This is a genomic window from Aquabacter sp. (assembly GCF_965279295.1).
Taxonomy (GTDB): domain Bacteria; phylum Pseudomonadota; class Alphaproteobacteria; order Rhizobiales; family Xanthobacteraceae; genus Aquabacter.
This window is the reverse complement of sequence record NZ_CBDIHQ010000006.1, coordinates 1-109,329: the sequence shown is the minus strand read 5'-3', so window position 1 is coordinate 109,329 and position 109,329 is coordinate 1. Positions and strand designations below refer to the sequence as shown.

The 109,329-nt window shown below is 62.9% G+C and carries 89 protein-coding genes, 1 tRNA gene and 3 pseudogenes; 45 read left to right on the top strand and 48 right to left on the bottom strand.

The window, feature by feature from the left end; genetic code table 11:
* Positions 1 to 5: 5 nt before the first annotated feature.
* Together rsmD and ADADO0_RS01985 are read right to left on the bottom strand one after the other, a co-directional pair.
* A complete protein-coding gene (gene rsmD, locus ADADO0_RS01990; protein WP_511303404.1) occupies positions 6 to 554 on the bottom strand; it encodes a 16S rRNA (guanine(966)-N(2))-methyltransferase RsmD in 549 nt (182 codons plus the stop codon).
* A gap of 1,105 nt (positions 555 to 1,659) precedes the next feature.
* Positions 1,660 to 3,096, bottom strand: a complete 1,437-nt coding sequence (locus ADADO0_RS01985) for a pseudouridine synthase (protein ID WP_511303403.1) — start codon at positions 3,094 to 3,096, stop codon at positions 1,660 to 1,662.
* A 207-nt stretch (positions 3,097 to 3,303) separates the two neighbouring features.
* Between ADADO0_RS01985 and ADADO0_RS01980 the strand changes: the two genes are divergently transcribed.
* From ADADO0_RS01980 to ADADO0_RS01970, 3 genes are all read left to right on the top strand, one after another.
* On the top strand, positions 3,304 to 3,732 hold the full coding sequence (locus tag ADADO0_RS01980; protein WP_511303411.1) for a nucleoside deaminase: 429 nt from the start codon (positions 3,304 to 3,306) through the stop codon (positions 3,730 to 3,732).
* Between the two features lie 102 nt (positions 3,733 to 3,834).
* On the top strand, positions 3,835 to 4,398 hold the full coding sequence (locus ADADO0_RS01975; protein WP_511303402.1) for a DUF4337 family protein: 564 nt from the start codon (positions 3,835 to 3,837) through the stop codon (positions 4,396 to 4,398).
* A 98-nt stretch (positions 4,399 to 4,496) separates the two neighbouring features.
* On the top strand, positions 4,497 to 5,480 hold the full coding sequence (locus ADADO0_RS01970) for an SLAC1 anion channel family protein (RefSeq protein ID WP_511303401.1): 984 nt from the start codon (positions 4,497 to 4,499) through the stop codon (positions 5,478 to 5,480).
* Here the strand turns inward: ADADO0_RS01970 and ADADO0_RS01965 are convergent.
* Positions 5,473 to 6,366 carry an alpha/beta fold hydrolase gene (locus tag ADADO0_RS01965; RefSeq protein WP_511303400.1) on the bottom strand — a complete coding sequence of 298 codons (894 nt, stop codon included), beginning with the start codon at positions 6,364 to 6,366 and terminating at the stop codon, positions 5,473 to 5,475. The genes ADADO0_RS01970 and ADADO0_RS01965 overlap by 8 nt on opposite strands.
* A gap of 29 nt (positions 6,367 to 6,395) precedes the next feature.
* Positions 6,396 to 7,652 carry a phosphoribosylamine--glycine ligase gene (purD, locus tag ADADO0_RS01960; protein WP_511303399.1) on the bottom strand — a complete coding sequence of 419 codons (1,257 nt, stop codon included), beginning with the start codon at positions 7,650 to 7,652 and terminating at the stop codon, positions 6,396 to 6,398.
* 127 nt (positions 7,653 to 7,779) lie between these two features.
* Here purD and xseA point away from each other — a divergent pair, with 127 nt between their 5' ends.
* Both xseA and ADADO0_RS01950 read left to right on the top strand, forming a co-directional pair.
* Positions 7,780 to 9,345 (top strand): exodeoxyribonuclease VII large subunit, encoded by a 1,566-nt coding sequence (gene xseA, locus ADADO0_RS01955; protein ID WP_511303398.1) that lies wholly within the window; start codon positions 7,780 to 7,782, stop codon positions 9,343 to 9,345.
* A gap of 70 nt (positions 9,346 to 9,415) precedes the next feature.
* On the top strand, positions 9,416 to 9,646 hold the full coding sequence (locus ADADO0_RS01950; protein ID WP_511303397.1) for a DUF2093 domain-containing protein: 231 nt from the start codon (positions 9,416 to 9,418) through the stop codon (positions 9,644 to 9,646).
* Here the strand turns inward: ADADO0_RS01950 and lpxK are convergent.
* The 7 genes from lpxK to ADADO0_RS01915 all read right to left on the bottom strand — a co-directional run bounded on the left by lpxK (position 9,643) and on the right by ADADO0_RS01915 (position 15,481).
* Positions 9,643 to 10,641 carry a tetraacyldisaccharide 4'-kinase gene (lpxK, locus tag ADADO0_RS01945; RefSeq protein WP_511303396.1) on the bottom strand — a complete coding sequence of 333 codons (999 nt, stop codon included), beginning with the start codon at positions 10,639 to 10,641 and terminating at the stop codon, positions 9,643 to 9,645. The two genes, ADADO0_RS01950 and lpxK, sit on opposite strands and share 4 nt — an antisense overlap.
* Positions 10,638 to 11,909 carry a 3-deoxy-D-manno-octulosonic acid transferase gene (locus tag ADADO0_RS01940; protein WP_511303410.1) on the bottom strand — a complete coding sequence of 424 codons (1,272 nt, stop codon included), beginning with the start codon at positions 11,907 to 11,909 and terminating at the stop codon, positions 10,638 to 10,640. The genes lpxK and ADADO0_RS01940 overlap by 4 nt, the downstream gene beginning before the upstream one ends.
* A gap of 17 nt (positions 11,910 to 11,926) precedes the next feature.
* Positions 11,927 to 12,628: a lysophospholipid acyltransferase family protein gene (locus ADADO0_RS01935; protein ID WP_511303395.1), complete on the bottom strand. Its 702-nt coding sequence runs from the start codon at positions 12,626 to 12,628 to the stop codon at positions 11,927 to 11,929.
* A gap of 172 nt (positions 12,629 to 12,800) precedes the next feature.
* A complete protein-coding gene (locus tag ADADO0_RS01930; protein ID WP_511303394.1) occupies positions 12,801 to 13,046 on the bottom strand; it encodes a DUF4170 domain-containing protein in 246 nt (81 codons plus the stop codon).
* A gap of 30 nt (positions 13,047 to 13,076) precedes the next feature.
* On the bottom strand, positions 13,077 to 13,919 hold the full coding sequence (locus ADADO0_RS01925; protein WP_511303393.1) for a 3'(2'),5'-bisphosphate nucleotidase CysQ: 843 nt from the start codon (positions 13,917 to 13,919) through the stop codon (positions 13,077 to 13,079).
* A gap of 71 nt (positions 13,920 to 13,990) precedes the next feature.
* Positions 13,991 to 14,959, bottom strand: coding sequence for a 4-hydroxybenzoate octaprenyltransferase (gene ubiA / locus ADADO0_RS01920; protein WP_511303392.1), 969 nt, complete (start codon positions 14,957 to 14,959; stop codon positions 13,991 to 13,993).
* Between the two features lie 9 nt (positions 14,960 to 14,968).
* Entirely contained in the window at positions 14,969 to 15,481 is a 513-nt protein-coding gene (locus ADADO0_RS01915) for a hypothetical protein (protein WP_511303391.1), read from the bottom strand.
* Between the two features lie 354 nt (positions 15,482 to 15,835).
* On the opposite strand from ADADO0_RS01915, the gene ADADO0_RS01910 reads away from it, so the two are divergent.
* From ADADO0_RS01910 to ilvC, 5 genes are all read left to right on the top strand, one after another.
* Positions 15,836 to 17,596: an acetolactate synthase 3 large subunit gene (locus ADADO0_RS01910; RefSeq protein WP_511303390.1), complete on the top strand. Its 1,761-nt coding sequence runs from the start codon at positions 15,836 to 15,838 to the stop codon at positions 17,594 to 17,596.
* An 84-nt stretch (positions 17,597 to 17,680) separates the two neighbouring features.
* The gene (gene ilvN, locus ADADO0_RS01905) at positions 17,681 to 18,196 is read left to right on the top strand and encodes an acetolactate synthase small subunit (RefSeq protein WP_511303389.1); all 516 of its coding nucleotides are present in this window, start codon (positions 17,681 to 17,683) and stop codon (positions 18,194 to 18,196) included.
* 75 nt (positions 18,197 to 18,271) lie between these two features.
* On the top strand, positions 18,272 to 18,613 hold the full coding sequence (locus ADADO0_RS01900) for an AbrB/MazE/SpoVT family DNA-binding domain-containing protein (protein ID WP_511303388.1): 342 nt from the start codon (positions 18,272 to 18,274) through the stop codon (positions 18,611 to 18,613).
* Positions 18,594 to 18,935 carry a type II toxin-antitoxin system PemK/MazF family toxin gene (locus ADADO0_RS01895; RefSeq protein ID WP_511303387.1) on the top strand — a complete coding sequence of 114 codons (342 nt, stop codon included), beginning with the start codon at positions 18,594 to 18,596 and terminating at the stop codon, positions 18,933 to 18,935. The genes ADADO0_RS01900 and ADADO0_RS01895 overlap by 20 nt, the downstream gene beginning before the upstream one ends.
* A 40-nt stretch (positions 18,936 to 18,975) precedes the next feature.
* The gene (ilvC, locus tag ADADO0_RS01890) at positions 18,976 to 19,995 is read left to right on the top strand and encodes a ketol-acid reductoisomerase (RefSeq protein WP_511303386.1); all 1,020 of its coding nucleotides are present in this window, start codon (positions 18,976 to 18,978) and stop codon (positions 19,993 to 19,995) included.
* A 53-nt stretch (positions 19,996 to 20,048) separates the two neighbouring features.
* Here ilvC and ADADO0_RS01885 read toward each other — a convergent pair whose 3' ends face one another.
* From ADADO0_RS01885 to ADADO0_RS01875, 3 genes are all read right to left on the bottom strand, one after another.
* Positions 20,049 to 22,460 (bottom strand): hypothetical protein, encoded by a 2,412-nt coding sequence (locus ADADO0_RS01885; RefSeq protein WP_511303385.1) that lies wholly within the window; start codon positions 22,458 to 22,460, stop codon positions 20,049 to 20,051.
* A gap of 535 nt (positions 22,461 to 22,995) precedes the next feature.
* Positions 22,996 to 23,289 carry a hypothetical protein gene (locus ADADO0_RS01880; protein ID WP_511303384.1) on the bottom strand — a complete coding sequence of 98 codons (294 nt, stop codon included), beginning with the start codon at positions 23,287 to 23,289 and terminating at the stop codon, positions 22,996 to 22,998.
* A gap of 104 nt (positions 23,290 to 23,393) precedes the next feature.
* Positions 23,394 to 26,054, bottom strand: a complete 2,661-nt coding sequence (locus ADADO0_RS01875; protein ID WP_511303383.1) for a bifunctional diguanylate cyclase/phosphodiesterase — start codon at positions 26,052 to 26,054, stop codon at positions 23,394 to 23,396.
* Between the two features lie 193 nt (positions 26,055 to 26,247).
* On the opposite strand from ADADO0_RS01875, the gene ADADO0_RS01870 reads away from it, so the two are divergent.
* Positions 26,248 to 26,457 (top strand): hypothetical protein, encoded by a 210-nt coding sequence (locus ADADO0_RS01870; RefSeq protein WP_511303382.1) that lies wholly within the window; start codon positions 26,248 to 26,250, stop codon positions 26,455 to 26,457.
* 6 nt (positions 26,458 to 26,463) lie between these two features.
* Here the strand turns inward: ADADO0_RS01870 and panC are convergent, their stop codons facing one another.
* A complete protein-coding gene (panC, locus tag ADADO0_RS01865; RefSeq protein ID WP_511303381.1) occupies positions 26,464 to 27,315 on the bottom strand; it encodes a pantoate--beta-alanine ligase in 852 nt (283 codons plus the stop codon).
* A 200-nt stretch (positions 27,316 to 27,515) separates the two neighbouring features.
* On the opposite strand from panC, the gene ADADO0_RS01860 reads away from it, so the two are divergent.
* A complete protein-coding gene (locus tag ADADO0_RS01860) occupies positions 27,516 to 28,241 on the top strand; it encodes a VWA domain-containing protein (RefSeq protein WP_511303380.1) in 726 nt (241 codons plus the stop codon).
* Complete coding sequence (locus tag ADADO0_RS01855; RefSeq protein ID WP_511303379.1) at positions 28,238 to 28,936, top strand: J domain-containing protein; 699 nt, start codon at positions 28,238 to 28,240, stop codon at positions 28,934 to 28,936. The genes ADADO0_RS01860 and ADADO0_RS01855 overlap by 4 nt, the downstream gene beginning before the upstream one ends.
* Before the next feature lie 22 nt (positions 28,937 to 28,958).
* Here the strand turns inward: ADADO0_RS01855 and ADADO0_RS01850 are convergent, their stop codons facing one another.
* Positions 28,959 to 30,821 carry a D-alanyl-D-alanine carboxypeptidase gene (locus ADADO0_RS01850; protein WP_511303378.1) on the bottom strand — a complete coding sequence of 621 codons (1,863 nt, stop codon included), beginning with the start codon at positions 30,819 to 30,821 and terminating at the stop codon, positions 28,959 to 28,961.
* 271 nt (positions 30,822 to 31,092) lie between these two features.
* Between ADADO0_RS01850 and ADADO0_RS01845 the strand changes: the two genes are divergently transcribed.
* From ADADO0_RS01845 to ADADO0_RS01825, 5 genes are all read left to right on the top strand, one after another.
* Positions 31,093 to 31,428 carry a phasin family protein gene (locus ADADO0_RS01845; protein WP_511303377.1) on the top strand — a complete coding sequence of 112 codons (336 nt, stop codon included), beginning with the start codon at positions 31,093 to 31,095 and terminating at the stop codon, positions 31,426 to 31,428.
* A gap of 254 nt (positions 31,429 to 31,682) precedes the next feature.
* Complete coding sequence (gene clpS, locus ADADO0_RS01840; RefSeq protein WP_511303409.1) at positions 31,683 to 32,024, top strand: ATP-dependent Clp protease adapter ClpS; 342 nt, start codon at positions 31,683 to 31,685, stop codon at positions 32,022 to 32,024.
* A 154-nt stretch (positions 32,025 to 32,178) separates the two neighbouring features.
* Positions 32,179 to 34,650 (top strand): ATP-dependent Clp protease ATP-binding subunit ClpA, encoded by a 2,472-nt coding sequence (gene clpA, locus ADADO0_RS01835; RefSeq protein WP_511303376.1) that lies wholly within the window; start codon positions 32,179 to 32,181, stop codon positions 34,648 to 34,650.
* Positions 34,651 to 34,810: 160 nt separating this feature from the next.
* Positions 34,811 to 35,764: a lipoyl synthase gene (gene lipA / locus ADADO0_RS01830; RefSeq protein WP_511303375.1), complete on the top strand. Its 954-nt coding sequence runs from the start codon at positions 34,811 to 34,813 to the stop codon at positions 35,762 to 35,764.
* A 2-nt stretch (positions 35,765 to 35,766) separates the two neighbouring features.
* Positions 35,767 to 36,231: a type II toxin-antitoxin system RatA family toxin gene (locus ADADO0_RS01825; protein WP_511303374.1), complete on the top strand. Its 465-nt coding sequence runs from the start codon at positions 35,767 to 35,769 to the stop codon at positions 36,229 to 36,231.
* 6 nt (positions 36,232 to 36,237) lie between these two features.
* Here ADADO0_RS01825 and ADADO0_RS01820 read toward each other — a convergent pair whose 3' ends face one another.
* The 3 genes from ADADO0_RS01820 to ADADO0_RS01810 form a co-directional block, all read right to left on the bottom strand.
* Positions 36,238 to 36,558: a DMT family transporter gene (locus ADADO0_RS01820; RefSeq protein ID WP_511303373.1), complete on the bottom strand. Its 321-nt coding sequence runs from the start codon at positions 36,556 to 36,558 to the stop codon at positions 36,238 to 36,240.
* A gap of 280 nt (positions 36,559 to 36,838) precedes the next feature.
* Positions 36,839 to 37,417, bottom strand: a complete 579-nt coding sequence (locus ADADO0_RS01815) for a L,D-transpeptidase (RefSeq protein ID WP_511303372.1) — start codon at positions 37,415 to 37,417, stop codon at positions 36,839 to 36,841.
* 123 nt (positions 37,418 to 37,540) lie between these two features.
* Positions 37,541 to 38,368, bottom strand: coding sequence for an alpha/beta fold hydrolase (locus tag ADADO0_RS01810; protein WP_511303371.1), 828 nt, complete (start codon positions 38,366 to 38,368; stop codon positions 37,541 to 37,543).
* 103 nt (positions 38,369 to 38,471) lie between these two features.
* Here ADADO0_RS01810 and ADADO0_RS01805 point away from each other — a divergent pair, with 103 nt between their 5' ends.
* Together ADADO0_RS01805 and ADADO0_RS01800 are read left to right on the top strand one after the other, a co-directional pair.
* Positions 38,472 to 38,774, top strand: a complete 303-nt coding sequence (locus ADADO0_RS01805) for a hypothetical protein (RefSeq protein WP_511303370.1) — start codon at positions 38,472 to 38,474, stop codon at positions 38,772 to 38,774.
* A 64-nt stretch (positions 38,775 to 38,838) separates the two neighbouring features.
* Positions 38,839 to 39,693, top strand: a complete 855-nt coding sequence (locus ADADO0_RS01800) for an inositol monophosphatase family protein (RefSeq protein WP_511303369.1) — start codon at positions 38,839 to 38,841, stop codon at positions 39,691 to 39,693.
* A gap of 9 nt (positions 39,694 to 39,702) precedes the next feature.
* On the opposite strand, the gene ADADO0_RS01795 is transcribed toward ADADO0_RS01800, so the two are convergent.
* On the bottom strand, positions 39,703 to 40,056 hold the full coding sequence (locus ADADO0_RS01795) for a hypothetical protein (protein ID WP_511303368.1): 354 nt from the start codon (positions 40,054 to 40,056) through the stop codon (positions 39,703 to 39,705).
* 522 nt (positions 40,057 to 40,578) lie between these two features.
* On the opposite strand from ADADO0_RS01795, the gene ADADO0_RS01790 reads away from it, so the two are divergent.
* From ADADO0_RS01790 to ADADO0_RS01770, 5 genes are all read left to right on the top strand, one after another.
* A tRNA-Val gene (locus ADADO0_RS01790) sits at positions 40,579 to 40,653 on the top strand.
* Between the two features lie 103 nt (positions 40,654 to 40,756).
* On the top strand, positions 40,757 to 41,374 hold the full coding sequence (locus ADADO0_RS01785; RefSeq protein WP_511303408.1) for a glutathione S-transferase family protein: 618 nt from the start codon (positions 40,757 to 40,759) through the stop codon (positions 41,372 to 41,374).
* A gap of 17 nt (positions 41,375 to 41,391) precedes the next feature.
* Complete coding sequence (locus ADADO0_RS01780; protein ID WP_511303367.1) at positions 41,392 to 42,105, top strand: uracil-DNA glycosylase family protein; 714 nt, start codon at positions 41,392 to 41,394, stop codon at positions 42,103 to 42,105.
* Complete coding sequence (locus tag ADADO0_RS01775; RefSeq protein ID WP_511303366.1) at positions 42,093 to 43,205, top strand: Mrp/NBP35 family ATP-binding protein; 1,113 nt, start codon at positions 42,093 to 42,095, stop codon at positions 43,203 to 43,205. The genes ADADO0_RS01780 and ADADO0_RS01775 overlap by 13 nt, the downstream gene beginning before the upstream one ends.
* 128 nt (positions 43,206 to 43,333) lie before the next feature.
* Positions 43,334 to 44,425, top strand: a complete 1,092-nt coding sequence (locus ADADO0_RS01770) for a TRAP transporter substrate-binding protein (protein ID WP_511303365.1) — start codon at positions 43,334 to 43,336, stop codon at positions 44,423 to 44,425.
* Between the two features lie 111 nt (positions 44,426 to 44,536).
* Here ADADO0_RS01770 and ADADO0_RS01765 read toward each other — a convergent pair whose 3' ends face one another.
* The gene (locus tag ADADO0_RS01765) at positions 44,537 to 44,953 is read right to left on the bottom strand and encodes a hypothetical protein (protein WP_511303364.1); all 417 of its coding nucleotides are present in this window, start codon (positions 44,951 to 44,953) and stop codon (positions 44,537 to 44,539) included.
* Between the two features lie 251 nt (positions 44,954 to 45,204).
* Here ADADO0_RS01765 and ADADO0_RS01760 point away from each other — a divergent pair, with 251 nt between their 5' ends.
* From ADADO0_RS01760 to glyS, 3 genes are all read left to right on the top strand, one after another.
* The gene (locus ADADO0_RS01760; RefSeq protein WP_511303407.1) at positions 45,205 to 46,107 is read left to right on the top strand and encodes a glycine--tRNA ligase subunit alpha; all 903 of its coding nucleotides are present in this window, start codon (positions 45,205 to 45,207) and stop codon (positions 46,105 to 46,107) included.
* The gene (locus tag ADADO0_RS01755; protein WP_511303363.1) at positions 46,104 to 47,411 is read left to right on the top strand and encodes an MFS transporter; all 1,308 of its coding nucleotides are present in this window, start codon (positions 46,104 to 46,106) and stop codon (positions 47,409 to 47,411) included. The genes ADADO0_RS01760 and ADADO0_RS01755 overlap by 4 nt, the downstream gene beginning before the upstream one ends.
* A gap of 148 nt (positions 47,412 to 47,559) precedes the next feature.
* The gene (glyS, locus tag ADADO0_RS01750; protein WP_511303362.1) at positions 47,560 to 49,794 is read left to right on the top strand and encodes a glycine--tRNA ligase subunit beta; all 2,235 of its coding nucleotides are present in this window, start codon (positions 47,560 to 47,562) and stop codon (positions 49,792 to 49,794) included.
* A gap of 53 nt (positions 49,795 to 49,847) precedes the next feature.
* Here glyS and ADADO0_RS01745 read toward each other — a convergent pair whose 3' ends face one another.
* The gene (locus ADADO0_RS01745; RefSeq protein WP_511303361.1) at positions 49,848 to 50,666 is read right to left on the bottom strand and encodes a class I SAM-dependent methyltransferase; all 819 of its coding nucleotides are present in this window, start codon (positions 50,664 to 50,666) and stop codon (positions 49,848 to 49,850) included.
* On the bottom strand, positions 50,663 to 51,544 hold the full coding sequence (locus ADADO0_RS01740) for a metal-dependent hydrolase (RefSeq protein ID WP_511303360.1): 882 nt from the start codon (positions 51,542 to 51,544) through the stop codon (positions 50,663 to 50,665). Before ADADO0_RS01740 ends, ADADO0_RS01745 begins: the two co-directional genes overlap by 4 nt.
* Before the next feature lie 313 nt (positions 51,545 to 51,857).
* Here ADADO0_RS01740 and ADADO0_RS01735 point away from each other — a divergent pair, with 313 nt between their 5' ends.
* The 3 genes from ADADO0_RS01735 to ADADO0_RS01725 all read left to right on the top strand — a co-directional run bounded on the left by ADADO0_RS01735 (position 51,858) and on the right by ADADO0_RS01725 (position 55,967).
* The gene (locus tag ADADO0_RS01735) at positions 51,858 to 53,573 is read left to right on the top strand and encodes a class I SAM-dependent methyltransferase (RefSeq protein ID WP_511303359.1); all 1,716 of its coding nucleotides are present in this window, start codon (positions 51,858 to 51,860) and stop codon (positions 53,571 to 53,573) included.
* Between the two features lie 79 nt (positions 53,574 to 53,652).
* Positions 53,653 to 55,059 (top strand): cytochrome P450, encoded by a 1,407-nt coding sequence (locus ADADO0_RS01730; protein WP_511303358.1) that lies wholly within the window; start codon positions 53,653 to 53,655, stop codon positions 55,057 to 55,059.
* Complete coding sequence (locus ADADO0_RS01725) at positions 55,050 to 55,967, top strand: lysophospholipid acyltransferase family protein (RefSeq protein WP_511303357.1); 918 nt, start codon at positions 55,050 to 55,052, stop codon at positions 55,965 to 55,967. Before ADADO0_RS01730 ends, ADADO0_RS01725 begins: the two co-directional genes overlap by 10 nt.
* Positions 55,968 to 55,993: 26 nt before the next feature.
* Here the strand turns inward: ADADO0_RS01725 and ADADO0_RS01720 are convergent, their stop codons facing one another.
* From ADADO0_RS01720 to ADADO0_RS01705, 4 genes are all read right to left on the bottom strand, one after another.
* Positions 55,994 to 57,277 (bottom strand): capsule polysaccharide biogenesis protein, encoded by a 1,284-nt coding sequence (locus tag ADADO0_RS01720; RefSeq protein WP_511303356.1) that lies wholly within the window; start codon positions 57,275 to 57,277, stop codon positions 55,994 to 55,996.
* A gap of 41 nt (positions 57,278 to 57,318) precedes the next feature.
* Positions 57,319 to 58,704: an aminotransferase class I/II-fold pyridoxal phosphate-dependent enzyme gene (locus ADADO0_RS01715; protein WP_511303355.1), complete on the bottom strand. Its 1,386-nt coding sequence runs from the start codon at positions 58,702 to 58,704 to the stop codon at positions 57,319 to 57,321.
* On the bottom strand, positions 58,701 to 65,975 hold the full coding sequence (locus ADADO0_RS01710) for a type I polyketide synthase (RefSeq protein WP_511303354.1): 7,275 nt from the start codon (positions 65,973 to 65,975) through the stop codon (positions 58,701 to 58,703). The genes ADADO0_RS01715 and ADADO0_RS01710 overlap by 4 nt, the downstream gene beginning before the upstream one ends.
* Before the next feature lie 76 nt (positions 65,976 to 66,051).
* The gene (locus ADADO0_RS01705; RefSeq protein WP_511303353.1) at positions 66,052 to 66,912 is read right to left on the bottom strand and encodes an SDR family oxidoreductase; all 861 of its coding nucleotides are present in this window, start codon (positions 66,910 to 66,912) and stop codon (positions 66,052 to 66,054) included.
* A 403-nt stretch (positions 66,913 to 67,315) separates the two neighbouring features.
* Here ADADO0_RS01705 and ADADO0_RS01700 point away from each other — a divergent pair, with 403 nt between their 5' ends.
* From ADADO0_RS01700 to ADADO0_RS01685, 4 genes are all read left to right on the top strand, one after another.
* Positions 67,316 to 68,104 carry a hypothetical protein gene (locus tag ADADO0_RS01700; RefSeq protein WP_511303352.1) on the top strand — a complete coding sequence of 263 codons (789 nt, stop codon included), beginning with the start codon at positions 67,316 to 67,318 and terminating at the stop codon, positions 68,102 to 68,104.
* A complete protein-coding gene (locus ADADO0_RS01695) occupies positions 68,101 to 69,441 on the top strand; it encodes a glycosyltransferase (RefSeq protein ID WP_511303351.1) in 1,341 nt (446 codons plus the stop codon). The genes ADADO0_RS01700 and ADADO0_RS01695 overlap by 4 nt, the downstream gene beginning before the upstream one ends.
* A 137-nt stretch (positions 69,442 to 69,578) precedes the next feature.
* Positions 69,579 to 70,724 carry a polysaccharide biosynthesis/export family protein gene (locus ADADO0_RS01690; RefSeq protein ID WP_511303350.1) on the top strand — a complete coding sequence of 382 codons (1,146 nt, stop codon included), beginning with the start codon at positions 69,579 to 69,581 and terminating at the stop codon, positions 70,722 to 70,724.
* Between the two features lie 52 nt (positions 70,725 to 70,776).
* Positions 70,777 to 72,087: a KpsE/RkpR family capsule polysaccharide export protein gene (locus tag ADADO0_RS01685; RefSeq protein WP_511303349.1), complete on the top strand. Its 1,311-nt coding sequence runs from the start codon at positions 70,777 to 70,779 to the stop codon at positions 72,085 to 72,087.
* Between the two features lie 24 nt (positions 72,088 to 72,111).
* Here ADADO0_RS01685 and ADADO0_RS01680 read toward each other — a convergent pair whose 3' ends face one another.
* The 5 genes from ADADO0_RS01680 to ADADO0_RS01660 are packed head-to-tail and all read right to left on the bottom strand — an operon-like array spanning position 72,112 to position 77,813.
* Positions 72,112 to 73,152, bottom strand: a complete 1,041-nt coding sequence (locus ADADO0_RS01680) for a hypothetical protein (protein WP_511303348.1) — start codon at positions 73,150 to 73,152, stop codon at positions 72,112 to 72,114.
* A gap of 6 nt (positions 73,153 to 73,158) precedes the next feature.
* The gene (locus ADADO0_RS01675; RefSeq protein WP_511303347.1) at positions 73,159 to 74,448 is read right to left on the bottom strand and encodes a KpsE/RkpR family capsule polysaccharide export protein; all 1,290 of its coding nucleotides are present in this window, start codon (positions 74,446 to 74,448) and stop codon (positions 73,159 to 73,161) included.
* Positions 74,445 to 75,770, bottom strand: coding sequence for a glycosyltransferase family 4 protein (locus ADADO0_RS01670; protein WP_511303346.1), 1,326 nt, complete (start codon positions 75,768 to 75,770; stop codon positions 74,445 to 74,447). Before ADADO0_RS01670 ends, ADADO0_RS01675 begins: the two co-directional genes overlap by 4 nt.
* A gap of 4 nt (positions 75,771 to 75,774) precedes the next feature.
* Complete coding sequence (locus ADADO0_RS01665) at positions 75,775 to 76,686, bottom strand: NAD-dependent epimerase/dehydratase family protein (protein WP_511303345.1); 912 nt, start codon at positions 76,684 to 76,686, stop codon at positions 75,775 to 75,777.
* Positions 76,683 to 77,813, bottom strand: a complete 1,131-nt coding sequence (locus ADADO0_RS01660) for a glycosyltransferase family 4 protein (protein ID WP_511303344.1) — start codon at positions 77,811 to 77,813, stop codon at positions 76,683 to 76,685. Before ADADO0_RS01660 ends, ADADO0_RS01665 begins: the two co-directional genes overlap by 4 nt.
* Before the next feature lie 270 nt (positions 77,814 to 78,083).
* On the opposite strand from ADADO0_RS01660, the gene ADADO0_RS01655 reads away from it, so the two are divergent.
* Together ADADO0_RS01655 and ADADO0_RS01650 are read left to right on the top strand one after the other, a co-directional pair.
* The gene (locus ADADO0_RS01655) at positions 78,084 to 79,481 is read left to right on the top strand and encodes a KpsE/RkpR family capsule polysaccharide export protein (RefSeq protein ID WP_511303343.1); all 1,398 of its coding nucleotides are present in this window, start codon (positions 78,084 to 78,086) and stop codon (positions 79,479 to 79,481) included.
* Positions 79,482 to 79,493: 12 nt separating this feature from the next.
* Positions 79,494 to 80,147, top strand: coding sequence for an ABC transporter ATP-binding protein (locus ADADO0_RS01650; protein ID WP_511303342.1), 654 nt, complete (start codon positions 79,494 to 79,496; stop codon positions 80,145 to 80,147).
* Between the two features lie 2 nt (positions 80,148 to 80,149).
* On the opposite strand, the gene ADADO0_RS01645 is transcribed toward ADADO0_RS01650, so the two are convergent.
* Positions 80,150 to 80,959 carry an ABC transporter permease gene (locus ADADO0_RS01645; RefSeq protein WP_511303341.1) on the bottom strand — a complete coding sequence of 270 codons (810 nt, stop codon included), beginning with the start codon at positions 80,957 to 80,959 and terminating at the stop codon, positions 80,150 to 80,152.
* Between the two features lie 594 nt (positions 80,960 to 81,553).
* On the opposite strand from ADADO0_RS01645, the gene ADADO0_RS01640 reads away from it, so the two are divergent.
* The 4 genes from ADADO0_RS01640 (at position 81,554) to ADADO0_RS01625 (ending at position 90,112) form a co-directional block, all read left to right on the top strand.
* The gene (locus ADADO0_RS01640; protein WP_511303340.1) at positions 81,554 to 82,447 is read left to right on the top strand and encodes a class I SAM-dependent methyltransferase; all 894 of its coding nucleotides are present in this window, start codon (positions 81,554 to 81,556) and stop codon (positions 82,445 to 82,447) included.
* Positions 82,448 to 82,541: 94 nt separating this feature from the next.
* Entirely contained in the window at positions 82,542 to 88,208 is a 5,667-nt protein-coding gene (locus ADADO0_RS01635) for a glycosyltransferase (protein ID WP_511303339.1), read from the top strand.
* Positions 88,202 to 89,005 (top strand): class I SAM-dependent methyltransferase, encoded by an 804-nt coding sequence (locus ADADO0_RS01630; RefSeq protein ID WP_511303338.1) that lies wholly within the window; start codon positions 88,202 to 88,204, stop codon positions 89,003 to 89,005. Before ADADO0_RS01635 ends, ADADO0_RS01630 begins: the two co-directional genes overlap by 7 nt.
* Before the next feature lie 27 nt (positions 89,006 to 89,032).
* Positions 89,033 to 90,112 (top strand): hypothetical protein, encoded by a 1,080-nt coding sequence (locus ADADO0_RS01625; protein ID WP_511303337.1) that lies wholly within the window; start codon positions 89,033 to 89,035, stop codon positions 90,110 to 90,112.
* A 60-nt stretch (positions 90,113 to 90,172) separates the two neighbouring features.
* Here ADADO0_RS01625 and ADADO0_RS01620 read toward each other — a convergent pair.
* Positions 90,173 to 90,406: pseudogene (locus ADADO0_RS01620) on the bottom strand (IS5/IS1182 family transposase); the annotation flags it as partial.
* A 114-nt stretch (positions 90,407 to 90,520) separates the two neighbouring features.
* Positions 90,521 to 91,165, bottom strand: a pseudogene (locus ADADO0_RS01615) (IS3 family transposase); the annotation flags it as partial.
* Between the two features lie 65 nt (positions 91,166 to 91,230).
* On the opposite strand from ADADO0_RS01615, the pseudogene ADADO0_RS01610 reads away from it, so the two are divergent.
* Positions 91,231 to 92,419: pseudogene (locus tag ADADO0_RS01610) on the top strand (IS3 family transposase).
* Positions 92,420 to 92,655: 236 nt separating this feature from the next.
* Here ADADO0_RS01610 and galE read toward each other — a convergent pair.
* On the bottom strand, positions 92,656 to 93,633 hold the full coding sequence (galE, locus tag ADADO0_RS01605; RefSeq protein ID WP_511303336.1) for a UDP-glucose 4-epimerase GalE: 978 nt from the start codon (positions 93,631 to 93,633) through the stop codon (positions 92,656 to 92,658).
* On the bottom strand, positions 93,630 to 94,607 hold the full coding sequence (locus ADADO0_RS01600; protein ID WP_511303335.1) for a UDP-glucuronic acid decarboxylase family protein: 978 nt from the start codon (positions 94,605 to 94,607) through the stop codon (positions 93,630 to 93,632). Before ADADO0_RS01600 ends, galE begins: the two co-directional genes overlap by 4 nt.
* A 387-nt stretch (positions 94,608 to 94,994) precedes the next feature.
* Here ADADO0_RS01600 and ADADO0_RS01595 point away from each other — a divergent pair, with 387 nt between their 5' ends.
* Together ADADO0_RS01595 and ADADO0_RS01590 are read left to right on the top strand one after the other, a co-directional pair.
* Positions 94,995 to 96,149 carry a hypothetical protein gene (locus tag ADADO0_RS01595; protein WP_511303334.1) on the top strand — a complete coding sequence of 385 codons (1,155 nt, stop codon included), beginning with the start codon at positions 94,995 to 94,997 and terminating at the stop codon, positions 96,147 to 96,149.
* A gap of 160 nt (positions 96,150 to 96,309) precedes the next feature.
* A complete protein-coding gene (locus ADADO0_RS01590) occupies positions 96,310 to 97,110 on the top strand; it encodes a class I SAM-dependent methyltransferase (protein ID WP_511303333.1) in 801 nt (266 codons plus the stop codon).
* A 41-nt stretch (positions 97,111 to 97,151) separates the two neighbouring features.
* Here the strand turns inward: ADADO0_RS01590 and ADADO0_RS01585 are convergent, their stop codons facing one another.
* A complete protein-coding gene (locus tag ADADO0_RS01585; protein WP_511303332.1) occupies positions 97,152 to 99,749 on the bottom strand; it encodes a glycosyltransferase in 2,598 nt (865 codons plus the stop codon).
* Positions 99,750 to 99,783: 34 nt separating this feature from the next.
* Positions 99,784 to 101,103: a DUF6212 domain-containing protein gene (locus ADADO0_RS01580; protein WP_511303331.1), complete on the bottom strand. Its 1,320-nt coding sequence runs from the start codon at positions 101,101 to 101,103 to the stop codon at positions 99,784 to 99,786.
* A 506-nt stretch (positions 101,104 to 101,609) separates the two neighbouring features.
* Between ADADO0_RS01580 and sciP the strand changes: the two genes are divergently transcribed.
* A complete protein-coding gene (gene sciP, locus ADADO0_RS01575) occupies positions 101,610 to 101,885 on the top strand; it encodes a CtrA inhibitor SciP (protein WP_511303330.1) in 276 nt (91 codons plus the stop codon).
* A 187-nt stretch (positions 101,886 to 102,072) separates the two neighbouring features.
* Here the strand turns inward: sciP and phnN are convergent, their stop codons facing one another.
* The 9 genes from phnN to ADADO0_RS01530 form a co-directional block, all read right to left on the bottom strand.
* Positions 102,073 to 102,660, bottom strand: a complete 588-nt coding sequence (gene phnN / locus ADADO0_RS01570; RefSeq protein ID WP_511303329.1) for a phosphonate metabolism protein/1,5-bisphosphokinase (PRPP-forming) PhnN — start codon at positions 102,658 to 102,660, stop codon at positions 102,073 to 102,075.
* Entirely contained in the window at positions 102,657 to 103,817 is a 1,161-nt protein-coding gene (locus ADADO0_RS01565) for an alpha-D-ribose 1-methylphosphonate 5-triphosphate diphosphatase (RefSeq protein ID WP_511303328.1), read from the bottom strand. The genes phnN and ADADO0_RS01565 overlap by 4 nt, the downstream gene beginning before the upstream one ends.
* Complete coding sequence (locus ADADO0_RS01560) at positions 103,789 to 104,898, bottom strand: acyltransferase family protein (RefSeq protein ID WP_511303327.1); 1,110 nt, start codon at positions 104,896 to 104,898, stop codon at positions 103,789 to 103,791. Before ADADO0_RS01560 ends, ADADO0_RS01565 begins: the two co-directional genes overlap by 29 nt.
* A 95-nt stretch (positions 104,899 to 104,993) precedes the next feature.
* Positions 104,994 to 105,734: a phosphonate C-P lyase system protein PhnL gene (phnL, locus tag ADADO0_RS01555; protein WP_511303326.1), complete on the bottom strand. Its 741-nt coding sequence runs from the start codon at positions 105,732 to 105,734 to the stop codon at positions 104,994 to 104,996.
* Entirely contained in the window at positions 105,731 to 106,528 is a 798-nt protein-coding gene (gene phnK / locus ADADO0_RS01550) for a phosphonate C-P lyase system protein PhnK (protein ID WP_511303325.1), read from the bottom strand. Before phnK ends, phnL begins: the two co-directional genes overlap by 4 nt.
* The gene (locus ADADO0_RS01545; RefSeq protein ID WP_511303406.1) at positions 106,525 to 107,403 is read right to left on the bottom strand and encodes an alpha-D-ribose 1-methylphosphonate 5-phosphate C-P-lyase PhnJ; all 879 of its coding nucleotides are present in this window, start codon (positions 107,401 to 107,403) and stop codon (positions 106,525 to 106,527) included. Before ADADO0_RS01545 ends, phnK begins: the two co-directional genes overlap by 4 nt.
* 5 nt (positions 107,404 to 107,408) lie before the next feature.
* Positions 107,409 to 108,551 (bottom strand): carbon-phosphorus lyase complex subunit, encoded by a 1,143-nt coding sequence (locus ADADO0_RS01540; RefSeq protein ID WP_511303324.1) that lies wholly within the window; start codon positions 108,549 to 108,551, stop codon positions 107,409 to 107,411.
* A gap of 3 nt (positions 108,552 to 108,554) precedes the next feature.
* Complete coding sequence (gene phnH / locus ADADO0_RS01535; RefSeq protein ID WP_511303323.1) at positions 108,555 to 109,160, bottom strand: phosphonate C-P lyase system protein PhnH; 606 nt, start codon at positions 109,158 to 109,160, stop codon at positions 108,555 to 108,557.
* A partial coding sequence (locus ADADO0_RS01530; protein WP_511303405.1) for a phosphonate C-P lyase system protein PhnG occupies positions 109,160 to 109,329 on the bottom strand: 170 nt, incomplete at its 5' end. The genes phnH and ADADO0_RS01530, both read right to left, overlap by 1 nt.

The window sequence follows — 109,329 nt, the reverse complement described above, 5'->3', positions numbered from 1 at the left end:
AGCTCTTAAGCGCCCAAAAAGGTCAGTTCCGTCTCGTCATACCGGCGCTGTTCGAGCACATCGAAACCGTCCGGAGGAATGAAGGCGCCGGCCTTCTCCTCCACCACCACCAGGGCCTCGGGCGCCAGCCATCCGCCGGCCCGTGCCGAGAGAAGCGCCACCTCCGCCAGCCCCTTGCCATAGGGCGGGTCACAGAAGACCAGCGAATAGGCATCCCCCGCCGGGCAATCGCCGAGCCGGGTGGCGTCACGCCGGAAAATGCGCGTTGCGCCGGTGAGGCCCATGGCTTCCACATTCTCGCGGATCAGCGCGCGGGCCTCGACTGCCTCCTCAACGAAAAGCGCGAACCGTGCGCCGCGCGAGACCGCCTCAATGCCCAGCGCGCCGGTGCCCGCGAACAGGTCGAGCACGCGGGCATTATCCGCTGCATCGCCATAGGCATGGGCGAGCACGTTGAAGAGGGCTTCACGAAGCCGGTCCGATGTCGGCCGGATGGCCGAGGAGGTCGGGCTTTTCAAAGCCCGTCCCTTCAGGGTGCCGCCGACGATGCGCATCGCCGCACCTCAGCCCCGCGTGCGCGGACCGGCCGGCTTGCCGCCGCGCGGTGGGCCGGAGCGTTTCGCGCCAGCACCTTTGGGGCCAGAGCGGCCGGGAGCGCCGCCCTTGGGGCCGCCGCTCTTGAAGCCGCCAGGCTTGAAGCCAGCGGACTTGGGCCGCTCGCTGCGCGTGCCCGGCCTTTGTCCTCCACCACGGGGGCCATCGCTCCTTGGCCCGTCGCTCCTTGGTCCATCACTCCTGGGGCCGTCCCCCCTAAAGCCGCCGCTCTTGAAGCCGCCGCTTTTGGGCCGATCTGACCCTGGCCGATCCGATCTGGGTCGATCACCGCGCGGACCATCGCCGCGGGGTGCGTCACTCCTGAAGCCGCCCTTGGCACCGGGGCCACCACGGCCACGCGGGGCACCCTCGTCACGCGACGGGCGCTCCGAAAAACCGACCTCGCCACGGCTGTCGTTGCGGTGCTTGCCGCCGCCTTTCGGGCCGGTGCTCGCGGGCCGGGGACCTGATCGGCCCCGGCGGTCCTCACGCTGGCTTTCCGGGACGCGCGCCCCCCCCGGGGGCGGAAGCCTTCGCGCGCACCCTCTTCGCGACGCGGCGGGCGTGAAACGTCCCCGTCCGCCCGCATCATCCTCACGGCCTCTTGGCCGGAAGCCTTCGCCACGGGGACGGAAGCCTTCGCGGCTGCCCTCTTCGCGGCGCGGTGGGCGTGCGTCACCGCGTCCGCCGGCGTCATCCTCACGGCCCCTCGGCCGAAAGCCCTCGCTGCGCGGCCGGAAGCCTTCGCGGCTGCCCTCTTCGCGACGGGGCGGGCGTGCATCGCCGCGTCCGCCAGCGTCATCTTCCCGGCCCCTCGGCCGGAAACCCTCGCTGCGGGGACGGAAGCCTTCGCGACTGCCCTCTTCGCGGCGCGGCGGGCGTGCGTCGCCGCGTCCGCCGGCATCATCTTCCCGGCCCCTCGGCCGAAAGCCCTCGCCGCGCGGGCGGAAGCCTTCGCGGCTGCCCTCTTCGCGGCGCGGCGGGCGTGCGGCGCCATGTCCGCCGGCATCGTCTTCCCGGCCCCTCGGCCGGAAACCCTCTCCGCGTGGCCGGAAACCTTCGCGGCTACCCTCTTCGCGGCTGGGCGGACGGCCCTCGGTTCGTCCTCCCGGACGGCTGTCCGGCCGCTCGCTGCGGCGGAAATCCTCGCGCGCATCGCCCTGCGGGCGCGGGGCCGCGCCGCTCACCACGACCCTCGAAGTCGCGGCCTCCGGCACCGGCCGGCTTGTGGCTGCGCGGGCGCTCCTCGAAGCGACCATCATCGCGTCGGGCGCCGGGGCCGGGCCGCTGGCCGGGACCGCCAGCACGCGGCGGGCGATCACCGCCGCGCTCGAACCGGCCGCCCGAGTCTGGACTCCCCTTGCCGTAGCCAGCACTGCGCGCCGGACGTTCCTCCTCGCGGGGCGGGGCGACCACGCGCTCCACCTTGATTTCGCGTCCCTTGCGGTCGGCGACCGTGCCACGGCTTTCCAACTCGCGATCGGGGTCGGCGCGGCGGCTGCGAATGCGGAACGTGGCGGTTTCTTCCTCAGGACCTGCGGGATGGCGGGCGCGGGCGCGGCCTTCCGGCTCACGCTCCTGCCGGCGCGGGGACCGGGCGGGACGGCGGGTATCGTCCTCGTCGTCCAGGCGGCGGACCTGCCGGGGTGGTTCGTCGTCGATCGGATGGTCCACCAGAGGCCCATCGAAATCCGCGCCTGACGCGGCGGTGATCTCGTCGCCGATCTGGTCGCGCAGGACGCGGGTGCGCACCTCCTCGATGCCGTTCTCGCCGATTTCGCCGAGCTGGAACGGGCCGAAGGAGACGCGGATCAGGCGGTTCACCTGCAAGCCAAGGGCGGAAAGGACGTTGCGAACTTCGCGGTTTTTGCCTTCGCGCAGCGCCACAGTGATCCACACGTTCGCGCCTTGCGCCCGGTCGAGCGTCGCCTCGATCGGGCCGTACTCGATGCCCTCGACGGTGATGCCCTTGAGCAGCGCATCGAGCTGGGCCTGGTTGATCTCGCCCTTGGCGCGCACGCGGTAGCGGCGCAGCCAGCCGGTTTCCGGCAGTTCCAGGGCGCGTGCGAGGCCGCCGTCATTGGTGAGCAGCAGCAGGCCCTCGGAATTCAGATCGAGCCGGCCGATGCTGACGAGACGCGGCAGGCCCTTGGGCAGAATCTCGAATAGGGTGGTGCGCCCCTCGGGGTCGTGGTTGGTCGTCACCACGCCCTTGGGCTTGTGGTAGAGGAACAGGCGGGTGCGCTCGCGCTCAGGCAGCGGCGCGCCATCCACCTCGATGGTGTCTTCGGGGGTCACCGTGTTCGCGGGGCTTTCCAGGATGACGCCGTTGACGGCGACCCGGCCGGCGACGATCCAGTCCTCGATTTCCCGCCGCGAGCCGAGCCCGGCGCGCGCGATAACCTTGGCGACGCGCTCGGCGTCCTTCTTTGCGGGAGCGATCACGCGTTTGTCGCGCGGAACGCGGTTCTTGTCCTTGCGGGGCGGCAGTTTGCTGGGCATGGGATGGGCGATAGCACGAACCTTTCGTGGGTGCGAGGTGAAGCACGCAGGTCGCGCCGTGCCAGATCGCGCGCAGCACCGGGCCAAAGTCGCGCGCAAGCGGGAAAAATGCGTGCTCTAATCCCGATTTGAGGGGTGGATTCGCCGCTGCCGCCTGATAGGGCAGGCCGGCGCAGGTTTCGGGGCGGTGGATTGAGCGAGACTTTCATGCAGATGGCGCTGGCCGAGGCCCGCGCCGCCGCCGAACGGGGCGAAGTGCCGGTGGGTGCCGTGCTGGTGCGCGGCTCCACCGTGATCGCGCGCGACGGCAACCGCACGCGCGAACTCACCGACCCCACCGCCCATGCCGAAATGATTGTGGTGCGCGCCGGCTCCACCCTGCTCGGTGCCGAGCGGCTGCTGAACTGCGATCTCTATGTGACGCTTGAGCCCTGCGCCATGTGCGCGGCGGCCATCTCCTTCGCCCGCGTGCGGCGGCTCTATTACGGCGCGCCGGACCCCAAGGGTGGGGCGGTGGAAAGCGGGCCGCGCTTTTATTCCCAGCCCACCTGCCACCATGTGCCCGAAGTCTATGGCGGCATCGCCGAGCGCCAGGCGGCGGAGGTATTGCGCACCTTCTTTCGGGATCGCCGCTAAGGCACGGTGCACGTCTGACGTTCCGTCACCATTCCATCCCTCCCATTTCACCCCCTAATCTCCCCCGCGAAGCGACGAGAATCGCCGCAGAGGGGGCGATCTATGGAAATCGAGATCAATACCGACGGCAAAACCCATTCGCTGAACCGTGCCGTCGCGATCACGGTGGTGTTTCTGTCGGTCTTCATGGCGGTCGCGAAGATCAAGGACGACAATGTCGTCCAGGCCATGCAGGTGGCCAAGGCCGACATCGTCGACACCTGGAACGAGTATCAGGCGGCGCGTCTCAAGCTGCACATGAACGAGCAGACCGGAGAGATTCTCAGGGTCACCGCCGCCACGCCGCCTTCCGCCGAGGTCACGGCCAAGCTGGCGGCCATCGAGGCGGAGAAGGGGCGCTATCAGACCCGCTCGGACCAGTTGGCGCAGAAGGCCAAGGATATCCAGGCGCTCTACGACGACATGAACATGCATGACGACCAGTTCGACCTCGCCGATGCCGCGCTTGCCATCGCCTTGTCGCTCGCCGCCGTCGCCGCCCTCACCAGCGTCTGGTGGCTGATGTTCGTCGCTTGGGGCTTCGGTGGGTTCGGCTTCGGCATCGGCCTTGCCGCCTTCCTCGGCTCGAGATTTCACCCAGACTGGCTGATCAGCCTGCTGACCTGAAATCACTGTCCGGCAGTCGAGCCCGCCTGATAAAGCAGGCATCGGTTCCAAAAGCGGACGCGTGATTTCGCGAACCGCTCCCAGGATTGAAGACCCCCATGATTGCGACACCTTCCAAACGCGCGCCGGTGCGCCTCACGCATCTGCCGCTCGCCCTGTTCGCGGCGCCCATGGGCATCGGCGGCACGGGCCTCGCCTGGCGCGCGGCGGTGTCGGTTCTGGGCGTGCCGGCGCTGATCGGCGAAATCCTTCTGGGGCTGACGATCCTGGTGTGGGTGCTTGTCGCAGGACTGCATCTGGTTCGCGTGGTGCGCACGCCGCTGGCGCTGATGGCGGACCTTGCTCACCCCGTGCGCTCGGCCTTCGCGGGCGCCGTGACCATCGGCCTGATGATCATTTCGGGCGGCCTGTTTCCCTATGCGCCGACCTTTGCCACGGGGATCTGGCTCGGTGCCATCGTGCTGCATCTCGCCATCGGTGTGTGGACGGTGCGTGGACTGCTGACCCGGCCACGCGAGATCGCCGCCCTGACGCCGCCTTTGCTCATTCCGCTGGTGGGCAACATCATCGCCCCGGTGTTCGGGGTGCAGATGGGCTACGAGAACCTGTGCTGGGTGCTGTTCGGGGTTGGCGGCCTGCTCTGGGCCATGATCCAACCTTTGATTCTCGCCCGCATCGTCACCGGCCCGGCCTTGCCGGAGGCCCTGAAGCCGACCCTGGGCATTTTCCTCGCCCCTTCGGCGGCGGGCACCATCGCGCTTGCCCAACTCACACACGGCTTCGGCCCTGGCCCGCTGATCCTGCTGGGGCTGGCCGGCTTCATCGTCGCCGTGCTTGCGACCCTCACGCCGAATTTCGCGCGCGTGCCCTTCGCCATGTCGTGGTGGGGCTGGACTTTCCCCACCGGTGCGTTCGCCACGGCGATCGTGATGCTGGCAAAGGCTCATCCCGATCTTTGGCTGCTGGCATTCGCCTGGATCACCCTTATTGCGGCCAGCGCGATCCTGATCCTGGTGAGCCTCGGGACTCTGCGGGCCGCCTGGAACGGCAAGCTGCTTCAGAAGGAGGGCGCTGCTAAATGAGGAAGCCCTTCAGCGCCTCAAGCACCGCATCGGGCGCCTCCTCGCAGAGATAGTGGCCGGAGGGGATGGGCGCCCCCTGGAGCTTGGTGGTGAACGGCTTCCACGCCTCCAAAGGCCCGGCGCTCACCGACCCATGGTCGCCCCACAGCACCAGAACCGGGCACTCGATGACCCGGCCGGCGGCAAGGTCTGCCTCATCGTGGATGAAGTCCACGGTAGCGCCAGCGCGATAATCTTCGCAGGCGCCGCGGATATGATCCGGAGAGGCGAAAGCGGCGCGGTAATGGGCGAGGGCGCGCGGGTCGAACACCGCCAGCCCCTTGCCGCCGCTCCAGCCCGTCAGTGTGGTGTCGATGAAATAGCGTGGGTCCTTGCCGATCATCGTCTCCGGGAAGGGATGCGGCTGGGCGAGGAAGGTCCAATGGTAGGATTTCAGCGCCCGCGCCCTGTCGAGCCCCCGCCATGCGGTATGGGTGGGGGCGATGTCCAGCAGCACCAGTTTGTCCACCCGCCCCACATGGTCGAGCGCGAGGCGGTAGCTCGCGCGCCCGCCCCGGTCGTGGCCCATGAGCGAGAAATGCGCGTGGCCGAGATGCTCCATCAGCGCAACCATCGCCTCGCCCATCGCCCGCTTGTTGTAAGGAGCATGGTTCGGGCCTGGTGCCGGCGCCGCGCTCCAGCCGTATCCCGGCAGGTCGGGGATGATGACGCGGTGGGTCTTCGCCAGCGTCGGCGCCACGCGGTGCCACATCGCGCCGGTCTGGGGGTAGCCGTGCAGCAGCAGAAGCGGCGGCCCGTCCCCGCCGGTGCGCGCGAAGATGCGGCCGGCCGGCGTGTCGATATTGTGCGCGTCGAAGCCGGGAAAGAGATCGGCAAGATCGGCCATGAGGTATCTCCCTGCAGCGCGCGTTTGTTTTATTTGAGAGCGCGCCAGCCTATGTCGTTGCGATAGAAGCCTTCCGGCCACTGGATCTTGGCGGCGGCTTCATAGGCTCTGTCGCGGGCCTGCTGGAGGTCTGCGCCAACGCCGGTGACGTTCAGCACCCGCCCGCCGTTCGAGACCAGCTTGGCGCCGGAGCGTTTGGTGCCCGCCTGGAACACCAGTACGCCCTCGGTCTCGCCCGCCGTCTGGATGCCGGAGATTTCCGAGCCGGTCTGGTGCGCACCGGGATAGCCCCGGCTGGCATAGACCACCGAAAGGGCGGTTTCGCTTGACCATTCCACGCGTGCATCCGCGAGCTTGCCGTGGGCGGCTGCGTCCAGCAGGGGCAGCAGATCGCTTTTCAGGCGCGGCATCAGCACCTGGCATTCGGGATCGCCGAAGCGGCAATTGTATTCCACCAGCTTCGGCCCGGCGGTGGTGAGCATCAACCCGGCATAGAGAATGCCGCGATAGGGCGCGCCGATCGCGACCATGGCCTTGGCGGTGGGCACCACGATCTCGGCGATGGCGCGGGCTTCCAGTTCCGGCGTCAGCACCGGGGCGGGAGAATAGGCGCCCATGCCGCCGGTGTTGGGGCCGAGGTCGCCGTCGAACGCGCGCTTATGGTCCTGGGCGCTGCCGAAGGGGAGGACAGTCTCGCCGTCCACGAGGCAGAACAGGCTTGCCTCCTCGCCCTCCATGCATTCCTCGATCAGCACTTCCTGGCCGCCGGCGGCGAACACGCCCTCCACGGCGGCCATCGCCTCCTCCACGGTGAGGGCCACCACGACGCCCTTGCCGGCCATCAGTCCGTCCGCCTTCACGACGATCGGCGCGCCTTCGGCGTGGATGTGGGCGGCGGCGCCCTCAAGGGTGGTGAAGCGGCCGAACCCCGCAGTGGGGATGCTGTATGTCTTGCACAACTCCTTGGTGAACAGCTTGGAGCCTTCGAGCCGCGCGGCGGCGGCGGTGGGGCCGAAGGCGGCGATGCCGGCTTCCGCGAGCCGATCCACCAGCCCCGCCACCAGCGGCGCCTCGGGGCCGACGACCACAAGGCCGATGGCGTGCTCGCGGCACCATGTCACCAATTGGTGGTGGGCGGAGAGGGGAACGCCTTCCACCACTTCCGCGATGTCGGCAATGCCGGGGTTGCCGGGCAGGGCGTAGAATTGACCCATGGCCGGGCTCTGCGCGAGCTTCCAAGCCAAGGCATGTTCACGGCCCCCCGAGCCGAGCAGCAGCACATTCATCCGCGTTCCTCCCGTAGAAACCGCTATCGGCTTGCTCGGCTTCAAACAAGGGGGCAGGCATTGCGCTCGCCGCATAAGGGGGGATCGGGCTATGCTTAGACCTCCTATCCCAACAGCCTATGAGTCGATGCCCGCTGCCCCTGACGCCCGCCCCAATGCGCCCGAATGGACCGTTTCCGAGCTTTCCGGCGCGCTGCGCCGGACCGTGGAGGATGCCTATGGCCATGTGCGGGTGCGCGGCGAGATTTCCGGCTATCGCGGGCCGCACTCCTCCGGCCACGCCTATTTCTCGCTGAAGGACGAAGGCGCGCGGCTCGACGCGGTGATCTGGAAGGGCAATTTTGCTCGCCTCAAGGTCCGGCCCGAGGAAGGGTTGGAGGTGGTGGCGATCGGCAAGCTCACCACCTATCCCGGCAAGTCCGGCTACCAGATCGTCATCGAGTCCCTGGAGTTCGCCGGCGCCGGCGCCATCATGGCCATGCTGGAGGAGCGCAAGCGCCGCCTCCAGGCCGAAGGGCTGTTCGACACTGACCGCAAGGTGCCGCTCCCGTTCCTCCCGTCGGTCATCGGCATCGTCACCTCGCCCACCGGCGCGGTGATCCGCGATATCCTCCATCGGCTGGCGGATCGGTTTCCCCGGCGCGTATTGGTGTGGCCGGTGCGGGTGCAGGGCGAGACCAGCGCGGCGGAAGTCGCCGCCGCCATCCGCGGCTTCAATGCCCTGCCGCCCGGCGGGCCGGTGCCGCGCCCCGACCTCCTGATCGTCGCGCGGGGCGGCGGATCGCTGGAAGACTTGCTCGGCTTTTCCGACGAGGCGGTGGTGCGCGCCGCCGCCGAGAGCACCATTCCGCTGATTTCGGCCGTAGGCCACGAGACCGACGTTACGCTGATCGATTTTGCCGCCGACATGCGCGCGCCCACGCCCACGGCCGCCGCCGAGATGGCCGTGCCGGTGCGCGCGGAATTGCTCGGCGCAGTGCGGACCTTGCACGGGCGGCTTGCCGCCGCCCCCGCGCGCCTGCTGGAGCGGCGGCGCAGCGACCTGCGTGCCCTGTCGCGCCTGTTGCCGGCGGCCGACGCGCTTTTGGCGACGCCGCGCCAGCGGCTCGATACCGCGTCCACCCGCCTGCCGCGCGCGCTCCGCACCAATGCCAGTGCCCATCGCATCCGCCTGCAATCGGCGCGCGGACGTCTCTCTCCCGCGATCCTGCGGGGCCGGCTGGAACGTGGCTTCGATCGCACGCGCCAATTGGGGTTGAGCCTTAGCCAGGCCACAGGCCGGCAGATGGAACGGCGGGCGGATCGCCTGAACGCCGCCATCGCCCGGCAGGCCGCGAACATCCGCGCCCAAAGTGCGCATCTCCTGCGCGGTCGCGCGCGGCTCAAGGAGCTGAGCGCGCGCGGGCTGCGCGGAGTGAAGGTCACGCTGCGCGAGCAGACGCGGCAGCTTCAGGGTGCGGTGCAGCTTCTTGAGGCGCTATCCTATCACGGCGTTCTGGCGCGGGGCTTCGCCTTGGTGCGCGATGCGTCAGGGCGGGCGGTGCGCGGCGCCGGGGCAGTTTCGCCGGGGCAGGGGCTGGAATTGGAGTTCGCGGACGGTCGGGTTGCGGTGGTGGCGGCCGGCGGTAAGCCGGCGCCACGCCGGGCGGCACCGCCGCCGAGCCAGCCGACATTGTTCGACACCGCCGATTGAGCGGTGCCCTTTCCCCGGGCGCGCCGAGCCGATATCCTGGCGCGAAGGTTTCAGCGAAGCGTCGGCGCAGATGAACAGATTTGAACGGTTTCCCGAAGCGGGCGGCGAGGCCCTCGTGCGCTATCTGGACGGCGAATTCCGGATTTTGCGTCCGGGCGCTTTCGTGCGCTGCGCCGTGACCGGGCAATCCATACTGCTTGACGAACTGCGCTATTGGAGCGTCGATCTCCAGGAAGCCTATGCCGACCCCGAAGCCGTCCTGGCGCGGGTGCTTGAGCATCAGAAGAAAGCCGGCGGCTAAAAGCGCGCCGCTGCCCGTGCTTCCGCCAGATCGATCAGGCGGTCCAGCATCCCCATGTCGTCCAGTTCCAGCCGCACTGGCAGCACATGGATATATCTCCGCGCCTCGGCGAAGTCCGGCGGGGAGAGGCGGGCCATGTCCTTGGTGGTGGTCACCAGCCTGAGATTTCCCACAAACGCCTGCTCCAGCAGCCGCTGGATATCGGCGAGGGTGTAGGCGTGGTGGTCAGGGAAGGCGCGGGTTTCGACCAGGATGGCGCCGATGTCCCGCAGTGTCGCGAAGAATTTTTCCGGTCGTCCGATGCCGGCGAAGGCCAGCAGCTTCTGCCCGCGTAGCGCGTCCGCCACTGTTGGGTCCGGCAGCAGGCGTGCGCGCAGCAGCGGCTTGCCGGCGGAGGGCAGTGCGGCACCGGGACCCACCACCAGCAAAGCGTCCGCTTGGTCGAGTTGATCCGCGAACGGCGCCCGCAGCGGTCCGGCGGGGAGGACGCGGCCATTGCCGATGCCGGCGGCACCATCCAAAACCAGAACGGCTGCGTCTTTCACCAGCGATGGGTTCTGGAAGCCGTCGTCCATCACCACATGGCTCGCGCCGCTGTCCAGCGCCAGCCGAGCCCCCGCGACGCGGTCGCGCGATATGATAGTCGGCGCGGCCTGCGCCAGAAGCAGCGCTTCGTCCCCCACGGCCCCGGCATCATGAAGCGCGGGATCGACGATTAGCGGCCCCGCCTCGCGGCCGCCGTGGCCGCGCAGCAGGGCAAACGGACGGGCGCCGCGTGCCTTGAGGCGCGCCAACACCGCCAACGCCGTGGGTGTCTTGCCGGAGCCGCCGACCGTGGGATTGCCGACGCAGATCACCACCACCGGCACACCCGTGCCCGGCCGCGCCATGCGCCGCAGCGTGATTGCCCCGACCACGGACCCGAACGGCGCGAGCAGGGTTCCCGCCAGGGATTGGGGCGCCGACCAGAAGCGGGGCGCGCGGGCGAAGATCATCGGGCGAGGCGGATTTGGGCGAGATAGGGCTCGATGGCCGCCAGCGTCCGGTCGAGCGCGCCGCCCAGCGCCTCGGTGGTCTGCCGCGCCGCCTCCGCAGTGCGGGCGTGAAGCTCTTTATCTAGGAATTGCGCCAGCACATGGTCCGCGAGGCTGTCGGCGTCGGTCACCAACGCTGAGCCGCCATCGGCATCAAGGCGGGCATAGAGCGCGCCGAAATTCCAGACATGGGGCCCGTGCAGCACCACGGCGCCGAGCTTTGCCGCCTCAATCGGTGTCTGCCCGCCATGGCGCACCAGGGAGCCGCCGACATAGACCACCGGAGCAAGCCGATAGAACACGCCCAGTTCGCCGATGGTGTCGGCCACATAGATTTCCGTGCCAGCGTCCGGCAGCAGGCCGGCGCTGCGGCGCACGGCGGGCAGGGCTGCCTCGTCCGCGAGCTTGCGGATGTCTTCGCCGCGCTCGGGATGGCGGGGGGCGATGATGGTCAGCAGGCCGGGGATTTCATCCCGCAGCATGCGGTGCGCCTCGATCACCACCTCGTCCTCGCCGGGATGGGTGGAGGCGGCGAGCAGCACCGGCCGCCCGCGGACGGCGCGGCGCATGCGCTCCAGCGTCTCGGGATCGGCGGGGGGCGGGGGCACGTCGAACTTGAGATTTCCCGCCACCTGGACGCGCGGCGCGCCCAGGGCCTGGAATCGCTGGCTGTCGTCGCGGGTCTGGGCGAGGCACAGATCGACACGGGACAGGAGGTTTCGGGCACTTTTCGGCAGCTTGGCCCAGCGCTGGCTGGAGCGGCTGGAAAGCCTGCCGTTCACCAGCACCAGCGGCGTTCCGCGCCGGCCGAGTTCCCCCATGAGGTTCGGCCAGATCTCCGATTCCGCCAGCAGCGCGAGGTCAGGCTTCCAATGGTCGAGAAAGCGGGCGACGAACCGGTGCGCATCCAGCGGGATGAACTGATGCAACAGGCCAGGAGGGCCGCGCCGCGCCGCGATGCGGCCCGAGGTGAGCGTGCCCGACGTGAGCAAAACGGAGAAGCTGCGCTCCATCAGCCGCTCGATCAGCGGCATCACCGAGAGCACCTCTCCGACGCTGGCGCCATGCACCCAGATGAGCGGACCCTTGGGGCGGCTCAGGCTGGCGATGCCGCGCCGCTCAGACAGCCGCGCCCGGTCTTCCTTGCCCTTGCGCACGCGATAGCCGAGCCAGGCGGGCGCGAGGAGCGTCGCGACCGATGTGACGCCGCGATAGAGCCGCAGCGGCATCGTCACGGCGGCCCCCCTCATCGCGCGGAGCCTCCGCGCCCCACCAGTTCCTCAGCCCGCGCCGTCACGGCTTCGAGCCGCTGCTGAAGCAGGGCGCGCGCGGCCTGGAGCCCAGCCTGATCCACGTCCTTATCTACCCAGATCGGCTCCCCGGCCACCGCCGCGCCGATACCGAACGGCAGGTGCAGGCTGGCGCGGTCCCAGCTCTTGAGGAGGATGCGGTTGCGGGTGGCCATGGCGACCGGGAGAATAGGCCGTCCGGAATGGCGCGCAATCGTCACGACGCCAAGGCCCGCGCGGCGGGAAATCTTCGGCACGTCGGCCGTCATGGCCACATTGATGCCCTCGGCCAAGGTGTCGATCAGGCCATAGGTGGCGGAAACGCCGCCCTTGCGGTGAAAATCGCGCGGCGAGGTCGCCCCGGAGCCCCGGATGGTGCCGACCCCCAGCCGCTCGGCGGCGATAGCGTTGATCTCCGCATCCGCATGGCGCGAGATCAGCACCTTCGCCTTGTGATACGGCTTCATCATGAACGGGGTCAGGAAGTGCTGGCCGTGCCAGAAGGTGATGATGGCCGGCAGATTGGCATCGATCTGGTCGTAGATATCCAGCGGCTCGACCTTGAATCGCGTGGTGTGCGCGACCAGCCAGAAATAGCCCGCGAACGTGTTTCCGGCAGCCAGTTGTAAGGCGCGATTGGTGCGCACGCGACGCCACATTCTGAAACGATACCTTGCTTTATGGCGCGATCCTGCCCTGCGGCCGCGCTTCTGTTGGTCTCAAATGCATACCGGCGCAGAGCCGCTCGGCCCCGCGCCGGTTACGCTGCGTCGCTGATTATAACGTCAGCGCGCGTGATCGTCAGTGGGTGCGATCTTCGCCGCGGAATCGTTAGTGTTCATGGCCCGTCTCGGGGTCCAGCAGTCGGTGCATATGGACCACGAAATAGCGCATCATCGCGTTGTCGACGGTCAACTGGGCCTTGCCGCGCCAAGCCGCCGAGGCGGTGGCATAGTCGGGAAAGATGCCGACGATGTCGAGCTTGGTGAGATCCTTGAACTCGGTCCCGCCGAGTTCCTTCAGCTCTCCGCCGAAGACAAGGTGGAGCAGTTGCTTGGGTTCGGATGAAGTGGTCATGGTGGCCAGCGATCCGCGGTTGGTGGGCGATCAAAAGGCGCCGAACTCGTCCTGCGCGAGGGCGAGCATGGGCTGGTGAAGATTCGGCCCGGCACAGACCAGCGGCCGGTGGCGGGGAACACGGACATTGTATACTGGTACCGCGCCATCGTAACCCGTCAGCGCGCCACCTGCTTCATTTACCAGAAGGTCGGCGGCGGCAATATCCCAGTCGTGGCAGTTGCCCGAGGCCAGGGCCAGATCCAGTTCGCCGGTGGCGACGCGGGTCAGGCGCAGGGCGAGCGAACGCACGCGCGGCATCCGCACCAAGCCGGTGGTTCCAGCAATTCGGTCGAGCATGAAGGGCGGGCCGGCGATGCGCGCGCCCTTGAGACCGGCATGACCGGAGGCGGTGATCGGCGTGCCGTTGCGCTTCGCCCCGCGTCCTCGGATGGCGAAGAACATCTCGTCCGTCACCGGCGCAAACAGGGCGGCGACGATGGGCCGCCCGTCTTCCACAAGTGCGGCGGAGACCGCCCAGTCCGGTCCGCCGTCCATGAAGGCACGGGTGCCGTCAATGGGATCGACCATCCAGACCCGCTTGCGGGACAGGCGGTCCTCATTGTCTGCGGTTTCCTCGGAGAGCCAGCCGTAATCCGGGTCGATGGCCGCGAGCTTTTCGTAAAGGAAGCGATCGACCGCGATGTCCGCCTCGGTGACGGGGGAATCGTTGTCCTTGTTCCAGGTTTTGATCTTGGTGCGGAACATGGCGAGGGCGATCGCGCCCGCCGCCGTCACCGCATCGGCAAGATGCCGCGCGACCGTATCTAGGGGCGCGAGGGCCGGCTCAATGGCCGAGGCGCCGGATGCGGTCTGCGGATCGAGTTGGCTCATCATTCAAGGCAATAGTGTGCGGCGCAGCAAGAGGCAAGCGTGCGATGCCAAGCGGGTTGGCGCCGGATGACTCAGATCATGCCGGTGCCGACCGCGTGCTGAAGCAGGGTGTCGGTGGCCAAGCCGGCGAACAGGATCAGACCGGCATCGCGGTTCGACTTGAACAGCTCCAGGCATTTCCCGCCGTCATGGATGTCGAGAAATTTCACCTGACGATAGAGCATGTAGGCGAACCCGGTCAGCCCGAACGCCGAGAGCAGGCCGGCGCCAGCCGAGGTGAGGGCAAGGCCGAACAGCACCACGGTGGCGATATAGGAGAGGGCGAGCGGCAGCCGGCTGCGCTCCCCGAACAGCAGGGCCGTGGAGCCGACACCCACCAAGGCGTCGTCCTCCCGGTCCTGGTGGGCATAGATGGTGTCATAGCCGAACACCCAGCACACCGAGCCCGCGAACAAGAGCAGGGCAGGGTCCTCGATGCTGCGGAAGACGCTGGCCCAGCCCATCAGGGCGCCCCAGGAAAAGGCAATGCCGAGGATCACCTGGGGCACTGAGGTGACGCGCTTCATGAGCGGGTAGACCGCCACCACGCCCAGCGAGGCCACGCCTGTGACAACGGCGAAGCGCGGCAGGCAGAGCAGGACAACCAGCCCGATCAGGATCTGAAATGCCAGGAAGGCGAAGGCGGCTTTCAAGCTCACCTGTCCGCTGGCCAGCGGGCGGTTCTGGGTGCGGGCGACCTTGCGGTCTATATCGCGGTCGAGAATGTCGTTCCAGGTGCAGCCCGCCCCGCGCATGGCGATGGAGCCAACGGCGAACAGCAGCAGGAGAACGGGGTCCGGGTAGGCGCGCCCCGCCGCGATGGCGGCCAGCGCCGTGGACCACCAGCAGGGCAGCAAAAGGAGCCAACTGCCGATGGGCCGGTCGGCCCGCGCGAGGCGCAGGTAGGGGCGAAGGGGGGCAGGCGCGAGGCGGTCAACCCAATTTCCGGCGCCGGCATCAGCCACCGGCGGCGCGGCGCCCTCGGTCCCCCAACGTGTCACGCGTGCACCTCAGCGCTTCAGCGCGTTGCCGTTGAGGGTGTCGAATACGCCGCCGCCGGTCGAGCTTTGACCGGGCACATAGCCCGTTGTGACGCCGAGCGCACTGGACATCGAGCCCTGGGGCGGGGGCTTTCCGCCACCCGCGCCCCCGGCACCGCTGGCGGCGGCCGCGCAAACCTTGTCGCGCAGTGCGGAGGATTTCTGATTGCTGTCCTTAGCCTGCGCAATCGCCTGATCGGGAATCTGGCACCACTCCTTATTGTCGGAGAGGTACTTGGTCAGTTTGCCCTCGGCGGCTGTATAGGCGCGGAACAGCGGGCAAAGCTCCTGCGGACTTGCCTTTTTCTTTCCGGCCGCTTGCAGCGCCTTGCCCTTCTCTTCCATCTCGGTGCGGATGGTCATGAAGTCGGTCTGGCAGTCGGCGGCGCGCGTCACGGTGATGCCGGACAAGGTTCCCGCCCCGAGGGCAAGGAGGGTCAAGGCCGTCGCCGAAGCGCGCTGGATTCGAAAATTCAGCGACATGGTTGGTTTCCGCAGCGTCCTATTAGAGCAACTCTCCCTTACAGAGACCTGCAAGATAGGGCAATATCACGGCAGAGCCGCACATTTGTAAAAACCATGTCGCGGCCGCTTGACGGAGATTTCGCGGACCAGTAGGTTCGCGCAACTTTTGAAAGAGCCAGCGGTTCAATGCGCAAGATCGTTACCATTCTCGTACTTAGGAGCGCCACCATCGGAACGGCCTGACAGGCCGGTGTCGAGGATGGTGGCGTGTGACGAGGGGCCCTAGGGGCCCCTTCGTCGTTTCTGGAGCCGAGTTTTCGCAGTGGATTTTGAAAATGGCGGGCAGGCAAGGCCCCGCTAGGGAGAGACGGGATGAGCAAGGAAATGACCGGCGCCGAAATGGTCATGCAGGCGCTTGCGGACCAGGGCGTGGACCACCTGTTCGGCTATCCCGGCGGCGCGGTGCTGCCGATCTATGACGCGCTGTTTCACCAGAACAGCGTCGAGCATATCCTGGTGCGGCATGAGCAGGCGGCGGTGCACGCGGCCGAAGGCTATGCCCGCTCGTCCGGCAAGGTCGGCGTGGTGCTCGTGACATCCGGCCCCGGTGCGACCAACGCGGTCACCGGCCTCACCGATGCGCTGATGGATTCGATCCCGATCGTCTGCATCACCGGGCAGGTGCCCACCCACCTGATCGGCAACGACGCGTTCCAGGAATGCGACACGGTCGGCATCACACGGCCCTGCACCAAGCACAATTATCTCGTGCGCGACGTGAAGGACCTCGCCCGCGTCCTGCACGAAGCTTTCTATGTCGCGCAGAACGGCCGGCCCGGCCCGGTGGTCGTCGACATCCCCAAGGACGTTCAGTTCGCCCTCGGCATGTATGTCGGCCCGGAGAATATCGAGCACAAGACCTACAAGCCGAAGCTGCGGGGCGACGCCGACAAGATCGAAGCGGCGGTCAAGATGATCGCGTCCGCCAAGCGGCCGATCTTCTACACCGGCGGCGGCGTGATCAATTCGGGGCCGGAGGCGAGTCGCCTTCTGCGCGAACTGGCGCGGCTCACCGGCGTTCCCGTCACCTCGACCCTGATGGGCCTGGGCGCCTTCCCGGCGGCCAGCCGTCAGTGGCTCGGCATGCTCGGCATGCACGGCACCTATGAAGCCAACATGGCCATGCACGGCTGCGACGTGATGGTGTGCATTGGCGCGCGCTTCGACGACCGCATCACGGGCCGTATCGATGCCTTCTCGCCCGGCTCGAAGAAGATCCACATCGACATCGACCCGTCCTCGATCAACAAGAACGTCAAGGTCGACCTGCCCATCATCGGCGACTGCACCCGCGTGCTGGAAGCCATGGTGAAGGTGTGGCGCGACAGTGATCTCTCCATGAACCGCGAGGCAATGGACGGGTGGTGGTCGCAGATCGACCGGTGGCGCGGCCGCAACAGCCTCGCCTACAAGGCCTCCGACGAGATCATCAAGCCGCAATACGCCATCGAGCGCCTGTATGCGGCGACCAAGGACCGGGATGTCTACATCTCCACCGAGGTCGGCCAGCACCAGATGTGGGCGGCGCAGTTCTTCCGCTTCGAGGAGCCGAACCGCTGGCTCACCTCCGGCGGTCTCGGCACCATGGGCTACGGCCTGCCCGCCGCCATCGGCGCGCAGATCGCCCACCCCAAGGCACTGTGCGTGGATATCGCGGGCGAAGCCTCGATCCTGATGAACATGCAGGAGATGTCCACTGCCATTCAGTTCAATCTGCCGGTGAAGATCTTCATTCTCAACAACCGCTACATGGGCATGGTGCGCCAGTGGCAGGAACTGCTGCACGGCGGGCGCTACTCGCAATCCTATTCGCAGGCGCTGCCCGATTTTGTGAAGCTGGCTGAGGCTTACGGCGGCGTCGGCATGCGCTGCGATAAGCCGGGAGACCTGGACGCGGCCATCGCCGAGATGATCGCGGTGGACCGTCCGGTGATCTTCGACTGCATCGTGGACCAGCAGGAAAACTGCTTCCCCATGATCCCCTCGGGCCGCGCCCACAACGAGATGATCCTCGGCGACATGGCGATCGATCTCGACGATGCGATCACGGACGAAGGCAAGATGCTGGTGTGATCTCCGGCCTGCCTGACGCGCCATCGATCCCCCTCTCCCGCTTGCGGGGGAGGGCACCACTTTCTCACCTTCCAGAGACCCCCCATGTCCCATCCCATTGAACGTACCGAACGCCATACGCTGTCCGTCCTGGTGGACAATGAGCCGGGCGTGCTGGCGCGCGTCATCGGCCTGTTCTCGGGCCGCGGCTACAATATCGACAGCCTCACCGTGTCCGAGGTGAGCCACGAGACGCAACTTTCGCGCATCACCATCGTCACCACCGGCACGCCCATGGTGATCGAGCAGATCCGCAACCAGTTGGATCGCCTGGTGCCGGTGCACCGGGTCAGCGATCTCACGGTGGAAGCGGCCTCGGTCGAGCGCGAACTGGCGATGGTTAAGGTGCGCGGGACCGGGGACGCGCGCAGCGAGGCACTGCGCCTTGCGGAGGCTTTCCGTGCCCGCGTCATCGACGCCACCACCGAGAGCTTTGTGTTCGAGATCACCGGAAAGACCGACAAAATCGACCAGTTCGCCGTGCTGATGACCCCGCTCGGACTGGTGGAAGTGTCGCGGACTGGCGTCGTGGCCATTTCCCGCGGCCCGGAGGCCATGTGAGGCTTGCGTTGTCGAGGCTTTGCTTCGTCAAGGCTTGCCTCGGCAGCTTCGTGTGGATATACCGCCGGATATACATTGGGTGAGGTTCAGGCCGTGAAGGTCAAGGTCGCGAAATGGGGCAACAGCGTCGCCGTGCGGATTCCCAAATCCGTCGCGGACGATCTCGGCTTGCGGCCGGGCTCGATAGTGGACCTTGAGCGCAATGGAACGATGGTGGCGATTCATGCCGAGCCCAAGGTCAAGATTCCGCGCTATCGCCTGGAAGATCTTGTCGCGGAGATGAAGAGGCTAGGGCCGCAAGACGAGTCCGAGACCGTCGAGTGGGGGCCTGACGTTGGTGACGAGATCATCGACGACGATTATTCGCGTGGTGTTTTGAAGCCGGTCAAGGACGACAATGCCACTCGCCGCCGGTGATATTGCGTGGGTCGAGCTCGACCCGGTTCTTGGAACGGAGCAGGCGGGTCGGAGGCCCGCCCTGATCGTTTCTATGAACCTTTACAACGAGGTATCGCGCAGGGTCATAGTTTGCCCGATCTCATCGCGACTGAGGGACTGGCCTTATAACGTGACTTTGCCGGACGGTATCCAAACCAAAGGTGCAGTCCTTGTCGATCAGTTAAGGACGCTGGATCACGCGGCCCGGGTGTTCGACGTCATCGAGCGGGCGCCGGCATCTGTGCTCGCCGAGGTCCAGGGGCGACTTGCCACCATACTCGGGATTCCCGTTTCAGTCTGATTTCCAACCCGTACAAAAAGACGCCCAACAGGAGAGAATGATGCGCGTTTACTACGATCGCGATGCCGACCTGAACCTCATCAAGGGGAAGAAAGTCGCCGTCGTCGGCTACGGCAGCCAGGGCCATGCCCATGCGCTCAACATGCGCGACAGCGGCGTCAAGGACGTGGTCGTCGCGCTTCGCCCCGGCTCCGCCACTGCCAAGAAGGCCGAGGCCGAAGGCTTCAAGGTCATGAGCCCGGCGGATGCCGCCAAGTGGGCCGACGTGGTCATGATGCTGACCCCGGACGAGCTGCAGGCCGACATCTACAAGGAAAGCCTTCACGACAACATGAAGAACGGCGCCGCCCTGCTGTTCGCCCATGGCTTGAATGTCCATTTCAATCTCATCGAGGCCCGCAAGGATCTCGACGTGCTCATGATCGCCCCCAAGGGTCCCGGCCACACGGTGCGCTCGGAATACCAGCGCGGCGGCGGCGTACCGACGCTCATCGCCATCGCCCAGGATTCCTCGGGCAATGCCCATGACCTCGGCCTCAGCTATGCCAGCGCCATTGGCGGCGGCCGCGCCGGCATCATCGAGACCACCTTCAAGGAAGAGTGCGAGACCGACCTGTTCGGCGAGCAGGTCGTCCTTTGCGGCGGCCTCGTGGAGCTGATCCGCGCCGGCTTCGAGACCCTGGTCGAGGCGGGCTATGCCCCCGAGATGGCCTATTTCGAGTGCCTGCACGAAGTGAAGCTGATCGTCGACCTCATCTATGAGGGCGGCATCGCCAACATGAACTACTCGATCTCGAACACCGCCGAGTTCGGAGAGTATGTGACCGGCCCGCGCATCATCACCCCCGAGACCAAGGCGGAGATGAAGCGGGTGCTCACCGACATTCAGTCGGGCAAGTTCACCCGCGATTGGATGCTCGAGAACAAGGTCAGCCAGACCTCGTTCAAGGCCACCCGCGCCAAGGCCAACGCCCACCAGATCGAGGAAGTCGGCGAGAAGCTCCGCGCCATGATGCCCTGGATCAAGGCCAAGGCCCTGGTGGACAAGACCAAGAACTGAGGTTTTCCATCCTTTGGGATGGAGCGATCGGGGGCGCTTCGGCGCCCCCTTTTTTATGTCCGGCCCATCAACCGAACATCCCCGAGCGAGATTGCCCCGCAGTTCGACGGCGGCTCCACCGTAATGCGGATCTCGGCCACCGAGGGCGCCAGCAGCCAGCGTGGCGAACTGTCGAGCGGCACGAGGTTGAGCGGGAATGAGGCCTCGAAGGTAAGGCTCCATTGCGGGCTGAACGCCTCCTGGCCCCCGCGCCATGAGACGACAACGCGCGGCATTTGCGTTCCGTTGGCGCATGCCACGTCCAGCGCGAGAACGCCGTAGCGCTCAGGCGGCGCCATCGTCGGGATGGCGTAGGTCCATGAGAGGGCAGCGCCTTCGGGCGTACCGGTCGCCATCGACTGGAGCGGCACCGTGTCCGGGCGAAGCTGCCCCAGCAATTTGCCGAGCGAGCGCCCCCACGCGGACGGCAGGCGATTAAGCTCGGTGAGATGGAACGCCGCCGACCATGTCTCCATGTCTGCAGAGGCGCCCGCCAGCGTTAATCCCTTGAGTCGGTCGACCAGATCGGACCTCACGCCATAGGTGTACGCCCCGACTTGGAACGGCGTGTAATGCGCCAGGACATACCGGTAGATCTGGAACGCGCGCAGCGGCAGGCTGTAGCCGTCGTGCTCGTAGCTATCCACGCCCGCGAGGACCAGTGGGGGAGGGTCGTCCTTGAAACTGTCCAGGTCGCGTGCCTGGAAGGCCCTCGGCGCGGCATTGTAGGTGCTGGCGATGGGAACTGGCACGGGCCGTTCCAGATAGAAATAGAGCGCGTTGCGGTTTGTCAGGTCGAAGAAGGTCTCACCGGGCTTCAGCACATGCTCGACCACCGCCTTGACCGCCAGCAGCCGCGACATGCCCACCGGCTCCAGCTTCGCCATTCCAAGCGTGGGCAGGGCGGCATCGGCCGGGGATGCGGCGGCGCGCTGGGCCACCAGCAGGGGGAGGTTCGACCACCGCTGGAGCGCGTTCGGCACCGGCGCCGCCGTCAGCATCAGCAGAAACGCCAGAATGCCCTGGGTGAGGCCGACCACTCGGCCGTCGATGTGCGGGAAATATCGCTTCAAGCCGGGCGCCGCGATCCACACCGCCATGGCGACAAGGATGAGGCTGGTGGCGAGATAGCCCCGATAGATGTTGTGGTCGAGCCGCCCCATGGCATAGGGCGTGAACAGCAGAACGAAGGCGACCAGCGGCGCCAGCGCCAGCGCAAGGCGGCCGGCATCCGCCCATGTGGCGACCTGTTTGGGTCGTGCCAGAAGGGCGAAGCCGAGAGCGGGCGTGAGCGCGAACAGCAGGGTGGCGCCCATCTGGAGCAGCCGTGACACCCTAAAGCCGGGCGCAGGAACGAAATTGTTGCCGTAGACGAACAGATTGGTGTCGGCCGCGGTGGAGAGGAAGAAAAGCTCCCCTCCGATCTGCCGCCAAAGCAGAAGAACCAGAGCCAGCCCGCAGGCGGCGCCGCCTGCGAGGGTGCGCAAAAGGGAGGGCACAGTCCAGTCGCGGAAGAGAAACACCGCCATGAAGGCGCTGGGAAGCGCTGTGGCGACACCCGTGCCATTGAGCAGAAAGACGCTGGCGGCGACCGCCCCCGCCAGCACGGCGCCGAACAGGACGTCGTTTCTGATGGAAGCGGTCGCGACGATCGCGACAACCACAAGCACGGCGAGGAAATTGCCCAGCAGGATGCCAAGCGAGGCCAGCAGCAGGACGCCCACCAGCGGGCCGCAAAAGCGGAACAGCAGCCAGCCGGTCAGCACGGTGGCGAAATAGAACGCGTAGGTCTGGCCGATGACGATGCCAGTCGCGCTCGCATCGCCGAGCAGCCATGGGCCGAGAATGCCGGCGGCGTCGATCAGTCCATGGGCGGTGAAGAAGGTGCTGAATAGGCCGCCGTCCGCCAGCGCGCGCACGGCGAGCAGGGGTTCGGAAAAATGATAGTCGTCCGCTGGGAGGAAAGAGACATTGGCCCGCTGCGTCGTCACCAGCGCGAGCGCAATTGCCAGGGGCAGCAGTGGCGCATCTCGCCATGTGCCTGCCGCGCGGATGCGCAGCCAGTTGATGACCTGCACCGCCGCCACGAGAGAGAGCGCCCAAACCAGAGCATCGAGTGGCGTGACGCGCGCCCCAGCGGGTAGCCAGAAGGTCGGGGCAATCAGGCTTGCGGCGACAGCCACGCCGAGCCCCGCGATGCCATAGGCGATGGTGAGGGCGGATGTGCGCTCATGGGTGGCGACGGCGAGTGCGGTCAACGCCACATATCCCACCAGCAGTGTCACGCGGACATTCTGGACGCCGAAATTATTCGCTGTCCAGGCGCCCAGCGCGGCCAGCATGAACACCGTGGCGAAAGCCGAAGCCCATCGCTCGCGGAACGACCCATGGAGCGTCGCTGCGCCGAGGGCGAAAAGCAGAAACACCGCCGCATCGGCAAGCCGCCCCAGCGCGCCCGCAGCGCTCAGGAGGGCGCCCGCCAGAACAAAATAAAAGAGGTATTCGAGATTGGGGTTCGCGAATTTTATTTTTGATCTGGCTTCACTCTCTCTCGCGGAGAGAAAAAATACGAAAATAAATGACAGGGACTGAATTAATAACGAAATCCCGATGATGGATAAATCGCGGATCTTGCTCTTGTCGTAATAAATCCCGCCGCTGTTCGTCAGTTCTTTTACAAATGGAAGGTGCGGAAAGCAAACATAAGCCAGCGCCGAGAAGGCGATGGCTGTGACAGCCGCGAGACATAGCCTGAGAAAATAAACTTGCCGCTGAAGGCCCAGCCGGGGGAGAAGCGCGAGCGGTGCGGAGAATTGCGCTTTGATTTTCTCTCCGAAACCGTACGGCATCGACAACCCCGGGCCATGCCGGGGCAGTCGATATCGAGGACGCACATCGGCCGTCTAGCCATAGCGACAGGGGCATAGGCCGGCAATAGCGGGAGGCGCGCGCTATAGCGCGCTACTTGGGCTGCACGTCCTGCGCGCCGCCCGGCGTTCCCGGTGGCGGGATCACTGGCATGGTGCCGGTATTCGGCGCCGGCTTGGTGAGGCCGGGATCGAGGTTCTGCGTCGGCGGGATCACGCCGTCTGTGCGATCCAGGCGATCACTGAGGTTTTCGCCCGGACGCGGCGCCGGGATGGTGGGGCCCGGCGCATCCGGCGGGCGGGCGCCGGTTCCGACCTGCGCGAAGGCGGGGGCGGTGACGCTCAAGGCAAGGCTGACGAGGGCGACCCTCGCGATGGGGAATGTCATATTGCCTCCCTTCGACGGCGCTCGCCGGCTGGAGCCGGAGCGCACTGGTTCCGGGAGCTAACGGGCCTCGCGCGGGCGTGGTTCCAATCCGTCCCGCTGCGGGCCTACAGGAGAAGGGTCGGCAACAGCCGCCGCTGCTCGCGGATAACGGCCTGGAATTCAGCCAGCGGCATGGGCTTCGCGAACAGGAAACCCTGTCCGGTGGAGCAGCCCATGGACAGCAGCGCCTGCCGCTGCTCCTCGGTCTCGATCGCCTCGGCCGTCACCGTCACGTTGAGCGTGCGCGCGAGGCCGAGGGTCATGTCAACGATGGAGCGGGAGACGATATCCGACGCAACACTGCGCACGAAGGAACCGTCCACCTTCAGTTCGTCGAAGTTCATCAGATTGAGGTAGCTGAGCGATGAATAGCCCGTGCCGAAATCGTCGAGGGAGACCTTCACGCCCGTCTCGCGGATGCGATTGATCTTTGCCACCGTCTCCTCGAGCTGGAGACTGAAAACGGATTCCGTCAACTCAAGCACGATCAGGTCCGGCCGCACCTTGTACCGGCGCAGGTGGTCGGCGAGGATCACATCGACGTCCTCGCGGTCGAACTGAACCGGCGAGACGTTCACCGAAATCGGCACCGGGCCGCGCCCATGCGTGGGCCATAAGGCCAGCAAGCGCAACACTTCCCCCATCACCCAGTCACCGATGGGCAGGATCAGTCCGCTCTCCTCGGCGATAGGAATGAAACGGTCGGGGGGCTGGAGACCGAAGATCGGGTGGCGCCAGCGGATCAGGGCTTCCGCGCCGATCACCTCGCCCGAGGCAAGATCCACTTTGGGCTGGAACGCAAGCTCGAACTCCTGCTGGACGATCGCCTTCTGAAGGGATTCGTAGAGCCGCACCCGCTCGTGGGCGTCGGCCTCGATCTTGGCGTTGAAGAATGCCGAGGAGGCTTGCCCCCGCCGTTTTGCCAGGCCATGGGCGATCTCCGCCGCCTGGATCAGCTTTTCAGCGTTCCGGCCCACGTCGGATACTCGCGCGCCGCCCACCGTCATGCGCACATTGAAGGTATGGCCCTTCAGGCGGTGCTCGTGGGTCATATGATGGATCAGGCTCTCAAGCCGCTGCGCGCTGGTGGTGCCGTGCCCGGCTCCGGGGACGAAAACACAGAATTTGTCACTGTCGATGCGGCCGGCGATGCAGCCGAGTTCCGAGAGGCCGCCCACCGTGGCGCCGATGGCCGCGAACGCCTCTCCGCTCACCTCGAAGCCACGGGTTTCCTTCAACTCCGCAAGACCGACAATATCGAACACGAACAGGCAGTCCTCGCCGACCGCTTGTGGCAGGGCTGAAGTTAGGGCGGCCTGGAAGCCCTCGCGATTGGCGAGGCCGGTCTGCGAATCCACGATCAACTGGGAGCGAAGCCGCAGTTCAAGCGCCCGCTGCTTCGAGATGTCGACCACCAGGATCGCATAGCCCTCGGTGGCGCGGTCGAGGGTGATCCGGCTGATGTTGACCGTGAAATAGCGGTCGGTGCCTTCGTGCTGGCACCGCAGCTCCAACACGCGGTTGGATTTTCCCGCTATCGCGACGGCGTCGATGTCGGTGAGGGATTTTTGCTGGTCTTCGATCTGGCCGTGATCGGCGCCGCCGACCACCGCATGCCGCAGCGACTTGAAGACGTCCTCACGCATTGCGGCTGGGATGGCGAACAGGTCGCCCAGCGACAGCCAATTCTCATTGCTGCGGATAACGATGCCGTCCGAGGACGCGATGGCGAGGCAGGCGGGTGTCTGCCGGAACATGGTGTCGAGCAGAGAGGAGGCTTCCTCCCGCCGCCGGATGCTACGCGCTCCGGCAAGACCGACGAAGATGATGAAAGCGCTCATCGTGCCGGCGAGCGAAAGTAGCATCTGGCTGTGGGCGCGCCATTGCGCAAACAATTGCCGGGTCGGCAGGGAGATGGTGAATATCACAGGCAGATCGGGCAAGGAGCGGGCGATGGTGAAGCGATCGGTGCCGCTCAGGATGCCAGGCGCCGTAATCGCCACCATGTGTCCGCGCCCAGTTCCCAATTTCTTGAACAATTCCGCATCCTGAAAGGATCGGCCATAGAGGGAGGGATCGTCAGGGGCGCGGGCTATGATCTTGAAATCGGAACTGAATAGCGAAATGACGATGCCGGGGTCCGGCCGGTAGGAATTGAGCACGCTCTGAAAAAGGCCGGTCTCGATGGAGGCGCCCATGACGCCGATAACCACACCGTCGGGTCCGAAAATCGGCCGGCTGGCGAAGAACCGCCATTGATTGAGCACCCGGCTCGTCACGGTCTCGGAAATGAACAGCGAGCTCGGCTGTGCCTTGAGGGCCTCGATGAAATAATTGCGGTCGGCAAATGAGAACTTAGGCAGGGCGCCCGGTCGCGAATTCGCGAAGCTCATTCCGTTCTTGTCGAGCGCGAAGATCGCGGACAGGCCGCTGACGCCGATGGAGAAGTCGTTGAACTTGTTCTGTAAAAGGACAAGGTCCGGTTCCTGGCCGTCCGCCATCTCGGCCGCAACTTCATGGCCCGCTTCCACGAGAACGCGGTCGATGCCGTTCAGGGTTTTGCCGACGAATTCCACCATCACCGCGCTGGCATTTTCCATGCGGCTACGGTTGTCCCGGAACACCAGTTCCTTGTCGTAATAGATGTAGAAGACCGCGCAGGACATGAGCAGTACGGCGAAGCAAAACGATGCCACGACAATCAGCTTTGCCTGGCTCAGCTTCATACGCCCACGGCGTCCCTCGCCCTGTTCAAGTTACTTTCCTCACATTCAATCGTTTTAAAATTCGATCTGTCAAGAATGGTATCGGGATAATAGGTGGTGTTTTTAGCAGGTTAATAGCCCAGCTGGTCAGGGTGCCATGCGAACCATAAGCGGTTTTCCCGCGTTTCATTCCAAGTTGGTTAAGGAGTGAACGATGATGAATGAGCCAAGGAACGAGCCGAGCGAAGGGCAGCAGGACCGTGAATTTCATACCCCCGACGCTCAGGGGCCGGCTGGCGAGGCGATCAAGCTGGCGTCGCAGGCGCGCCAGGGCGTGTCGTCCGGCCGGGTCATGACGATCCTCCTGGCTGGCCTCATCCTGGTGATCGTCGGCTTTGCCGTCAGCTATATCGGTGCTGTGTAAATCAGCTTAGACGCCGATATTGTCGATGAGCCTGGTCTTCCCCAGCCAGGCCGCCACCAGCAGACGCACTGGCCCCTGCGCCGGGGCGTCGGCGGGCAGGGCAGCAAGGCTCTCCGCGTGCCGGGCCTCGACATAATCCACCTTGAGGCCGGCGGTTGCGATGAGATCGCGCGCGTGAGCGGTTGCTGTTGCGGGTGACGTGCCTGCGCGGATCGCCGCGGCGGCGTCCTCGAGCGCGCGGCGGATGACCGGAGCGATCGCGCGATCTTCCGGCGAGAGATAGCGGTTGCGCGAGGACAGGGCGAGGCCGTCCGCCTCGCGCACCGTGCTCCCCGGAACCACTTGGGTCCTCAGATCAAGGTCGCGCGCCATGCGCGTGACGACCTTGAGCTGCTGGTAGTCCTTTTCCCCGAACATGGCGAAATCCGCCTCGCTCTGCAGAAATAGCTTCGCGACCACAATGGCGACGCCAGAGAAGAAATGCGGGCGGAAATCCGTCTCCAGCCCTTCGGTGGGGCCGGTCAGGGAAATGCTGGTGCTGAAGCCGGGCGGATACATTTCACTTGCGGACGGCAGATAGACCAGATCCGCGCCCACCTCTCCCAGCAGCGTCAGATCGGCCTCGAAGGTGCGGGGGTAGCGGGAGAAATCCTCGTTTGGGGCGAACTGGGTCGGGTTGACGAAAATCGAGACGATGACCCGCCGCGCAAGGGTCTGCGCCTGCTTGACCAGGGCGATGTGCCCCGCGTGCAGGGCGCCCATGGTCGGGACGATGGCGACCTTCGATCCCTCGGCACGGTAGAGGGCGACCTCATTGCGCAGCGCCGCGACTGTTTCCACCACCTTCGGTGTCTGCACGTCCGTTTCCTCCCAGAACCCGTTTGGCGCGGAACCTAAATCGGCGCGCGCCCGGAGGGAAGCGGGCCGCGCTCCCCGGTGTGGTGCGGGGCACACCTTGTGCGAAAGGCGCTGCGGCTTATGTTTGCCGCCATGCGGCGCCGCCTCGAATCCCTGTCCGAATTTCTTCTGGTTCCCTCAGATACGGGGTCCGCCCGGCTATGACGCCGAAAATTCCGGCTTCCAAAAGCCAGTCGCCGGCGGTGGAGGGGGTCTCCAGCCGGTCTGAACTCGATGCCTTCCTCGCGGCGGCGAAAACCACAGCGCCGGTGAGTGCGGGAACCGGGCGCCTCGCTTTTGCGCTCGATGCCACCTTCTCGCGGCAGCCCACCTGGGATCTCGCATGCGAAATCCAGGCGGACCTGTTTCGCGCCGCCGCCGATCTCGGTGGGCTGGAGGTGAAGCTGATTTATTATCGCGGCTCCGATGAATGCCGGGCCTCGCCCTGGCTCTCGGACGCGCAGGTGCTGGGCACCATGATGCGGCGGATCACCTGCCGGGGCGGGCTGACGCAGATTTCCCGAGTGCTCGGGCATCTTTCCTCTGAGGTCGAACGCTCCGGCGTCAAGGCGGCGGTGTTTGTCGGCGACGCCATGGAGGAGGACCCGGCCGTTCTGTGCGAAAAGGCCGGGCGCCTTGGTCTGCTGGGCCTACGACTGTTCATGTTCCAGGAAGGGCGCGATGCTCGCGTGGAGAGTGTGTTCAAGGAGATGGCACGCCTGTCGGGCGGCGCCTGGTGCCGCTTCGAGCCCGGCGCGGGAGATGAATTGCGGTCGCTTCTGCGGGCGGTCGCGGCTTATGCCGCCGGGGGGCGGACGGCGTTGTTGAAGGCGGGCGGTTCCGGCTCGGTCCGGTTGCTCGCCGCTATGGGAGATCCTTCATCGTGACCTTGATCGCCGGCGCGATCGCCCTCGCCCTCATCCTCTATCTGTTAAATCTCTGGAAAAAGGCCAATCCCAAGGCCCTGGCGCGTCGGCTTATGCAGACCGGCGGGGTCGCGGTGCTGATCGCCGCGGCGGGCCTTCTTGTCACCGGCCGGGTGTTCGCGGCGATCCCCCTTGCAGGGGTCGGCTTCGCCATGCTCGGGCGGGCGGGGGGCGGACTTTCCGGCATGTTTGCGAAGGCGCCGCCCAAGGTCTCGCGGGTGCGCTCACCCTATATCGAGATGGAGCTTAACCACCGCACGGGCGCCTTGAAGGGAACCATTATCGCCGGCCCCCAGGCGGGCACTTCGCTCGATTCCCTCGGTGTCGAAGCGCTCGTCGGCCTGCGCGGGTCGCTCGACCCGCAGTCTTTGGCGCTAGTCGAAGCTTATCTCGACCGCCGGGCGCCCGCCTGGCGTGAAAACCGTGAGGCTCACGCGGGTAGCGGGGGCGGCCGGCAGTCGCCTGGCGTGGGCAGCGCGATGACCGAACAGGAGGCCTATGAGGTTCTTGGGCTTGAAGCGGGGGCGGGAGAGGCCGCGGTGCGCAGTGCCCACCGGTCCCTGATGAAGAAGCTCCACCCCGATCATGGCGGGTCCGACTACCTGGCGGCGCGTGTCAATCAGGCCAAGGACGTCATCCTGCGCAAACATCGCTGAGTCTTCCGCTAAACGCTCTACATCAATTCCTGAGAGTCATGCAGGCAAACTGGTTGCGTTGCAGTAAACGGCACGCCTCCTGGGCGCCTTTTTCATCGAAACCGGCAAAACGCGCCCGGTAAAAATCTGTCGAGCCCTTGCTGGCCTTCTCGACATAGGGTTCGGCAGAGCCGAGCGCGGACTTGGCCTTCGACTTCGCGAGATCGAGCTGGGCCTTGGCTTCCTTCTCGCCACCGAAGGCACCGATCTGGATCATCCAGCCGGGACGGTGGCTTGTGGTGGCGGGTTCGCTCCGCGCGGGTTCGGGTCTGGCCGGCGCCAGTGCCGCGGCGGGGATCGCCACCGGCCCGGCGGATGCGGTGCGTACCGGGTGCTGCAACACCGGCTGTTGCGCCACTGGAGCAGCGGCGAGTGGAGCGGTGGCAACCGGAGGAAGCGTCTGCATCTGCAACGGTGCCGCATAAGCCGGCTGGGGCGAAGGCGCCTGGACGGCGGCGACCTGGGCCGGGGCGCGGATCGCGGGCGGAGACGGCATCCTGGCGGCGGGAGCCTGTGCGGCGACCTGAGCCTGAGCGGGAGCGTGGGCGACAGGCGCCTGAACCGCGATGGCGGCCGGGGGAACCGGCCCGCTGCCGGAGAAGCTAGGCGCCGGCACGGTTTGGATGGCCGGGCGGGTGATCGCCACGGTCTTCACCGCCGTCGGCTTGATGGGCTCCGCGGAGCCAACCATCTGGTTGCGGGACGGGATCGCGGCGGTGGTCACGGGATCGGCGGCATAGGCCATGCGCTGCGGCTGGGGCAGGGGCGCCACCGGGCCGGGCGCAGACTGTGGCGCCATCTGCGGTGCCGCTTCGGCGACCGCCACCTCGGTGGCCCTCGGCGCGGTGCGGCGGCCGGCATAGGCGCGGGTGAAGTTGGAGCTGATGAGGTTGGTCATGCGGGTGTCGCGCGACCCCGCGCTGGCGCCCCCCATGACCACGCCGATCACGAACTTGTCGTCGTTGTGCACGGAGGTCAGCAGGTTGAAGCCGGATGCGTTGGTGTAGCCGGTCTTAATGCCGTCCACGCCCTCGAGGCGGCCGAACATGCGATTGTGGTTGCCGATCGACTCGCCCCGGTAGGTGAAGCTGCGGGTCGAGAAGTATTTGTACTGCCGGGGGAAGCGGTCCTGGATGGCGATGCCGAGGGTGGCGAGATCGCGCGCCGTGGTGAGCTGGCCCTTGTTGGGCAGGCCCGAGGCGTTGCGGAATTGGGTGTTGGTCATGCCCAGCGCCCGCGCCTTGCGGGTCATCATGGACGCAAAGGTGGATTCGTCGCCGCCGATGGCTTCCGCGATCACCACGGCCACGTCGTTGGCCGAGCGGGTGACGACGGCCTTGATGGCGTCCTCGACCTCAATGGTCTGGCCCGGGCGCAGGTTGAGCTTGGAGGGCGACTGCGATGCCGCGAATTGCGACACCACCAGCCCGCTGTCCAGCTTCAGGCGGCCGGCCTCCAGCTGCTCGAACAGCATGTAAAGGGTCATCACCTTGGTGACGGAGGCGGGGTGAAGCTGGACGTCGGCATTGTCCTCATAGAGGACCTTGCCGGTATTGGCGTCGACGATGAACGCCGACTGGCCCCGGCGCCAACCGCCGCCGGTGTTGTTGTCGTCGTCCTTCCTGGCGCTCTGCGTGCCCTGCGTCTTGGATGTCTGCGACTTCGCGCTCTGCGACTTTGACGTCGACTTCGTCGTCGATTTGGCGGTCTGCGTCGTCGCCGCCTTGGTCTTCGCCTGCTTCTTCGGCTTCGCGTCGGCGGCGCCGGCGACGAGGCAGAAGGAGGCGGCAATCGCCGCCACGAGGAGCTTTGCCGGAAAAGTGCCGTTCGCCAGCGACATACGCATGTAAATCGTTCCGTGTCAGTCCGGGGTGGCGCGAGACCGTAGCCAACGACAACGCGCCTGACGCGCCGCAGCAACCGGGAAGCGATGGAGTGACCGTCTTTGAAGTTAGAAACCCGCAGTTACCAAGGCGTAAATTCGGCAACAAATGGCATGGTGCAGTGCACAATTTTCTTGACGATTATGTTGCAGTGCATATTATGAAGCTTGGGCAGGGCTAATTGCCCGTAGCGTGCTGTTTCAGCGAAAAGCGCACGTCAGGAAAGGAAATCCCATGGTCCAGATGCAGAATGCAGAAGAATTCCAGAAGATCGGCAAAGACAACGTCGATCTGGCCCTCAAGAGCTTTGGCGCGTGGTCCAAGGGCGCTCAGGCAATCGCCGTCGAGATGGCCGACTACACCAAAAGCTCCTTCGAGCTGAGCACCTCGACGATGGAAAAGATGCTCGGCGTGAAGTCGATCGAGCAGGCCGTCGAGATCCAGCAGACCTATTACAAGACCGCCTATGAGTCGCTCGTCGCCGAGATGACCAAGATCCGCGAATTGTATACCGGCCTCGCCAAAGAGGCGTTCAAGCCCTACGAAGCGACCTTCTCGAAGTTTAACTGAAGGCGCGCCCGGCCCTTCGTGGCCGGGCTCAGCTTCGATCCGGAAGCATTAAAAAGACAGGTGCCGGGAGCCGAATTCTAAGGTTCCGGCACCTTCCGGTCTGGCGCAGACGGCCCGGCGTTCCTATTATTTGGCAATCGCTGCGGTGGCAGGCCGTGTGGCCTCGTCTCCTCCCGCTTTGCGTAGCATTGCCGATGACACAGACCGATCAGAACGCCAATCACAGTTTTCCCGAACTTCTCCGGCCTGCCTCCATGGCGGGCGGCGATGGCGATAAGCCGCGTCGTGGCAGCAATACCGGCCCCGGAACCTCGGTCATCACCCGCACCAAGCCGCAGACCAAGCGGCCCAGCCTCTATCGCGTGCTGCTGCTGAACGACGACTACACCCCCATGGAATTCGTGGTGCATGTGCTCGAGCGGTTCTTCAACAAGGACCGGGACGAAGCCAATGTCATCATGCTCCACGTCCACAACAGCGGCGTCGGGGAGTGCGGCATCTACACCTATGAAGTCGCCGAAACAAAAGTGACGCAGGTCATGGACTCCGCGCGCAAACACCAACATCCTCTCCAATGTGTGATGGAAAAGAAATGACGCCGTCACAAAGCGGCGCGGCGTTGGGATGAGGGAGCGGCAGGCAGAGGGCCTTGCGAAGCGCACAGGCCGGTACGAAGTTTAAGGGAGCGCGTACACGCCAGGGGCATTGGACCGGCCAGATCCTGGGGCGTGGTACGAGATAGAGGTTTAGATGCCAACTTTCTCACGCAGCCTCGAACAATCGCTCCATAGGGCCCTCGCTCTCGCGAACGAGCGCCACCACGAATATGCGACGCTCGAGCATTTGCTGCTCTCTCTCGTTGACGATCAGGATGCCGCTGCCGTGATGCGCGCCTGCAACGTCGATCTCGACAAGCTTCGCCGCAATCTCATCGAATATGTCGACAGCGAACTGGAAAACCTGGTCCAGGCGGGCGGGGACGATTCCAAGCCCACCGCCGGTTTCCAGCGGGTGATCCAGCGCGCCGTGATCCATGTCCAGTCTTCCGGCCGGGAAGAGGTGACGGGTGCCAACGTTTTGGTCGCCATTTTCGCCGAGCGCGAAAGCCACGCCGCCTATTTCCTGCAAGAGCAGGACATGACGCGGTATGACGCGGTCAACTACATTTCCCATGGCATCGCCAAGCGGGCCGGCATGTCCGAAAGCCGCCCCGTGCGCGGCGCCGAGGACGAGACCGAGACCAAGTCGGGCGACGACGGAAAGAAGAAGGCCGACGCGCTCGACGCCTATTGCGTGAACCTCAACAAGAAGGCGCACGAGGGCAAGGTCGATCCGCTGATCGGTCGGGACAAGGAAATCCAGCGCACCATCCAGGTGCTGTGCCGCCGGCAGAAGAACAATCCGCTGTTCGTCGGCGACCCCGGCGTCGGCAAGACCGCCATCGCCGAGGGTCTCGCGCGCCGCATCATCGACGGCGACGTGCCGGAGGTGCTCGCCACCGCCACCATCTTCTCGCTCGACATGGGTGCACTGCTCGCCGGAACCCGCTATCGCGGCGACTTCGAGGAGCGCCTCAAGCAGGTGGTGAAGGAGATCGAGGCCTATCCCAACGCCATCATGTTCATCGACGAGATCCATACCGTGATCGGCGCCGGTGCGACCTCTGGCGGGGCGATGGATGCCTCCAATCTGCTGAAGCCGGCGCTCGCCTCCGGCTCCCTGCGGTGCATGGGCTCCACCACCTACAAGGAATACCGGCAGTATTTCGAGAAGGACCGCGCTTTGGTGCGCCGGTTCCAGAAGATCGACGTGGCCGAGCCCACCGTGCCCGACGCCATCGAGATCCTGAAGGGCCTCAAGCCCTATTTCGAGGACTACCACAAGCTGCGCTACACCAACGAGGCCATCAAGGCCGCGGTGGAGCTTTCGGCCCGCTACATCCATGACCGCAAGCTGCCGGACAAGGCGATCGACGTGATCGACGAGAGCGGCGCGGCGCAGATGCTGATGCCGGAAAACCGGCGCAAGAAGATCATCGGCCTCAAGGAGATCGAGGCCACGATCGCCACCATGGCCCGCATTCCGCCGAAGTCCGTTTCGAAGGACGACGCCGAGGTGCTGGCCAATCTGGAAACCACGCTGAAGCGTGTGGTCTACGGGCAGGACAAGGCGATCGAGGCTCTGGCCGCCTCCATCAAGCTGGCGCGTGCCGGCCTGCGGGAGCCGGAGAAGCCGATCGGCTCCTACCTGTTCTCCGGCCCGACCGGCGTCGGCAAGACCGAGGTGGCCAAGCAGCTTGCCTCGATCCTCGGCGTGAACCTGCTGCGCTTCGACATGTCGGAATACATGGAGCGGCACACGGTTTCCCGCCTCATCGGCGCGCCTCCCGGCTATGTCGGGTTCGACCAGGGCGGGCTTTTGACCGACGGCGTCGACCAGACCCCGCACTGCGTGCTGCTGCTGGATGAAATCGAAAAGGCCCACCCGGACCTCTTCAACATCCTCCTGCAGGTGATGGATCACGGGAAGCTCACCGACCATAACGGCAAGTCGGTGGATTTCAGGAACGTCATCCTCATCATGACCAGCAACGCCGGTGCGGCCGACCTCTCCAAGGCGGCCTATGGCTTCACCCGCTCCAAGCGGGAGGGTGACGACATCGAGGCGATCAACCGGACCTTCGCACCGGAATTCCGCAACCGGCTGGATTCCGTCATCACCTTCGCCCACCTCCCCACAGAGGTGATCGGTCAGGTGGTGGAGAAGTTCGTGCTCCAGCTCGAAGCCCAGTTGGCGGACCGCAACGTCACCATCGCCCTCTCCGACGAGGCGACCGCATGGCTGATCGAGCGTGGTTACGACGAACAGATGGGTGCCCGCCCGATGGCGCGGGTGATCCAGGAGTTCATCAAGACCCCCCTCGCCGACCAGGTGCTGTTCGGCCGCCTCAAGGGCGGCGGGCACGTCCAGGTGGTGGTCGTGGAAGGCGAGGACGGGCGCACGAAGCTCGACTTCGAATTCCCCGAAGGCCCGATCACGCCCAAGCCGGAAAAGATCGCGCCCTCGCCGAAGCGGGCCCCGCGTCGCAAGGCGGAAGCCTCGCGGAGCAAGCCCCTGCGGCCCGGCACCAAGCCCGTAAAGCCGGGCCCGAAGTCCGGCCCCAAGGGCGGTTCGGGCGGCCCCAGCCGCCATGTGCCGAAGGTGCCTTTGGTCAAGGCCTGAAACAAACCAAGCGGGCGCCCCTTGAGGGCGCCCGTTTTCGCTGAGGCTGCGGTTCGGAACCCACAGGTCAGCCCTGCTTCCACAACACCTCGACGTTCGCGCTCGCGAACGCTACATCTAGGCGATACCGCCGCTGAAGGCGCGAGAGTGGCACCAACGCATGGTCACGGTCGTCAATACGCTGAACAGGCCCCGGCACCCCGAGAAGGCGAACCGCCCCGAGAACGAGGTGCTGCGCAAGCCGGACTGGATTCGGGTGAAGGCGCCCGGCTCGGCCGGCTGGAGCAAGACCGCCGAGATCGTGCGCGCCAACGGCTTGCACACGGTCTGCGAGGAAGCGGGCTGCCCGAACATCGGTGAGTGCTGGGAGAAGAAGCACGCCACCTTCATGATCATGGGCGACACCTGCACCCGCGCCTGCGCGTTCTGCAACGTGCGCACCGGCCTGCCGAAGGCGCTTGATCAGGACGAGCCGCAGAAGGTGGGCGAGGCGGTGGCCAAGCTCGGCCTCTCGCACGTCGTCATCACCTCGGTGGACCGCGACGACCTCTCCGACGGCGGCGCCGAACATTTCGCCCGCACCATCCGCGCCATTCGCGCCGGCAGCCCAGGCACCACGATCGAAATCCTCACCCCGGACTTCCTGCGCAAGAAGGGCGCGGTGGAGGTGGTGGTCGAGGCACGGCCCGACGTGTTCAACCACAATATGGAAACGGTGCCGGCCAAGTACCTCACGGTGCGGCCCGGCGCGCGCTATTTCCACTCGCTGCGCCTGCTTCAGCAGGTGAAGGAGCTGGACCCCTCCATCTTCACCAAGTCCGGCATCATGGTCGGCCTCGGCGAAGAGCGGAACGAGGTGCTCCAGATCATGGACGACCTGCGGGCGGCGGACGTCGACTTCATGACCATCGGCCAGTATCTCCAGCCGACCCGCCGCCACCACAAGGTGGAGCGTTTCGTGACGCCGGACGAGTTCAAGGCATTCGAGACGGTGGCCTATGCCAAGGGCTTCCTCATGGTGTCGTCGAGCCCGCTCACGCGCTCATCCCATCATGCGGGCGAGGATTTCGCCCGCCTGCGCACGGCGCGGGAAGCCAAGCTCGGCCGGGCCTGATCGTGCCGTCCTTTTCCAGCAGCCGCGTGGTGAAGCACAGCGCCGCCGACATGTTCGCGCTGGTGGCGGATGTCGAGCACTATCCGCAGTTCGTGCCGCTGTGCCAGGCGCTCCGCGTGCGCCGACGCACGCCGGCCGGCGAGGGCATCGAGGTTCTGGTGGCCGACATGACCGTCGCATACAAGCTGATCCGCGAGACCTTCACCTCGCGCGTCACGGTCGACCGGCCGCATCTGGCGATCCAGGTTGAGTATCTCGATGGGCCGTTCAGCCGCCTCGACAACCGGTGGGAGTTCCGCGACACGACGCCCGGCCGCAGCGAGGTGAAGTTCAATATCTCCTACGAATTCCGCTCGCGCACCTTGGGCCTTCTGATGGGCGCCATGTTCGACGCCGCCTTCCGCCGCTTCGCCGATGCCTTCGAGAAGCGGGCGGATGAGGTCTACGGGGCGCCCGAGAAGGTCTGAGCGCGCTCAGGACGAGGCGGAAACCTTCATCAGCACGATGCCGGACACGATGAGCACGCCGGCGATGATGCGCATGGCGCTCACCTCTTCGCCCAGCACGCAGATGCCCACCACGAACGCGCCCACCGCGCCGATGCCGGTCCACACCGTATAGGCGGTGCCCAGCGGCAGGGTTCGCATGGCGATGGAGAGCAGGCCGAAGCTGGCGGCCATGGTGACAAAAGTCACGATCGTCGGCGTCAGCCGCGTGAACCCTTCCGACTGCTTCATGAAGAAGGCCCAGACGACCTCAAGCAGACCGGCAATGAACAATAAGATCCAGGACATCTGGCCTCATTTAGGAAAAGTTATTCCCTCTCCCGCAGGCGAGAGCTCTGCAAAAAGGGATATCGCAAACGCCCGCAGTTCGTTAGATGCCCGGGCCTGGCTGTTTCTACCTCTCCCCGAGGGGGAGAGGTCGGCTGCGAAGCAGCCGGGTGAGGGGGCTCCGACATCTCAAGGCTGGAGAGGGTTGTCCCCCTCACCCCAGCCCTCTCCCCCTTGGGGAGAGGGGGCATGCCGCAGTCACTCGACAAACACCACCAAAGCCGCGCCACCCCAAATCACATCACCGCATCACATAGACCGTCGCGCCGACCTTCACGCGATTGTAGAGATCGGTGACGTCGTCGTTGGTCATGCGGATGCATCCCGAGGAGACCGCCTGGCCGATGGTCTCGGGCTCGTTGGAGCCGTGGATGCGGTAGAGGCTGGAGCCGAGATACATGGCGCGCGCGCCGAGCGGGTTGTCGATGCCGCCGGGCATGTAGCGCGGCAGGTCGGGGCGGCGCTTCAGCATCTGCGCGGGCGGGGTCCAGCCCGGCCATTCGCGCTTCGCGCTCACGGTCTTCACGCCGGACCACTGGAAGCCGTCGCGGCCGACGCCCACGCCATACTGCACGGCCTGACCACGCGCGGTCACGTAATAGAGGCGCCGCTCGCTGGTGCTGACGACGATGCTGCCGGGCGCATATTTGGGGTCGATCGCCACCATCTGGCGCGGCATCCCTGAGGTGCCCGCGGTCATTCCGCCGAACAGCGAATTGAAATTGAAAATCTCGTAGCGGTCATCCGCATGCGCGGGGAGCGCTATGGCGCTGGCCAGGAGGGCGGTCGCAGCGAAAAGCCTAAATCTCAACGAGCCCATCTCATGTCCCTTTGGCGCCCTGGAACAGCACATGCGCCTGATCATGATCTCGCCGCAAATGCGGCACTGCTGCAACCGATTTATGGCTGTGCAAGTTCCCGTCCCACGCGTCTGTGATGCGTCTCACCCAAGGGAATGCAGGAAATCCCCCAGCAAACCGTTGAAGCGAGACGGATTTTCCAGAAACGGTGCGTGGCCGGTGGCGAGCCATTCCAGGCGCGCGCCGGACATGCTCGCCGCGATATACTCGGCCATGGCACGCGTGATCACCTGATCTTCCAAGCCATGGATCACAAGCGCGGGAATGCCCAGCGTGTCGAGCAGATGGCCGTGCTCCGCCGGGCGTCCCATGGCGGCGCGCACCTGGGGCGGCGCCATCATGGAGGCGGCGAGCAGGGTCTCGAACAGGTCCGGTTCCGGCTGGGTGTGGAAGCAGGCGCGCAGGAAGGCGCGGGTGGCGGCGATGCACACCTCTGGCTCGGCATCGGTCATCTGCCGCATCAGGGCGTTACAGGAACCGTAGAAATGCCGGGCGGTGTCGGTGACCGCATCCACGAAGACAAGGCCCGCGAGGCTGTCCGAACCGTAGGCGGCGAGATAATCGCAGATGATCCGCCCGCCGTAAGACCACCCCACCAGCACCGGCCGCTCCAGGCCGCACTGCGTGATGATGGCCTGCACCTCGTCGGCCCAGGGCCGGCTCTCGCGATAATAATGCCCACCGAGAGGCTTGTCCGAAGCGCCGTGGCCGCGCAGGTCATAGGTGACGAGCCGCAAATGGGCGATCGCGGGATCGCCGACCTGATGGGTCCAGCACAGCCCGGCCTGGGCATATCCGTGGATGAACAGGACCGCTCGCCCGTCCGGGTCGCCCCATTCCTTCACAGCGATGGAGAGGCCGTCCGGTGTCGTGACCCGGTGGCTGCGAAGGGGCAGGGCGCTGTTCGGCATGCCCCAGGTTAAACGGGCCGCAAGCCGCCTGCAAAGCTGGCGATGGAACCGCGGCGCGCTATCAATCCTTCCACTCCGTCTGGATATTCAGGAGGCTGCGTCCATGCGCATGGTTCCGATTGTACTCATCGCCGCCGGCACCCTGTGTGCCGCGTTTCCGGCGCAGGCGCGGCCCGCGAGCTACAAGATGGCCTGCGCCAGCGCCGCCGGCATGGTGGCGCGGCAGGGCGGGGTGGTGATGGACACGTCCGCGACAACGTTCGACCGCTACGTTTCCAGCCTGCGCTTCTGCATGCCGGGGCAGGCGCTCAAGCCCGAATGGGTGCCGGCCCGCGACACGCCGCAATGCTTCGTGGGCTACACATGCATTGATCCCGACCGCGGCTATTACCGCTGGGGCTTCTAAGCGGAGCGGGAACCACCCGCCGCCCGGCGGGTTTTCGTGACAGTCCCGCGTCAAGGAGCATCCGATGAGCGCTGCTGTGAGCGAATTGTCCGACGAAAATCTCAAGAAGATCGAGGCGCTCGCCGTGGACCTCGCCCGGCTCGCGGGAACCGAGATCACCGCGGCCCTCGGTGGCACGTTGGCAATCCGCTACAAGCCGGGCGCGGACAAGGAGGCTCTGTCTCTGCGCGATCCGGTCTCGGAAGTGGACACGCGCGTGGAGCAATTGATCCGCACGCGGGTCTCCGAAAACTTTCCCGATCACGAAATCCTCGGCGAAGAATTCAACGACGAGCGGGTTTACGGCTCCGGCTTCATCTGGGCGGTGGACCCGATCGACGGCACCGCCAATTTCGTCAACGGGTTTCCGCTGTTCGCCGGCTGCATCGGTGTTTTGTTTGAGGGCGAGCCGGTGGCGGGAGCGGTGTGGGTGTCCACCAGCCACGCCCTTCGATCCGGCGTCTATCACGCGCGGCGGAACGGCCCGCTGATGTTCGAGAACGACGTCATCAAGCCCACGCCGAATGCCGCCGTGCGCCGCCGACTGGTGGGTTCGCCCGGCATCACGGAACGCCTCGATATTGCAGCCGATCCCCGTAAGACCGGGTCGGCAGGCATCGAATGCGCCTTCGTCGCGGCCGGCCTCATGCAAGCCGCATGGTTTCAGCGGCCCAACGTATGGGACGTGGCGGCCGGCATCGCGCTGGTCCTGTCGGCAGGCGGCTCCGTGCGCACGCAGACTGCCGATGGCTGGGTGCCGTTCACCTCATTCGCCGCCCCGAACGGCAAGGACGACGTACCGAACCTGCGCGGCTGGCGTCAGGCCCTCGCCATCGGCGAGGCGGGCATCCTCGCCGATATCTGCTCCAAGGCGGCCTAAGCTGTGACCCTAGATATCGACCGGACCGGGCAGGGCGGCTGGATCACGCCAAGCGCGGATTTCAACCTTGCCCCTTACGGTTTCTTCGACGAAGCGGCCCTCGGTGTCGGTGCGAATATCGCCGCTCGGCGCCACCGAGAAGCGGACGATGACGCCCTGCCGCTCATCGGCGGTGAGGGTGAAACGTTGCTTGACGCCATCCAGGAAGACGTCCACGCGGTAGCCCTGATTGACCAGCCGCTGATAGGCGGACTGGCCGGGATCTCCATCGATGACCGAGATGCGCTGGCCTTCGGCACTGAAGGCGGATGACGCGGACACAAGGAACACGAGCGCCAGACCGGCGCGAACGGCGGATCTCATCGGCTTGTAACTCCCCCTATGAATCACCAAATAAAAACAAGTTCCATGCCAGTCGTCATTATTTTATCGCCACCTTGAGATGCGACAAATGCAAGCATTTCAAAGCTTAGACGTAGCGTTAGCCGTCTAAGCGACGGCCAAGTTCAAGATTTCGGCGTGGATTTTAACTTTGCGGCGACCGTCTTGGCGGTCACCTTGAGACCGTCCGCTACGACCAGATCGCTCAGCGACGGCCCCTCGGCGGAAGCCTCCAAGCGCTCCAGCACATCTTTAATGTGGTCAGGCTTGGCCTGTCCCGGCCATCCAAGCCGGGCCGCCTCGCGTGCCTTGAAGGCAGATCCCCGGCGAGTTTCTGGATAACCGGGACAAGCTCGGCCATGACAATGAAGAGGCGTCTACGCGTTCAAGCAGGGTCCCAGCCGATCAAGTCGCCTGTGTCCCCCTCTTCCCACGCAAAGGGCCTTGACACTTCGGCGCCTGCCGCACTACATCGCGCCTCTCGCCATTGGCGCGACCATGGCAGGGCGATTAGCTCAGCGGGAGAGCACTCCCTTCACACGGGAGGGGTCACAGGTTCAATCCCTGTATCGCCCACCATTCCTGCCTTCGGCAGCACCCGCATTCCGCAGCCGCTCGCGCCTTGACGCTGCCCATGTCCCATGGTCTGTCCCCCGTCGAAGTCACGGGAATGACCACGGCCATGCTGCTCTATCTTTCCACCCGCTCGCCCAATCCCCGTCGTGTGCAGTTCTTCCTTGCGGAGAAGGGCGTCGAGGTTCCGGTGGTGATGGTGGATCTCGCCAAGATGGAGCACATGCAGGACGATTTCCTGGCGCTGAATCCGCGCAAGAAGCTCCCTGTGCTCCAATTGGAAAGCGGCACGGTGATCGCGGAAAGCATCGCCATCTGCCGCTATTTCGAGGCGTTGCACCCGGAGCCCAACCTGTTCGGCCGCACCGCCGAGGAGCAGGGTCTGGTGGAGATGTGGCTGCGCCAGTGCGAGATCGAGCTGATGCTGCCGATCCAGTTCGCCTTTCGGCACATCCATCCCGCCCTTGCCGAGCGGGAGGTGCCGCAGGTGAAGGAGTGGGGCGAGGCGAACAAGCCGAAGGCCCTGGATTTCCTCGCCTATCTCGACTGGCGCCTGGGCGACAGCCGCTATATTGCGCTCGACCGCTTCACCGCCGCCGACATCGTCGCCCTGGTCGCGATCGACTTCATGCGCGCCGCCCGCATCGCCGTGCCGGAAGACCATACCAACATCGCCCGCTGGCGCGCTGAAGTCTCGGCACGTCCCGCCGCAAAGGCGGGGGCCTGAGGGCGGTCTGATCATTGATGGCTGAGACTGGCGCGGGGCAGGGGGAACTGGACGATTTGCTGGGCGCGATCCGTGCCTGCCGCGCGTGCGTGGAGACGCCGATCGGCGCGCCGCTGCCGCATGAGCCGCGCCCGGTGCTGCGGGCGTCCGCCACCGCGCGCATTCTGGTGGCGAGCCAGGCGCCGGGCACCAAGGTGCACCTTTCCGGCATTCCCTTCACCGATGCCTCCGGCAACCGCCTGCGCCGCTGGATGGGTGTGGACGATGCCACCTTCTACGATGTGTCGCGCATCGCCATCGCCCCCATGGGCTTCTGCTTTCCCGGCCAGGACGCCAAGGGCTCGGACCTGCCGCCGCGCCGGGAGTGCTTGGCGCTCTGGCACGACCGGCTGTTCGCGACCCTGCCTGAATTTGACCTCGTGCTGGCCATCGGCCGCCCGGCGCAGGCCTATCATCTGAAGCGCCTCGGCCTGGGGCATCTGCTGGGCAAGGGGCTCACCGAGACGGTGGCGGCGTGGCGGCAGGTGCGGGCTTCGCGCAACGACACGCGGGTTTATGCGCTGCCCCATCCCTCCTGGCGCAACACTGGATGGCTCAAGGCGAACCCCTGGTTCGAGGCCGACCTGCTGCCGGAGCTTCAGGCTGACATCGCCGCCAGCCTCGACCGCGCCCAGCGGGTGTGCAAAGGAAGAGACAAATCAGATCGGGAGGGCTCGACATGGCCGAAGTGACGGAAGAGGGCGTGCGTCAGGCGCTTGCGAAGGTGCGCACCCCTGAAGGCGTGCCGCTCTCCGCTTCGCCCGCCCTTTCGGGCATCGTCGTCACCAGCGGCAAGGTCTATCTCTCAATCAATGTGGATGCCGCCCAGGCCCGCGCCTGGGAGAGCGTGCGCATCGCCGCTGAGGATATCGTCAAGGCGATGCCCGGCGTCGCCTCAGCCCTGGTCGCCCTCACTGCCGAGCGTAAGGCGGGCGGCGCGAAGCCCGGCCCAGCCGGAGCGCCGCAGCCGAGCGGCGGCAAGGCCATCGAGGTTCCGGGCGTCGCCGCGATCATCGCCGTGGCCTCGGGCAAGGGCGGGGTGGGCAAATCGACCCTCGCCATCAATCTCGCGCTCGGCCTTCGTGATCTCGGGCTGAAGATCGGCCTGCTGGATGCCGACATCTACGGTCCCTCGGTGCCGCGCCTCTCCGGTGTGCACGCCAAGCCTGAGGTGATTGAAGGGCGCACCATGATGCCGCTGGAGAATTTCGGTCTCCAGCTCATGTCCATCGGCTTCATGGTGGAAGAAGACACCCCCATGATCTGGCGTGGGCCCATGGTCATGTCCGCGCTCACGCAGATGCTGCGGGAGGTGAAATGGGGGCCGCTCGATGTGCTGGTGGTGGACATGCCCCCCGGCACGGGCGATGCCCAACTCACCATGGCGCAGCAGGTGAACCTTGCCGGGGCGGTCATCGTCTCCACCCCGCAGGATCTCGCGCTGATGGACGCGCGGCGCGGCATCGCCATGTTCCAGCGCGTGAATGTGCCGATCCTGGGCGTGGTGGAGAACATGTCCTATTTCATGTGCCCCCATTGTGCCGGGCGGTCCGACATCTTCGGCCATGGCGGGGCGCGCCACGAGGCGGAAAAGCTCGGCGTGCCGTTCCTCGGCGAAGTGCCGCTCAACATGCGCATCCGCGAGATGTCGGACGCCGGTCTGCCGATCCTGGTGTCCGATCCGCAGAGCCCGGAAGCGGAGACCTACCGCGAGATCGCCCGCGCGGTGCGCGCCTCTATGGAGCGTTCCGGCTCCAGCGCCCGCAAGGCGCCGCGCATCGTGATCGAATAGCGCGAAGTCCCGCCCTCTCAGTCTTTGGGATGACGCCGGAGGCGCTTCCATCCGTGCGCGGGGCGCACTAGAAGGAAGCGGGGTGAACGTCCAACACACGTTCCAAAAGATGATCCAGGGAGACGCCTATGAAACGCCGTGAATTCCTGACCGCCGCAGGCGCGGGTGTCGCCGCCTCGACGGCTGTTGCCATGCCCGCACTTGCGCAGTCCACGCCCGAAGTGAAGTGGCGCTGCACGTCCTCGTTCCCGAAGTCGCTCGACACCATCTACGGCGCCGCCGAACTGATGGCCAAGACCGTCTCCGAAGCGACCGACGGCAAGTTCCAGATCCAGGTGTTCGCGGCCGGCGAAATCGTGCCCGGCCTTCAGGCCCTCGACGCGACGCAGAACAACACCGTCGAGATGTGCCACACCGCCTCTTATTACTATGTCGGCAAGGATCCGACCTTCGCGTTCGGCTCCGCCTTTCCGTTCGGCCTCAATGCCCGCCAGATCAATGCATGGTTCTACCATGGCGGCGGACTTGAGCTGCTGAACGACTTCTACAAGAAGTACAACGTCTACATGCTGCCCGGCGGCAACACCGGCGGTCAGATGGGCGGCTGGTTCCGCAAGGAAATCAAGACGGTCCAGGATCTCCAGGGCCTCAAGATGCGCATCGCGGGCATCGCTGGCCAGATCATGGCCAAGCTTGGCGTCGTGCCGCAGCAGCTGGCCGGCGGCGACATCTATCCCGCGCTGGAAAAGGGCACCATCGACGCCGCCGAATGGGTCGGCCCCTATGACGACGAGAAGCTCGGCCTCCAGAAGGTCGCGCCTTATTATTATTATCCCGGCTGGTGGGAAGGCTGCGCTTCGCTGACCTTCTTCTACAACCAGACCAAGTGGAACGAGCTTCCCAAGAGCTACCAGGCCATCCTGCGCGCCACCGCCGCACAGGCCAACGAGAACATGCTGGCCAATTACGATGCCAAGAACCCCGCCGCCGTGCAGCGGCTGGTCAAGGCCGGCACGCAGCTCCGCCGCTTCCCGAACGAGATGATGGACGCCTGCTACAAGGTCGCGCAGGAACTCTATGCGGAAATCAGCGAGAAGAACCCGGACTTCAAGAAGGTCCACGATGCGGCCAAGGCGTTCCGCAACGAGGAATATCTGTGGTGGCAGATCGTCGAATACACCTATGACGACTACATGGTCCGCGCCCGCACCCGCGGCTGATCCGGCCGTCTGACACACGAAAAGACCCCGGAGCACAATGTGCTCCGGGGTCTTTTTTTGCCCTGCGCTCAAGGCGCAGCGTCATTCGACGCCGGCCGTGAGCGCGTGGCTTCAGCGCGTGGCGCCGGGGGTGGCGCCGGTGCGGCCGCCTTCCTGGGCGGGGCCGGCCTGCGTGTTCGGGGTCGGGGCTGTGCCCGAGCCGGTGCGCGGCGCAACCGAGCCAGTGGCGTCGGTGCCGCCCATGGTGCTGCTGCCACCCGGAGTGGCCTGGACGCGGCTGCCTTCCTGAGCGCCGCCGGACTGGGTGTTCGGCGTCGCCATGGTGCCGCTGCGGCTCGGCTGGGCAGCCTTGTCACCAGGGTTCACGGCGCCGGAGCCGCTGGCGCCAGGCGTCATGGTGGTGCGGCCGCCTTCTTGAGCCGGACCCTTGTGCGGGTCCTGTCCGGCAGCGGTGCCGCTCATCTGAGCAGAGGCGCCGATGGTGGACAGGGCCAGAAACGCGGCGGTGGCGAGGGTAAGCTTGTGCATGATATTGTCTCCTTATCGCTTCCCGTAGACCCTAATAACGCCGTGCAACCCATTGGGTTCATTCACATAGATTTTTCGTTAACCACCGTCCTTTGCGGGAACCGACGCCGTTGCTTCAGCTTGATCTCGCCCCGGCGCGCAACTAGTGTCCGCCCGCGCGCTTCTTGCCGCGCGCCCTTGACGCGCCCCCTTGGGCGCCACCACGCGACAATCCGATAGGACACCAGATGGATTCGGCGCTGCCGCCGCATATGCGACCGGACAAGTCCTTCCAGGGGCTCCTTCTGACTTTGCAGCGGTTCTGGGCCGACCAGGGCTGCGTGATCCTGCAGCCCTACGACATGGAAGTGGGAGCAGGCACGTTCCATCCCTCAACCACGCTGCGGGCGCTCGGGCCGCGCCATTGGAAGGCGGCTTATGTGCAGCCCTCGCGCCGCCCGAAGGACGGGCGTTATGGCGAGAACCCCAACCGGCTCCAGCATTATTACCAATTCCAGGTCATCCTGAAGCCCTCGCCGGACGATCTGCAAGACCTCTATCTGCGCTCGCTCGCCGCCATCGGCATCGATACGAAGCTGCACGACGTGCGTTTCGTCGAGGACGATTGGGAAAGCCCGACCCTCGGCGCCTGGGGTCTGGGCTGGGAATGCTGGTGTGATGGGATGGAAGTCTCGCAATTCACCTATTTCCAGCAGGTGGCGGGCTTTGAATGCGCGCCGGTGGCCGGCGAACTGACCTATGGCCTGGAACGCCTCGCCATGTATGTGCAGGGGGTCGAGAACGTCTACGACCTCAACTTCAACGGCCGCGAAGGCGCCGAGAAGGTCACATATGGCGACGTGTTCAAGCAGGCCGAGCAGGAATATTCCCGGCACAATTTCGAGCACGCCGACACCGACATGCTGCTGGAGCAGTTCCGCATGGCGGAGGGCGCCTGCGTGCGCTACCTCAAGGCTGGCGACGCCGGCGAGAAGCACCTGATGGTGTTGCCCGCCTACGACCAGTGCATCAAGGCGTCCCACGTCTTCAATCTGCTGGACGCGCGCGGGGTCATCTCCGTCACCGAGCGCCAGAGCTATATCCTGCGGGTGCGCGAACTGGCGAAAGCCTGTGGTGCCGCCTGGCTGAAGACCGAGGCAGGCGGGGTGGCGTGACGGCGGTTTCGGATACCATTCCGTCAGGGCTGGCTGTGCCGACCCAAAGGGCGACGCCGCGCATGATCGCGGCGGGTGCGCTCGGCAATCTGCTGGAATGGTACGACTTCGCCGCCTACGGTTTCTTCGCCGCCATCTTCGCGAAGAACTTCTTCCCCGGCGCCACGCCCTTCATCGGCCTGATTTCGGCCTTCGGCATCTTTGCGGCGTCATTCCTGATGCGCCCGCTGGGTGCCGTGGTGTTCGGCCATATCGGCGACCGCTACGGGCGCCGGAAGGCGCTTTATATCTCCGCCGGCATGATGACCGTCTCCACGGTGATCATCGGCCTGGTGCCCACCTATGCCACCATCGGCGCGTTCGCGCCCGTGCTGCTGCTGATCTTGCGTCTGGCGCAGGGCGTGTCGATCGGCGGGGAATACACCACCTCCGCCATTTTCCTGGGCGAGAATACCGATCCCGCCCGGCGCGGCTTCACCACCGCCTTCGCGGCGATGGGCGCGACCGGCGGCACGCTGCTGGGTTCAGCCGCCGGCTCGCTCTGCGCCGCGCTTCTCACGCAGGAGCAATTGGTGGACTGGGGATGGCGCCTGCCGTTCCTGGCCGGAGTGGTGTTGGGTGGCTTCACGCTCTTTCTGCGGGGCGCGGAAGGCGAGGAGGCGGGCACCGCCCCGCCGGACGCCGCCATGCCGCTGGTCGAGGCCTTCCGCGAGGATTGGCGCAACATCCTGCGCTCCGTCGCGCTCAACGCCATGCTCGGCGCGGGCTTCTATCTGATCTTCGTCTATCTCACCACCTACATGCATCAGGTGGACGGCCTGCCGGAGAGCGAAGCCCTTGAGATCAATACCGCCAGCATGGTGGTTCTGCTGATCCTGGTGTTCTTCTTCTCTGCGCTCACCGACAAGGTTGGCCGCAAGGTCGTGATCGTGGCGGGGCTCGCGGGGCTACTGGTGTTTTCCTGGCCGTTGTTCTGGCTCATCGCCAGCCGCGATCCTTACTGGGTGCTGGCGGGGCAGATGGGTTTCGCGGTGCTGGTCGCCGCTTATGCGGGTCCCATGCCCTGCGCCCTGGTGGAGATGTTCAAGCACAAGACGCGCTGCTCGGCGCTGTCGGTGAGCTACAATCTCGCCATGGGGATCGCCGGCGGCACGGCGCCCATGGTCGCGGTTTATCTGGTGGGCCGAACCCATGACGACATGGCGCCGGCCTTCTACCTGATGGCCCTGGCGGCCATCTCCCTCGTCGCCGCGCTGACCATGACGGACCGCACCGGGCACTCGCTGACGGCGGAGCAGAGCTGATCACGGTTCAATAATGCGGCGGGCACCTTGGCGCCCGTGCCGTTAGGTCTTGGTCACGAAAGCCGCGGGTCTCGACGGGACAGGCGAAACCCTCTAGGCAATCCTCAGCCCTCCAACCGAAACGGCGCCCGCGCGCCGCACGGACGCCATGCCCGATCTGCTCCTCGAACTCTTCAGCGAAGAAATCCCGGCCCGCATGCAGGCCCAGGCGGCCGACACGCTGCGCCGGCTGGTGACGGATGCGCTGGTGGAGCGCGGCTTGCTGTATGAAGGCGCGAAAGCCTTCGTCACGCCGCGCCGGCTGGCATTGGCCGTCCACGGACTGCCGGGCCGCCAGAAGGACATGCGCGAGGAAAAGAAGGGCCCCCGCGTCGGCGCGCCGGATGGCGCGATCCAGGGCTTCCTCAAAAGCGCCGGGCTGTCCTCCATCGATCAGGCCAGCATTCAGACCGATCCCAAGAAGGGCGATTTTTACGTCGCCGTCGTGGAGCGCGCCGGGCGCCCCACCACCGAGGTGATCGCGGAAATCGTCCCGCAGATCATCCGCAGCTTCCCCTGGCCGAAATCCATGCGCTGGGGCAGCGGCACGCTGCGCTGGGTGCGCCCGCTGCAATCCATCCTGTGCACCTTCGGCACGGATATGGAAGACCCCGAAATCGTGCGCTTCGAGGTGGACGGCATCGTCTCCTCCAATGTCACCTATGGCCACCGCTTCCTGGCGCCCGAGGCGATCACCGTGCGGCGCCTCGAGGATTGGCTTTCCAAGCTGGAGGCCGCCAAGGTCATCGCCGACCGCGACCGCCGCAAGGCCGCGATCCTGGCCGATGCCAAGGACCTCGCCCTGGTGCACGGCCTGGACCTGGTGGACGACGAGGGGCTTCTTGACGAGGTCGCCGGCCTCGTGGAATGGCCAGTTGTGTTGATCGGCACCTTCGAGGAGGCGTTCCTCGATATTCCCGACGAGGTGATCCGCGCCACCATCCGCGCCAACCAGAAGTGCTTCGTGCTGAAGGACCCGCGCACCGGGCGCTTGGCCAATCGCTTCATCCTGGTGTCGAACCTTGCTGCCTCCGACCAGGGCGCGGCCATCGTCGCCGGCAACGGACGGGTCATCCGCGCCCGCCTGTCGGATGCGAAATTCTTCTGGGATACCGATCGCGGCACCAAGCTGGAGGACCGTCTGGCGAAGTTCGACCAGATCACCTTCCACGAGAAGCTGGGCAACCAGGCCGCGCGCATCACCCGCATCGCCGTCCTGGCGCGCGAGATCGCCCCCAAGGTCGGGGCCGACCCGGTTCTCGCGGAGCGTGCCGCGCGCCTCGCCAAGGCGGACCTGCTGACTGAGGTGGTGGGCGAATTCCCCGAGCTTCAGGGCCTGATGGGCCGCTATTACGCCGAGGGCGAGGGCTTGCCGGCGGAGATCGCCGCCGCCAGCGAAGAGCATTATAAGCCCCAGGGGCCGTCCGACCGTGTGCCGACCGCGCCGGTCTCCATCGCTGTTGCGCTGGCGGACAAGATCGACACGCTGGTTGGCTTCTGGGCCATCGACGAGAAACCCACAGGCTCCAAGGATCCGTTCGCCCTGCGCCGCGCCGCGTTGGGCGTGATCCGCATCGTGCTGGACAACCAGCTTCGCCTGCCGCTGCTGCCCCTGCTGGTGGAGGCGAGCCGGCCGATCCTGGGCGAAGCGCATTACGACGCCCACCCCCACGATGTGTTCCATCTGGAAACGCTGGCGGACAAGGTGGTCAGCGACCTGCTGCGCAATTTCGCCGGGCGGCTGGTGAAGGCGGTGCCCGGCACCTCGCCGGCCGAGCTTGCCAGGATCGAGGGCCTGACCATGGCCTCGGATCTCTCCACCGATCTGCTGTCCTTCTTCGCGGATCGCCTGAAGGTGCATGTGCGCGAGGCCGGTGCCCGCCACGACCTCGTGGACGCCGTGTTCGCGCTCCCCGGTCAGGATGACCTGCTGCTGATCGTGCGGCGCGTGGAGGCCCTCCAGCGGTTCCTGGAGACCGAGGACGGCCGCACCCTGCTCGCCGGCTATCGCCGCGCGGTGAACATCCTGCGCATCGAAGAGAAGAAGGACGGCGCCCGCTACGAAGGCCCCGCCGATGCACGCTTCCTCCTGGAGCCCGCCGAGGAACGCCTCGCCGCCGCCATCGAGAGGGTGAAGGTGCAAGTGGCCGAGGCTGTGGCCCACGAAGACTACGCGCAGGCGATGGCAGCTCTGTCCCACCTGCGCGCGCCGGTGGATGTCTTCTTCGAGGCGGTGACGGTGAACGCCCCCGACGGCACGCTCCGCGTGAACCGACTGCGCCTGCTGGACGAAATCCGCGCCGCGACCCGCGCCATCGCCGACTTCGACCGCATCGACGGCTGAGGGCGAGGGCACTGCGTTTCGCCCGATAGTTCTCTCCCTAGGCGGGGGAGGGGCTACGCAACCTTTTGATAGCGGCGGGCGACGTAGACGACATCGTTAGCGGCGAGGGCCTTATAAAGGATCGACCCCTTGGAGCCGGAAAATTCGTACATGAACTTCCGCACCAGCGGAAACTTGTCGATGCTCCTGCGCTTGCGTGCATCCACCGCATCGAGAGCGGAAACAACACCCGCCGACAGATCATCCTCGCGCATCAGTTGAAGGCCGGGCGCGGCCAGTTGACGATCGAGGTCCGCGAGCATGGGCTTTGACCGCATGTCGGCGAAGGTGAACCAGCCGCCCGGCGCCAGCACGCGGGACACTTCGCGCGCGAACGCAGCGACATCGCCATAGCAATGCGACGACTCGATATTGACGACGATGTCCATGGACCCGTCGGCAAAGGGGAGCTTTTCGGCGTCGCCGATCTCAAAGGAGAGCGCGGCGGTGTCACGGTTCAGCTTGCGCGCCAAACGCACCGTGGCGGGGGAATAGTCGAGACCGACCACAGACGCGGGAGCGTGATATCTCGCGATGTAGCGTGATCCGCCGCCGCGGCCCGCGCCCACCTCAAGAACCCGTGCGCCTTCGAGATGCAGTCCGGTCACCGCCTGATGATAGAGGCCGATAAAGGCCCGTTCCTCCTCATCCTGCGGGTTCAGCGCGAACGTCCCGTCCTTCGGCAGGAAGCCGTAGTTCATGAAGCGCCACGCCTCGTCGCGCCACGACCAGGAGAGGATATTGTAGACGCCGCGCCATGCGAATTTCCGGGTGCGCGCCAGGTGGCCGGTCTCGGTCGCCTGAAGAATTCTGGAAAAGAGGCGGCTCGTCATGCTTTTGCGCTGTCACGCTCGGCCGCGTCCCGCGCGGCGAGGTCGCGCTCAAGCCAATCACGGCCTTTCTGCACGAGCGCTTCATCGTCTTTATTTCGAGGGTTAAAGCCCGGCATGTAGTAGCGGATCCAGACCCCGAAGCAGCGGCTGAAAAACGCGGGTTTTACGAACAGCACACCAAACACGGTCAGCCAAAATCGCGGTCCCGCCTTCACACCATCTGTGTGGATGTAGACCGGCAGATTCCTCAGGAAAATAAAGAGGAAGGGAATAGCTGTGGCATTCATGCCCAATACGCGCAGGAAGTAGCGTTTCCATCCGGCAAGGCCGGGCGTGACGGCGTGAAGCACGTCGAGCGCCACCGCCTTGTGTTCCGTCTCTTCCAGGGCATGCCACATCCAGAGCCGTCGATAGGCTGGCGCAGCGCCGTCCAGCAGCTCCGGGTTGCGCAGAGCGATCGTTGAAAACGCGGCGGTCAGATGCTCGATGGCGCATGTCACCGAGAGCCTCTGAAGCGGGTCCGTGACAATATCAAGCGCCTGCTGGACCAGCTTTTCCATCTTGGGGACATCATAGCCCAGCGCGATCATGGCACGATTGTACCCCTCGTGCTCGCGGGTGTGATAGGCCTCCTGCACGGCATATCCGTTGATCTCCGCCGCAAGCTCCTTGTCGCCGAGCTTGGAGGCGTAGTGCTTGAGGGAACGGATAAAGAACCGCTCTCCCTCGGGCAGGAATATAGACAGGCCGTCGATAATTGCGGTCTTGTGGATGTCTCCGTCGAACCAATGCCGCTGCGCATTGCCGGGGATATCGAAGTGGATGTCGCGCGGGATGATCTCATCCGCACCGGACAAGAATGCCGCCCCCTTCACCATGGAGCTATCAGCATGACGTCCGCCTCCAACACGAGAACCATCGACACGAGACCCATTCCTGCCACCGCCACAGCCGCCGAACCAGCATATCTGGCCGGCGAATTTGCAAGAGGGCTGAGGTGGGGCACACGCGGATTATAGCGCGATAAGCCGATGGCAATCGAGCGTGAATGATTCCAACCTTATCAACCCACCGCATCCAGACTGTCGCGGCAAAGCCATGAATTCTCGGCACAAGACGCGTGATGCCGTCTTGCAGCTTGTCGCCCTTAACCGCGCTGTCTATGCAGGGGGCTAGCGGAAGAGGGAATGAATGAGCTGGCTCAAGCGCGCGAGGGGCGCCATTTTGGGAATGTCGTCCGGCGAAACATCGCCTGTCGGAACAACGTCCACTGAAGCCGGAACCTCACCTCCCGTCCTGTGGGATGGCCTCGAAGCGGTGCAAGCCGCCATCAATGAAAAGCTCACCGGTTCCCCGGAGCGCCATCCGGCCGCCCAAGCCTGTCTCGACCATGGCGCGATCACACGCTGCCTCGTCCTGGGGGATACCGAGAGCGAGACGGTATGCATTGAATCTGCGCTCGCAGCCCAGAGCATCGCCGCCGATGCAACGGTGCTTTTGCCTGCCGGGGGCCGTGTCGACCGGTCGCTTCTGGACGGCAGCGTAGGTGCGGCGCTCGCCAATGCGACGCATTTCGATGCGGCACTGGTCTCGCTTTCGCTGGCGAACCTGCGGGACCCAGTCGCGCTCTTCTCCTGGCTGCATGACAATCTCGCCGAAGACGCGCTGCTCTGGCTGCATCTGAGGGATCTCGATGGCGTGGGCTTGCCGGATCCAACGCGGCTCATGGATGCGTTTTTACAGCAGGTGCCGAGCCGCTGGCGCTTGAAGGCGCGGTATGAGGGCGCCCCTGCGGTGGCTCAGATCGGCACACCGTCTTCCCGGGCCTGCGAGAGTGCGTTGCGGGCGTACTTCGACGTCACATCCACCGCGAGCCGTGGCGGGACGCTACTGGCGCCGCTTTTCTCCACGGGGTGCATCTCTCCTGAGATGGACAGCGACCTTGAGGGCCGCGCCCTCCTGCGCGCGCTCTACCTGCTTGAAGCCCAACTGGTGGAACGAGGCGAAATGCTCAGCCGCGAGGCGATTTATGTGGCGCGGCCAAGGGGGGCTCGCGCGGAAACCATCGAGAGCCTGTTCGAGGCGTATGCCGGCCCCCTACCTGAGGCGTCTAAAACCGGAATGTCCGGGCCCCTGCCGCAATGGATCGACTTCAACATCTTTGCCGCGCTTCATAGCGCGCGTGCAACAGACTGGGTGGCGCCCTTCCCACCCGAGACCTTGATGTATCACACCACCGGCCTGGTTCAGCCGGCGGGCTTTGCCGGCCACGGGGCGGATATCCTGACCGCGTTTGCAGCCGCCAGTCCGCGTGCGCTCAACAGCTTCGAGTCCGTCCTGGACTTCGGGGTCGGTGTCGGGCGGGTCGGCCGCTATTTCAAGGGGTTCTCGGGCCGGTATGTCGGGGTCGATATCGACAGCGCGAACATCGCCTGGGTTTCCGAGAGCCTGCCCTGGATCGAGGCCATCCACACCAAGCCGGCGGAACCTCTGCCGTTCGAGGCTGCGACGTTCGACTGCGTGATCAGCGTATCCGTCTTCACCCATATCGACCGGCAGTCGACCGAGTTTTATATCGACGAACTGCACCGGGTGACCCGCCCGGGAGCTTTGCTGTTTCTCACCCTGCACGGCCTGTGCGCGCTTGAGCTGGGCATCTCAGACGAAACCGTGGCCAGCCTCATGGGCGTTGCGCCCGACCGCCTGCTACAGGCCAAGGCGACCTTGGCCGAGGTTGGCTTCGACTTCGCCGAGCAATACACTCACCTTACGCAAGAGCATTATCGCTATGGGACGACGTTCGTTTCTCAGGCGGAACTGCTGTTCGGCCGCAAATTCTCGGTGCATGCCGTGATTCCCGGCGCCATTCACGACTTCCAGGACTTGATCGTCCTTGAGCGGCACTAGAGGCACCCACGGCGCTTGAAAATGGGTTAGGAATAGAGACAAGGCCGCCAAGTGCTCTCGCGCCAGGAATGACCACTTGATGCTGCGCTTTTTCTACACGCCACAGCCCATCATCGAGGAGAAGGGTCCCGGTTACTTTATCCCGGCCCATATCAAGCCGCGCGCGAAGCCGTTGAACGGCCTTGGAATGGCGATCGGTGCCAAGCACAATCTGATCGGCGATTGGATGGCGCAGCATTATAGAAGCTGCGTCGATAGCTTTCGGATGTGGAAGCGCCAGATCGTCGTCGTGAATTCGCCCGATGCGATCAAGCACGTCATGGCGACCCATCACGACATCTATGAGCGCAAAAGCCCGCAGATGCGGCGGGCGCTCGAATATCTCCTGGGCGATGGCCTCTTCATCAGCGATGGCGAAACCTGGAAGCGACGGCGGCCGCTGGTCGCCGACATCGTGCACAAAAATCGGCTTCCAGGCTTCGCGCCGACCATGGAGCGGGTCGCCGTCGAGATGACGGGCCGCTGGTCGGAGCGTGGAGAGGGCGAAGCCTTCGACATGCTGAGCGAGATGGCCGAGCTGACCGCCGAGATCATTGCCCGCACCGTCTTCGGCCGGCAGCTCGGGGCAGGGGCGGCACGTTCCGTTATCGCCGGTTTCACGCAATACCAGCGCCATGTGGACAGCTTCAATCTCGGCTACTTCCTGGGCGCGGACGAAGGCTGGCCGATCTTTCGCTCACGCGGGCTTCGCCGTGGCGCTCGGCAGGTTCAGCGCGTGATCGACGATATCGTCGAGCGGCATCTGCAAGGCGCCGGTGAAGACGGCTCGATGATCGACATTCTTGTCAAGCGCAGCGCCAAGAGCCCGACGCTTCAACTGGATGTCCAGGCGTTGCGCAACGAGGCCGCGACGATCTTCATGGCCGGCCACGAGACCACGGCGTCTCTGCTGACCTGGAGTTGGTATTGCCTCGCGAACGCGCCTTGGGCCGAAGCGGCGCTGCACCGGGAGCTGGAAGAGGTGCTGGGCGACCGCCCGCCGACAGTCCAGGACGTCGCCTCCTTGCCCTATACGCGCGCCATCATCGAGGAGACGCTGCGGCTTTATCCGCCGGTGCCGATCATGTCGCGTCAGGCCAACAGGGCCGACCGCATCGGCGCGCTGGAGGTGGAAAAAGGCGCGCTGGTTTTGGTCGTTCCCTGGTTGCTGCACCGTGCAACCGATCTGTGGGAGGACCCGAACCACTTCAAGCCCGAACGCTTCCTCGGGCCAGAACGCCCGAGGCCCTACAGCTACATTCCCTTCGCCGCCGGACCCCGCATCTGCGCCGGTTTGGCCTTCGGCTTGACCGAGTCGATCCTCTGTCTGGCAACCTTGGCGCAGCGTTTTCGCGTCAGGCTCGCGACCACCAAACAGGTTGAGCCGGTTTGCCGCCTGACGCTTCGCCCGGCCGGGGGCCTTTCCATGAGGGTTGAATGTCGATGAGCGAACCCCTCCTTGAGAATCCCCCGGTCCACACGCTCCGCTCCCGGCTTCAGGATCTGGCGCACTACGCGCTTTATTACGGGCTGCGCTACGCGCCGATCGATGCGGTTTCGGCGATCGGCAGTGCGTTCGTCAGATGGAGCGTGCCCCGGAACCGTCCATGGATCCTTGAGGGCGCGCGCAACAACCTCAAGCGCCTCTGGCCGGACGCCGACGATGCCAAGATCAATGCGGCGGTCCTGCGCTTTCTCGACAATGTCGGGCGGTTGATGGCGGAGTTCGCGGTATTAACGCGCTTGCACGACGCCGGTCGCATCAAGGTGACGGAACGCTTTGAACGCCATGTGCCCGATCTTCCTAATGCAGCAACAGTCGCTGTGGCGCTTCATACCGGCAATTGGGAAACATCCATCGCGGCGCTGCACGCGCGTGGGCACAAGGTAACGGGCTTTGCGATCCCGCCTGAAACCTGGGCCCAACGTGTCATTGCAACGCGGGTCCGCAAGCACTTGGGGTTGACGACACTCCTGCCTGATGCGCGAGGGCTGCGGAGTGCGCGTCGCATATTGAAGGAGGGGGGGGTCGTTTACGTGTTCTGCGATGAGGCACGGGCCGGCCGAACCATGGGTCCGTTTTTTGGGCGACCGCCGCACCTGGAAGGCAACCTGGCCATCGCCGCTTGGCTTGCCCGCGACAGCGGTGCTCGGTTGGCGGTGGTGCATTGCCGGCGGGTGGAGAAAGCCAATTTTCTGATCGATGCCGTGCCGTATTTTCATCTGCCCGAGCGCACCGCGCCGGTGGAGCGGAAATCGACAGATGATGTCGCCTATCTCAACGCGATCATCGAGCCGATCGTGCTCGCGAACCTCGACCAATGGTATTTTCTCGATAACACCCTCGATCGGTAGTCCCCTTCAAGGCACCGTCGGCAGGATCAGCACGTCACCCCAAGCGCACGCGCCGCCGCAAGACGCGGGGGCGGATCGACGAAGGCGCCGGGCTCGTTGACGAGGTCGCCGAGAACGCGCCCGACGATTTCCTTAACCGCGACGCCGCGACCTTCTTCATCATAGACCGAACCGCGCAACTGAATGGTCGCGGCCAGCGTCTTGACCAGGGCATCGACGAGGGATGGGTCCGGAGGGATAGGCGCCAGCCACATCTGTTCTAGGCCGCGTTGGTCGGTGAGGCCCGGCATAGCGTAGATGGCGACCCCGAACGCCTTAACCGGCCGTCCCGCGCGCAAGGCGAGAAGCCCGACGGTGGAATTCACCACGAACACACCCACCGCACCCGCCATCAACGCATCAAGATCGCCCCCGTCGATGAAATGGACCCGGTCCTCCACGCCATGGCGACGTGCAATGGCGCGGGTCTCGGCGCCCCAGTCGATCAAGCCGACATCCATCGGATGAAGCTTGACGATGAGACGCATGTCCTTCGGCGCGTCGCGGCTCAACGAAGCCATGATCATGTCGAGCACCTGGCGCTGATCCCGGTAGGGAGAATTGGCGCGGATCTGCCAGTCGTTCTGCAATTGCAGGGCATGAAGCGCATAGGGCCAGCACCCCTCGGCCGCTTCGCCGACAACCGACGCCGTGGAGGGGCGTTGCAGCCAACGCCGCCCGGTGCGCAGCAGCGTGCTCAGATATTCCGGTATCGGCCGATAGAACTTGTCGGGATCGTAGGCGGGATGCAGCCACCAGAACAGGCTGTTGAGGAGATTGAAGACCACCTCATTGAAAGCCTCGACCGCGAACGCATGTGCGTGGCGCTTCTTCGCCGTCACCGCAGGAAGTGTTTCCGCCAAAGCGCGCAGCACGGCGGGATCATTGGGAAAATGCGAATACGCCCCCATGCCGCCGCGCTCCAGCGTCAGCCAGCCGGGGCGCAGATAGCCGAACTCAACCACATAGGCCCGTATGCCGAGGCGGCGCGCGCATTCGGCTGCGGCCGCGTGATATGGCATCCGATCGCCGAAATAGAGAATGTCGGTGACGCCGTGGCGTTGGATCAGGTCAGCCAGAAAATCCGGCCAGTCTTCGCGGCGACCGCGAAATGTCAGGGCGGGCCGTTTTCCCCAATAGACCCGGTCGCCAAGGCTGAAATTGACTTTGAGGACCTGTGCGCCGGCCTGTGCGAAGCCGTCGGCAAGCTCGCCCCAGAACGGCGAAGGCGGGCCTTGCAGCAGAAGGATGGTGCGGGCTTTGGCAGGCATATGAACTCGGGCAGGCATGGCATCAGCCCGTCTGGCGAAGATCACACGCCGGACCGGGACGTCCTCTCCATGAGAAGAGGCAGGGAGTCCACGCCGTAGCCCTCGCTCTCCAAAAGGTCCAGTTCTTCTCGCGTGGCGTCGATCGCGGTGTCGATCTGCTCAAACGTGTGCTCGCTTGAGACGAAGAAGCGCAACCGCGCCGTCCCGTTGGGCACGCCCGGCGGGAGGACGGGAAAGGCGTTGATGCCGCGCTTGAGCAGTCTTTGCGCCAGCATGACAGTTCGCAGCGTGTCGCCGACGATGATCGGCGTAATGGCATAGCCCCAGCCCCAGCCCGTATCGAGGCCGCAGGCCCGTGCCCGTTCGAGCAGATGCAGGCCGTTTGCCCGCAGCCGGGCGACGCGCTCCGGCTCGGACAACATGATCCGCAGCGCAATGGTGGACGCGACGGCCGCGGGGACCGGCATGCCCACGCTGTAGACGAAGCCAGGCGAAATGCACTTCAGGAGATCGACCAGCGCCTTGCTGCCGGCGACATAGCCACCGCAACTCACAAGGCTCTTGGAGAGGGTTCCGAGCCAGATATCGACCCCGGCGGGATCGACCTGCGCCTGCTCGAAGATGCCGCGGCCGGTGGCGCCGAGCACGCCCAGGCCATGGGCATCATCGACCATGAGCCAGCAGCCATAGCGGTTCTTGATATCCACCAGACGGGCGAGATCCGGCCCGTCGCCGTCCATCGAGAACAAGCCTTCGGTGGCGATCAAAACCCTGTTGTAGCGCGACCGCTCGCCTTGAAGAATTCTCTCCAGCGCATCCAGATCGTTATGGGCGAAGAGGCGACGCGTCGCCCCCGACATCTGCCCTCCGACGACGATGCAGTTGTGAATGAGGCTGTCGTGCAGGATGAGATCGTTCTGCTGAAGCAATGTTCCTATTGTCGAGACGGCGGTTGCGTGGCCGCTGACGAAGACAATCGCATCCTCGGTTTCATAGAGCTTCGCGATCTCCGCTTCGAGTTCGCGATGCGCGTCGCGCTCCCCGGCGGTGATGCGGCTGGCGGAGACGCTTGTGCCCCACCGCGCCACGGCCTCTTGCACCGCCAGCGTGATGCGCGGGTCGCCATTCAGACCGAGATAGTCGTAGGATGCAAAATTGAGGATCTCGCGATCATCAATGATCGTTTCCGCGCCCGCCCGCTTCTGATGTATGCGGAAATAAGGATTTTCCAGGCCCAGTTGATCGCCGATGGTCCGCTGCATCACCAGTTGCTGGTATGCGGGCAAATCCTCGAACGAAGGGCAGGCGACCTTGGCTTTCTCGGCGCTGGGCAGGGAAACCGGACGTGCCGTGCGCGCGATATCCGAACGCTGCAAGACGTTTGCGATATCGGCGTCCGACAGTGCCGCCTTGCTTGTTGGCCTCATAGGACACCACCCGTCACGCGAGCGGGGCGCTCGATGATATTGATCACCGACTTAGCAACATCGGGGCCATTTACACTGTGCTGCGTGGCCATCGCATCGACGATTTCGGTTCCGCTCTCTGTCTGGCCAAGCAAGTCTGCCAGGATTTTCTCCGCGACATCGGAAGCGGAGCGATCGCCCAGCGATATCAAAGGCAGTTCCACATTGATGCGCTTTTCGACGCCGAGGCGTAATTCGAGCGCCATCAGCGAGTCCATGCCGATTTCGGATAATGGCCGATGCGCATTGATGTCGGCGACATCGATGCGCAAAATTCGGCCGATTTCCGACTTGGCGACCGCGAGCACAATTTCGAGTGCCTCCGCATTCGTCTTGCCCGCGATCTCGGCTTTGAGATCCACGGCATTGCCTTGACGCGCTTCGCTACCGCCGCCGGCCAGCTTGGCAAAGGCTGGTGATTTCAGCACGGTGAGGCTGTTGGCGACGGCGCTGTTGCCCATCGCGCTGTAGATCTGGACCGGATCAATCGCGTCGCCCTGCGCCAGGAGCACGCCGAGATGCCGCAAGGCGTCGCTGACGGGCACACCCGACACGCCCGTCGTGCGGGAGAGGCGTTCGCCGAGCTTTGCGTCGCGGGCGATGACGCCGGCATCGGCGATCGCCCCCCACCCGACCGCGAGCGCGGGAGCACCGGCCAGACGCCGGACCCGCATCAGCCCTTCGATATAGGCATTGGCGAGAACATAGGCGCCTTGCCCTGGGCTACCGATCAGGGTTGTTGCCGATGAGAAGACCACGAAGCACTGCAACGGGTCCGCACGGGTCGCGGCATCGAGCGCCGCAACGCCGACCGCCTTCGGCAACACCACGGTTGCGAGGGAGGTGTCCGTCAGGCCGTCAAGCAGACCGTCCTCCAACACCATCGCGGTATGCACGACGCCGGCGATCGGCCCGTGCTTTTCGCGGACACGCTTCAGAAACTCCGCGACCAAGGCGGGATCGGTCGCATCGGCCTTATCGACACTGATGCGACCGGTGTAGGCGCCGAGACGATCCGCTATGGCGGGGTCGATCTGTCCGCGGCGGGAAGCCACCACCACTTGGGTCGCGCCACGATCGGCGAGCCAAACTGCCGTCTCAAGGCCAAATCCACCCGCGCCCCCGAGCACGACGAACGGGCCATGTTTCGGCTTGAACGTTGCCACGGCGCGTCCCTTGACCGCGCGCGCGGCGGGGCGGACCACGAGCTTGCCGACGTGGCCGGAGCGTTGCATTACGCGCATCGCGTCCGCGACATCCTCGCCGGCAAAGACGCGATAGGGCAGGGCGGTGAATTCGCCGCTCTCGAAACGCTCGACCAGATGATCCAGAATGCGACGCGGTATCGCAGGGTCGTGGGCAAGCAACTCGTCGAGATCGACGCCGAAATAGCTGAGGTTGCGGACGAAGGGCCGAAGCTCCAGCGCGGTGTTCTCAAGGAAGTCGCGTTTTCCGAGTTCGACGAAACGCCCGAACGGCCGCAGCAGCCGGAACGAAGCTTTCATGGCCTCGCCGGCCAGCGAGTTCAGCACCACGTCGACGCCGCCGTGCTCGGCGCGGATGCGTTCGGCGAAATCCAGACTGCGGGAATCGTAGACCGCATCGGCGCCCAGGGCGAGCGCAAGGCGCCGCCGCTCGGCATTGCCGGCGGTGGCGATAATCCGCGCGCCGAGCATGCGCGCGATCTGCATCGCCGCCTGACCGACCCCGCCTACCGCGCCGTGGATCAGCACGGTTTCACCCGCACGCAGCCGGGCGACTTCGTTGAGGGCGAACCAAGCGGTGGAGAATGCGACCGGAATCGTCGTCGCCGCCTCAAGCGGCATGCCTGCGGGCACCTTTACGAAGCTCTGCGCGGGAGACGTGACGTGGGATGAAAAGGCGTCTGCGGCAAATCCCATCACATGGTCGCCGACCGCGAGGCCCTGCACCTGCGACCCGACGCGCACAACCTGCCCTGCGCACTCGAAGCCGAGCGCCGCCGAACTCATTCCGCCGGCGAGCAAGCCCTCGTCGAGCAGGCCCATGCCCACCATGACATCGCGGAAATTGAGGCCGGTGGCCGCCACCGCGATCTCGATCTCACCATCGCCTGGCGCAACCCGCTCCACCCAATGCCATGCGAACTGCTCGAAGCCCGCGCCGTGCTCGGCCTTGAGGACGGCACGGGACCCCGCAATCGCGTCTTGAAGCTTGACGGCATTATGCTCCACGCGTGGAGCGGCAATGCCGTCGACGGAAATCAGGATTTCCCGCTCGTCGCCGGGGTGGCTGATGGTGTCCAGCAGATAGGCGGCCGCATCGTTCGCGGCCAAGGACGCGGCGATGTCGACAAGACGAATATCGATGTTCGGATATTCGTTCATCGCGACGCGGGTGAAGCTCCAGATCGCATCCGCCTCGGGGTTTGCGCGGCCGTGCCGCGCGAACGCATCCCGGGTCACGACCCATAGGGCAGCAGGTTCACCGCCGTCAGCGATCTCGCGCAGGCGCAGGGCGATGCGCATCGCCCGATCCTGGCTGCCGATGCTGTCGCGATCTGCCGCCAACGGCAGATCCAATTCGATCTGGGGTCCATCCCCGGATGCCGAGCTGAGCGCCGCCGCAAGGGCCGCGTCATCCTGAAGGTCGGCATCGGGCATGCGCAGGCTGGGCGATGCGGCTGCGATGCCGTTGCCGGCCTGTGTTCGCGCCGCCGAGATGATGGTGCCGCCCGAACTGTCGATGGAGGTTTTCGGCGTGGAAAGGCCGAGCCGCTTGAGCGTGGCTGTCACCGCTTCCGCTGTCGGCGCGGCTCCGGTCGTGAGCCACGGGTCCGATTGCTGTTGAAGCCAGTTTTCGCCAAGGCCGAGAATCAGATCAAGCGCATCTTCTTGCGGCGGCACGCCGATGGTGGCCACGCAGCCCTTGCCGAGCATCCCGTGCAACCGTTCCAGACCGGCATCGTCGGGCAACGGCCCTGTCAACAGCCCGACGAGGGCATCGAAGGACTTCAGCGGGCTTTGGGAGGGGTCAGCGTCCGCAGCAAGATCGACCGTTCCAAGCCAGGGGGCCGACGAGCCACTCGTTCCGGTCTTGATGGCGATCAGGCTGATCTTGCCTTGCTGGGCCAGCGGACGCAGCAATTCATGGACGATCTGAGCCGTCGGCTCCAGAATTGCGACGCGCGGCGGCCGGGGAAGGCAAGCGGCCACGGCATCTTCAACCTGCCGGAGGACGGTGTCGGCGGACGCGCGCAAAATTGCCGAATCCGTCCAGAAATGGCGCAGGAGTTCGCTCGTCAAGCAGCTATCGCCACTGCGCAGGCGTTCGCCCAGGCCGCCGGCAACCGCGTTTGCAGCCAATAGCTCGGCCTGTGCCGCCGGGAAACGCTCCGCCAGTGAACGGATCAGCTTCGCAGGCGCGGGGAACCCGCCATCCTCGGCGATCTGCCACACGCCATCCTGCTCGGAGGCCAGTTGCGCCGCCTCAAGCAATCTCAGAGCAACGCCGAGCAAGGGCACCGCTGATGCATGAACCAGCCCTTGCGCCACGCACGCTTCAACATCCAGGCGGCCGGCGACCGAGAGGTCCAGCAGGGCTTCGTGAGCAGATGCGATTGCGACCGCCCGCGTCAGCAGCCACGCTGCGGGGGCGCCGGCCTCCGTTTCGGCCGCAGCGACGACGCGCTGTTCCCGCTGCCCGACCGCCGACAAAAGCTGGAAGCGCGTATTAAAGACACGGTTGGCATCATCGCTCCGCGACAGCACGGCAGCGCGAAGGTAGACACCGTCGCATTCGACCGCGATGGCACCATCGCTGCCGTAGAGCACGCATTGCAGGGTCTTGGAGCGCGGCGTGTCCTTGTTGATCTCGACCAGCGCCCGCGTGATCGGCACGCCGCTTTTCCAGCACCGGAGCCGGCGGATGCGGACAGGAAGGAACCCGCGCGTCTCGCCCGCTTTCTGCTCCAGGCCCACGAAAACGCCGTGGAAGGCAGCATCCAACGCGATGAGGTCGATCACCTGATTGTTGGGGAACGCATTGAGCTGCTGAAGAGGTTCGGTCAGTTCGGCGTCGAGCCACCGGCCATCCCTGCGCAACCGTGAGACGCGCCGGAAGGAGGGGCCGTATTGGAGACCCGCCCGCGTCGCGGCCTTGTAGATCTCCGCGTGCCCATGAACCGTCGCTGCCTGGGCATCGAGCCCGATGGCCGCGCCAGTGGCATGGCCGTCCAGCGTGCTGACCCTGCCGCCGGCATGGAGGGTCCATTCGAGGCCGAAGCGTGGCCGGCTGAAAATCTCGATGCGCGAAAGCGAACGCTCATAGCGAATTGAGACTTCGCGCATGCCCTGGGCCCCCAGGGTGAGCGGCCGAAGGATGTCGATATCGGTCAGTTCAAACGGCACATCACCGTAGAGATCGCGCGCAACGGCCAGCGCCATCTCGACAAACGCCGCGCCTGGGACAACCACCTCTCCACCGACCCGATGGTCCGCGAGATAAGGCAGCATCTCGGCATCCAGCAGAATCCGCCATTCGGGAGATCCGTAAGAGATCCGTGTGCCGATGAGCGGATGACGAAGGCCGCCATCAATCCGCCCGTAGCTCTCGATGCCCTCGTTGGTCTTGGGCAACAAGCAGAGCTGCTTCTGCCAGGGATAATGCGGCAACGGGAGCCGGATCTCAGGCGCGCTGCCGATCAGTTGCTCCGAAGGCGCCAGCGCGCCGCGCGCGACCAGCGTTGCCAGAAGCGCGAGCACAGGATCACGATCGCCGCCACGATCAGTCAGGCTTCCTATGGCGCTCGCCGGTGCCGCATCGGCGCGGCAGATTTCCGTGACCGCCGTGACCAGGATCGGGCGCGCCGATAGTTCGATAAAGAGCGTCGCTCCAGCCTTGGCCGCGTGCTCGACGGCAGCCTGGAATTGCACGGGCTGGCGCACATTGCGCCACCAATAGTCCGCATCAAGGTCCGAACCCGCGATCAGGCCGCCGGTTACCGAGGAAATGAACGGCGTTGTTGTTTCGGTCCGGTCGATCGACTTGAGAGAGGCGAGCAAGGGGTCGCGGATGGGATCGAGCAGACTGGAATGGAAGGGGTAATCCACATCGAGCCGGACGGTCGCGATACGCTTCGAACGCGCCGTGGCCGCCAGCTCTTGGAGGGCGCTCGCGCTCCCGGCAACGGTGTAGGAGTTCGGCGCGTTGATCGCGGCGATCTCCAGTCCATCAATCTTGCTCACCAGTTCGCGGACAGTGGCCTCGTTCGAGGCAATGGCGATCATGCCGCCCGCACCCCGAACCTTTTCCTGGTGCAGGCTGCGCTCTTTCACGAGCTTGACCGCCGCCGCGCGGCTCAACGCACCGCTGGCTTCCGCGGCCGCAATCTCGCCGACGCTGTGGCCCAGAACAAAATCGGGCTTCAGTCCGTGGCTGACGAGAACAGCGGCAAGCGCCGACTGGATCGCATAAATCAGCGGCTGGGCAACGCTGGTGGCGGTCAGCCGCTCTTTGATGTCCTCAGCGTGCATCGCGGCGATCAGCGACCATCCGGCTTCAGCCTGGAAGAGCGCATCTATCACCCGAAGCTCGTCCGCGAACGCCGCATTGTGATGATAGGCGGCGATGCCCATTCCCGCCCACTGGCACCCGTTGCCAGAAAACACGAACGCCACGCGGCTCGATCCGGGAACGGCGGCAACCGCAAGATCGCGGGTTTGCTCCCCCGCAGCGACGCGGCCAAGCTGTGCCACCGTATCTTCGCGGGACGTCAACGGCAGCGCGAGCCGATACTTCAACCCGTCCCGCTGATAGGCGTTGGCACGGGCCAAGAGATCAAGATCGACGCTCTCGTCCTGCAACTGGTCGCGATAAGACGCGGCCAGCGCCGCCAATGCTTCGCGCGTATGGGCGCCAAGCATAAGGATTTTGGCCGGCACCGGGGTCGCATGGGCGACGATCTGGCGTTCTTCGGTGGTCGGCGAGCGCAAGATGACATGCGCGTTGGTGCCCCCGAAGCCATAATTGCAGATCCCCGCCACCGCGCTGCCATCGGCGCCGGAGGGGAAATGCAGGTGTTCGCGGCTGGGGCTCAGGTTCAGGTCATCGAAGTTAATGTTCGGGTTGGTCTCTTCCAGAAACAGCGTGCGCGGATAAATGCCGTTCTCAAGAGACAGAACGACCTTGGCGAGTGCAGCCGCGCCCGACGCCGATTCCAGATGCCCGATATTGGATTTCAAAGACCCGATGGTCAGGGGCGCCTGCCGCTTCTGGCCGAGCGACTTGCCGATGGCGTTTGCCTCGATGGGGTCTCCCACCGGCGTGCCGGTGCCATGGGCTTCCATGAACGCCAAGGCCGAGGGGGAAACCCCGGACCTTTCATAAACGTCCGCGAGGAGCCCGGCCTGGCCCTCGATGGAGGGCAGCGAGATGCCCCCGGTGCGTCCGTCGGAGTTGACTCCCGTGCCGAGCACGACGGAGCGAATACGGTCTCCAGAGCGGCGGGCGGTTTCAAGCCGACGCAAAACGAATGCGGCTCCCCCTTCGGAGCGCACATAGCCATCGGCCTTTGCCGAGAACGGCCGGCTTCGTCCGGTCGGGGACAGCATGCGCGCACGCGAAAAGCCGATGAAGGGAATCGGCGAAAGCAGCATGTTCACGCCGGCAACGATGGCGGTGTCGATTTCCCCGGATTCGATCGCGCGCGTCGCCGCGTCGAGCGCGACGATCGAAGACGAGCATGCCGTGTCGACGGTCAAGCTCGGCCCCTTCAGATCGAAGGTGAAGGAGATTCGGTTCGAGGCAATCGCCAGCGAAATGCCGGTGATGAAGTGGCTCTCCATGACCGACTGGTCGACGGACGCCGCGCCCTGATAATCGACGTTGGAGGCACCCACATAAACGCCGACGCGTTCGCCCGCGATTCGCGATGGCGGGATTCCCGCGTCTTCCAGCGCTTCCCAAACCAGTTCCAGCAGCAGCCGCTGCTGCGGGTCGACTTGCGCGGCCTCACGAGGAGAAATACCGAATGCAAGCGGATCGAAATGAAGATGATCGTCAATATAGCCGCCGGCAAAGCTATAGCTAAAGCCGAGCGCGCTGGGATTTGGATGAAGAAAACGCTCAACAAGCCAGCGTCCCCGAGGAGCGTCACTGACTGTGCATGCCCCCGCGATCAGGAGGTCCCACAATTTGTTTACATTTGGGGCGCCGGGCAAACGACATGCCAAGCCTATAATCGCAGAAGTCATGCTGAAGATGTTTTCTTTCAACCCAAGCGATTTGGTGGAGGAGATAGATGGCTATCTTTAATGATATAAACCCATCTCATTGCCTAGAAGTTTCGATGGAGCCCGGACTTTCCACGAGCCCGTTACCTCTCACAGCCTCTTGCCTCAAAAGGCTGGTCTGACGCAAACGAAAAATCGGCGCGATAAGACTGTGAAAGCTTGACAGTGCGGCGACTGCTACACCAGGCCCGACCATGAATTTTCTGTTCAACGCACCTTTGATGATCGCGGCTCCCACATCATCTGCGGACCACACGCCTCCGCCCTCGGTGATTCTGCGGGTGAGACTTGGCTTGTACGCATTCTCATAGGCGAGTTGTGGCGTCTGCGTATCCGGGGGGCAGGCGACTGTCACGGAGATGCCGGAAAGCGCCAGTTCCACACGCAGAACCTCAGCCAGGGCACGAACCGCGAACTTCGAGGGCGCATACGCGGAATATCCATAAATACCGACGAAGGCGGCACCCGAGGCGACCAGGACGATCCGGCCCCGCCGGGCTTCGACCATGCGCGGAGCCGCCGCCTTCAGCAGATGGAGGGTGCCCAGGTAATTGGCCTGCATGTGAGCGGCATAGTCTTCGACGGATTGCTCAAGGAACAGGCCAGGCCGCGCCATGCCGGCGCTGGCGATGACCCACGCCGCGGCCCCGTGAACGGCCCCAAGCCGATCCACCGCCGCCCGGCAGGCCTCCCAATCCCCAACATCCACGGATTCGGTGATCACGACGGCATCGGGCCGCCGACTTAGCAAGTCTGCGCGTGCGGCAGCGAGCCTGCCAACGTCTCTTGCCAGCAGGGCGACGGGGTGGCCACGATCCACCAATTGCTCAGCGCAGGCTTTTCCGATGCCACTCGACCCACCGGATATGATGGCCAGGCCGGGAGTGTCGTTGCCCATCGACAGTTTCGCTCGCCTCATCTTCCCCAAGCTACATCATCTGGACCACTTCCAACCAGTCGATTATGAGAAACCTTGGGGCAACGTTCTGCCGATGCGATGAATGCGCAGCGCGCCCAATGGCACAATCCGGGACATTTTCTTGCGCAGCCTCCTGCCTAATATTCTCGGATTTCAATACGATGACATACGTCCGCGCGCGGACCGGGCAGGGGCAGTCAGGCGGCTCGTCGTCCTGGTGGCGGGAAATAATCCGACATTCGATTATTATATCGCGCCACGCCTCGGCGGTGTTCCGACGCTGATCATCGACATTCTGCCCCCCGCTGCCGATTCGGAGGTCGCCGAGGTGCTTGAGCCTGGCGATTACGTGCTCGTCTGCCGCTACCTGAATGGGAGTTGGGTGCGCCGCCTGCTCAAGGCACGCGCCTTGGCGGGGCTGGGCTTCATGTTCGATGACGACTATGTCGCGTTTCTGGCCGACACGTCCGTGCCTCTGCTGTACCGCCTGGATGTCGCGCGGCGCGCCGTCGTGCCGCTGCGCCGGATAGGGCGCCTGGTCACCGACGTGTTCGTCTCGACGGATGTGTTGCGTGAGCGGTATCATAAGGCCAAAGCAACCGTTCTGCGGCCGGTGCCGGCGGAGGCGGATATTCAGGTGAGAACGAGGGCGGCCGGCGCGCCGATCCGAATCGCCTTTCATGCCCAGTTAAGTCATCTGGCGGATCATGTGTTCGCGGCCGAGGTCGTCAGGGGCCTGGGCGTTACAACCCACGACTTCGTGGTGGATGTCATCGGCCCAAAGCAGGCTCGCCCGATATGGGAAAATATTCCCGTGGCGAGGTTCCAGGCAGAGCTTGATTGGCCCATGTACAAGCGTCATTGCGAACGGGTTGGGGCCGATCTCTTCATCGCGCCCTTCCGCGACACGCCGCTCAATCAGGCGCGGTCTTCGACAAAGGCCATTGATGCCGCCCGCCTGGGAGCCGCCGGCATCTTTCCGCGCATGGCGCCCTATCGCGATCTGTCCGAGAGCGTCCCCCTCATTGAAGGCGGACCGGACGCATGGTGCGCCGCCATCCGCCCTTTGCTTGACGATCCCGAAGCGCTGGCGGCGGCGGCCGCACGGTTGCGGGCCGAGGTTGTGCGCTGGAAGCAGAACGCCGCGCCTTTGGTCGTGTCCCTGCAATGAAATCGCTGACGATCGCGCTCTGTCTGCACGGCTATTTTCCGGAGCAATTCTTCGGAACCGCCGTATATATTCGCCAATTGGCGCAGGCGTTGCAGCGAGCCGGTCATCGCCCCGTCGTCATCGCGCCCCGTTTCGATCCCGGCAGCTCGGTCGCGACCTTGGCCCCGATGGAGTGGGTGAACGGGATCGAGGTGCTCCGCATTCTCCGCCCCGGCGCGCGCGGGATGAGAGACAGTTTCGACGATCCGCGCCTCGTTCCAGCGCTTGAAGCCGCGTTTCGGTCGATTAAGCCCGATGTTGTCCATGTGGCGCATTTTCTCGGCTTGACCACCGCGCTTTTCACGGCGGCACAGGCACTGCACCTGCCGGTTTTCGCCACGCTGACCGATTTCCACGGCTTCTGTCACCGGGGGACCCTGGTGAACGGATGGGGCAGGGCGTGCGGCGGCCCAAACCGCTGGCGGACCAATTGCATCGGCTGCGGACTGCGTGATCGCGCGACCGAAAATCCCAACTCCCTGAAGCTTGCCTATCTGGCGTCCTGGTTCGCGCGCCCGACCACCAGCGTTGCGCTCCCGCTGATGCGGTCGATGCTGCCCGACCCCGAAGCACAGGATGTCGGGGCGATCCAGGACCGTCCTGGACACCTGCGCACCACCATGGCCACAGTGCGGGCCGCAATCGCGCCGACGCGGTTCCTGCGGGATGCCTATTGCCGCAATGGCTTCACGATGCCGATCGAGGTCCGCGCCTTCGGCATCGACGCTGACCGCAGCATCAAGCCCGGGCGTCGCAATGGCGCCCTGCAGGTCGGCTTCATCGGCCAGATCAGCCGGCACAAGGGCTGTCACATTCTGATCGAAGCCGCGCGGCATCTGCGGCCCGGCACTGCCGAGATCCAGGTTTGGGGGGATATGTCCCGCCACCCCGGTTACGCCGACGCCCTGCGCCGCGCCGCCGTCGGGCATGACATCGCCTTTCGGGGCGGCCTGGCCATCGAGGAACTCGACGGGGCTCTGCGCGGGTTTGATGTGCTGGTGATGCCCTCGACCTGGTCCGAGAATGCGCCGCTGACCCTGCTACAGGCGCTGGCATGCCATACGCCCTGCATCGTCTCGGATCAGCCGGGGATGATGGAAGCAGTCAGCGAGGGACTCAACGGGCACATCGTGCCCGCGGGTGACGCGAAGGCCCTGGCCCGAGCCATCGAGATGGTTGCCGCGACGCCGGGCCACCTCGATCGATTGACGGCAGCCACCCATTATGACCACGACAGCACCGCTATGGCCGGCCACGTTCTCAGCCTGTACCAACGCTACGGCGTCGACATGGGCTGACGCTCCACGGGTGTGTTGGATTTGATACATCGGTGTGATTTCTCAGAGGTCGTAGAATCTTCACGGGTTGGCTGTGATAAAGATTGCGGCACCAACAGGTAGGGTGGTCCTGCAGAGTGAATAGGCGTTTTTGTTACGTGATCGCCTTGGCTAGCTTGATGGCGGGATGCGATTCCCTCCCGTCGGCTGGCCCGTTGCGTTCCGACATTGCTGAGCAGGCTCAGCAGGCGGAGAACAGTCAGTTCACGCTCGTGGATATTGACGATCATGTCGTGTCGGTGCTTTCGAGCCGCCGGGACCCGACGTTCTCCGCGCAGTTCGGCGATGCCCAGCCGCCCAGCCGCTATACACTTGGTGTCGGCGATACCGTGGTCGTGACGCTCTGGGAAGCCGGCGCGGGCGGCTTGTTTTCTGCTCCCATGATGGGGGGCGTGAGCACCGGTTCGCACTCGACCGTCGTGCCGGAGCAGCAGGTCGGCCAAGACAAGTCCATCACGATTCCCTACGCGGGCCAGACAGGCCGCATTTCCGTGAGCGGCCTCACGACATCCGAGGTCGAGAAGCTCATTGTCGAGAAGCTCACCGGAAGCGCCATCCAGCCCCAGGCGCTGGTGACGGTGACGCGCTCGGCCAGCAACTCGGTGACGGTGCTGGGAGAGGTCACAACCGGTGCCCGATTGCCGCTATCCCCGCGCGGAGACCGCGTGCTTGACGTGGTGGCGGGCGCGGGCGGCCTGCGTGCACCGGTCCACGAGACCTACATCGGCCTGACGCGTAACAAGCGCACGGTCTTCATGCCGATGCAGGCGCTGCTCATACGCCCGGAAGACAACGTCTACGTGCGCCCCCAGGACACGCTGACGGTGGTTCGGCGGCCGCAGACCTTCACGGCCTTCGGCGCAACCATGCAGAACGCGGTGGTCCCGTTCGATGCCATCGGCATCACGCTGGAAGAGGCCGTGGCGAAATCCGGTGGCTTGCTTGACCAGCGGGCGGACCCGAGCGGCGTCTATCTCTTGCGTTTTGAAGATCCGAACGTGGTGCGCGCGCTGGTGCCGCCCGGCACGGTGTTGTCAGCTAACGGCCTGGTTCGGATGGTGTATCGCCTCGACATGCGCAAAGCATCGGCGATCTTCCTCGCGCGGCAACTGCGCATCCGCGACAAGGATGCGCTCTATGTCGCCAATTCGCCGTCGACCGACACCATGAAGTTCCTCACCCTGTTCAACCTGCTGGCTTCGCCCGGCATCAGCGCGGTGGGCGTGGCCAACGCCTTGAATTGACCATCTTGATCGGTGAAATCCGCGACTGCGGCTCGGTCGCCCGGTGGTTCTGATGACGTCTTCGAGCGAGAAGGTTCGGGCGAAGGTGGCGTCGCCGGTCAGCGAGGCTGCTCCCTCGATTGCCATGAATCGCGGCGACGTTTCCGTCAGAGGCAGCGCGACATCGCAGCCCCAGCCGCAATCGACCGCTGAGATATCGATTGCGGCACCGGGTCAGCCGTTTCCCGAGACCCTCACGCGCCGGCGCTGGGGCTTGATCAGCTTTATCGTGGCCGTTGTGATGCCCACAGCGGCCTGCCTGCTCTACCTCACCTTCTTCGCCGCGTCGCAATATGTCTCCGAGGCGCGGTTCGTGGTGCGGGGTAGCCTGCAAAATCTCAGCATAGAATCGGTCGGGCAGGCGGCCACCTTGTCCGCGCTCAACAATTCGCAGGAAGCCCATGTGGTTGCGGACTATGTCCGCAGCCCGCAGATCGTTGACGATCTGGCGCGCGACTATGACCTGCGCAAACTGTTCGCTGGCTCGCCGTTTGATGTTATCTGGCATCTTCCGGGCGGTGCCTCGGCCGACCGCCTCGCCCGGTATTGGAAGACGATGGCATCGGCGGATGTCGATACGACGACCGGCATCATTACAATCAAGATCAACGCCTTCAGCCCGCAAGAGGCTCAGGACCTGACCCGCAGTGTGATCGCGCTGTGCGAAAAGCTGGTTGCGAACTTCTCCCAGACGATGCGCGCCGAGCGTCTTGAACAGGCACTGTCAGACAGCAAGGCGGCGCAGGCGGAGATGGACGCGCTACTGACCGCGCTGGAAACCGCCCGCGGCCGGGAGGCGACCCTCGATCCGCTTGCCTCGGCGACGGCGCTGACCAAACTCGTCTCCAGTCTTCGTGACGAGCGGGCGACGCTCGCCGCATCGCGCGCGGCGGCGGCATCGCGCCTGAATGCCAATGCTCCCACCATCAGTCTGGCGGACGAGCGCATCAGATCGCTCGATGCACAGATCGAGCTGATCCTGTCGGCTGCGACGCAAACGGCACCCAGCGCGGCGACACAGGCGGGACCCGGAACCGCCTCAACGGGCGATCTTCTCAGCGCGACATCGCTGTTCGACATCCTTCAGACGCGACGCGAACTGGTTGCGCGCCATGTGGCGCGGGCCGAGACTGCGCTGGCCCAGGCAAAGCAGGATACGATCCGTCAGCAGATCTATGTCGACATGTTCATGCCGCCGACACTGGCGCAGATTCGCATCCACCCCGAGATATTGCAGATGACGCTTATCCTGGGCTTGAGTCTGGCCGCGATCTGGGGCGTGGCTGCGCTTTATTTCGAGACGATCCGCGAACGCACGCGCTGATTTTCCCCCCGATCGCGCAATCGGCTAACGCGCCGCCTCGAAGGCCGCGGTTGCGGTGTCATAGAGTTCGCGGTCGAGTGCCAGCATTTCACCGACGATTTCCATCTTGCTTAGCCGCCCGGCAAGGTCGAGGACCCGTTTGGCGGGGTCTCGGGCCGGAAAGACCGGAAGGTCTATGTCCAGCGCCGCCTCCATATGCGCGGCGAAGCTCGGCATGTCCGAGTCAAAGCCGGTGGCGAGGCACTCGGCCAAGGTGTCGAGCGCATCCGCGACCGCGTGAGACCCCGCGCGCTCATCCGAGGACAGGCAGGTCAGCAGGCGCGTCATGGGATCGGTCAAGGTTGCCCGGGCACGCGGCGACAGACGCATGAGCCAGGTTTCGATCTGGCCGGATGTTTTAAGGGTCTCGGAATCTATCAAATCGACAAGGCCCAGAAAGCTGTCGTGCAGAATGCCCTTGAAGGCGGAGGGCGGGCGCGTCCCGGCCCATTGCAGCAGCAGAAGCTGCTCCGCCAATTCCTCCAGCGGGTCGCGCAGGTAGACACAGGTCTTGAAGCCCCGGTCGCGCAGAAGCGGCTCGAACACCCGGTAATAGACCCGCCCCGTGCTGTAGATGGAGGGCGAGAACGGGATGCCGATCATTGATTTCACCGTCTCCTCGGGCACCATCTCAAGCCGCGTGAAGACCATGTGAAAATGCGGTTCCAGCGCCTCGTTGAGACTGGTGTTGCGCAGCAGCTGGCCTTCGAGGCGGAACAGCTTCACGTCGATGTCCGCCTCCTCCGGCCGGCGCCGGTAGATGCGGACATTCGTGTCGGTGTCGAACAATTGGACGTCCGCCGCGCCGATCAGGTCGGGGCACTCCTTCGTATCGACGACAAAGCCGCAGACGCCGGTATCGTGGAGCCCTTGCTCGCGCAGGAGCGGGCGCAATATGTGCGCCTTGATGTTGGCGACTGCCTTGCCCGCGATCACCACCAGCACGCCCGGCGTGACGGAAGGATTGTCGGGCATGATCCAGCCCTCAATGCGCGATCCGCTGTCACCGTCGATATTGAAGAGCATGGGATTTCAGTCGAGTTGATCGAGCGTGATCGAAATTGCCGTCAAAGCGAACAGCCACGCAATCGCGGCGAGCGCGGCGACGAAGGCGATCATGACCAGGGGCTTGGGTTCCGTCGCCTCGCTGGGCAGAGTTGGCTTGAGAAAGACCAGCAGGAAGGACGACTTGTGCTGCGCCTCACGGCGCGCCTGATCGTAAACCACCGCTGTGACGTTGAGCATCCCCTCGCTGAAACGCCGCTCAAGCTCGACCCGCTCGAGGTCGGCGATGGAGCTTAGGACGGTCTGGGAGCCGGTGTTTCCGGTCAGGCGGTTGTTCGCTTCCGCGATCTGAGCATCCAGGGCGGCAATGGTCGCCTCGATCTCGGTCACGCGCGGAGCTTTGCTGTTGCCGAGGTTTTTCAGCGATTCCAGGTCGGCCTTGGCTTTGATGCGTTCAAGGATCAGCCGCAGGAGGGTCTTGCTCGCCGCCGTGACCTCGCCTACGGGATCGACGATGCGGGAATCACGGCGCATCTGGCGGATCTTGATACCGACCTTCTCATAATTGGCCTCTGCCCCGGCAAGCTCGGCGCGGGCCACAGCCAACGTGTCGTCCCGTTGCCGCATGGTAAGGTCGGAGATCATCTTCTCGCTTGCGGCGAGCGCGCGCGTGGCGATGTCCCGCGCATCCTCCGCCGAAAAGGCGGAGACACGCAGCTGGAGGATATTCGAGCGTCGATCGACCGCAGCGGAGACGTGGCGGCGCCAGTAGGCGAACAGCTCCTCCGCCGAGGCGTCTTCCGGAAGCCGGGACCAGCGGTCGATGCCGGGCTTGGTAAAGCGCGCGCGCAGCCAGCCGTTTTCGTCGAGCCGGCGGGTGATTTCCGGGCTCATGAGGAAGCTGGCGACCACGAACGGGTCCTGATCGCTCGTTGAACTTGAGCCCCCGATGCTCCCGCCCAGCGAGTCCATGCCGCCAAGCTTCGACATGCCCGAGGTCTTCGTCGGATTGGCGCCGTCGGCTCCGGCGGTTCCCGAGGTGGTGGGCATCAAATCCATGTCGACGGTGGGCCCCTCGATGGAGGAGCGCACGGCAAAATGGCTTTGCGACACAAAGAGCGGCGAAGCGATGAGCAGATAATAGATCGCGGCGATGACCACAGGCATGGCAATGATCGCCACAGCCAGGTAGAGGCCGATGCGGCCGATGCTGATCCGACCTGTGGGGTGCCGCAGAAACCGCAGCCGCAGTGGCGCGCTGCGCGGGTCGCGCACCGATATGTAGGGCGCGCGCGGTCCTGAGGGCACCAGCCTCATGGCTGGTTCACCGCAATGCCGTGCTGCGCATAAAGCGCCAGGATGTCGACCACCATGTCGCGCGACGTTCTCTCGTATCGCGTTGTCAGTCTCATGCGCGGGGCAAGGACCGGATCTTCGGCGAAATACCGCAGGGTTGCCGCCAATGAAGCCGTGTCGCCCCTTTGAAACGCGAAGCCATTTTCTCCCGGCCGAAGGAACTCGGTCATCCCAGCAACGTCGGAGACGATCACCGGCGTCTGGGTGGCCAATGCCTGGAGCAGGATCAACGGGCTATTCTCGTACCATGTCGAGGGAATGACCACCACATCAAGGCCGGCGAGAATATCCGCGAGACCCTCCAACGCGAAGGTTCCCTTGAAGCGGATCGGCAGGTCGACGCTTCGCGCCCGCAGGTCAGCGGAATAGGCGGGATCTTGTCCCTCCGCGCCGAAGATGTCGAGGCTGAGCCGATCACTTCCCACCTGGCGCAGGGCATCGACCAGCAGGTGGACGCCCTTGTGCGACGCAAGCTGGCCGATATAGCCGAACCGCACCCGCCCCGCCGTGCCCTCCGGCTTGCCCGAGCGATCAATGTCCACGCCGAAATGGCTCAGAGCGAGATTCCCGAACCCATTCGTCTGGTAGGCGTCGCGCAGGAAGCCGGTCGGCGCGATGGCGGCGCGATACCCGCCATAGGCCGCCAGAAGACGTCCCGGCCGCTGCTGAAGATCGACGATGCCGGCATGTCGGCCTGCAAGGCCGGGCCACATCGCAAGGGCACGCGAGACCATGGGTCTCGCCTGGGGCCCCTGAAGCCAGCGCCGGAACCGCGTGGCCGGCGGGCTGTCCTTCATCAGGCAGGCGATACAGTTGGACCGGCTGGGATTGGGCCCAGTGCACAGTTCCCCATCGGCGGCTTCCAGCTTGTTGTTGAAGCAGAAGCCGAAAAAGTCCGTCAGCGTGGCGAAGGTCGGAATGTTGAGGCTCTGGCACACCGCCAGCAGCGATGCGGTGTGATTGATGAGATGCGTGACATGGACCACGTCGGGCGCGATCTCCTCCAGCACCTGCCGCTGAATCTGCATCATGCTGGGCTGAAGATAGGTCTCGCCCAGGTTGGCGGCACGGTTCGGGTTCCTGTCGATGCGCAGGACGGGAATATCGTCGATCCGATAGCGTTCGACCAATTCGCCTTGGGGCGGCTCGCCCGCGAATGTGGCCGTGACGACGACGGGGTCGTGGCCCAACTCGCGCAGGTTGCGCGCCACCATCCGCGTGTAGCTCTCGGTACCGAAATAGTGTTCGGGATAGTAGCAGTGAACGAAAAGCGCGACCCGCATCGCCTCATGCCGCCGTGATTTCGGCCAGCAGTCGGTGGAGGCCCTCACCGAAGCTCAGGCGCGGCGCCCAGCCCAGATATTGGCGTGCCCGTGTGGTGTCGAGCACGCAAGCGGGCACGTCGAACAGACGGCCGGGTTTTTGGATCACCGTCATGGGGCGCTGAAAATGCTGCTCCAGCAGGGCGATGATGTCGCACAGCGAATGCCCGACGCCGGCGCCGATATTGATCGGCCCGTGGATCGCCCTTTTCTCGCCCGCCGAAAGCATGGCCTCCACGAGGTCGTCGATATAGACGAAGTCGCGGACGGTCAGCCCCTCGCCAAACAGCGTCAGTGGCCTGCCGACCGCTGCGGCACGCGCGAAGTGGGTCACGACACCCAGCCCCTTGGCCGGGTTCTGGCCGGGTCCATACGGGTTGCTGATCCGCAGGATCACCGAATTGACCCCATGGGCGACGCGGTAAAAGTTGATGTAGGACTCGGCCGCGAGCTTGGCGACCCCATACGCGCTTATCGGGTGTCTGGGGTGGTCTTCCGGGATCGGCAGAACCTCCGAGGGGCCGTAGACCGTGCCGCCGCTGGAGGGAAAGACGACCCGGATCCGCTCATGGTGCTGGGCGGCCTCCAGCAGCCCGATCAAGGCGCCGACATTCAGCGAAAGATCATGGGCGGGGGCCGATTCCGCGCTGGCCGGGATGGTCGACCACGCAAGGTGGTAGACCGTATCGACCCCTTCGAGGTGAGACCGCCAGTCCACGGGCTTGGCAAGATCGAGCTGCCGATAGTCGATATCCGGACCGATGGGACTGACAGGGTGCGACCGCACCATGGCGCGAACTTGCCGCCCCTGGGCGTGCAAGGCCCGGCACAGCGCCTGCCCGATAAAGCCGGCGGCGCCGGTCACAAGAACGGTCATGCCGACAACCGCCCCTCATGCTGCGCCAGGGTATCGGCATAGAGACCTTCATATGCCGCGATCATGGCATCCAGGCTGAACGCCTGGGCGCGCTCGACATTGTCGGCACCCTGTCGGTCCAGCAACTGGGCATCATCCAGAACGCGGGCGAGGATCGCGCCGGTCTCCTTGTGGGTTTTGCCCAGTGTCTCGCGGGTGGTGAGAATTTCAGACAGCGCACCCACATCGTTGCCGACCACCCCGAGGCCCATCGCCATCGCAAACGGGACCACCTGGCCGAAGCTTTCGCGCGCCACGGGCGCCAAAAACACCCGCGCCCGCGCATAGATGGAGGGCAGGGCGCCATAAGGGACTGTCCCGCGAAAGTCGAAATTCTCGCGATATCCGGCCTCGCGCACGCGCTGCACGAAAACCGGTAAAAGCGGGCCTTCCCCGATGACGACGATCCGCGTCCTCGGGCGGAGCTTGACCGCCTCAATCGCCGAATCGAGCGAATCGGGGTCCAGCTTGTCGGGGTCGAGGCGGTAGACCAGAAGAACCGTGTCGTCGGCGTCCCTGTCCGCCTCGCGCGGGATGGAAAAGGCTTCAAGGTCGATGCCCGGATAAATCACCAGGGACGGTTCAAGCTCGGGCGCGAACGTCTCGCGGACATAATGAGAGACGAAGGCGTTTGCCGCGATGCGCGGGTCGCAATTGGGAACGACAGGCGTATTCACGTTCTGGATCACCGGCACACCGGTCTCAAGGACCGCCTCGAAAGCGGGGTCGTACCACGAATCGTCGGTGGAGCCCCAGTAATGCACATGGACCAGATCCGGCGCGAGCGCGGCCACCATGGGCTTGAAGCGATCAGCCGGTTCATCCAGCCCGATCCGGTGAATGCGCATGCCCGCATGGGGGCCGCCGGGGGGCAGGGCGGCCGTGAGCACCTGCATGTCGTAGAGATGCCCGAGATGACGGTGCAGATCCACGACGAGCTGCGTCGAGCCGCCGACGAAGACATTGGGAATGACGTGCAGGAGGCGCGGGCGATGGGCGCGCGGCGGGTGCTTCAGCGTCACCGTATAACGCGGCGCCGGCTTGTCGATCAGCGCTTCGCTGACGCCGCGGCGGATACGCCGCCACATGGCGTCGCGCTGAAGCCGCAATTTCCAGGGTAGGTTGACCCTCGCCCGTTCGCTTCGCAAAGAGGTTTCGCGCGCGTTGCGAATGAGATCGGCAAGGAATTTCGATGTCCCCCGCCAAGCCACCACGGCGGCGAGGAGACCACGAAAAACCTGAAGCACGCGGCTTGGGCGAGGCGTGGCGCGGGTTTGCTCATCCCCTGTGATGGCGGATTTCGCGCGGCTTTTCGTCTCGACGGCCTCCGACAAACCAGGCGCCCCCTCAGCGTTTCCTTGGAATCTCACGCTACTGGAGTTGCCGCACCGAAGACAAGGCAGGGTCGGTTTGGCGCCGTTGCCCATTTACTGCTAATGGGACGGGGAGAGGATGAGATGGGTATCGTCGAACCAGCGCCGCGCACCAGCAGTTCTCAGCTCGAACGGTCCGCACAAGTGCGCCGCGCTGCGGCCAGAGACCAGGCGGCGCGCTTTGTCTTAGAATTGCAGCGCCGCGCCCGGCATGCGCGCACCCGCCGGCGCACGCCGCTGCTCAAGGCTCCCGATTTCAGCGCGATCGCCCAGACGTTCTCGGTCGCGAACCTCGCCCGGCCGCTGGCCCTCAGCGCGATCGTGGTGGTCGTGATTCCGAGCTTGATCGCGACGATTTATTTCGGTTTGATCGCCTCGAACGTCTACGAGGCCGAGGCGCGCTTCGCCGTTCGCACCGGCGCGGTGTCCGGCATCGATGCGATGACCAGCTTTGCCGGCATCCCCTCGATCACCCAGGTGCAGGATTCCCTGATCGTTACGAACTTCGTCCTCAGCCGGGCGGCGGTCGAAGTTCTGGAGAGCAGTGTCGGCTTGCGCGACCGCTATAGCCGCAACAGCATCGACTTCTTTTCGCGGCTGGCGTCCGATGATCCGACCGAGGACGTTGTAAAGTTTTGGCAAAAGCACGTTTCGGTTGCGATCGAGTCTCCCTCGGGCATCATCACTGTCCGGGTCCGGGCCTTCTCGCCGAAAGATGCCTTGGCGTTGGCCGACGGCCTCGTCGCGACCAGCGAGCAACTGGTCAACAGGCTCGGCGCACAGGCCCGCAATGACCTCGTCACCAACAGCGAGCGCGAATTGCAGGGCATTGAGGATCGCTTGAGCGCAGCGCGCGAGCGGCTCAATCAATTGCGCATATCAGAAGGCATCATCGATCCTCAGCTCACGGCTCAGGGCATCAATATGCTGATCACCGAACTGCGCGGCGAAGCCGTGCGGCTCGGCCAGGAGATCACCACGCTTCAGCGCGTGGTTTCGCAGAACGCGCCTCAGATGCAGCCCTTGCGCACGCGCCTGGCGGCGATCCGCGAGCAGACCGAGGCGCTTCAGAACGAACTGACACTGCGCCGCGACAAGGGGCGCGACGGGCTATCCGCGGTCATGACGCGGTTCGATCAACTCGCGCTGGAGCGGCAGGTTCTCGAACGCCAGTACGCGTCGGCCGCCGCCTCGCTGGAGCAGGCCCGAACCGCAGCCGCCCGGCAGCAGATGTATCTGGCAACCTTCGTCCGGCCGGTTCTGCCGGAAGACCCGGTGGGTCCGCGCCGTATTCTCTATCCTGTCTTGATCACCCTTGGCCTTCTGATCGCCTGGGGCATCGGCGTTTCGATGATATCGCGCCGCCGCGCCCAAGCCGGTTGAGCGGAGGCGCGAATGATCATCGTCGACCGGGTCAGCAAATTTTATCACACCAAGGGGCAGCGCAAGGTCGTCCTCGACAAGGTGTCGATCGCGTTCGACGCCAAGCGCAGCTATGGCCTTTTGGGGAAGAACGGCGCCGGCAAGTCCACGTTCCTGCGCCTGGTGGCGGGAACCGAGGCGCCCAACCAGGGCCGCATCTACCGCCACGTCCAGACCTCCTGGCCGCTGGGCTTCGCGGGCGGCTTTCATCCGCTGATGACTGGACGGGAGAACGTCCGCTTCCTGGCGCGCGCCTATGGGGTCGATGCCCGGGGCGTCGTCGATTTCGTCGATGATTTTTCCGAGCTGGGCCGCGACCTGGACGTGCCCGTCAAAACCTATTCATCGGGTATGATGTCGAGGCTGGCGTTCGCCGCATCGATGGCGATCGAATTCGATTTCTATCTCGTCGATGAGATCACCGCGGTCGGCGACAGCCGCTTCCAGCTGCGCTGCCACGAAGCCTTCGCCAAGCGGCGTGAAACCGCCGGCATGATTATGGTCTCGCACTCCGTCAGCACCATCCGCGATTATTGCGACACCGGCATGGTCCTGATGAAAGGCAAACTGCAAATCTACGACGATCTGAGCGAAGCCATCGAGGTCTACAAAAAAAGCCTGGAATAGCTTTACGCGCTTGTGAGCGCGGCGCGGAAGACGCGGTCTATGAGAAATGCGAGAAGGAAATTAAAGATTATTACGGTGTAAACGTATGAGAGCTGAGGGAAATCGCTGATGTAGCTGGAGTAAAATCCAACTCTGCCATAATCAATGATATGAGCTAGTGGGAAATAGTACAAAATAGTGCGAACTTGTTCTGGTAAAGGGCCTGGAATAAAAAGAACGCCGCATGTTAGCCAATATAAAGGTATAAATAAGAAGCCCATGATGTTGAATATTGGGGCCATTACGCCTAATATTCCAAATATCAGGCCTGTGCTAACGCCGAGTGCGTAGCTCAGCATCAATGCATAAAAGACTCGAGGTATATCGTTAATGTAGATGTCTTGAACAAGCATTCCGATTGCTATCGCCGTGATAGTCGCAATAAAAATTGAATTTAATAGTTCAGTTAGGGCGCGCGCGATCATAATGTCTGCTAATTTTACGATCGGAAGCGCGGTTAGGGGAATATTTTGCCCGAAAGCCAGGATCAATTTTTGGTGCGTATAGGACCAAATCACGAAAGGCAGGATAGCCGTCACAAGGTAAAGAGTGACGTCCGTCCCGATAGGCGCGCGGCGGGCCAGTAGGATATAGCCCGCCAGAACAATGCCGAGATGGCCAAGCGGAATCATTAAGCCAAAAATAAATCCGAAATAGCTAGCTCCAAACCGCGTCTTGATATCGCGCAACATAAGCGCAGAAACGACGCGCGCATGCTGAATGAACGCATCTCGGATGCGTCTTTCTTTAAGGCCTGTGACAAAATCCATCATAAGATACCGCTGCTATCGATTAATTGCACGCTGAATGTGCTATCGATATTCGATATATTATATTATACTGTTGAATTCCTGAAATTCAAGCTCTGACCCTGGCTAAGGGACGCTGGCTCCCGCTACCTTTTCACTGCTAATTATTGTTTATCCGGCCTATCCAAGATCCGATTCGCAAATTTAACGACTTCTAAGCCGCTAAGTCGCCCGCCCCATTAAGGGGCGGCATTCTAGGTTTGAGCGCCTCGATGAATCCTAGTCGGCTACCATTGGATTTTTCGCTTCCGAGTACAAAATAAGCCTCCTCGCGCTCTATCCCTTTTCGCACTCCGTCAGAGCTATACCCCGAGCCGGAATGGCTCTTGCACGGCGGTTAATGGCATGCGACGAAGAATGATAAAGGCAGGGCGGAAATGGGCTTGCAGCCGACGCGAGGGCATATTTCTTCTCTAATCACAATGCATTGAGCGTTTTCGGCGTACGGAGATATTTGCTCTCAGCGATCATTTCCGAAGGTTCGAACAGAGCCGCTTGGTTGTGCATTGAGTTCAAGCTCCTGTAAGCTACGGGCGACTGGTAGAAGGAAGCGGCGCCGTGGATCAAGTCGGGGTGGGATACGGAGAGGCGCAAACCGTCGGCACGCCGGCCGAGCTCCTTGAATCGGACGTGCAGCGTGCACTTGTCGTGGATCCGCTGAAGCCTTGGCTCGATAATCCCCTTACGTTGCGGGCCGCGGCTGCAGATCGCGCACCGGTCCCTAGCGTTGAGGCTCGCGAAGGCTACTACGGCGAACGCCACCTCGCCTACTGGCTCAGCGGCCTTGATGACTACGCCAAGATACTTCAACACACCAAGCTGTCAGCGGGCCATAAAATACTCGATTTTGGCGGCGCTTCCGGTCGTATCGCCCGCCATTTCGCTGCCCTTGAGCCTGAGTGTGATGTCGTTATCGCCGATCTAAATATGTCTCACGTCAATTTCGTGAACCGCGTATTTCCTGCGAACATGCGCGGTATCACCACCTCAGTGCATCCATTGGTTCCAGTAGCGGATGGGACGTTCAACTTGGTCTATGCGGCTTCAGTTTTCACCCATATCGACGTTTACGAAACGGGTTGGCTGTCGGAACTCGATCGGGTAATGGCCCCCGATGGGGTAGCTTGGCTTACTTTCCATTCAGAGCATACTTGGCGAAATATGGATGGCACCCCGCTAAAGGCGAAGCTTAACGAAAAGGCGGAGTTTGTAGAGTTTTTGGCGGCAAACCCTGATTTGCCTTCAGAGCGGTTGGCCTTTTACTATAACGAGGGTCAAAGTTACAGTTGTAATATATTTCATTCCAGCGAGTATATTACAAGAGTTTGGAGTCGATTCTTCGATATTGTAGCTATACTTCCAGCGGAGCACGCCTACCACACTGTTGCTGTGGTGAAGAAAAAACAGCTTGTGCGAGCGGCGCCTGAAAGACCTAACGATAGGGCGGTGTAAATGAGTTAGTTTAACTCATCTGCAGAATTTATTACTCATATAGCAAGATCAGTGACAGTTGCATAAAGGCGACTGCGTAAAGGAATTGGGATGTATGGCTAAGATTGGCGTGGTTGTCCCCTTTTACGATGATTATCAATACCTAGAATCTATGCTGAAGAGCGTTGGGCGGTCTTCGCGACAGCATCAGGTAATAGTGGTTATCGGTCTCGATACCGTTAAACGTACGCCAGCGAATGTGGCTGCAATGGAGGTCGCGCTTCAAAATTATGCTGATCTAGACATTCGGATCGTGGAAAACTTCCGCGGGGGTCCGTGCAAGGCGCGTAATGACGGCGTGCGCAGCCTTTTAGAAAGCGACCCGGACATAGAGTTCTTTTTCTTTCTAGATGCTGACAATTTCTTTGGTGACGAGGCCCTCGATAGGCTGGTCGAAACACTGCAGCAATCGCCCGAGCCAGCACACTTCACCTACCAAGATATGATATTTTTCGAGGCGGATCGTAAGCTTGTCAAGCTGGACGTACCATTCAATAACTACCGCCATTTATATCACTTTTACGGCGATACAGGCAATCTTGTGAGGGCGGAAGTCTTCAAGAATGGTGATTTCTTCGACGATTCAGAGTGGTACGCGACCGGCGAGGATATCGAATTTTATAGACGAATTGGCTCAAAATATCGCGGCGTCTACTGCGAAACAAGTGACTTTTACTATCGTGTCAAGAATGTTTCTCGCGTGAAGCTATATTGGGAGGGGCAGGCGGAGTTCGACAGTGTCTTGCGGACGCGACTTAAGGATCAGTATGAAGCCGCTGAGGCGCGGTTTAATCAGCAAGATTGGTTCGATTTTCTCTCAGTTAGCGATAGTATTGAAGATTATTTTAAGGTTGATGGTTTCGATCCGTTAAAGAGTGCTCGAAGTATCTTCGATATGAAGAAGGGCGCACTCATGATAGGGGCGGATCGCCCCACCTTGTATAAAATCTTGTCGAGTCAGCTTGGTCCCGTCGTTCAGTCCCAGTTATTCAATGCTGACGCGGGAAAGATCTTCTTTTTTAAGATCACGGGGGAAGCAGCGCATTTCAGCTACGATCTACGTGTTGTCCGCTGGCTGGAACTCGATCAAACTACCACCTTCACCTTTGCAATCCTGCCCCACAATATCGTACGGGATCACGGCTCAAACATCGCTGCCGGCGTCTCAGATGTTGAGGTTGTAGAAATCCATATCCACTGGCCTGGATCTCTGGTCGTCGACAACGTGCGGATGAAGGGGGTTCGGCAGCTGCTGCAACGGCTTATTTCCCGTGATCAGGAGCGGTTGGATCTGGTTAGGAAGCGTCTCCACGGCCTCGCCGGCTCACCCGTCAAGGCGGAGATTGGTCCGATCTACAGCACCGATGCCCGGACACCCTGGCTGCTCGATCGTCATTCGTCCCGGCCGGAAGTGTTTAATCCTCATGCCTATTGGGATTTCACTACCCGCCAAAAGAGCGAGAGCTATTTTGGAGCGACGCGGAGCCGGAATCGACCTTCAAAGCGCAAGGGATTGCGGTTCCTCATAGCCACCTCCTTCCTCGGCGTCGGCGGTGTCAGCGCTGGCATGATCGATTTCATCCGCGAATTTAGGCGCCGAAATCCAGAGGCGCTGATTGATCTTCTCATTTCGCACTTCGAGCGAAGCGATCAGGGGTCCCCACAAAGCAAAAATAATTACAAAATTGGCGATGTATTGGCTGATATTGATGGTGTTTTGTTCGGCGATTTCATAGATGAAGCAGGGATCAGTCTATTTTTAACTGCGACGCTGCTTGCTTACGATGTTGTGCAGCTTGAGACCGCTTTCCCGCCTTATGGCGTTCTTGATGACGTGAAACGCGCGAGTAAACCGCCCAAGATTATCAGTCACCTCTATTGTTGGGATTATTTCCATAAGACACGAGCGGGCTTTCCAGTTTATGTGACCCAACGCTCACACGTTATCGATGCTTATTCATCGCAGACGCGGCTTGTCGCTGACTATTTAGTCTCGCGCGAAGTGCATCCGAGTAAGGTCAATCATATTCCTTATTCAAGCCGACTGTCCTTCGAACGCGCTGCCTTGGTTAAACGGCGCCATCAGCGTATCGGAACTACCGATTACAAGCCCGTAATATATTGGAGCGGCCGATGGGGCGAGCAGAAAGACCCCGAACTGCTGCTCCAGGTGTTGAGCCTGTTTTTCGCCAATCCCGGATACTTCCGCGGCCGCTTCGTCATTCACGCCCTCAACGAGTACAATAATGAGACGCGCTTCTACGGCGCAGCGGCCGAGCAGTTGGCGGGTCTCGCTGCAAGTAATCCGGACCGGCTGGAGGTCATCTGGGAAGAGGTTGATGATCGCCGCCTAACTGAGCTCTATACCGAGGCAGACATCCTCTTCTCTACCTCCCGCTGGGAGGGGATAGCCTTCGTGATGTACGAGGCGCTGGCGGCGGGTGCCCTTGTTGTTGCTACCAACATCAGCGCCAACACCGAACTCGCTGAGCAGTATGGCGTGCGCGTGCGCCTTTCCGAAGGGCGCGAGCCGGCCGAACTTGCGCGGATGCTTTCGCAGGCCGCGTCCGATGTGCTGGCAGGCGACGCCCTTGCCGCCTTCAATGAGACGGTGGAGGGTCCTTCCTTTGCCGAACGCCAGATCGAACTGATAGAACGACTGCATAATGGAGAGCTCGACAAGATTGAGGGTTATCGCGGAGATTCTGCTGCGGCCCGAATCCGCGCCTTTTCGATTGAGCTTAACGAGCTGAGGCTTGGCTTCGAGGGTGTTGGTATCGATCTCGATTCTATCGTGGAGCGGATACTTGGAGCGCCGATCGACTTAGCGAAAAATCTCTGGACGGCGGAGCTGATCGACCAGCTTCGCGATATACTGCAGCGGCTGATGGGCCTGCCGCTCGCGGCCATGTCTTGGTTTGCCCCTTTCCTCACCGATGGGACTATGGCCCGGTCCACGGGACGTCTGCGGGGGTGTCTGGACACCTTCCAGTTTGGCGCCGATCGCTTCCAGATCGCCGGATGGGTCTTCGATCCAGAGGCCAAAGCTCCGCCTAAGCAGGTCGTTATAATTACAAGAACGCGCGTCCTAGGGCCCATGGCGCCGTTCGTTCTGCGCCCTGACGTTGGGCTTTCCAGCCAGGCGCTGGGTTTCGGCATCGACGAGCCCTGGTCTCTCCAAGAGCAGGAGGATGATGTGCTCGTGCTGGGCATCACGGTCGATGGCAAAGTCGACCGGATCGAGCCCCTGTTTTCGGTCTCCGGTGGAGTGGTGCGCTGGTGGGGAGCACTGATCCCTATCGCATCGGGTAAGTTCGGCTTCGTCGATCGGTGGCAGGTCCGGCCCGCCTCGTGGCCATCTCGGCCCGACCATATTTTCGTGGCTGAGGGGTGGGCCTGCGACGAAGCGAGTGGAGAGCCCGCTCGCACGCTGGTTCTCGCCGATCACCGAGGCTTTGCAACTGTTTCACCGAATATCTTGCGGCCTGATATACAAAACTGGCTTGGCGACCGGGCGGCTAACTGCGGCTTTAAAGTTGAGCTGAAGTCCTATTTGCCGGATCGGCCAAGGGTATTTGCGTTCTTCTCTAACCACTGCGCTGAGCTGTCGCTATTCGATACATCTGATGCATCGGATGCCGAAATTGACATGGCGGATTTGATTGAGCGCGCAAAACCGGCGGAGGGGCTTGTCAACTTTCCCACTGCAATCTCCGAGATTGCAATCGCGCCTGCGAAAAAGGCTAACCGTTTCACTTTCGTGTTTGACGACATCGACAAGGACGAGGAAAGCCGCCCGATTGGTCCTCTGTTTGCCTACGTTAAGTCACTGGCAGATGCTGGACAAGCGATAGAAGTGCTCCTGGCGCGCGACATCCCTCCACAAGACCTGCAGCGCCGGCGCAGGGCCTTCACAGCGGCAGGCGTGACCTTGTTCGCCCTCAACGATGTTCCCGACCCGCCATTCCATATCTACGGCTTTCGGCCGCACTATCGGCGCTCCTGGCGGATAATGCGCTGGCTACGCGAGCGTCCCTCATCCGTAATCGTGTTTCAGGACGCGGGGGGAGTTGGTTTCTGGACCATAAGGGCTAAGCAACTCGGCATGGCCTTTGACACCAAGCGACTGATGGTGCTGGCAAGTGCTCCACTCAGCTGGCGCCGTCAGACTGCCAAGACCTTTGGTGAGCGAGTCGTGGATGAGGACGACGAGGCCTGGTGCGAGCGTGCCGCGATCGAGGGTGCTGACCTAGTGGTTGCGTCCGGTCAAAACATAGCGGACTGGCTGCGGGCTGAAAGCTTTGAAATCGCTCGTGATGTGATTATTAGCCCCCACTTCTTCGTCGAAGCCGCGCTACCAGTAACTGTCGACGTCAATCCGAGCCACCTCATCTTTCTTGGGGAACTCGACTCCAGCACGGGATTTGGCCTACTGGTCGGGGCTCTTCGGCATCTATCCCAGAAGGGTGGACTGACAATCAGCCGCATTACCCTTCTAGGGAGTTTTGGCAAAGTTGGGTCTGAAGGGGCGGAGCAGGTTATTACTGACCTCCGCGCCGAGTTGCCCTCAGTTGCAATTGATGTGCGCAAGGCCTTTAGTTTACGGAATGCCTTTCAATTTATCCGTGACACTGGCGGTGTTCTGGTGATCGCGTCTAATATGGAACCAACTCTGGCGGGGCCGATTGCTGCAATCAGCGAAAGTCTCTTCTTCATTGCTCCGTCTGAGCCAGCGACGCAGGTGAACTGTGCCGATGCGGTGCTTTTCAAGCCAACTATATCCGGATTGGCGGACGTCATTGCGAGACTAGGCCGTATCGACTTCAACTCCCTCCGACATCCCTATAAAGCGGATGAGGCGTGTCGGCAGTGGCTCGAAACGATGCTTGGGTCGAGCCAAAGCGCACCTGCAATTCTGCGCGCACCAGACGAGGACGAGCCCGCCCCGATTTCGGTCTGTATTCCATTTTACCGGCACGACCGATATGTACCTCGGCTGGTTCGAGCGTTTCTAGGAATGGGATTGCCTCAACTACAGCTCGTGATTGTCGACGACGGTACCCCGGCCGAGGAGCGCATCGAGCTCGACAAGGTGCGAGACCGCCTTGAGCTTCTCGGCCACATCGTCCACTCGCAGCCGAACGCCGGCCCCGGCGCCGCACGCAATAAGGCGCTGGAGCTCGCGCAGCACGAGCACCTGTTGTTCTTTGATTCTGACAATGTGCCTTTTAAAAACATGGTTCGGGATCTGTGGCGGGCGATGGCACGCGCTAAGGCCGATAGCGTCTCCGCGCCTTTTGCAGCTGTACCGCCTATGACTTCGATGCCGTCAGAATCGGATGTGCTTTATCATTTCCACCCGCCAGGGGGGTCCCTGACCCTCTCACTATTTGACAATATGGTCGGCGACATGACCTCCTTAATTCGCCGTCAGGCGCTGGAGGGTGTGAAGGGTTTTCATACCCGTATCGCCGAGCCCGCTTGGGAAGATTGGGAGTTGTTTTTTCGTCTTAGTGGCAACTCATATCGGCATTTCGTTTATCCTGAACCTTTACTCTACTATACTGATCATCCCAACCGTGAGAAGTCGCGTGAGCAGCTTTACGACGTGCGAGCGAGCCTGATAGCGCAACTTGAGGACATAGACCGCCCCGCTTTGGTGCGGATTGCCAAGGTTCTAGCCGCCCATAGCCTCACCCTAAGGGATCGCGGTGCATGGTGAAAAGCATCCGCAGGCGACCTTCAGGTGCAGCGCGCCGGACAAAGCGCCTGCGGTACGACTATGTGTCGGACGGCCTGACGATGGTCGAGGTCGCGGCCACGTTCCCGCATCGTAGATTGGGGAATCCGGAGGCGCATCCCTGGTCGTACCTGCGACGCGACGTGCCGCACCTGTGGTACGTTGACGATCGCTTCCCAGTGGTTGGCTTCCTTAACGCCGACGAAAGTGCGGTGCTGCACAGCGCGGCTCTTGCCGCAGGTCCGTGCCCGAAGCTTGAAATCGGCTGCTGGCGAGGCTGGTCCACAACCCAGATCGCGTTGGCCGGTGGGGGGCTCGATGTAGTTGATCCCGTATTGCTCGACCTTGATATCTCAGCCGAGATTTACCTCCGGTTAGTGGTCCTAGGGGTCGCTGATCGCGTTGCATTTCATCGTGGCGGCAGTCCGGAAATGGTTCATTACCTCGGAAGGGAGCTTGGCCGGCGGTGGGGCTTTGCTTTTATCGATGGTGACCACGAAAACGAGGCCCCCGCCATTGATGCGTTAACTGTGGCTGAGTACGCGTCTGAAGACTGTCTTATAATGTTTCATGACCTAGCCTCACCGGATGTGTGCGCTGGTCTTGACCAACTCGCTGAATTAGGCTGGAATACTGCTTTCTATCAAACAATGCAGATAATGGGAGCGGCATGGAGGGGTGATATTTCGCCACCTTCGCATATTCCTGATCCCCGGGTAATTTGGCATACACCAGGTCATCTGGCGCGCCATTCGCCTATACATAGCATCAGCAGATAGACACCCCATTCCGACAAAGGAAGCAAAGTGGAGCCGAACAAGCCGACGCGATCCGTCGCAAAGGAATCCGTTCCCCCTGACGAGTCAGCAGTTGAACTCCACCGCCTTACCCGCTCTCTGACCATTGCCCGGCTAAAATCCGAGTTGTCTGAGCGCTGTGCGGTCGAAGCTGAAAAAGCCCTCGCCGAAGCGCGCAAGAAAATAGATGAGGTTTGGAGCGAGCGTGTTTGGTTTGAAACTCAGATGAACCTTGCCCGCAAGGAAATTGAGGAAGACCGCATTTCAACACGAGGTATAGCGCCCGGGCTATTATCCGACTATTGCGAAGCTCTTTGCGAAGAGGTATCGCGCTTGCATACAGATCTTGCTCTTGAACGCGCTAGTGTAGTCTCAAAAAAAACTAAATATCTCGCAAGTGCCGAATTAGATTTTACCTTTCAGCCGCTTAAGGGTTTTATGAGGAACCTGAGCTACTACCTAAAGCAGTGGATGAACCCTGGTACGGTTGCCAAAGATATTAAGACGCTACGCCTTGAGCTAAAACGGCAAGCCGAGCAAGTGCGACAGCTTTCTTCACGTCTTAGCCATAAATCCGGTACAACGGTGTCGATCGGTCCAAAAGGGGAGATCGCTGGCTATTGGCGGTCGGGGGCAGGGCTCAGGACTTTCCTGGAAACGGTGCTTATCCATCCTGAGAGCCTGAATGTTGATTTCGATGTGATTGCTAGCAGTGCAGTGCACTTGGAGCTCCATCCGATCGATGGGGAGATAATCATTGCCCGGTTGGAGTATGGGCTTCCTCCCCAATCCTCGGGTCTGCGGCTGATGATCGAGTTGCCGGACAGCCGCTCTGCGCCAGTGGAGGTTATCCTGGTCTCGGCGACAGAAAAGTCATCTGAGCCCGATTCGCTAAATCAGATGCTCAACGGAGATTTTAAACAAAGTTGGCGCAGAGTGGAGCCGGGTGGGACGACCACATTGGCCCTGACCGATTTAAGCACTTCTGGCGAGGTATTCACGGCAGTGCGTATGGCTAATCCATCTGATCGAAATTACCATTCAAAGACATTATGGAGTGTTGCGGATATATTGGTCAATCTCGGTTGAAATTGATGAAAATACATCATGGCCTTCGATCGTAAAGCTTAGGCTCGCGACTCAATCACATCAGAAGGATATGGCGGCGGGAAGGAAGACGCCGGCCATGTAGTTGGTGGCGAGCTTGTCGTAGCGCGTTACGATCCGCCGCCAATCCTTGAGCCAGCACCAGAGTCGTTCGACGAGGTTGAGAGTGCGATAGGCCTCTCGATCGTAAGGCAGCGCGGCCCTGCGACTGCTGGTCGAGGCGACGACTTGGGCGTCCTGCCGCGCGATGGCTTCGCGAATTGCGTTGGTATTATAGCCGCGATCGGCGCTTTAATCTCTAGTCTGTCGAAGCGGCCTTGTGCGGCTCGAGTGACCTGAGCCCCTTTTCTCCTCCGACATGAGGGAGAGTCCTGAGTTTCATTTCTGGCCTTAGGCGGCCTGTTTTTCCAGCGTGGATTTGAGGGCGAACTCGGCGGGCGTTATGTTGCCGAGGGCCGAGTGTGGTCGGTGGCGGTTGTAGTCCTCCTTCCATGAGGTGATGGCGCTGCGGGCTTCGGTGAGCGTCGAGAACAGCGTGTCATTGAGACATTCGTCCCTGAAGCGCCCGTTGAAGCTCTCGACGAAAGCATTCTGCGTCGGCTTGCCGGGGGCGATATAGTGCCATTCGACGCCGGTCTCCTGGCACCAGCGCAGGATCGCCATCGAGGTGAACTCGGTGCCGTTGTCGGAAACGATCGTATCCGGCCGGCCGCGCAGGCGAATGACGTCATCCAGTTCGCGAGCCACGCGCAGGCCCGAGAGCGAGGTGTCGGCGACGAGTGCCAGGCACTCGCGCGTGTAGTCGTCGACGATGGCGAGCACCCTGAAGCGACGACCATCGCTGATCGTGTCGGAGAGAAAGTCGAGGCTCCAGCGCGCATTGGCCCGATCAGGCACGAGCATTGGCCTGCGCGTGCCCAGCGCCCGTTTGCGGCCGCCGCGCCGGCGCACCTGCAGCTTCTCCTCGCGATAGAGACGCCGCAGCTTCTTCTGGTTCATCACGAGGCCCTGACGGTCCAGCATGATGTGGATCCTGTGACGTTGCCCCTCAGGCCTAATCCATTGTGAAGTTCGTTCTGGCCCGACATGAGGACCAGAGCATGAAGCGCAGTCGCTTTTCGGAAGAGCAGATCATCGGGATGCTGAAGGAGCATGAGGCCGGCGTGCCCGTCGCGGAGCTGTGCCGGAAGCACGGCGTCAGCGACGCCAGCATCTACAAGTGGAAGGCCCGGTTCGGTGGCATGGAGGTGTCCGAGGCCAAGCGGCTGCGGGCGCTGGAGGATGAGAACAGCAAGCTGAAGCGCATGCTGGCCGATGCCATGCTCGACAACGTCGCGCTGAAGGACCTGCTGGGAAAGAAGTGGTGACGCCCGCTGCCGAGCGGAAAGCTGTCGCACACCTCATGAGCCATCATGGGATGAGCGACGGCGGGCGTGTAAAGCCACCGGCTTCTGCAGCATGACAATAAGGTACAGGACGACACGCGTAGATGACGCCGCCCTGCGTGAGCGTATGACGGCGATTGCCCGGGAGCGGCGTAGTTTCGGCTACCGGCGGGTCCATGTCCTGCTCAAGCGAGAGGGCTTCGTGGTTAATCACAAGCGGCTGTTCCGGCTTTATCGCGAGGCGCGCCTCACGGTGCGCCGCCGCGGCGGCCGCAAGCGGGCTATCGGGACGCGAGCCCCCATGATGATCCCGATGCGGCCGAACGATCGCTGGTCGCTCGACTTCGTCAGCGATCAGCTCACCTGTGGCCGCCGCTTCCGCATCCTCACCGTCGTGGACGACTGCACCCGGGAATGCCTGGGCCTGGTGGCGGACACATCGCTCTCCGGCGTCCGGGTGGCCCGGGAACTGGATCGCCTGATGGCCGAGCGCGGCAGGCCGAGGATGATCGTCAGCGACAATGGCAGCGAGTTCACCTCGAACGCCATCCTCGCCTGGGCGGACAGCGCCAGGGTCGAATGGCACTACATCGCACCGGGCAAGCCGATGCAGAACGCCTTCATTGAGAGCTTTAACGGCCGCTTGCGAGATGAGCTTCTCAACGAGACGCTGTTCTCGACGCTGAACCAAGCCAGGGCGGCCTTGGCGGGCTGGCGGTCCGACTATAACGGATCCCGCCCCCATTCCAGGCTCGGCTGGCAGACCCCTTCCGCCTTCGCCGCGACCTTCCACCCGTGGCGGGATCTGGCACTACGCCAAGCCAGAGGCTCCGTGTCAGATCCCGCCACTCAACCGGCCCAGCAGGCCAAATCCAACCGTCAGAACGAACTCAGCGCTGGATAGAAACTGGGGGCAACGTCAGCTGTCGCGTGGCGCTCCCGTGGTGAACCTGGCCGATAGCGCATCCTTCCAGTTCACCGAGAACAGGGCCCATCAAAGTCCGGAATCAAATACCTAGGTCACGAATTAATATTCGTTGTGACATTTAATTCTCATTTTCTCGCTTCGACTATTGCTCTCGTGGAAAGAGTCCTGCGTACGGTCAGAGAATTCCATCAATCCGTCTATCATCCCGCGCATCATCCATCATATTTGCGCCAAGCCGTCCGAAGGATTGTATCAAGATCAGAGTGACGCGCCATGAATCCGATCGTGTCCCACGCAGCCGAGACGTCAGCCAGAAGTACAGGTGGGTCCCCCTCTCGACGCGACTTCACCACGTAGGGCACTTCTCGGTTTGTTGTACGTTTGATGCCTTCTAGGATTTCCCGGACGGATGTACCGCGTCCTGTCCCAAGGTTTAGCTTCAGCACTCGTGCCTCTCCAGCCAAACACTTTAGAGCTGCGACGTGGCCAATTGCCAAATCCATAACGTGTATGTAGTCGCGAATGCACGTTCCGTCAGCAGTCGGGTAGTCATCTCCAAACACGTCCACTGCTGGAATGAGCCCCGCCGCCGCCATGAGGCAACGCGGAATCAAGTGGGTTTCCGGATCATGCTCCTCTGCAAGATCCCCGTCCAAATCAGCTCCGCAGGCATTGAAATAGCGAAGGGCGGCATATCGAAGGCCATAGGCGTAGGAGTAATCCGCCAGGATACGTTCCACCATCAACTTCGATGCACCGTATGGATTAATCGGAGACTGCGGCGTCGCCTCGTTAATCGGTGTGGTCTCTGGAATTCCGTAAGTCGCACAAGTACTTGAGAAAACGATCGTTTCGATCGACGCCCTGGCCATTTCAGATAGGAGTGTGAGCGTGCCGTTTACATTGTTGCGATAATAGCGCGCGGGCTCCGTCATCGACTCGCCCACATAGGCGAAGGCGGCAAAATGGATCACCGCTTCCGGCTTGTAACGCCGAAATGTCTCATATAGCCGCTCGCTATCAAGGATGTCGCCGACGACCAATGGTCCCCATTGGACATTATGCCGATGGCCACTCGACAGATTATCGTAGACGACGCATTCCATGCCTTCCTGTGCCAAGCGCTTACAGGTATGGCTACCGATATATCCGGCCCCCCCTGTGACCAGAACCCGCCGAGGCCCGCTCACCTAGATGCCTCGCTGATGCGCTCGGAACTAAGAAAATTATCGAAATAGGCAATCGTCTTCTTCAAGCCGTCCTCAAGATTCACCTTGGGTGACCAGCCGAGAATGTCCCCCGCCATAGTGATATCAGGCCGGCGCTGTTTCGGATCGTCAGGCGGCAACGGACGCGAGACAATCTTTGATTGTGATCCGGTTAACTGGATCACAATCTCGGCAAGCTCCCGGATCGTGAACTCGCTTGGATTACCGATGTTGATCGGCCCCGTCACCTCCGGGCCGGTCGCCATCAGGCTCAGAAATCCTTCGACTAGGTCGTCGACGTAGCAGAACGCACGCGTCTGTTTGCCTTCGCCGTAGACGGTTATGTCCTGTCCGCGTAACGCCTGAACGACGAAGTTAGATACGACGCGACCGTCATTCGGATGCATCCTGGGTCCGTATGTATTAAAAATGCGAACGACCTTGATTTCAAGCTTATGCTGGCGGTGGTAGTCAAAGAACAAAGTTTCCGCGCAGCGCTTTCCTTCATCATAGCAAGAACGGAAGCCAATTGGGTTGACTTTCCCCCAATAGGATTCGGGTTGCGGATGCACTTCAGGGTCGCCATAAACCTCGCTTGTGGATGCCTGAAAAACCTTTGCTTTCAAGCGTTTGGCCAGTCCAAGCATATTGATGGCCCCATTCACGCTCGTTTTCGTAGTCTGAACGGGATCGAATTGATAGTGAACGGGCGATGCTGGGCAAGCCAGATTATATATTTCATCGGCCTCAACGTAGAGCGGATGCGTAACGTCATGCCGTAAAAGCTCGAACCGCCTGTCATCCAAAAGGTGGGCTATATTCCGCCTCGTTCCGGTGAAAAAATTATCAACACAGAGAACCTCGTGTCCTTGAGCAAGGAGCCGTTCGCAGAGATGAGATCCTAGGAAACCGGCGCCGCCCGTAACAAGAACCTTCTTGGATGTGTTATAACGCATTCCAAAATCTACCTTAGTGATGATGGCGCCTCGATGGGCCATCAAAAGTCATTGCGGTACCGCGTTCTGTCAATCGGCGTGGTCCCGTTTTTATCGTACCACTCCACGCCTATGGAGGCAGGCAATCTACACCGGCAGCTCGCCGCTTCAAATCTGCTTGTAGCGTGCACCAACCAACCTCTCCCTACGAGGGGACATTCGGATGCCCGCTTGGCCTATTCGTATCACTTATCCCGACTGCCGCCCTTAGCTTGAATGCAAAGTCATCAGTTAGAAAATCTGTAAAGAGAGAAAAATAGTCGAGAACAGTTTGTTTGTAAGATGAGCGCGGTGCCTTGAAATTATTTCATATCGATTTTTATATACGCTGTAGAGAAGGATATTCGAGTGATCTGGAAAAATGATTTTTTTCGCCCTCGGCCACGGTTTCAGGCGGTATTTTATTTCTGTTCTATTCTCGCATTGTGCGAACTGTCAGATGCCGCCGCCCAGGCGCAATCGCGTGCGCTGATCGGCGTTAACGTGACAAATCCACAGTGGCGGTCAAGCGAAGAGCGCGCGCGCTTGCTGGACGAATTGCAGTCGGAAGGTGTCACGCTGATCCGTGTTCCGGCTGTGCCGGATTCAAGCGGCGATATGGGTCCGACGGTTGCGTTTATCGCTGAGGCCTATGCGCGGGGTATCCGCACGCAATTCAATATCTGGCCGGCTTATCGCGCTGGCACGGTCCTCAGGCCGCGCATGGCGGGTACCCTCGCAACCTGGGATCAGGCGCCTTTATCGAGCACTTGGCCGGCCTTAACCGCAATGGTGTTTAGAGACTATCTGCGCCGCCTGGAGAGTCGCGGGGTGGTGCTTGCCGGCATCGAGCTGGGAAATGAGATTAATTGGACCCCGTTCAACGGGGATTTTGACGTGCCCGGCCGCGGCGCCGTCTTCGATCTCAAAGCGTTGGAAACAGATCCCGCAGCAAGGCGTATCGCGGCTGGTTATGATGCGTATTTGAAAGCCCTCGAGGCGGTCAAGGAGGTCAGAAACACATCGCGCCTGAATGCTAAAACCCCGCTCATCTCAGCGGGCCTGTCGGATGCCGGTCCGCCCCATCCGCCGACCGGCTCGGGCCCAGACGCGGTTGGCCTGGAGGCGACGCTCGAATATCTGCGAGCGCGCGGTCTCGACGATCTGGTTGACGGTTATGGCGTGCATACGTATGTCGGCCCCGGTTTTTCGCCAGAAGCTCGCCTTGCACACCTCGCGACGAAGATATTCTCGCTCTGCTCCCAAGAGCGACCCTGCTGGCTTAACGAATGGGGTGTGGAGTGGCAGTCCCAAGCCTGCCCCACACATGATGCCGAGGCACAGAAAATGGTTTCGGACCTTCGCAGGGATCTCGACCATTTCGTGCAAAAAGGCGTTGTTGCCGCCCTGATTTACTATGAATGGCGCGGCGACGATAAAAAGTACGACATCTATCGCTGCGGCGGCCTTACCCCAACAGGACGCGCCGCGCTTAATCCACAATCGCCCACAGCAGGAAATTGATTTTGCTCCTGGATGATAAGATGTCGAGTGACACCTTCATCAACAGGAGAAGCGTGCAGGGATTAATTTCGGCCAGTTACGGGGCGCCATCCCGTGTCGGCGTCTAGGCTTGCCTAGCCAGAAACGATATCGATTTCCGACCATCCCAGAGGACGCGTGCATGCTTGAATCGGACCGCCTATCTATGTCGATCGCTTCCTGGTCGGCCGGCATCGCTTACGAATCCGACTTCTGGGCGAACTGGGTGTCCTCGGGTGGCTTGGCGTGGCCGGAGGAGTTCCGGCAAAGGCTTGACCCGTCGATGGAGATCGACGAGCACTTCGCCGCCCTGCTTATTGGCAAGGTCGATCCGAAGATTCTCGATGTTGGTGCGGGCCCGCTTACAATTGTAGGAAAAGTTCTTCACGGAAAGCCATTGACTGTAGAGGCCTGCGATCCAATTGCTGATCTCTACGCTCATTTCATTGCGACTATTGATCAAGAGCCACCCATAAAAACTGCGTTCGCAAATGCGGAGGATCTTTCGGTTTTCTATGATGAAAGCTCATTCGACATCGTTACATGTCGAAATGCACTCGATCATTCCTTCGACCCTGTGCGCGGTATCATTGAAATGTTGCGGGTCGTGAAGCTCGATGGAAGTGTAGTCTTGCGGCATTTTCAAAACGAAGCTGAAAAGGAAGCCTATATCGGTTTCCATCAATATAACTTTGACCTGGATGGGCAAGGAGATTTTGTAATTTGGAATAAATCTGAGCGTGTGATCGTCAAAGATATCTTGCCGATAGATGCAGAGATAACCTCAAGTCTAATGCATGGACAGGTGGACATCGTCATAAAAAAGCGAAGTGAATTTCCCGCCGAAAATGCCAGTCGATACCGTCAGAGATCTCGTGAACTCATAACCGGATTGATAGGGTATTATGTGAACCAAGAGTTATTACGGAGATCTATGTTGTAATTTCAAGTTTCCATATTTGTAGCTTCGTTCCGAGAGTGGAATTACTCTTTTTCAAGAGCCGGCTGCGGCCTCTTTCGCTTGGCTGTTTCTTCCCTAATCCAATTCGCGAGAGGTTCGACATTCCGCGTCCATGATTGCGTGCGAGCAAAAGCCGAGGCGCGTCGACCCAAAGCGCGCATTTCATCCGGTCGTCCCTGCAAGTCTCGCAAGATCGATACCGTCTTTTCGACGAAATTGTTTTCGGAAACGAGGTATCCGGTGTCCTGATCGATGACCAACTCACTGACAGCGCCGACGTCCGATGCGATGACCACCACGCCGAACGACATCGCTTCATGCAGAACAAGCGGAAGTCCTTCGTAACGGGAAGGCAGCACCAGAACATCTGCCCAGGCCAGGCGCTCCGTAATGTCTGCCCCGCGAAGGACCGGCGGCTCGATCACGATGCCGTCGAGTTTCAGCGGCTCCTTTCCCTGATGGATTATCGCCTTTCCTATGACGCGCCAGTCCAGAGCTAAACCTTCCAGCTTCGCGCGCGCGATGATCCGTTCGAGGCGATCAGCGCCTTTTTGAGGATCCAGCCGCCCCATGAAAAGGCAGCGCAGCGGTCCTTGCCGGCTCTCGCGGGATGCGATGGCGTCTTCGACATCATGATCGCCGATAGGAAAGCCGCTGGCGTTCTGGATGCGTATCAGCTTTTGCCGAGGGACGCCCAGCCCGTGCATCTGGTGTTCCATCTGACGCGATACGGGCAGCATCACATCATAGACATGCTCGAAAGCCAGGCTGAGGAAAGGGTGCCCGTTTGGGCGTCCGTGCGCGTTCAAATCGAAGACGTGCTGACTGACGGCGGTCAAAATCCCGCAGCGTTTCAAAATTCCCATCGCGGACGAGATGTGGGCGCTGTGATTGTTGATGATGACATCGAGATCCCCGCACATGCCGGCAAGTTCGCCGATGCGTCCTGGCTCCAGTGCAGGCAAGCCGGTGCCGTTGAACTGGATATGATCCGTCCATTTGAAATCGCCGCTACCTTCATCCCTGTAGAGGCGGACGGTTTCGTATATCGGCCCAAACTCCGATGGAAGCGAAAGCTCGTTGGATCCAACGATGATGAGATGCGGCACCATGCCGAGCGATCGAAGTGCGAGCGCGGTCTGGTGTGCGACCCGTTCGACACCTCCAAAGGCCGCCAGGGGCAGCACGAAGCCGACGTGGATCTCTTTTCCCTCGCTATGCCTTGGAAAGAGGGGTCTCAATTGGTGCCAGTCGTCAGTGACGGTCAATGTCTGGCTCAAGCCCAGACGCATATTCGTGTCTCGTTTCCACTTTGCGCCATCCCCGTAGGTCCGGCGGAGGCCGCGTAAGGCGTCAATGAAAGACAGCACCTCACGCAGTATCGGGACGTGGTTGAGCGGAGCGGTGCTCATGTGAGGGGAGGGGATCTGGATGCTCAGGAAGCACACGGACGGTTCGGGATTCGCGCTGTCGAGCGAGGCCAGCCAATTCCCGTGCGGATCGTTGGCGCATTCTGAGAGAAAGCCGGTGCCCATATAGAACAGGTCACCCAGCCGAAGAGGGAAAGGCTGGTCTGAAATTTTGATTTGGTCCGGCTCTTCCGCCGGCATTAGGCGCACCGCTACGATATTGGCGGTGTCTTGCAGGCGTTCACATTCCCATAGAAGCCAATGCAACAGATGGGCGCCTGCCAACGCCTTCCATAGTCCCTGCGTGGCGAAAAAGGCTTGTTTCCCAACCAGTCTTTCAGGATAGCCCGCCAACCGCGCCGCGAGTTCATCGGCAGTGATCGTCCGCCCGCTCTGCAAGGCGGCCAGAGGACAGTCGAGCCCAAGGGCAATATTTCCCAAATCGACGTCGACAAATAGAGATCGTGCTCTTTCGGTAGCCTCAATCTGTAGTATTCTTTTCGGCGAAAATGAATGTCTATGTTTTCGTCTAATATAACCTAATATTTCCGGGCTATCTCTGTCACTGTTGGAAAGCATGCTCTCACCGCGCTTGCGGTAGCGGAAGCCGGAGTCAGGCAAATGCTGTCCCCGAAATCCCAGAGCGGTTGCCTGCAACCAGAAATCCCAGTCCTCATAACCCAATTTCATGGATTCATCGAAGCGGATGCCAGCCTTGAAAACACGCATGCGGACAAAGCTGCCAGCTTCACAGTAGTTGTGCTGAAGAAGTTCAAGAATGTCATATTTTCCTCGATAATCCGAAAGGAATCGGAGGCCAAAATTGGCGATGTCGGGAAAAAACCAGTCGGCGTCCGGGTTGGATGTACACGCTTCGCCGGCGCGTTTCATTGCCCAGCTTTCAAGCATGTTGTCGGCATCAAGGAAATAAATACCCTCGGACTCCGGATAATGCCTCAGCGCGATCTCGATGCCGGTATTGCGTGCCCCGCTTAAGCCCCGGTTGGTTTGGCGGTAGACGGCGATATGCTCTGGATAAGTCGCCTGGAACGTCGCGAGCGTCTCCACCGTCTCGCGGTACGGGCAGCCGTCATCAATGACGACAACTTTCATCTCATCGGCAGCCTCTTGCGACAGCAAGGACCGCAGCGCGTCCGCCACCAGCACCGAATGCTTGAAGACAGGGACAACGACAATGTAACGAAAGGGCATGCTACGCGTCTCCGGAAACCACGGCGCCTCGAATTCAAGATTCCAGGATGATTGCGCCCCAACGCGCCCAGGCGAAATTGGCTCTCTTATCCAGGCATGTCGTAACCAGAGCCAGTGTCATGTCTTTTTCGTCGGATGCCTCCCATTCGAAAACCGCGCGCCCTTGGGATTTTCCGGAGAGTTCGAACCAGGAGGATCTCTTAGCGGCCCAGCCGAGCCCCGTGTCCTTTAAGCTGATGCGCTTGGGGTTATCCCGGGCGATCAGGGCAATAGCAAAGCCCACTCGGGGGGCCTGCTCATGCGCAAGGCAAATGTCGACCTTAAGCCGCCGCACGCCGGTGAGATTCACACCGTCCAGGTGGACCACATTCATGAAATTCACGAGTGGATGCGCTTGCAGCATCCCGTCCTCCGCGATCACGAGTTGCCAGTCGTGACGGATCTCTTCGGCGTGGTATTGGATGCTTGGCCAAGAGCTAAGCAGCACGACCTCCGGCTTTTTTGCCGACGCAATGTCCTGATCTGCGACGATCCCCCCGCGTGCCGGAATTTTGGTTCCCGCCGGGGCAAAATCGAGCGCCAAAGCCAACGGAAATTCGAGATCGCGTTCGCCCAGCGTCGCACTCCATTTTGGTGTCATGCGCTGCTCGGCAAGGGCCAATTCTATGGGCCCTCCGCTATTGGTAAGAGCCCGGAAAGCTAAGGAAGGGGTGCGATACTGCTCGTCAAGCGCGATGGGCAGAGACAACAGCAGCGGGCCTTTGGGAAGGGGGCCACGAACCGTCCATCGATGAGAGAGGTCGCTGCCAAGGCTGAGGTCAACTTCAAGCCCCGATCCAACGGCGATGGGTGAAGCAAGGCGTATTGCCACAGAGCAGAGGCCGAACGGATCGTGCGGCAGAGGTTGCAACATATCTCGTTGCCCTGGTTTTAATTCCACCTTTCCCGCCCCTGGAGAGGTGGAAAACAACGTCTGGGGCTTTAGGAGTGTATGTCGATATAAATAGCGCTCAATTTCGACTTGTGAGCGTTGCGTGCGGTCCAGTAATTGACGAACTTCGGATAATTCAAATAATGTTCTGGTGCATTGTTCTGAAAGAGAAATATTTCTCTTGGTGAGAGAACTTGTTAATTCAGAAAGAACGCGTGCGATGCAGTCACCCTCGTTATCTTCATACGCAACAATAAATATATCAAAATCGCTCTCCCGCTTCATTTCAAGCAGCGCATTCGCTTTAAGAGGATCGGCCAAAACCCCGATGAGGCTCTGGTCAATGAGCCGCCTCGAAATCATGAAGTCGATCTCGGATTCGCTGATTATGCGGACGGATACTCCGGCTTCCTCGAGCGCCACCTTGAGTTTCTCTTTGGAGACACCACTCAGGCCCGCAAGTCCAACAACATAAACTGAACCGCACGGCGCCACTGGGCTACCCCTATGGAAAATCTGAATACGGTCTCTTATAAGCTGCGAATAAGATGTTTTCCAGTTGCGTTTCGTGCGCTAATAAATTCATATATTGTCAATATAAATTACAAAAAACTTCCCCTTTTATTCAAATAAAATATGCAGTAAATTCCGAAAATAGGAATTTTATATCTATTTAATGGAAAAATAATTAGGTAATTTTTGTCGTTAATTGTGAAAATATAGATTTTATAAAAAATTAGTCTATTAAAATTATCCAATGGGAGCAGTGATGAAATTTGTGTGCTTATCAGGCTTCATCACCTGTTAATTCCCGTTTCACCTCCTGTTAAGAAAAGTAAATAACATCTTTTATTTGTCCTTTAGGGAAATCTTCATCGCCATAGGTCACCATTGCTCCGGGTTGGGTTGAGTAATGGGTGAGCGTAACAATGACCGATGCCTATCGGCCGAGAGCAAAATACGTAATTGGACCGGACGGAAGTCCGCTGACAATTGCGGATCTGCCACCGCCAAACACACGCCGCTGGGTCATCCGGCGCAAGGCCGAGGTTGTTGCGGCCGTGCGCGGCGGCCTCATCAGTCTGGAAGAGGCCTGTAAGCGATACACTTTGACCGTGGATGAATTCCTCTCGTGGCAGGCCTCCATCGACCGCCACGGGCTGCCTGGACTGCGCACCACCCGCATCCAGCATTATCGGCAATAGCCACCGCAACATTGCGGCCGTGCCTGTCCCTCTCCGGCGAAATCGGCGGAAGGGGCGGGCACTGTGGCCTTGCGGGCGCCTCCGGGGCGGCCTGATCGACGTCATGCTGTTCACGGTAGTCGCCATCCGTGTAGATCAACGCCTTCAAGCCATCGACAAAGGCCACATCGAGACGGTTGTCAGCCGTTCAGGCGCCCGCCACACGGGCGATGAAGGCGGCAAGGCGCAGGGCGCCCGCTTCCGGCGTCTCGACATTCTGGATCTCAAGATCCGGCACCAGTGAGACCACAGGCGCCCGCTTCAGGCGCGCCTGTATATCGTCCGCCGCCTCCCGGCTGCGCTGTGCAAGCCGTTGCGCGCGCACATGTATCGGCGCGGTGACATGCACCACATATAGACGTTCGAACCGCTCCATCGCCAACGGCAGGGTGGCGCGCGAGCCGTTGGCGACCACGGTGTGCGCCTCCCTCATGGCGTCGGCTACATCCTCGCCCAGGGCATAGGACAGCCCGTGCGCCCGCCACCACAGGGCAAACCGCGGCTGCTGCTCCTCAAACGCAGATTCGCTAAGTGTTCCATGGGCTTCGCCCGCCCCAACCGGGCGGGTGACGAGGCGCCGGGCGAAGTGAACATCGCCCCGGTCCGCCAGCCGGGAACGGGCGAGATCGATCAGCGTGTCCTTGCCGGCGCCGGAGGGACCCACCACAAAAATCATTGCGCCGGGGCCGAGCTTGGCAGGTTCGGTGGGGCGAAGGCTCATGTCCTGCTGGTTCATGCCACGCGCCGCCCCTCCCGCCAAACCTCTCGAACAACAGGGATTTCTCCTGCCAGGCGAACCCGCACAAGGTCGGCGCGCAAGCCCTGGGCGATCTGTCCCCGGTCCGACAAACCAGCGGCCTGGGCCGGCGTCAGCGTCACCATGCGCACCGCCTGCGGCAGGCTTATGGCGCTTTCCCGGCGGGTCAGGTCGAACGCGGCCCAGAGCAGGCTGGATGGCACATAATCCGACGACAGGATGTCCAGAAGTCCAGCCTTTGCAAGGGATTGTGCTGAGACATTGCCGGTGTGCGAGCCACCCCGCACCAGGTTGGGTGCGCCCATAAGCACGCGGATTCCGGCGCCATGGGAGAGCCGGGCGGCATCGAGCGTGGTGGGGAATTCGGCGATCGCAACGCCGTCCTCCACCGCCTCCTCTACATGAGCCTGCGTGGCATCGTCATGGCTCGCCAGGACGATACCGTGAGCGTGCGCCAGCTTCACCAGGCCCGCCCTGTTTTCCCGAGCGCAGCGCGCGTGGCACTCCAGCCGAACGGCGACGATGATGTCCATTTCCGCGTCGGTGATGCCGCTCTTCTTCTTGTAATAGGACCGAAAATGCTCGGTGGACGTGAATTGCCGCTGGCCCGGCGTATGATCCATGAGCGAGATCAGCGATACCTTGTGCTGCGCCATCAGCGCAGCCGCGTCTTCCACGACGCTGTCGGTCGGGACCTCGCAGCGCAGGTGGATCAGATGGTCGGCGCGCAGTGCGTCGGCATCCTTTGCGTCCGCCAGCGCCTGGGCGAGGAGAGGCGCATCTCCATCCATGCCGACCGCTCGCTTGTCCGGCCAGACCCGCAGCGAGTCGAAGACAGTGGTGATGCCGGAGGCCGCGATTTGCGCGTCATGCGCCAGGATAGCCGCAACCGGATTCCACCGGACCTTGGGGCGCGGCGCGAGGTGGCCCTCCACATGGTCGGTGTGCAATTCGACAAGGCCGGGAAGGAGATAGTCTCCCTCCATATCCAGCGCGCTGGCAGGAGCGGAGCCGGAGGCGATATCAGCAATCACCCCGTCCTTGAGCCGGATGTGTCCGTTAATGACGGCGTTGGGGAGAACAAGACGGGCGTTGGAAAGGACCGCCTCAGTTGTCGGGGCGCTCAAGCGCGGCATGGGAAACCCCCACGGGCTTGGCTTCCAGCGCCTTGAGACCAGGTCTTTTGAACCAGAGGCTCAGCACGAAGCGCCGGGAGGGCATTTCCAGCAGCCAATGCGTCGGCACAGAAATCGCCGCGACCACCAGCGCCGACGCGCACGTCAGTAGCAGAAGATAGAGCGGAGGGGATGCCGTGGTCAGCCCAGACACGCGATAGAGCGCCTGGAGCACCGGAATATGCAGCAGGAAGATAGCATAGGAATAACGCCCGAGCGGCGCCAGTGCGGCCAGGGGCCGCCAGTATTCGCGGATGTCCTCGCGGCGGATCTCGATGAGGATCAGAAACACGAAGGCCAGCCGCAGCAGGCTGCCGCTGATCAGCGGATTGCCCACGAACAGGGCCGCAAGGATAACTATGGACGGGAACGCGTAGCGGCGCCGGACGGTGAAAGGCAATATGGCGTAAGCCACGCCGAAGCAGAACGGCACCGCCGCGCGCGCTATGCCCAGGTCGAATCCGAGTTGAACCAGACTGTAGCCGAAAAGCCGCTGAACCAGCATCTCCAGCACAAGGGCCATAAGGAAGATCACGCCGTAGAAGGCGTATCCCACCCGCTTCACCAAGCGGTAGAGCCACGGGAACAAGAGATACATCAGGAAGAGGGCGCTGAGCGACCACGTCGGGACGTTTATGACCGAAACGCCGATGCCCCACGACTGCACCAGGAGCAGATTGTGCGGCAACCAGATGAGCTTTTCGATCGCCCCTGCATCGTTGCGCAGGCCTGCAAGGCCGGGCATCACCAGCCATGCGACGCTGAAGATCGTTATGAGGAAATAAAGCGGATAAATCCGGGAAAGGCGCCGGACAATGTAGTCGGCGTAGCTCTTGCCATTGCTGATCTCGCCGTGGCTGGTCGCCGCGAGAATATAACCCGACATGGCAAAGAAAACGTCGGTCGAAAGACGAAGAACCTCGACGAGCAGAATGGCTTCTGGATAGTGCGGCAGCAGCATTGACGCATAGTGAAATACCAGCAGAACAACCGCCAGAACCACGCGTGCCCCGTCGAAGCTTTGTAACCGAGCCTGCGTCATTAAGGCGCCGCCTATCTGAAACACGCGCAAAAATTACCATGGCGCCCCTTACCTGCCTACTACTGAATCACGCCGCGAATTTGGGCAATATGCAACTAGGCGTCCCCGAAGCGGGTCACATCGACAGTTCTGTCGGCAACAGCCAGACGCACTTCGTCATCATGAAAAATTCCTAAAATCGCTGTGTTTTCAGCCTTCTTTTCCCGGATCAGTTCCACCACCACCGCTCGGTTCGCAGCGTCGAGGGAGGCGGTAGGCTCATCAAGCAGAAGCAGGTCTCGGCGCGCGATGAAACCGCGCGCCACATTGACGCGCTGCTGTTCGCCACCGGAAAAGGTGGCCGGTGGTAATTCCCAGAGCCGCTGGGGCAGGTTGAGGCGAGCGAGTAGCTCTCGCGCTTGGCGTGCGGCTTCGCCCTGAGAAATTCCGTCCAATCTTAACGGTTCACTCACTACATCCAGGGTGGATATACGGGGAATCACGCGTAGGAACTGGCTGACGTAAGCAATACGCTCACGGCGAAGCTTAAGTATGCGGCGTGGTGCAGCGGTTGCGACATCAACCTGTTCGTCGCCCTCGGCGATCAGGATTGAACCCGCATCAGTCCGGTAATTGCCGAACACCATCTTCAGAATGGAGCTTTTGCCAGCCCCGGATGGGCCGCCCAAAGCCACGCATTCACCCGCCGCGACCTCGAAATTGGCATCCTTCACAACCGGCAGGCAAAGGCCGTCGCGCAGGTGAAGCATGAAGGTCTTGGCGAGCCCCGCGACTTTGAGCGCGGGGCGAGGGGCAAACGGCGCCTCTGCCGTGGTGTCAAAAGCAAGATGTGTCATGCGGCAAGCACCGAGGCGACGAGAAGCTGGGTATAGGGCTCGTGGGGATCGTCGAGCACCTGGTCGGTGAGCCCGGTTTCGATCACCCGCCCGGCGCGCATCACCATGATCCGATGGGACAGGAGGCGCGCCACCGCCAAATCGTGGGTGACGATGATGACAGCCACGCCAAGGTCCGACACCAGTGAACGGATCAGGTCCAGCAGCCGGGCCTGCACCGAAACGTCGAGGCCCCCTGTGGGTTCGTCCATGAACACCAGGCGCGGTTGGGTGACGAGATTGCGTGCAATCTGAAGGCGTTGCCGCATGCCGCCGGAGAAGGCGCGGGGATCGTCGTCGATGCGGTCTGTGGCGATTTCTACCCGCTCCAGCCAACCAGCGGCCTCTCTGCGAATGTCGGCATAGTTGCGCCATCCCACCGCCATCAGGCGTTCGCCCACATTGCCGCCGGCGGAGACGGCCATGCGCAGGCCCTGCTCGGCATTCTGGCGCACGAACCCCCATTGGGTGCGCAACAGCAGGCGCCGCTCCGCCTCGGAAAGGCTTGATAGGTCGCGCATTACGCCGTCCGCCATGCGGTAGTCCACGGCGCCGCGGGTGGACTGAAGTTCGGTGGCGAGCAGAGACAGCAGGGTCGATTTGCCGGAGCCGGATTCCCCGACGATGGCAAGCACCTCGCCGGGATGAACCTCCAGGTTCACGTCTAGGCAACCGGGACGGGCGCCGTAATATTTGGTGAGGCCGCGCGCGACAAGCAGCGGTGCTTCACTCTCGCTTGTGCGCGGCCGGCTCATGGCTTGGCCTCGCGTGCAGGCGTGCCCATCTCGCCCACATGACCCTTGGCGCGACGGTCCTCGCAATAATCCGTGTCGGAGCAGACGAACATGCGCCCGCCCTTGTCGTCGAGGATGACCTCGTCGAGATAGACGTTCTTCGCCGCGCACAGGGCGCAAGGCGCCTCAAAACGCTGCACCTCAAAGGGGTGGTCCTCGAAATCCAGCGACACGACCCGGGTATGGGGCGGGACAGCGTAGATGCGCTGCTCGCGGCCGGCGCCGAACAATTGCAGCGCCGGGCAGTCGTCCATCTTGGGATTATCGAACTTGGGGACGGGGGAGGGGTCCATCACGTAGCGGCCGGCGACGGACACCGGGTAGGCATAGGTGGTGGCGATGTGCCCGTGGCGGGAAATATCCTCGTAGAGCTTCACATGCATGAGCCCATAGTCGGCGAGGGCGTGAAGCTTGCGGGTCTCGGTCTCGCGCGGCTCCAGGAACCGCAGCGGCTCGGGGATCGGCACCTGATAGACCAGCACCTGATGCGGGCCAAGCTTCGCCTCAGGAATCCGATGGCGGGTCTGGATGATGGTGGCTTCGGAGGTTTTCGTCGTGGTGGCGACCCCGGCGGTGGCCTCGAAGAAGCCGCGGATCGAGACCGCGTTGGTGGTGTCGTCGGAGCCCTGGTCGATCACCTTCAGCACGTCGTCTGCGCCCAGGATGGCGGCAGTCACCTGCACACCGCCGGTGCCCCATCCGTAGGGCATGGGCATCTCGCGGCTGGCGAACGGCACCTGATATCCGGGAATCGCGATGGCCTTGAGGATGGCCCGGCGGATCATCCGCTTCGTCTGTTCATCCAGATAAGCGAAATTGTATGTGATGGCGGGCATCGCGGTCATTCTGCGGCCTCCTCATGGTCGCGCGCCCAAGCCGTGGTGGCGTGTTCGGCGTGCATGCGGCGCACAAGTTCAAGCTCCGCTTGGAAATCCACGTAGTGCGGCAGCTTGAGGTGCTCCACGAATCCGGTGGATTGCACATTGTCGGAATGGGAGAGCACGAACTCGGAGTCCTGTGCTGGCGCGGACTTCTCCTCGCCCAGTTCCTCCCAGCGCAGCGCTCGGTCCACCAGCGCCATGGACATGGCCTTGCGCTCGGATTGACCGAACACCAGGCCGTAGCCGCGCGTAAACTGGGGCGGGGCCTCGGCCGAGCCCTTGAACTGGTTCACCATCTGGCATTCGGTGAGGGTGATGTCGCCGAGTGGGACAGCGAAGCCCAACTCTTCCACGAACATCTCCACCTGCACCTCGCCCATCCGAATTTCGCCGACAAACGGGTGGGTGCGGGCATAACCCCGCTGTGTGGAATAGCCGAGCGCCAGCAGAAACCCTTCGTCCCCGCGCGCAAGATTCTGCAACCGCGTCTCGCGGTCCGCCGGGAAGGAGAGGGGAGAGCGGGTGAGGTCGGGCGGCTCCATGCCGGTGTCCGGCGGCGCGGTCTCGATCAGGCCTTCGTCATCCAGCAAATCGGTGACGCGCGTCATCGGCACGGCCGGCCCTGCGGTCCGCGCGACCGGCGGTTTCGCCGCCGGCGCCGTGCGTGCGGCGGCATTGGTCTTTGCCGGTGCCGCGTTGGTGGCCAGGGCGGGGTCCAGCAGGCGGTGGGTATAGTCGAAGGTCGGCCCCAGCACCTGTCCGCCAGGCAGGTCCTTGTAGGTCGCGGAGATGCGCCGGCGGACCTGCATGGTGCCGGTGTCCACTGGCAGTGCCGCGCCGAAGCGCGGCAGGGTGGTGCGCAAGGCCCGCACCAGAAAGATCGCCTCGATCATGTCGCCGCGTGCCTGCTTCAGCGCCAGCGCAGCGAGATCGCGATCGAATAAGCTGCCTTCCGCCATGATCCGGTCGACCGCCAGCGTAAGCTGCTCCCGAATCTGGTCGAGGCCGATCTCCGGCACACCGGGGTCGCCGCGCCGGGTTTCCGCGAGCAGGGCATGTGCATTACGGATGGCCTCTTCGCCGCCCTTCGCTGCCACATACATGGCTCAGGCTCCATCTTTCAGGCGCACCGAGCGGGGCAGGCCCATAACCTCCCCCGGCGCGGCGAGGATGAGATCAACTCCGAGCGGAAACTGGGCCCGGTTTGCCCGAAGCCATTCCGCCATGTCGCGCGGCAGCGGTTCGGCACCGAAACTGGCCGTGCCCTTGATGCCCGGCCCCTCGATGCGGAAGCCGGCATGGGCGATGCGCTTCACCGCGACGATCAGGGTTGTGGAGCGGTCGGGATATTCCGGCTCGCCCTGCGCGAACACCGAGAGGTCCGGCATGTTTGCCGCGTCCGAAATCAGCGCAAACCGCGCTTGAGCGGGTGCGTCGACGATGCGGGCCGATGTGTGAAAGCGCAAAAACTGCAGCACGGCCTGCGCCTGTGCCAAAGGCGGATCGAGCCACACATTGGTCTCGTAATCCAACAGCGTCAGGGCGATGGCCGCGAGTTCCGGCGTCAGCGGCGAGGGCGGGGCGAGCTTGGTGGCAAAGGGTTCCGATTTGCCGGGGCGAGCCATGGCCCACATCAAGGCCTTGAACGCCCGCTGGCTGTCGCGTGGGGCATCGGTAAAACCTTTGGCAAATGACTGGGCCGGGGTATGCATCAATCTTCCCCGCGGGCCAGGGTGAAGAAATTCACGCGGGTGGCGGCCGTCTTCTCGACGCTGGCTTTTTCCTCTTTCGCGAGGCGTTTGCGCACCGGGCCCAAGGCTTCCTCGACGGCGAGGCGTGCCGCGTTGTCCTGCCAAAGCGCATCGAGCACGGCGGCAGCGC

Coding starts and splice junctions, on each gene's coding strand:
- rsmD (WP_511303404.1), bottom strand. CDS start 554: ATGCGCATCGTCGGCGGCACCCTGAAGGGACGGGCTTTGAAAAGCCCG.
- ADADO0_RS01985 (WP_511303403.1), bottom strand. CDS start 3,096: ATGCCCAGCAAACTGCCGCCCCGCAAGGACAAGAACCGCGTTCCGCGC.
- ADADO0_RS01980 (WP_511303411.1), top strand. CDS start 3,304: ATGCAGATGGCGCTGGCCGAGGCCCGCGCCGCCGCCGAACGGGGCGAA.
- ADADO0_RS01975 (WP_511303402.1), top strand. CDS start 3,835: ATGGAAATCGAGATCAATACCGACGGCAAAACCCATTCGCTGAACCGT.
- ADADO0_RS01970 (WP_511303401.1), top strand. CDS start 4,497: ATGATTGCGACACCTTCCAAACGCGCGCCGGTGCGCCTCACGCATCTG.
- ADADO0_RS01965 (WP_511303400.1), bottom strand. CDS start 6,366: ATGGCCGATCTTGCCGATCTCTTTCCCGGCTTCGACGCGCACAATATC.
- purD (WP_511303399.1), bottom strand. CDS start 7,652: ATGAATGTGCTGCTGCTCGGCTCGGGGGGCCGTGAACATGCCTTGGCT.
- xseA (WP_511303398.1), top strand. CDS start 7,780: ATGCCCGCTGCCCCTGACGCCCGCCCCAATGCGCCCGAATGGACCGTT.
- ADADO0_RS01950 (WP_511303397.1), top strand. CDS start 9,416: ATGAACAGATTTGAACGGTTTCCCGAAGCGGGCGGCGAGGCCCTCGTG.
- lpxK (WP_511303396.1), bottom strand. CDS start 10,641: ATGATCTTCGCCCGCGCGCCCCGCTTCTGGTCGGCGCCCCAATCCCTG.
- ADADO0_RS01940 (WP_511303410.1), bottom strand. CDS start 11,909: ATGCCGCTGCGGCTCTATCGCGGCGTCACATCGGTCGCGACGCTCCTC.
- ADADO0_RS01935 (WP_511303395.1), bottom strand. CDS start 12,628: ATGTGGCGTCGCGTGCGCACCAATCGCGCCTTACAACTGGCTGCCGGA.
- ADADO0_RS01930 (WP_511303394.1), bottom strand. CDS start 13,046: ATGACCACTTCATCCGAACCCAAGCAACTGCTCCACCTTGTCTTCGGC.
- ADADO0_RS01925 (WP_511303393.1), bottom strand. CDS start 13,919: ATGAGCCAACTCGATCCGCAGACCGCATCCGGCGCCTCGGCCATTGAG.
- ADADO0_RS01915 (WP_511303391.1), bottom strand. CDS start 15,481: ATGTCGCTGAATTTTCGAATCCAGCGCGCTTCGGCGACGGCCTTGACC.
- ADADO0_RS01910 (WP_511303390.1), top strand. CDS start 15,836: ATGAGCAAGGAAATGACCGGCGCCGAAATGGTCATGCAGGCGCTTGCG.
- ilvN (WP_511303389.1), top strand. CDS start 17,681: ATGTCCCATCCCATTGAACGTACCGAACGCCATACGCTGTCCGTCCTG.
- ADADO0_RS01895 (WP_511303387.1), top strand. CDS start 18,594: ATGCCACTCGCCGCCGGTGATATTGCGTGGGTCGAGCTCGACCCGGTT.
- ilvC (WP_511303386.1), top strand. CDS start 18,976: ATGCGCGTTTACTACGATCGCGATGCCGACCTGAACCTCATCAAGGGG.
- ADADO0_RS01880 (WP_511303384.1), bottom strand. CDS start 23,289: ATGACATTCCCCATCGCGAGGGTCGCCCTCGTCAGCCTTGCCTTGAGC.
- ADADO0_RS01875 (WP_511303383.1), bottom strand. CDS start 26,054: ATGAAGCTGAGCCAGGCAAAGCTGATTGTCGTGGCATCGTTTTGCTTC.
- ADADO0_RS01870 (WP_511303382.1), top strand. CDS start 26,248: ATGATGAATGAGCCAAGGAACGAGCCGAGCGAAGGGCAGCAGGACCGT.
- ADADO0_RS01860 (WP_511303380.1), top strand. CDS start 27,516: ATGACGCCGAAAATTCCGGCTTCCAAAAGCCAGTCGCCGGCGGTGGAG.
- ADADO0_RS01850 (WP_511303378.1), bottom strand. CDS start 30,821: ATGCGTATGTCGCTGGCGAACGGCACTTTTCCGGCAAAGCTCCTCGTG.
- ADADO0_RS01845 (WP_511303377.1), top strand. CDS start 31,093: ATGGTCCAGATGCAGAATGCAGAAGAATTCCAGAAGATCGGCAAAGAC.
- clpS (WP_511303409.1), top strand. CDS start 31,683: ATGGCGGGCGGCGATGGCGATAAGCCGCGTCGTGGCAGCAATACCGGC.
- clpA (WP_511303376.1), top strand. CDS start 32,179: ATGCCAACTTTCTCACGCAGCCTCGAACAATCGCTCCATAGGGCCCTC.
- lipA (WP_511303375.1), top strand. CDS start 34,811: ATGGTCACGGTCGTCAATACGCTGAACAGGCCCCGGCACCCCGAGAAG.
- ADADO0_RS01820 (WP_511303373.1), bottom strand. CDS start 36,558: ATGTCCTGGATCTTATTGTTCATTGCCGGTCTGCTTGAGGTCGTCTGG.
- ADADO0_RS01815 (WP_511303372.1), bottom strand. CDS start 37,417: ATGGGCTCGTTGAGATTTAGGCTTTTCGCTGCGACCGCCCTCCTGGCC.
- ADADO0_RS01810 (WP_511303371.1), bottom strand. CDS start 38,368: ATGCCGAACAGCGCCCTGCCCCTTCGCAGCCACCGGGTCACGACACCG.
- ADADO0_RS01805 (WP_511303370.1), top strand. CDS start 38,472: ATGCGCATGGTTCCGATTGTACTCATCGCCGCCGGCACCCTGTGTGCC.
- ADADO0_RS01800 (WP_511303369.1), top strand. CDS start 38,839: ATGAGCGCTGCTGTGAGCGAATTGTCCGACGAAAATCTCAAGAAGATC.
- ADADO0_RS01795 (WP_511303368.1), bottom strand. CDS start 40,056: ATGAGATCCGCCGTTCGCGCCGGTCTGGCGCTCGTGTTCCTTGTGTCC.
- ADADO0_RS01785 (WP_511303408.1), top strand. CDS start 40,757: ATGCTGCTCTATCTTTCCACCCGCTCGCCCAATCCCCGTCGTGTGCAG.
- ADADO0_RS01780 (WP_511303367.1), top strand. CDS start 41,392: ATGGCTGAGACTGGCGCGGGGCAGGGGGAACTGGACGATTTGCTGGGC.
- ADADO0_RS01775 (WP_511303366.1), top strand. CDS start 42,093: ATGGCCGAAGTGACGGAAGAGGGCGTGCGTCAGGCGCTTGCGAAGGTG.
- ADADO0_RS01770 (WP_511303365.1), top strand. CDS start 43,334: ATGAAACGCCGTGAATTCCTGACCGCCGCAGGCGCGGGTGTCGCCGCC.
- ADADO0_RS01765 (WP_511303364.1), bottom strand. CDS start 44,953: ATGCACAAGCTTACCCTCGCCACCGCCGCGTTTCTGGCCCTGTCCACC.
- ADADO0_RS01760 (WP_511303407.1), top strand. CDS start 45,205: ATGCGACCGGACAAGTCCTTCCAGGGGCTCCTTCTGACTTTGCAGCGG.
- glyS (WP_511303362.1), top strand. CDS start 47,560: ATGCCCGATCTGCTCCTCGAACTCTTCAGCGAAGAAATCCCGGCCCGC.
- ADADO0_RS01745 (WP_511303361.1), bottom strand. CDS start 50,666: ATGACGAGCCGCCTCTTTTCCAGAATTCTTCAGGCGACCGAGACCGGC.
- ADADO0_RS01740 (WP_511303360.1), bottom strand. CDS start 51,544: ATGGTGAAGGGGGCGGCATTCTTGTCCGGTGCGGATGAGATCATCCCG.
- ADADO0_RS01735 (WP_511303359.1), top strand. CDS start 51,858: ATGAGCTGGCTCAAGCGCGCGAGGGGCGCCATTTTGGGAATGTCGTCC.
- ADADO0_RS01730 (WP_511303358.1), top strand. CDS start 53,653: ATGCTGCGCTTTTTCTACACGCCACAGCCCATCATCGAGGAGAAGGGT.
- ADADO0_RS01725 (WP_511303357.1), top strand. CDS start 55,050: ATGTCGATGAGCGAACCCCTCCTTGAGAATCCCCCGGTCCACACGCTC.
- ADADO0_RS01720 (WP_511303356.1), bottom strand. CDS start 57,277: ATGCCTGCCAAAGCCCGCACCATCCTTCTGCTGCAAGGCCCGCCTTCG.
- ADADO0_RS01715 (WP_511303355.1), bottom strand. CDS start 58,704: ATGAGGCCAACAAGCAAGGCGGCACTGTCGGACGCCGATATCGCAAAC.
- ADADO0_RS01710 (WP_511303354.1), bottom strand. CDS start 65,975: ATGACTTCTGCGATTATAGGCTTGGCATGTCGTTTGCCCGGCGCCCCA.
- ADADO0_RS01705 (WP_511303353.1), bottom strand. CDS start 66,912: ATGGGCAACGACACTCCCGGCCTGGCCATCATATCCGGTGGGTCGAGT.
- ADADO0_RS01695 (WP_511303351.1), top strand. CDS start 68,101: ATGAAATCGCTGACGATCGCGCTCTGTCTGCACGGCTATTTTCCGGAG.
- ADADO0_RS01685 (WP_511303349.1), top strand. CDS start 70,777: ATGACGTCTTCGAGCGAGAAGGTTCGGGCGAAGGTGGCGTCGCCGGTC.
- ADADO0_RS01680 (WP_511303348.1), bottom strand. CDS start 73,152: ATGCTCTTCAATATCGACGGTGACAGCGGATCGCGCATTGAGGGCTGG.
- ADADO0_RS01675 (WP_511303347.1), bottom strand. CDS start 74,448: ATGAGGCTGGTGCCCTCAGGACCGCGCGCGCCCTACATATCGGTGCGC.
- ADADO0_RS01670 (WP_511303346.1), bottom strand. CDS start 75,770: ATGCGGGTCGCGCTTTTCGTTCACTGCTACTATCCCGAACACTATTTC.
- ADADO0_RS01665 (WP_511303345.1), bottom strand. CDS start 76,686: ATGACCGTTCTTGTGACCGGCGCCGCCGGCTTTATCGGGCAGGCGCTG.
- ADADO0_RS01660 (WP_511303344.1), bottom strand. CDS start 77,813: ATGTGGCGGCGTATCCGCCGCGGCGTCAGCGAAGCGCTGATCGACAAG.
- ADADO0_RS01650 (WP_511303342.1), top strand. CDS start 79,494: ATGATCATCGTCGACCGGGTCAGCAAATTTTATCACACCAAGGGGCAG.
- ADADO0_RS01645 (WP_511303341.1), bottom strand. CDS start 80,959: ATGATGGATTTTGTCACAGGCCTTAAAGAAAGACGCATCCGAGATGCG.
- ADADO0_RS01635 (WP_511303339.1), top strand. CDS start 82,542: ATGGCTAAGATTGGCGTGGTTGTCCCCTTTTACGATGATTATCAATAC.
- ADADO0_RS01630 (WP_511303338.1), top strand. CDS start 88,202: ATGGTGAAAAGCATCCGCAGGCGACCTTCAGGTGCAGCGCGCCGGACA.
- ADADO0_RS01600 (WP_511303335.1), bottom strand. CDS start 94,607: ATGCGTTATAACACATCCAAGAAGGTTCTTGTTACGGGCGGCGCCGGT.
- ADADO0_RS01590 (WP_511303333.1), top strand. CDS start 96,310: ATGCTTGAATCGGACCGCCTATCTATGTCGATCGCTTCCTGGTCGGCC.
- ADADO0_RS01585 (WP_511303332.1), bottom strand. CDS start 99,749: ATGCCCTTTCGTTACATTGTCGTTGTCCCTGTCTTCAAGCATTCGGTG.
- sciP (WP_511303330.1), top strand. CDS start 101,610: ATGACCGATGCCTATCGGCCGAGAGCAAAATACGTAATTGGACCGGAC.
- phnN (WP_511303329.1), bottom strand. CDS start 102,660: ATGAACCAGCAGGACATGAGCCTTCGCCCCACCGAACCTGCCAAGCTC.
- ADADO0_RS01565 (WP_511303328.1), bottom strand. CDS start 103,817: ATGCCGCGCTTGAGCGCCCCGACAACTGAGGCGGTCCTTTCCAACGCC.
- ADADO0_RS01560 (WP_511303327.1), bottom strand. CDS start 104,898: ATGACGCAGGCTCGGTTACAAAGCTTCGACGGGGCACGCGTGGTTCTG.
- phnL (WP_511303326.1), bottom strand. CDS start 105,734: ATGACACATCTTGCTTTTGACACCACGGCAGAGGCGCCGTTTGCCCCT.
- phnK (WP_511303325.1), bottom strand. CDS start 106,528: ATGAGCCGGCCGCGCACAAGCGAGAGTGAAGCACCGCTGCTTGTCGCG.
- ADADO0_RS01545 (WP_511303406.1), bottom strand. CDS start 107,403: ATGCCCGCCATCACATACAATTTCGCTTATCTGGATGAACAGACGAAG.
- ADADO0_RS01540 (WP_511303324.1), bottom strand. CDS start 108,551: ATGTATGTGGCAGCGAAGGGCGGCGAAGAGGCCATCCGTAATGCACAT.
- phnH (WP_511303323.1), bottom strand. CDS start 109,160: ATGCATACCCCGGCCCAGTCATTTGCCAAAGGTTTTACCGATGCCCCA.